We start from the raw sequence: 88,681 nt of genomic DNA on the forward strand, positions 1-88,681 counted from the left end.
GCGCCATTGGCCTGGAAGACGCCGTTCGTCGTGCATCGGAAGAGCAGTTCGACCCCGACGGCGGAATTAGCGCGGTTGAATCGCTGGCCGGAAACGAAATAGCGCAATACATTGCAAACCTGAACGCCGGCGTTGAGCAGTACAGCCCCAGCCGGCGCCTTTTCATGACGCAACAAAGCCTGGAACCCCTGCTGCGCGAACACGCCCAAGAGCTTGGCGCCCAACTCAGCTATAGCACCGAGCTTGTGAACTTCTCGCAAGACGATGAAGGGATCACTGCAACCGTACGCGACCTGCAGTCAGGGAAAGCAGACACCATTCGCGCAAAATATATGATTGCCGCCGATGGAAACCGTAGTCCGATTCGCAATAAGCTGGGTATTGAAATGGTCGGGCACGGCGAGCTCTCTCACAGCGTCACAATTTATTTCAAGGCCGATTGCGCCCGTTGGCTGGAAGGCCGCAATCTGGGGGTCATCTACGTCAAAAATGACAAACTGCGTGGGTTCTTTCGCATGGTGCGTAGTGGCGAAGCCGGCTTTTTGGTGGTGAATACAGTGGGCGACGTTAACCGGCCTCAGGCTCACAACATTGCCGACGCGATCACCCCTGAGCTGGCCGAAGAACTGGTGCGCGAGGGCATCGGCGACGCCAATGTGAAAATTGTCATCGAAGATATTGCGCGTTGGCGCGCCGTTGCCGACGTCGCCGCCACATTTTCAAACCGGCGCGTATTTCTTGCCGGTGATGCGGCCCATACCATGCCACCTACAGGGGGGTTCGGCGGCAACACCGGCGTGCAAGACATGCACAACCTGTGCTGGAAACTGGCACTGGTGTTGAAGGGTGTCGCCGCGCCTGCACTCCTCGACACCTACGACGCGGAACGCCGCCCGGTGGCGGCCTTAACCGTGGAACAAGCCTACACCCGTTATGTGCTCAGGATCCACCCTGAACGCGACCGTGCAGGCATGCAACCGTTTGTTGACGACCTCAACATGGAAATCGGTTATTTGTACCGGTCCTCGGCAATAGCGCCGATTAGGAACGACCATGCCCTTGTTTATGAGGACCCGCGCACTGCAGCAGGCAGGCCGGGAAGCCGAGCCCCCCATCTCTTGCTCGAGCAGAACGGCAACACGGTTTCGGTACTTGACCTGGCATCAAAGCATCATGTCCTGCTGGTTGGCCCCGACGGCGCCAACTGGGCCAATGCAACACGACACGCCGCAAGTGCCATGCATATTCCCCTCGACACACACATCCTGAACCCGCAAAGCGTATCCCCTGAAACGATCGAACAGTTTACGCATCGGTACCAAGTATCCCAAAGCGGAGCCGTCCTGATCCGACCCGACGGGTTTATTGCGTGGAAGGCAACATCGAATCAAAACGCGCAAGAGGATTTCATGAAAGATGTGTTGATCTGCGTCATGGGGAAAGGTTGATTCAGGGTTCAGATTCCGCGCAACATAGCCTAAACTGAGCATAAATTTCCCACACCCCCCGTTTACAAAAAACGATGCCTGAAATTTATGCTGAATTCGCCCTCATACTGATTATTGCCGCGATTGCCGGCGCCCTTGGGCTTAAGCTTAAGCAACCGTTAATCATCACGTACATTGTTGTCGGTATTCTTGTAGGGCCTGCGGCATTCGGCTTTGTTTCCGCGCACTCCCAAATTGAACTGCTGGCCCAAATTGGTATTACGGTACTGCTTTTTCTGGTCGGCTTGAAGCTCGATTTGAAGCAAGTCCGGCAACTTGGGCCGGTTGCTTTGGCAACCGGTCTGGGCCAATTGACTTTCACCATTATCATTGGCTTCGCACTGATCCTGCTACTGGGTAAGCCTGCCGTAGAAGCCCTTTACGTGGCGGTCGCTCTAACCTTCTCCAGCACGATTATTATCATCAAGCTTCTTTCAGACAAGCGTGAACTTGACTCACTGCACGGCCGTATCGCCGTGGGCTTCCTTATTGTTCAAGACCTTGCCGTTGTGATTGCCATGATGGTCATGAGTGCGCTTGGCATGGAACACAACACCACCAGTGACGCAATGCTGGTGGGCTTGTTGATGTTGAAAATACTCACAGCAGCGGTCTGCATGTATGCACTCATAAAATGGGTACTGCCACAAGTCATCGGCGCCATGGCGCGTTCGCAAGAACTTTTACTTGTTTTTGCCATGGCACTGGGCACTGGCCTGGCCGCTGTGGGTGAATGGGCGGGCTTTAGCAAAGAGGCTGGGGCGTTCCTGGCCGGATTTGCACTGGCATCCTCGGGCTATCGCGACGCTATTAACGCCCGGCTTTCAGGTATTAAAGACTTTCTGCTGCTATTCTTTTTTATTCACCTTGGGTCGCAGCTGGACTTCACAATTTTAGGCGACGAACTGTTTTCGTCGGCCATTTTGTCTGCCTTCGTTCTAATCGGCAACCCTCTTATTGTGCTGGCGATCATGGGCTACATGGGTTATCGAAAACGTACCGGCTTCATGGCCGGCTTAACCGTTGCCCAAATCAGCGAGTTCTCTATTATTTTTATCGCCATGGGAATTTCCATGGGCCATGTGGGTCAAAGCGCGCTCGGGCTCACCACCTTGGTTGGCCTGATTACGATTGCTTTATCGACCTACATGATTCTGTATTCCCAGAAACTTTACAGCGTACTCTCCCCTTTACTTTCACCGTTCGAGCGCCACAACCCATATCGTGAACTGGCGGTGGAGCAAGACAGCGACAACGAAATACGGCCCGACGTTATTGTGTTCGGCCTGGGTCGATACGGCACGCGTTTGGCGCATGGCTTAAAACATGCCGGCCTGAAAGTCGTAGGTGTCGATTTCGACCCGCAAACTGCACAAGCAAACCGGCGCCACGGCATTCCCGTGCACTACGGCGACGGGGCCGACGAAGAGTTTATTGAAACACTGCCCTTGCATCCTGAAACCTGGGTCATCAGCACTTTGCCGGACCTGGAAGCAAACATGAATCTGCTACGCATTTTGCGCAAGCATTACCCCCAGGAGCAAGTTGCAATTGTGGCCCGCGACGAGCACTATCGTCATTTGCTAGAACAGCTCGGCGCGACCAAAGTATTCTTCCCCATTAACGATGCGGTTGATTACACCATTGAATCCATGACCCAACTCATTCATGCAAAGGCTTGTGCCCCGCAAACTCAATGAATTTTATCGAACCGCGCACATTAGCCTTCATCATCAGCGTGCTCACGGCACTGAGCGCACTCATCCTTCTGGCAATGCGCCAAAGCTTTTCCGCAACCGTTCGGGGTGTCAACAGTTGGACAATCGGTATCTGGATATTCCTGATTTGTAGCTTGCTCTTCAATTTCCGAGGACAACTGCATCCGTTGCTCAGTGTTGTGCTGGCCAACCTGCTTTTAATCATCAGCCTGCTGCTCATGATAAGCGGATTACTGCATTATCACGGCCGTCGGCTAAGACACCATGGACTCATCGGCATCGCCACAGTCGCCTTTACCGCCGTTATAGTCTGGTTCACACTCGTTCAGCCCAATTTTCAATTTCGCCTTGTTTTTGTTGCCGGCATCCTGGCGTTCATTTTGGCCGGACTCGGCTACCTGGCCTTGCACGGCCGTCCCGTTACAACAGGTCGTTTTGTAACGGGTGCGGCATTTCTGTTGGGCGCCGTCACGTGCTTTTTGCGTGCCCTGAGTGTGACTTTAAATTTTGATCGACCCAATACCTTTTTTGATTTAAGCAGCCTTCAGGTGCTCTACCTGGGCGCCTTCAGCGTGACATTTTTTATCGGCACACTGGGGTTCATTCTGATGATTAACGAACGCCTCAGAGAAATACTGCAATACAACGCAGAGCACGATGAATTGTCGGCAGCCCTGACACGACGCGCCTTCTTCGAAAAAACTAAAGCAGAACTATCAAACAGCCGAAAATCCGGAAAACCAGTGTCCGTCCTCATTCTGGATCTTGATAACTTCAAACAAATCAATGACGCTTACGGCCACCATTTCGGCGATCAAGTCATTGTGGATTTTTGCGATACGGTACGCTCTGTGTTGCGCCCTAACGATGTATTAGGGCGATACGGCGGCGAAGAATTTGTCGTTTTGTTGCCCGAAACCGATAGCCTGCTTATTCGCGCCGACAAAGCGCTGTACCGTGCAAAAGGCCAAGGCCGTGACCGCATTGAAGTGGCGCAAAGCAACTGAACGTGATTAATTCTCTGTCATCAACAAGGTTTTGTTATGCCCTTTAAGAACGCACGCAGTCATTCATCAACTAAAGAAAGCACCGACCATTCATTTGCGCTGAAAATCGCAATTGCACTTTTCGTCGGTGTATTTGGCCAGGCTGCTTTCGCAACACCTGCCGGGGCACCGCAACCCGCTCTGCGAGTTACCGAAATTTCACAAACAACCCACCCATTCGAAACCTTATATTGTGCCCGTCAACCAGCGCAATACCGGTTTCTGGGCGACGCCCTTGAGTTAGTCGTAAACAATGAAAGCCGCATTTTGATGCCCGCCATGGCGGCGTCGGGCGCCCGTTATGTTGCCCCGGGCGACCCTACAACAGAGTTCTGGGGCAAAGGTGCATTGGCCAACGTTACCTGGTCAGACCAAGCACTCCCTGTTTGCGCTCCGGCCGGCACCCTTATTCCGCCCTATAAAGCCTCTGGAAACGAGCCATTCTGGAGCCTGGCCTTTGATGGCTGGGACGCCACCCTGACACAACCCGGCAAAGCGCCGCTTACGCAAAACGCCCAAATCAGCGACACCCGAACAAAGGGCCAAACCCTTGTAGCGGGCAGTGGCGCCAATATGCTAAAGCTAACGGTGGAAGAAGCTTTATGCGTTGACACGATGAGCGGCATGTCCTACCCGCAACACGCCGAACTGCAATACCAATCAAACACATGGCAAGGTTGTGGCGGTGATCCGAACCGATTACTTCAAGGGGTAACCTGGCGGGTTGCGCAGTTAAACGGCCACGAAATAAACGCGCAGACAAGGCCGGAAATCCATTTCATGCCCAATAACCGCATAGCCGGCAGCACCGGGTGCAACCGCTTCTTCGGCGAGTACGCACTCACCGGCGAAGGCATGCAAATAAAAGGCCTGGGCAGCACGCGCATGGCATGCAGCGAAAAGCTGATGACTCAGGAACACACCTTTCTTGGGCAGCTGAAAGACGTAAACGGGATATCTTTCGATACCGTCGATACCTTGATATTGAATACGCCCGAAGGTGAAATTCGGGCGACAGCGAATTAATTCAAGGATTGACGTTTATAACGACGGCAAAAATGGTCGGGGCGAGAGGATTCGAACCTCCGACTCCTGCGTCCCGAACGCAGTACTCTACCAGGCTGAGCTACGCCCCGACAAAAGAAAATCGCGCCCGTTCAGCGGTCGCGATCAACAGCAAACGAGCAGAATTTTAGCAAAGATTCCTGCGCCGCAGAAGCAGGAAACAAACCAAGCTGCTCACGCGCCAGCTCGGCTTCTTCCACGGCCGTTTCACGTGTGTACTGCAAGGCATCGGTTTCCTGAATAGCATGCGCCACGGCCGTGAAATCGCCGTCGCCGGTGCGAATGGCTTCCTGAATAAACGCCCGCTGCTGCGCCGACCCCACCTCCATGGCACGAATCAAGGGCAACGTGGGCTTGCCTTCACGTAAATCGTCGCCCACATTTTTACCCAATGCGGCGGCGTCACCTTCGTAATCAAGCGCATCGTCAATTAACTGGAAGGCCGTGCCGATATGCCTGCCATAAGCCGCCGCAGCCGCTTCCTGTTCGGGTGAGGCATGCGCCACAATGGCACCCACCTGTGCTGCGGCTTCAAACAACTTCGCTGTTTTATAACGCACCACCTGCAAGTAACGCTCGAGCGACACGTCGGGGTCATGCACATTCAACAACTGCAGCACTTCGCCCTCGGCAATAATGGTGGTGGCTTTGGAAAAAACCTGCATCACCCGCATGGAGTCGGCCTCCACCATCATTTCAAAAGAGCGCGAATACAGGTAATCACCCACCAGTACGCTGGCCGCATTACCGAATACCGCATTGGCGGTGCTACGGCCGCGCCGCAAGTCGGATTCGTCGACAACATCGTCGTGCAGCAAAGTGGATGTATGAATGAACTCAACCACAGCAGCCAGCAAATGATGCATGGCCCCTTCGTATCCCAGCGCCCGCGCCACCATCAGGAGCATGGCCGGCCGCATACGCTTGCCGCCGGCCTGAATAATGTAATCACCAACGGTACGAATCAGTACGACATCGGAGTTCAGGCGTTCCCGAATAACCGCATCGACGGCTTTCATGTCTTCGTTAATGGGGCTGAGCAACTCGGAGATATTCAAGGCAAACTCAAAATATTTGGATAAAACGGCGGAAAAGCCAAGTCCCTGATTATACGGTGTCATGCGACCCGTTCGCATGACAGGTCCAAAATTGGCGATAATGGGGGTTTGTCGAGATACTGATCAAGAAGCACACTATGCCGGAAAACACTGCAAACAATGTCGACCTGGCTTCGCTCATGCAGCGGGCCAACCGTGTTCTTGCGCAACTGGAGGCCTGGCTGCCACCGGCGCCCCCCGAGGTCGATTGGTCGGCCCATGCCTATCGCTGGCGCAAACGCGGCAGCCGCGGCTGGCTTGATGCCGTGCATAATATCTCGAAAATAAAAACCAACGATCTCCAGCATATTGAGCGTCAGAAAGGCGTTATCGACCGCAACACCCGCTTCTTTTTAGCCGGTAAACCCGCGAACAATGTGCTCATGACCGGCGCACGAGGCACTGGAAAAAGCTCTTTGGTCAAAGCCATGCTTGCCCTTTATGCCGACCAGGGACTCAGACTTATTGAGGTCGATAAATCCGACCTGTCCGACCTGAGCGACATTGTGGAACAGGTTCGTAAACGTCCGGAAAAATTCATAATTTTCTGCGACGATCTTTCTTTTGAAGAGGGCGAAGCCGGCTACAAGGCGCTGAAATCGGTGCTTGATGGCTCAATTAACGATTCAGGCGACAACGTTTTAATTTACGCCACCTCAAACCGGCGCCACCTGATGCCTGAATACATGAGCGAAAACCTGGAAGCCAAGCACCAGCCGGATGGGGAAATTCATCCCGGCGAAACCGTTGAAGAGAAAATTTCCTTATCTGAGCGCTTCGGTATCTGGCTGTCGTTTTATCCATTCAAGCAAGATGATTACCTGGACATCGTGCATCATTGGTTGCACGAGCTCGGCTGCCCGGCGTCCGACATCGAGGCATGCCGCCTGGAGGCCCTGCAGTGGGCACTGGAAAGGGGGTCGCGCTCGGGCCGTGTGGCCCATCAATTCGCCAAAGATTGGGCAGCCCGTCATGTCTAAACCTTTTATTGATGTCGCCGCCGGCCTGATTTTGAAACCCGATGGCGCCTTATTGCTGGGCCAACGGCCCGCCGACAAACCGTGGCCGGGCTGGTGGGAACTCCCGGGCGGGAAAATCGAGGCCGGGGAAACCGTTCTGCAGGCCCTGGCGCGAGAGTTAAAGGAAGAACTGGACATTGAAGTAACCCACGCAACACCGTGGGTGACGTATGTCCATGAGTACCCAAAAAACATCGTGCGCCTGGCGTTTTGCAAGGTAACCGGTTGGAATGGAAACCCTACCGGCCTGGAAGGGCAAAACCTGGCCTGGGTCGATCCGCAGGCACCCATAGCGGTTGGGCCGTTATTGCCGGCCACCGAACCCCCACTGCGTTGGCTGAAACTGCCTTCCCAGTACCTCGTCACAAGCATTCAACATCCTGAAAACCTTGAGCCTTATTTGGCAAAACTCAAAAAAGCTATTAATCGCGGCGTCCGCCTGGTTCAGTTTCGTGAACCCGAATGGGCGGCATCCGGGCACGCCGGCTCCCTGCATCAGGCTTTTGAGCACGTCCTGGCTGTTTGCCGGGCAACAGGGGCACAATGCTTGTTAAACAGTGTTCACCCTCAGGCATGGTGGGCACAAGCCGACGGTGTTCATCTTCGGGCGCAAGACATGCTAAGTTTCAAACGGGATGTATTTCCCGAACAATATTTATGCGGAGTTTCCGTTCATAATCAGGCCGAACTGGAACAGGCAAAGCAGCTTGATGCCGACTTTGTTGTCTTGGGCCATGTATGCCCCACTCCCTCTCACCCCCTGGAAAGCGCCATGGGCTGGGCAGAATTTGCGGAACTGGCCGGCCAAGCTGGGCGCCCGGTTTTTGCCATTGGCGGGCAGTCTGCCCAAACCATGGCAATAGCGCAAGAACACGGAGCGCATGGCATTGCCGCTATTCGCGGACTTCTGCCGGAATAGGCTGTTGCCATCCTCCACCCAGCGCGGCAATCAACTGCACCGCAGCAATAAGACGGTCTGCGCTTAAAGATAATGAAGCGCGCTCAGCCGCCAGGGCGGTCGTTTCAACCTGCACGACACTCAGGTAATCAATCAGGCCTGCGTCGTACTGGTTCAGCGTTAAGCGCAATGACGCTCTTGCCGCATCCAGCGCCCGCTGCTGGCTCTGCTGTTCGCGCGCCAAACTATTCAGATCAACCAGATAGTCCTCAACTTCCCGTAATGCAGTCAACACCGTCTGCCTGTACACAGCAACCAGGGCCTCGTAACCCGCACGCGCTTGTTCTATTCGGGCTTCGCGCGCTCCGCCATCAAAAATTGTCATCGCCAACGCAGGGCCGAGCGACCAGAAACTAAAAGGCGCACTCAACCACTGCGCCCATTGGCCCGCTCTATAACCACCCTCGGCCGTTAAGGTTAAGTTGGGGAACCAGGCCGACTGCGCCACGCCAATCTGCGCATTGGCCGCAGCCACTTGCCGCTCAGCCGACGCAATATCAGGTCGACGCTGCAAGAGCTCGGACGGCAAGCCCGCAGGAATGCTCGGAACGGCAACCGATACCGGCTCGGACGGCAACGAAAATTGTGAAGGTGGCTTGCCAAGTAAAACCGCCATTGCATTTTCCAGCTGCGCCCGCTGACGCCGCAGGGCTTGTTGCTGGGTTAATGCGTTATTCAATTGCACACGCGCCGATTCAACATCAAGTTGGGCTGCGACCCCAGCATTCAGCCGGTTCTCGGTTGTTTGCAGGGAACGACGATAAGCCTCAACCGTTTGCTCGTATAACCGCAACTCGGCATCGAACGAACGTAAACGGAAATAGGTTTGGGCCAAAGTGGACTGCACGCTTAACCGGGTACCCGCCAACTCTGCCTCACTGGCCTGCAATTGCGCAGACTCCGCCTCCACCGTACGTCGAATGCGCCCCCATAAGTCCGGCTCCCAACTTACCGTACCCGCCACACGATACTGTTGCGACACCCCCTCCGCACCGGAACCCGATCGGGTAAAGCCTGCATTGGCATTCACCGAAGGAAAAAACTGGGCTTCACTTTCACGCAATAAGGCCTGCGCTTGTCGATACTGCGCTTCGAACTGGGCAATCGTTTGATTATTGACCAGTACCTCATCCATCAACCCGTTCAGTACGGGGTCATCGAAAAGCGTCCACCAATCGGCGCGGAGCGCCGCAGCATTGGGCTGTGCGCGCACCCAACCTTGCTGATTTTCATACTGTTGACCCAGTTCAATGCCGGGTTCCGTGTAATCAGGGCCTACGGTGCATCCCGCCATTGTCAGCGACAATAAGGTCGCCAAAAACCATTTAACTCTTTCCATCGTTATTCCTGTATTGCAGGTGCATGCTTGGCCTGTCTTGCCCTGAACCAAAGCCGTAATCGATCCAGATACAAATAAACCACCGGTGTCGTATAAAGCGTTAAAACCTGGCTCAACACAAGACCGCCGACAATGGTAATACCCAGTGGTTGGCGCAGCTCCACGCCGGCCCCGGTGGCCAAAACCAGCGGCAAAGCGCCGAAAATAGCAGACAAGGTGGTCATCATAATGGGGCGAAAACGGATCAGGCATGCTTCATAAATGGCTTGTCGCGGCGTCAGTCCACGCTGACGTTCTGCATGTAAAGCAAAGTCCACCATCATGATGGCGTTCTTTTTCACGATACCAATCAATAAAAACACACCGATCAGCGCAATCAACGAAAACTCATAGTCCAGCAACATCAGTGCCAGCAAGGCCCCTATGCCCGCAGACGGCAGCGTCGACAAAATCGTCAGCGGATGAATATAGCTTTCGTAAAGCATGCCCAGCACTATGTACATGGTCAGTAGCGCCGCCAAAATAAGCCACGGTTGCTGATCCAATGATTCCTGCAACGCTTGCGCCGAACCTTGAAACACGCCCTGAAGTTCATTGGTGGGAAGCCCCGTCCGGGCCAACGCCTCTTCAATGGCCTGCGTCGCCTCGCCCAGCGACACCCCCGGCGCCAAGCTGAACGAAACCGACTCTTCGGCCAACAAACCCTGGTGGCGCACGCGTAACGGCGCGGTGCCGACCTCGAACCGCGTAAACGACGCCAGCGGCACGCGATTGCCGTCTTGCGTGACGACCTGAACCAGCTTTAATGATTCCGCATCCTGGGCATACTCGGGCAACACCGACATCACCACCCGATACTGGTTCAAAGGGCCATAAATAACGGATACCTGTCGCTGGCTAAACGAATTGTTTAAGGTCGAAGCAATCAGCGCCATATCCACCCCCAGCCTTGTAGCAACTTCGCGGTCAATAATCAATTCAACGCGCCGACCTTTGTCTTCAATGTCACTTTCGACATCAACCAACTCAGGTAAACCCGCCATGGCCTGCTGCACGCGTGGCAACCATGTTTTCAAAAGATCCAGGTCAGAGGCCAATAAAGAGTACTCAAATGACGCCAGCCCCTGACGCCCTCCGACATGAACGTCTTGTTGCGGCACCAGAAAAAGGCGGGCGCCTGGTTCGTTGTTGAATCTGCTACGCAAACGGTTGACTACGTCTGTGGCACTCACATCACGCTCATCAAATGGCTTTAGCTGTATCAACAAAAAACTAGAGTGGCTGCCCCCTCGTCCACCCGCAAAGCCAGTCACTGTGTCTACGGCCGGATCTTTTAACAACGCATTCCGGAATTTCTCGAGCTTGGGCAACATGGCCTGAAACGACGTACCCTGATCGACGCGGAAGAACCCCAACAACTGCCCGGTATCTTGCTGAGGGAAAAAACCTTTCGGCACGACCGAATACAAATAGACATTCAATCCTATTGTGCCCAACAGAATCAACAACGTGATCCGGCTATGGACCAAAGCCCAGTCGAGCGAACGTTGATAACCGCGCAAACACCAACGACCAACCGACAACAGGGCACGCTCCGCCCATGACTCACGCCGCCGTGCGCTGCGTTCACTTGCATGCGTCCTGTCTTGCGCACGCAGCCAGCGCGCACACATCATGGGCGTCAGAATCAATGACAAAACCAGGGAAACGAGAATGGCGGCGGAAAGCGTCAGCGCGAACTCGCGAAACAACCGACCCGGAATCCCTCCCATTAACAAAATTGGAATAAATACCGCCACCAACGACACACTCATGGCAACCACGGTAAACCCCACTTCACGCACACCACGAACGGCGGCGCGCACCGGGTTATAGCCTTTTTCGATATAGCGCATGATGTTTTCAAGCACCACGATGGCATCGTCAACCACAAAGCCGGCAGCCACGATCATGGCCATCAACGACATGGTATTCAACGTAAACCCCATCCACAACATCAGGCTAAACGTAGTGATAAGCGAGGCGGGTACAACAATACTGGGGATCACCGCCGCCCGTACCTGACGCAAGAATACGAGTACCACCAGCACCACTAAAACGACTGCAACAAACAACGTGAATTGCGCTTCGGCAAGAGACTCACGAATACTGGGCGTTCGATCAACCGCAACCGACAAATTCACCTGTGCCGGAACAAGACTTTGAAACGCAGGCATCTGGGCATGAATGGCGTCAACGGTTTCAATAATGTTGGCGGCGGGTTGGCGACGAATCACCAGCAACACGGCCTGCCGATCATTAAAAAAACCGGTATTGAATGCATCTTCAACGCCATCCTCTACCTTGGCCACGTCGTCTAACCGAATCGGCGCACCATCGCGCCAGGCCACAATAAGCGGCCGGTATTGTTCGGCGCGGGTCATCTGGCTGCCGGAATTGATTTGCCAATGGTACTGATGATTCTCAATCACCCCCACAGGCCCCAAGGTGTTGGCCTGACTCAGCGCCTGGCGAACCTCGTCCAGCGCCACCCCGGCTGCAACCAGTGCCTGCGGATTCAAACTCACCCGCACAGCCGGCAGCGCGCTGCCACCCACACTTACCTCGCCCACACCTGACACCTGCGCCAACTTCTGCGCAAGCACGGTCGACGCCAGATCATACAGTTCTCCCTGGGTGACGGTATCAGACGTCAACGCCAGCACCATAATGGGCGAAGAAGCCGGGTTCACTTTGTTATAGGTTGGGTTATCGCGCAAGCTTGACGGCAAAGAACCACGAGCTGCATTAATCGCCGCCTGAACATCGCGCGCCGCGCTGTTAATGTCACGGTTCAGGTCGAACACCAAAGAGATGCGGGTCGACCCTTCAGAGCTGCTTGAACTCATTTCCGTGACCCCGGCAATGGAGCCAAGCGACTGCTCGAGCGGCATCGCCACGCTCGAGGCCATCGTTTCCGGGCTGGCGCCGGCCATATTGGCTGTCACCGTAATCATGGGGAAGTCGACCTGCGGCAGCGGCGCAACCGGTAACATGCGCGCCGCCAGCAAACCGGCCAGCACCATCGCCAGGCACAACAAAGTGGTGGCTACCGGACGCATGACAAACACGGTCAGCCAGCGCACTATGTCACCTCTGCCGAGAAGGCGCGACGCCGGCGCGCAAAGCGATCAAACATCAGATAAATAACCGGCGTTGTATAGAGCGTAAGCACCTGACTGCACAACAGGCCACCCACCATGGCCAGGCCCAGAGGCTGGCGCAACTCCGAACCCGCCCCGGTTGCCAACATCAACGGTACTGCTGCAAACAAGGCAGCCAATGTCGTCATAAGAATCGGGCGAAAACGGAGCAGCGCCGCCTCGTGAATCGCCGCTTGCGGCGCCAGGCCGCGTGTGCGTTCAGCTTCAAGGGCAAAGTCGATCATCATGATGGCATTTTTCTTGACGATCCCAATCAACAAAATAATGCCGATGACCCCAATCATGTCCAGGTCGCGCCCCGTAAGCAACAAGGCCGCCAACGCCCCGACCGTTGCCGAGGGTAAGGTAGACAGGATTGTGACCGGGTGAATGAAGCTTTCATACAGGATACCCAGCACAATGTACATCACCATTACCGCCGCCAGCATCAACCATAAGGTACTGCTTAACGATGCTTCAAACGCCCTGGCCGCGCCCTGAAAACGCGTTTCAACCGACGCCGGCATGCTCAGCGTTTGCTGTGCTTGTTCAATTGCCGACACCGCATCTGAAAGTGCAACATCTTCGGGCAAATTAAATGAAACGGTGACCGATGGAAATTGATCCTGACGTCCAATCGACAACAACGTATTCGACGGTTCAACACTCACCACGCTGGTAAGCGGCGTCGTACCGCCCGACTCAGTAGACACATGAATGCGCCCCAAATCCGACGGCGTCGAACGGTATTCCGGTGCCACTTCCAGCACCACGCGATACTGAGCCGATTGTGTGAAAATAGTGGATATCTGCCGTTGCCCGAACGCATCGTACAAAGCTTCGTCAATATCGGCCACGCTGACGCCCAAGCGAGCGGCTGCGTCCCTGTCGATCAGTAAACGCGTTTCCAGGCCGTCTAATTGCAAATCGTCGGTCACCTCGGCCAACTCAGGCAAACGCTGCAATTTCTCAACCAGGCGTGGTACCCATTCGCGCAATGTTTCCATGTCCGGGTCGGAAATCGTCATTTGGTATTGCGTTCGACTCACCCGGTCATCAATCGTTAAATCCTGTACCGGTTGCATGAAGACCTCAAGCCCCGACAAACCTTTCAGGTCTTCCTGCAAACGCTGAATCACTTCCTGGGCGTTCGCACTGCGCTGCGCCAGCGGCGTCAAAGCGATCTGCATGCGCCCGGTATTCAGTGTTGTGTTTGTGCCGTCTATGCCGGTAAAGGATGTGACGGCTGCCACGTCCGGATCACGCACAATGCGCGCCGCAGCCTGTTCCTGCAAACGGGAAATGGCCGAAAACGAAGCAGTTTGTGGGCCCTGCGTAACTGCCTGGATCAGGCCGGTGTCCTGTTGCGGGAAAAACCCTTTGGGCACCCACCAATACAACAATGCAGTCAGGGCCAATGTTCCCAAAGCCACCAGCAGTGTGAGCCGCTGCCGCTGCAATACCCACTGCAGGCTGCGATCATAGGCCTGAATAAGACGTTCGGTATGGTGACCCAACCATTGCTGAAAGCGGCTCATGCGCTCTTCAGGCTCACGCCGCAAAAACTGCGCACACATCATTGGCGTTAAGGTCAGCGAAATAAGCAGCGATAGAAAAATCGCTACCGCAAGCGTCAGAGCGAATTCGCTAAACAGGCGGCCGATCACATCGCTCATAAACAACAGGGGTATCAACACTGCAATTAACGAGAGCGTTAGTGAAATAAGCGTAAAACCGATTTGTTGCGCGCCTTTCAAGGCGGCATGCAAGGGTGAGTGCCCCTGCTCTAAATGGCGCGCAATATTCTCAATCATGACAATGGCGTCATCAACCACAAACCCGGTTGCAATCGTGAGCGCCATCAACGTGAGATTGTTCACGCTAAAACCCAGTAAATACATGGCGGCAAACGTCCCCACCAGTGATAACGGTACAACAACGCTGGGAATCAGCGTGGCCGTCCAGGTACGCAAAAACACAAATGTCACCAGAATAACCAGGGTGACCGCCATGACCATCTCTATTTGAACGTGTCGGACTGATTCACGAATCGTCTGGGTACGGTCACTGGCAACCGCCATATCCACGCCGACAGGCAAAGCCTCGCGCAATGAAGGAAGCAATTCCTTAACACGATCAACGACCTGGATCACGTTAGCGCCGGGTTGTCGCTGAATGTTCAACAAAATAGCGGGTGTCGTTCCGAACCAGGCCGATTGCCTCACATTCTCGGCTCCTTCACGAATCTGAGCCACATCCCCCAAGCGTAATGCACCATCATTCTCGTAAGCCAGAATAAGTGACTCGTAATCCTGCACCGAGCGCAGTTGATCGTTTGCGTTAATCGTGGTGGATCGCTCGGGACCGTCGAGATTGCCTTTGGGCTGGTTGACGTTCGCCGATAGAATCGCGCTGCGTACCGATGAAAGCGTCAAGTCATGCGCAGCCAAGGCTTGCGGGTTGGCCTGAACCCTTACTGCAGGGCGCTGTCCCCCGGCAATGCTGACCAGGCCCACGCCCGATATCTGCGACAATTTCTGCGCAACACGCAAATCGATTAAGTCACGCACTTCATACAGCGGCAAAGTTGGTGACGTAATGGCCAGGCTAATCACCGCGGTATCTGCTGGATTCACTTTGTTGTAAACAGGCGAAGACGGCAAATCGTTCGGCAGCAGATTCGAAGCGGCATTAATCGCCGCCTGTACTTCCTGCTCGGCGACATCGAGCGGGACATCAAGGCCAAACTGCAAGGTAATTTGAGACTGCCCACCGGAGCTGGTGGACGACATCTGCGTCAACCCCGACATTTGTCCCAACTGACGCTCCAGCGGCGATGTCACCAGCGCCACCATGACATCGGGACTGGCGCCGGGGTACTGCGTGGAAACCTGAATTGTCGGGTAATCCACTTCCGGCAAAGCGGAAACAGGCAACATCCGATACGCCAGAACGCCGGCGATCAACAAGGCCAGCATCGCCAGCGTTGTGGCCACCGGGCGCAAAATGAACTGCCGGGATAAGTTCACTTTGGCCCCTTATTCCTCAACAACTTCCACCTTGGCACCATCGCGCAAGCGGTCCACGCCTTCCGTTACAACCACCTGTCCACGCTGCAACCCTTCCAGGACCGTGACGTCGCGCTCTTGCACCGCGCCCGTGACGATCGGCTGCACTTTAACCGTGTTGTCTTCCAGCACCCGATAAACAAAAGAACCTATAGACCCTTGCTGTACCGCCCTTGCGGGAATAACCAAGGCATTTTCCAGCGTGTTCACCACGAGTCTGACGTTCACAAATTGATTAGGAAAAAGCGCCTCATCTTCATTGGGAAATTGCGCTTTCATCCGCACAGTACCCGTTGCCACGTCAATTTGATTATCGATGGAAACGAGCACCCCGCGTGCCAGTTCGCGCGTGTTGGTGCTGTCGTACAAAATAACGGTAAGCGTATTACCGTCCCTTAGCTGCGCACGCACTTCGGGCAACTGCGCTTGCGGCAATGAAAACAATACTGAAATCGGTTGGGTTTGGGTAATGACGACCAAGCCCTCTGTATCACCGGCACCGATTAAATTGCCTGGATCCACCTTACGCAGGCCCACGCGGCCGCTAATCGGTGCCTTGATCTGAGCGAACTCCAATTGGAGTCGCGCGTTATCCACCTCGGCCTGATCGCTCACCAGCGCACCCTGATACTGCTGCACCAGTGCGCGCTGCGTATCAAGCTGTTGTCGTGCAAGCGAGTTTTGTTTGAAAAGTTGCTCGTACCGACGCAAATCACGCTGGGCATTCTCCAACAATGCCTGGTTCTGCGCCTGTTGGCCTAATGCCTGGTCAAGCGCGACCTGGTAAGGACGCGGGTCAATACGTGCCAGCATATCGCCGGCCTGCACTTTCTGTCCTTCGGCGAAAAGCACGGCCTCAAGTTCACCCTCCACCCGGCTGGTGACGGTAACCGTGTTCAGGGCTGTTACCGTTCCAACCGCCGGCAACACCACCTGTACCGACGATTCTGTTGCCGTGGCCGTTCTCACCGGCACCGCCATATCCATCATGCCACGCATGCCGGGTAACCCCGACTGATTTTCCGTATCCGACCGATTCAAATAAAAATACATACCGGCCGCCAAGGCCAGTAACACAATCAGCCAGATCCACCCACGTCGCCGGGATACGCGCGCCTTTTCAGACTGCGACATTTGTTCTCCCTGTTAACAAATATGAGCGTTATTCTCGCTTATATTAGGAAGCAAGGCGAAACGAAACCTGCATTCTGAAATTGAACGCAACAATTATTGCCAGTAAATTAGAAATTGCAGCGCGAAAGGCGAAAGGAGATGTCGCGGGTGACCGACAAAGGCTTAAGCTCGTTGTCTTGCATGGAAAAGCGAACCCAAATGACATATTTATTAGCGCTCATTTCGGGAAACACACCCAAAGCCGGATCGACCCACACACGCAAAAGCTGGAAGGTTTTACCGGTAAGCATTTCCTGATAGGCGCCCTGTGTTGCTTCCAGCTCAATTGGGTCACCCGATTCGCGCAGCAACCTTAGAATGAGCGACAACCCGTTATAAAGCGGCAGGAAGGGCTCAATCCATTGTTGAAGATCCTTCATACGCACTTCCATGGGCTTGATTTGCCATGCGTAATAAGAGGGAATGTCGGCGGGTGACGATCCGCCTGGAACACTAAGACGACCCCGCAGACTGGCCAGCCATTCGTTATCACGCAGCACTTGCCCCACACGACCCTGCGCCGCCAGATCGGAAGCCGTTTTTTCCAGATCGGCCACCATTTTGTCGAGGGTCGTTTCATCGACCCCCGGATGACGCCGCAGTGCGGTTAATGACGCGCGCTGTCGTTCCAGGTCTTGCAAAACCGAGCCCCGTAAATCGGTACGATCACAAATTTCTAGCAGGTCGAAAAGGGTCGCAACCGCGATCTGGTGGTGATAAACCTCTTCTTCTTCTGCAAAAAAGAACAGGCGCCCGAATAGGTGCTCGACCCGGAGCAATGTTCGAACCCGTTCATTACATGGATACTCGTAAAGAATCACGCGACCAGTTACCTATATCTGTTTCGTAATAAGCAGAACCTGTTTACCAATGCAGGATGTTATACCAGTGAACACCAGTATTCGTGCAATTCGCGTGCACGCGAGCGCAGTTGGCCTGGTGTGGTTGCGCCGTCGTTCAGAACAACGTCGTTTGCCTGTGCCAATCGTGCATCGCGTGTCGCTTGTGCTGACATGATACGCTTAATGGCGTCGATCGTCAGCCCACTGCGTGCCTGCACGCGTTTAATTTGCGTTTCGGGATCGCAATCAACGACACACACCCGGTCTACCTTTTTGAGCCAGCGACCCGTTTCCACCAACAATGGCACAACCAGCACAAGATAGCACCCCCGGGCCTGACGCGCCTGCTGTTCTGTAACTTCTGCTATCAAGGGGTGAACAATCGCTTCAAGCGCGCGCCGGCTTTCCGGATCACCAAACACCCGCTCACGCATCGCGGCGCGGTCCATTGCCCCGTCGGCCGCAACCACTTGCTCACCAAATGTGTCTTGAATTGCCGGCATGGCCAAACCACCCGGTTGCGTGAGCTGATGCGCAATGACGTCAGTGTCGATGACACTGGCGCCCCATTCCTGAAAAAGGTCGGCGACCCGGGTTTTCCCAGAGCCAATGCCGCCTGTTAATCCGATTTTCAACATAGTCCCTGCTTATTGGTTGCCTAAGACCGTATTTTATCCAGCTTAAAACTCCTCGGGCCTAAGAAACAAGAAGGGCCGACGCGCCCGACAACACCAAGTAGGGACCAAAAGGCAGTGTTTGCGCTAATACTGAGCCGGCATCAACGCGATCAGTGCGCTGTCCGAATCGCAAGAAATGACGAACAAAAACAACCATTAACCCCAAAAAACACGCCCACAGCAGCACCAGAGGCAAAAGCCCATACCCCAGCCAGGCCCCAAGAGCGGCGGTCAATTTGAAGTCACCGTGTCCCATGCCTTCCCTGCCCCTTATACAAAGAAACACCCATGAAAGCAGCCACAAAAATCCATAACCCGCCATGGCACCGCCTACAGACTGGTGCAACGACACAGGCAAAATACCCGACCACGACAAACCCAAGCCCAGCCAAAGCAACGGCAAGGTCAGCAAATCCGGCAATAAACCGGTATGGGCGTCGATCATGGCCAGCATAACAAGCACACCTAACGCACCTAAAAGAGAAATGGCATAAACCGATACACCGTAGCGCGCGCCCACCCAGGCACCCAAAACACCGCCCAGCCCCGAAGCACCTGCCAAGCGTCGCAGGCTTCCCACCCCTGATCGTGTCGCCCCCGCTGTCAACATGCAAATATTTCTGACGCCGTTTGCGGCCAGCAGGCTACACACGCCTACGACTATCGCGCCCGTCGTGGCCAAGACAACGATCGCACCGAGATGCGTTTGCCATGCCGGAAACGGCCACTCAAACAACTCAACCCAGTGACGCAACGAAACAGAGTTGCGTAGAATAAGCGCTATATTCAATTCTTGATGGAAAGCCATTATGCGAGCCCCTATTAATTTTCTAAGCGCAGTTGCCCGGCCCAGCTTTCACCCTGCAACCGTGGCGGCCATCAGCCTCATTACGCTGGCCGGATGCGCGCAGCAGCAACAACCGGGTTACTACGAACCCGCCAAAGAGTCCACGCTGTCGGATGCGCGGTCTCAAGCTCAGGGGCGCCAGGACACTCGTGCACCGTCGCAGTTACAGCTGGGTTTCGGCAAAGACCAAACCGAACAACCGCCGGCGGAAACCCAAGATCAAGAAGCAACAGAATCGGGATCGGCCGACCAAACAAATGTCATCCGCCCCTTACGTGAACCTAAAACCTTTCTGGGCACTTTGCCATGCAACATGACCCTGCAGTCGTGCTCAGCCAGCCGTTTCACACTTACACTGGCGCCATCGGGCGAGTGGCGGGCCCGAGCCCAGCCTTTAGACGGCGCGGCAACCAACCAGCCGTTTTTGGAACAAGGTTGCTGGAAAGTGATCGGCACCGAACCCTGGCGCATTCGTTTGCAAACCCGTGACGACACGACACTGAGCGCCCTCACCTTTGAACACAACAATCTATTGCGCTTGAACAGCATGAACAATGTGGAAGCCGCGTTGCCATTCCATTTAACACGCCAGGCCGACATTGACGGCATAAATGAACTTAAAGATCAGCCGGCAATGAACTGCCGTCCTTGAACCATTTATAGGGAAAGCCGTTGGATATAACGGCATCGTATGCGCACCGGTGACTCGCACTGCATTGTGCTTTGTTGCACTCCCGCATACCCGACGGCCCTACGGCACCCTGTGTATCGCCGGCTTTACAAAACCGATATACGGGCCAACGCCCTTGGTAGTCGCTAATACCCAGACTTCGAAGCCACAGCCGGGTTAACTGAACAGCATTGCGCACATCGGTTTTATCGAAAATCCGGGCCCGGTGTGCCTCGACAGTGCGCTGAGACAACGCCATTTCCAGCGCGATGTATTTATTCGACATTCCCTCGACGATACCAAGCATGACCTCGCGTTCCCGGGGTGAAAGAATGCAGAACGGCTTAACTTCGAATTGAGTCTGGTCCATTTTGTCTCCAACGGTTATTTTCTGGAAACAATTTTGACACGAAAGAAACAATTCGTAACCTAACAGAACTGTCAGGATATTTAAGCCCGCTCAACTTCCAGGTTGTCGATCAGTCGCGTACTGCCCAGCTTTGCGGCGGCCAGCGCCACCAGCGGGACCCCTTCTTTCATCTCTTCGGGGCTAGGCGGCAACAAATCGCGCTGACGGCGTACCGTGAAGTAATCCACCTGCCAGCCTCGTTTTTTCAAATCATCGATCGCCGCCTGCTCTAAAGCGACACAATCAGACGCACCCGCCAGAACGTCCTGACGCAACTGCTGCAATAAAGCATATAAACGCGGCGCCTCTGCCCGTTCTTCAGGAGACAAATACCGGTTGCGTGACGACAGGGCCAGCCCGTCGGCGTCGCGAACCGTTTCATGCGCAATAATTTTTACCGGTAACTGAAACTGCCGGCACATATTCCGCACCACCATTAACTGTTGGTAATCTTTCTTGCCGAAAACGGCAACACGCGGCTGTACACAGGAAAACAGTTTAAGTACCACTGTACTGACGCCCATGAAAAAACCGGGCCTGAACTCCCCTTCCAGAATCCCGCCAAGATCCGGCGGCGGCAAAATTTGATAACTTTGCGGCTCGGGATACATTTCGCTTTCATTCGGCGCAAACAACACATAAACATCGCGCTCGCGTTCGAGCTTTTCAATGTCGTCCTGCAACGTACGCGGGTAACTGTCGAAGTCTTCATTCGGGCCGAACTGCAGACGATTCACAAAAATACTGGCTACGACCGGATCACCATGCTGACGCGCCATTCGCATAAGAGACAAATGCCCCTCGTGCAAATTCCCCATGGTGGGAACAAAAGAAGCGCGAAGCTGGCCGCGCATTTGATCACGCAAAGCCTCAATAGTGTGAACGACTTTCAAAAAAATCTCCGTAGATAACAATCCGGAAAATGGCCGCAGGACGGCTTAACCTTAATTTGCGGCTTGCGTTGTGTAGGTGAGCCGCACGTATATGGGCGCATAAGGCGCGGCCTGGGTTACCTCCAGCAAAGACTCGCGCGCCAATTCGAGCATCGCCAGAAAATGCACCACAATCACCGGCACAGTATGCCCTTGGTCGACTGATTCACTGAAAAGCTCGGTAAACTCCATGAATCTCACATCGGCCAAGCGGCGCAAAATACGTGTCATATGCTCACGCACCGACAACTGTTCACGCGTAATTTTGTGATGCGCATTCAGTTTTGCCCGACGCATTATATCGGCCCATGCCTGCCGCAAGTCATCTGCGCTGACGTCGGGCAACATTCTCTCAACGCGAATATCCATCAACGCGTGCGCGCGCTGAAAATCGCGCCCCAATTGCGGTAATTCATTCAATTTTTGAGCCGCCAGCTTCATGCGCTCGTACTCGAGTAGCCGACGCACCAATTCGGCCCGGGGGTCATCCGGCTCCTCTCCTGTGTCTGTTTTCTTAACCGGTAAAAGCATGCGCGACTTAATCTCGATAAGTAACGCAGCCATTAACAGATACTCCCCCGCCAGCTCAAGGTTGTGCTCACGTATTTGATCAACATACGACAAATACTGGCGCGTGACTTCCGCCATGGGAATGTCCAGAACGTTGAAATTCTGTTTGCGGATTAAATACAAGAGCAAATCGAGCGGCCCCTCGAAGGTTTCCAGAAAAACCTCAAGTGCATCAGGCGGGATATAAAGATCTTGCGGCAAGGCGAACAAAGGTTCACCATACAATCGCGCAAAAGCGACCGAATCGACGACATTGGGCGTACTATCGATAGCCGGATCGACCAAAGCCCCGATATCGGGTGGTTGAGCCCGGTTAGGCATTCGAATTACTTGGTTTGATAAACATAAGGCGCTTGAGGTACTTTGGCCGCGCGATAATTTTCCAGCAACTCGGAATCAAGTTGCCGTTCCCACAAGCGAGCCCGCCCCTCACGCTGGCGTTGCTCGGTGTCAGGGTGCTCGCGCTTATATTCTTTCAAAAACTGCGTAATTTCCGACTCGTAATTCTTGGCCATAATCTCAATTCAATAAAATAGGTTTGCCAACGCATTGGCTCGCATCATATTCCAGTTTACTTCAGCCGCAAAAAGTTAGAATCCGTTATGTCCGAAACGCCATCATCACCCTCCTCAGAAGAGGCCGGCCGGGAACGGAAAGCAGTGCGCATGATCCCCTTTATTGTGGGTTGTGCACTTTTCATGCAAATGCTGGATGCCACGGTCGTGGCCACGGCCATTCCAGCCATGGCGGCCTCTTTGGGCACAACAGCGGTACAAATGAATATATCCATTACCAGCTACTTGCTGGCACTGGCCGTGTTCGTGCCCATCAGCGGTTGGGCCGCCGAACGTTTCGGCGCACGCCGTCTATTCATTACAGCAATTGCGCTTTTTTCACTCAGCTCTATTGCATGCGCGGTTTCCCAAAACCTTATACAACTTGTATTAGCACGTATCGCGCAAGGCGCTGCCGGTGCCATGATGGTTCCCGTCGGGCGCATTATTATGCTGCGTAAAACGCCCAAAGAAGACTTGCTCAAAGCCATGGCCTTTCTGGCCATGCCTGCATTGCTAGGCCCGATTTTAGGGCCGCCGGTTGGGGGGTTTCTGGTGACGTACGCTTCTTGGCACTGGATCTTTCTTATTAACGTGCCGGTCGGTGTATTGGGGATTTATCTCGTCATGCGATTTATCCGGGAGGAACTGCCCACAACGTCACCGCGCATGGATTGGCCTGGGTTCATTTTAAGCGCGGTCTGTCTTGCCGCGCTGGTTTCGGGGTTCGAAGCCATTGGCCACCAAGGCATTTCCACAACTCAAGTCTTGCTATTGCTGGCAACGGGCCTGATCTGCGGCGTACTGTACATACATCATGCGCGTCGTTGCGATCAGCCCATTCTGGATCTGAGCCTGTTACGCATCCCTTCGTTTGCCGTTTCAATTCTGGGCGGGAACCTATGTCGCTTTATGGTTGGCTCCATGCCGTTCCTTCTGGCCATTCTGCTGCAGGTTACATTCAATTTTTCTGCGTTTCTGGCCGGCCTGATCACGTTTACCGGCGCGGCAGGTGCGTTGATTATGAAAGTTGTCGCCACCCGAATTATTGAACGCTTCGGCTATAAAACAGTCCTCACGTGGAATGCGTTGATATCGGGGTTGTTCGTTGTATTGTGCGCGTTATTCCAAAACAGTACCCCGTTATGGGTCATGGTCGCCATTCTGGCAACCGGCGGTATTTTCCGGTCGCTGCAATTCACTGCAGTCAATACCTTAACCTATGCCGAGCTCAATTCGAACCAAATGAGCAAAGCCAGCACCCTCGCGGCAATGGCCCAGCAGTTGGGCATCAGTTTGGGAGTGGGCTGCGCCGCGCTGGTACTTAACTTAAGCATGAGTTGGCGCGAAGCAACCTCACTCGAACGTGTGGATGTCATGTGGGGCTTCATTGTCATTGGCCTGATTACTGCAACGTCTTTTTTCTCTTTCCGGCGCCTGCCGGCAAATGCCACGGCAGCTTTGGAAAATAAAACACGACGTCGGCAAGCCTGATCTAAAGCGACCATCCATGCACGCGCCTTAACCCTTTAATCGGCCTCATCCAGCAACATCACCAGCTTGCAATCGGGCCTTATCGCCAAATGAAATGTCATCTGACGATACGATACCCGGCCTTTGTCCGGGTGAATAAACGCACGACTTCCGCCTTCACGTTCCACCACCGTCTGGCGCGTCCACCAATGCGCAAATACAGGGCTGGTTTCCAGCAATGAGTCGATCAGAGCACTCACTTCCGGCTCTTCTGCAAACGATGCCGTCTCCGCCCGGAATTCAGCCACAACACGCTGCGCGCGCGCCTCCCAATCCTCAACCAGGGCTCTGGCCGCCTCGTCCTGAAACATAAAACGCAACAGATTGGGCTGGGAGTCGCGATCGGGCCAGCCCGAAAAAAGCTCCAGCATAAGACTATTGCGGCACAGAACATTCCAGCTACGATCAAGAATATAGGCCGGCACGGTTATGCTATCCACGCATAACTGCAAGCCTTCCGGCAATTGCTCCAGCGTCTCACGCCCATGCTCGGGATCGGTAGCCTCGGCCAATTCAAACAAATAGTGTCGTTCTGCACGACTCATTTGCAAGACGCCGGCCAGCCGCGACCAAACCGCCGCAGACACAGAGACATCACGCCCTTGCTCGATCCAGGTGTACCAGGTCACGCTAATGCCGGCCAATTGGGCCACTTCCTCGCGGCGCAAGCCGGGAGTTCGGCGTCTGGCGCCCGCCGGCAAACCAGCGGCCTGCGGCGACACACGCGCACGCACACTACGCAAAAACTCTCCCAGTGCGCGACGGCGTGCCGAATCGGAACCTGGGCCTATCATGACAGCGCTTAAGTGGTTGCCACGCTGGGTTTAAAACCCAGCACACTGGCCAAAGTACGCCGCACGTCATCTTCATTCCGACCGCTGCGCTGTACATAATCGTTGAACTGGTCTTCGCCGATATTACCCACGTTAAAATATTGCGACTGCGGATGGCTTAAGTAAAAGCCCGACACACTGGAAGCCGGATACATCGCAAAACTATCCGTCAGTTCCATGCCAATACTCTGCGCTTGCAAAACCTGGAACATATCCCGCTTTACAACGTGCTCAGGGCAGGCCGGGTAACCAGGCGCCGGCCGAATACCCTGATACTTCTCGGCAATCAGCGATGGGTTGTCAAGCGCTTCATCGGGCACATAGCCCCACAAATCGGTACGCACCCGTGCATGCAGGCATTCAGCAAAACCTTCGGCGAAACGATCGGCCAGGGCTTTGAGCATAATGACTGAATAATCGTCGTTATCGTTCTGGAACATCTGCTCATACTTTTCAATGCCCAAGCCACCGGTAACTGCAAATAAACCAATATAGTCTTTCACACCAGATGATTTGGGCGCAATGTAATCGGCCAGACATTTATTATCGACGCCTTCCCGCTTTACCCCCTGCTGACGCAGGTTTCGCCAAGTGAACAGTACCTTGGAACGCGTGTCATCGGTATAGACCTCAATATCTTCGCCGTGTACCGTGTTGGCCGGGTAAAAAGCCACGACCCCATTGGCCGTGAGCCAGCGGCCGTCGATAATCTTTCGCAACATGGCCTGCCCCTCGTCCAAGAGCTTACGCGCCTGCTCACCAACGATTTTGTCATCCAGAATGGCGGGGTATTGCCCGAACAGGCTCCAGGTCTGAAAGAACGGCGTCCAGTCGATATAGCGCGCAATTTCCGCAAGATCATAATGTTTGAACTCACGGCGACCAATGAACTTGGGTTTGGGCGGCGTATACGTAGACCAGTCGATGTCCGGCCGATTGTTGCGCGCTTCCTTTAACGAAACCAGCGGCGTTTCCTTGCGCTTGGCATGGCGTTCCCGAACCTGCTCGTACTCTTTGGCCAAAGCATCAAGATAGGCTTGCGACTGATCGGACACCAGTTGTGTAGCGACACCCACGGAACGGCTGGCATCGGGCACGTAAATTACCGGGCCTTCATAGTTTGGCGCAATTTTCACGGCGGTATGCACGCGGCTGGTGGTGGCGCCCCCTACCAGCAAGGGTGTTTTACGCTCTTTAAAATAAGGGTCACGCTGCATTTCCGAAGCCACATACGCCATTTCCTCCAGGCTGGGCGTAATTAAGCCCGATAGCCCGACAATGTCGGCGTTCTCTTCCTTGGCTTTGGCCAGAATTTCGGCGCAGGGAACCATCACCCCCATGTTCACCACTTCAAAGTTATTACATTGAAGTACGACGGTCACGATGTTCTTGCCGATGTCGTGAACATCACCCTTTACGGTCGCAATCACAATTTTGCCTTTGGCACGGACATCGCCGCCGGCAGCTTGAATCTGACGTTTTTCCTCTTCAATAAAGGGAATCAAGTGCGCAACGGCCTGTTTCATAACGCGCGCCGACTTGACCACCTGGGGCAAGAACATTTTGCCGGAACCGAACAGGTCGCCCACGACATTCATGCCATCCATCAGCGGCCCTTCAATAACCTGAATCGGGCGTCCACCCTGATCGGCAATTTTCTGACGAACCTCTTCCGTATCCTCGACAATAAACGTGGTAATGCCATGGACCAAAGCGTGAATCAGGCGCTCCTCAACCGATTGATCGCGCCAGGCCAGATCCTCTTCTCGTTTCGTACCAGAGCCCTTGACCGTTTCGGCAAACACCACCAAACGTTCCGTGGGCGTCAGTTCATCCGCTTCGTCGGAGCGCGCTACGGGAGGGTTGCGGTCCAGCACCACGTCTTCAATCAGGTCGAGCAATTTCTTATCGATATCCTGATATACGCCCAACTGACCGGCATTCACAATACCCATGGTCAAGCCTTCCTGAATGGCGTAGTACAGGAACACCGTATGAATCGCTTCGCGCACGGGCTCGTTCCCACGGAACGAAAAACTCACGTTCGAGATACCCCCCGATACACGCGCATGGGGTAAATTCTGGGTAATCCAGCGCGTACCTTCGATAAAGTCGACCGCATAATGATTGTGTTCATCAATGCCGGTGGCAATCGCAAATACGTTTGGATCAAAAATAATGTCTTCCGGTGGGAAGCCTACTTCTTCAACCAGCAACTTATAAGCTTTGCCACAAATATCAATACGGCGCTGCAGTGTATCGGCCTGACCTTTTTCATCGAAAGCCATCACCACCACGGCCGCACCGTACTTGCGGCACAAACGCGCCTGCTCAAGAAACGGCTCAACCCCTTCCTTCATGGAGATGGAGTTCACCACCGCCTTGCCCTGCACACATTGCAAGCCCGCTTCGATCACGCTCCATTTGGAGCTGTCGATCATAATAGGCACGCGGGAAATATCCGGCTCCGACGCCACCATATTCAGGAATCGGCGCATGCAGGCAGCCGAATCCAGCATGGCTTCGTCCATATTAATGTCGATAATCTGGGCGCCGCTTTCCACCTGCTGACGCGCTACCGACAAGGCTTCCTCGTAGTTCTCTTCGCGAATCAGGCGCAAAAACTTTTTGCTGCCCGTTACGTTGGTGCGCTCGCCTACATTGATGAACAACGAGTCGCCATCGAAGTTCAACGGTTCCAGACCCGACAGGCGCGTTTTAACGGGAATTTCCGGAACCTGCCGAACCGGCAGACTGGCTACTTTTTCCACAATGGCCTGAATATGCTCGGGCGTAGTGCCGCAACATCCGCCCACCATGTTCACCAAACCGGCAGTCGCAAACTCCTGCAGCAGCGAAGAAGTGTCTTCCGGGGTCTCGTCAAAGCCCGTTTCCGCCATCGGGTTCGGTAAGCCGGCGTTGGGGTAAACACACACATAGGTGTCGCAAATTTTAGCCAGCTCGGCCACATAGGGGCGCATTAACGCCGCACCCAGGGCACAGTTCAAACCAATGGTTACGGGGCGCGCATGGCGTACCGAGTTCCAGAATGCCTCGACGGTTTGCCCGGAAAGAATTCGCCCAGAAGCGTCGGTAACAGTACCGGAGATCATGACGGGCAGGCGCACGCCACGTGCTTCAAACACCGACTCCACGGCAAAAATAGCCGCCTTGGCGTTCAACGTATCGAAGATGGTCTCTATAAGTACGATGTCGATGCCGCCATCCAGCAACCCGTTCAACTGCTCGGTGTATGTCTCGCGCAACTCTTCGAATGTCACATTACGTGCTGCAGGGTCGTTGACATCGGGCGAAATGGAGGCGGTTTTAGGCTGTGGCCCCAAAGCACCCGCAACGAAACGGGGGTGCTCGGGCGTGCTGAACTCATCGCATGCCTTGCGTGCCAGCTTGGCCGCCGCCACGTTCATCTCATAAGCCAGCTCGGGTAAACCGTAATCACCCTGCGCTACCGATGTTGCACCGAATGTATTGGTTTCGATGACATCGGCACCGGCTGCCAGATACTGACAATGAATTTCCGACACCAAATCGGGGCGAACCAAACACAAAAGCTCGTTATTTCCCTTCAGGTCTTTCCCATGCGCCACAAAACGCTCGCCCCGGAAATCCGCCTCCGATAACTTATAGCGCTGAATCATGGTGCCCACGGCGCCGTCAAGCACCAGAATGCGATCAGCCAGCGATTCAACGAACCGACGACCATGGGTGTATGTATTCAAGGGATAGGGCAAATTGGGATATGACACGCGAACAGGCCTGAAACAATAAGAACTTAGGGGATAAACCCTTTATTGTAGCCCGTATATATCTTTTACCCTTTGGCTGTGCTAAAGTTTTGGCCCTGTCAGAGGTGCTTTCGGTTATCGGCAAAAAACAGTGTTATCAACATTGTCGCCATTTCTGCGAAAGTTAAACGGGAAACAGAAACACGCATGCCACACAGGGATATATCAATTCATCCCTGTGTGGCACGGCATAAACTGTGCTGCCCCCGCAACGGTACTCATGCAACGCATGCCAGCCCGACACCGGCCCCTGTCGAACCGGCGCACGCCTTTTGGCGTGTTTTATTGTTAATAACGTGCGGGGACGCGCGTTATCTCGCAGGTCTTATCATGAATACCACCCGTTTGCAGCGCCGCCTTTTGGCTCCGGCGCTTTTCATTCCTTTTACCGCCCTCGCGCAAACTCCCTCCTCGCTTGATCCTATTGTTGTCACCGCCAGTCGTGTTGCGCAACTTGAGTCGGAAACATTGGGCGACGTTTCTGTCGTACCGAATGAAAAACTTCGTGAAGCCGGACAACAGAGCCTGGCGGAAATCCTCGCGCAGGAGCCCGGCATTGCGTTCTATAACAGTGGCGGGCCCCAAAACACCACCGGCTTGTTCCTAAGAGGCAACGACGCGAGCCATACGCTGGTTTTAATCGACGGCGTACGCATTAACAGTTCGAATTACGGTGGCGTTAACTGGAATGCTATCGACCCCGCAACGATTGAGCGCGTTGAAATTCTACGCGGCGCGGCAAGTAGCTTGTACGGCTCGGATGCCATCGGTGGCGTGGTTAACATCATTACCCGAAAGCCGGCTGAAGACGAACCACTTAAGGCCTACGCCAACGCGGGTTACGGCAGCCACAATACATTTAAGTCGGGCGCGGGGTTCTCCGGCGCAGCAGACGGCTGGAACTACAACCTGTCTGCCGCGGTCGCGCGCAGTTCCGGGTTCGATGCAACCCAAGAATATGCCTCCGACGCCTACCCGGACAAAGACGGCTACCGGCAGCATAGCGTGGCGGGGGCGCTGGGGTACAGATGGCGGCAAGGTCAGCGTGTCGATTTCTCGTTGTACAACGGTTACATAAACGGTGACTTCGATGCCGGCCAATCACACCCGGCCATTAGCCAGACACGGCAGCAGGCATACACCCTTTCAAGCACGAACCAACTAACGGATTTCTGGGAAAGTGTGCTGCGCTTCGGTTACGCCAAGGAGGACGGCATCAGCTACAGCGGTAACTTCGCGCCCTACGAGTTCGGTTCTCTAACACGCACCTACACCTGGCAGAACAACCTGGCCCTGGATCCTGATCAAAGTATCAGTGTGTTGCTCGAACGCATCGAGGAACGACCATCGGGCAGCATGACTTTTCTTTCAAACCGTCGCAACACACAGGCAACCGGCCTGGTGTATCGGGGCCGGTTCGGAAAGCATCGTATTCAGGCAAGCGTGCGCAATGACCACATTAGCGATTACGGCAGCCACGCCACCGGCGGGCTGGCATACGAACTTGCCCTTACCAAGGCGTGGCAAGTGGGTCTGGCTGCCAACACCGGTTTTCAGGCACCCAGTTTCAACGACCTTTACGCCCCCGGCTGGGGCGGCTTCCCGCCGCAATCCAATCCGAACCTGAAACCGGAAAAATCACGCAACATTGAAGCGCACATTCAATATCGACAAAATGGCATCGAACTTGGCCTGGTTGCCTACCAGAACAAAGTAGACAACCTCATTGTGTCAACGCCGCGCCGGCTCGAGAATGTCGATTCCGCCACCTTGCGCGGCATGACCGCAACCGCAGCATACCAATGGGATCACACCCGGATGAGTGCGGCCGCCGACTTTCTAAACCCCTACGATGACAGCACCGGGGAACGCCTCATCCGGCGTGCACGCCACACCTACCGACTAAACGCGGAACACCGTATCGAGCAATGGACGCTTGGCGCCGAATTTCTTTACGTTGGGCAACGCTATGATGAAACCTTTTCCCAGGGCCGTGTTCACTTGGGCGGGTACAGCTTATGGAATCTGACCGCGAACGCAACGCTCACCAAAAACTTGTCGCTACAGGTGCGCTGGAACAACATTACCAATAAGGACTATACCGATGTGTATGGCTACGCGAATCCGGGCTCGACTGTATTCGTTAATTTGGCCTGGAGAATGTAAACCGCGCGGCGCTCACCGGCGCCTGCTGTTACTCACTCTGGGGCTACTGCCTGTCTGGGCCTGGGCGCAAGCCTCGGCCCCAGAATCGGCGCAGCGTATCGTTAGCCTGGCGCCCCATATCACCGAACTCGTGTTTGCAGCGGGCGCCGGGAATCGTTTGATAGGAACCGTTCAAAGTAGCGACTTCCCTAAGGACGTTGAAGCCTTGCCCAGCGTCGGCGACGGCTTGCATATCGACCCGGAGACGCTGATTTCCCTGCAACCCGACCTGGTTTTGGGTTGGCAGGCCGGCGCAACACAAGGCGTCGCGCCAATCCTGAAAACACTGGGCATCCCCCTTGTTCATATCAACCCAAAATCAGTTCAAGATATCCCCGACGCCATCGAAGAAATCGGCCGGCTAACGGACAACAACGTTTCCGCCCAGGCTGCGGCCGAATCTATCAGAGAGCGGCTGACACACCTCAAGCAACACGCGCCGACGCAATCCGTATCTATTGTGCTGGAAATCAACCCGGCCCCACTTTACGTCGTTGGAAACGACCCTCTGCTGAACAACGCATTGCAATATTGCAATGCAACCAATCAGTTCGCCGATGTTCCGCAGGCAGCGCCGCTGATTGGGCTGGAAAACCTGCTGGCCAATCAGCCCGACTTCATCGTGATTCGGAGCGAATCAAACCGACTAATGAAGGAACGCACTGAGTTTCTGGCCGCTAAGGGCGTACAGGCGGCGCGGCAGGGAAAAGTAATCGGAATCGACCCCGACCTGCTATTCCGGCCGGGCCCCCGCCTGGTCGATGCACTTGAACAACTCTGCACCCAACTGCAAGATCAACGATAAAAAGCGTTGAGCCTATACAATAAGCAGTATTCCTCATTGGTATTTCAAGAAGCTTTTATTCATGACAGCAAAAGACGCATTCTCGCTTGCCGGTAAAACCTACGCTTCACGTTTACTCGTGGGTACCGGAAAATACAAAGATTTTCAGGAAACTCAACAAGCCATTGAAGCCAGTGGCGCGGAAATTGTTACGGTAGCGATTCGCCGCACCAATATCGGCCAAAATGCAAACGAACCCAATTTGCTTGATTTTCTTCCGCCTTCGCAATACACCATTTTGCCCAATACGGCGGGTTGCTTTACCGCCGACGACGCCGTACGCACATTACGGCTGGCCCGTGAACTCCTTGACGGCCACAAACTCGTGAAACTCGAGGTACTGGGCAGTGCCGACAATCTGTTTCCCAATATGCCCGAAACACTGAAAGCGGCCAAGACACTGGTCGACGACGGATTCGACGTGATGGTGTATTGCACCGACGACCCAATTCAGTGTCGCATGCTCGAAGACATGGGCTGCATCGCGGTCATGCCGCTGGCCTCGCTCATTGGGTCGGGCATGGGCATTCTGAACCCATGGAATCTGCGCCTGATTATCGATCAGGCCCAAGTGCCCGTTCTGGTCGATGCCGGTGTCGGCACCGCTTCCGACGCAGCAGTGGCAATGGAGCTGGGATGCGATGCCGTACTGATGAACACCGCCATTGCGGGCTCGCGAAACCCAGTACTCATGGCCGGCGCCATGAAAAAAGCCGTACAGGCCGGCCGCGAAGCGTTCCTGGCCGGGCGCATGCCGCGCAAGCTATACAGCGCCGACCCCAGTTCACCCACCGAAGGCCTGATTCAGTCCCGGAAACCAAAATCATGATCCCCAATGCCTTATCCATTGCCGGTGTCGACCCATCCGGAGGCGCCGGCATTCTGGCCGACATTAAAGCCATGAGCGCACTGGGCGCATACGGCACTGCTGTGGTTGCCGCACTGACGGCGCAAAATACGCGTGGCGTAACCGGCATTGCGCCCGTGCCTCCTGAGTTCGTAGCGCAACAAATCGACACGCTGTTTACCGACGTGCGTATCGATGCGGTGAAAATAGGCATGCTGGGTCAACAGGCCGTTACGCGTGTAGTTGCCGAACGTTTAATGCACTGGCGCCCCGCCCACATTGTGCTAGACCCGGTCATGATTGCCAAAAGCGGAGATCAGCTCCTTGAAAAAGCGGCCATCAATGAGTTGCGTGAAAGTCTGATGCCCGTGGCAACGGTCATCACGCCCAACCTGCCGGAGGCAGGTGTCCTTCTGGAGATGTCCCCCGTTGATAACCTGAAAGAAATGCGCCGGGTCGCGGAAAAACTACGCCGTCTGTTAAATGATAATGGCGAGCGCTGGGTTTTCCTGAAAGGGGGGCACCTGCCGGGCAATGATCCGACTGATATCCTGCACAACGGCGACCAGCTTTTCGAACTGCCGGGCGAGCGCATTCATACCCGCAATACCCACGGCACAGGATGCACGCTTTCCGCCGCCCTCGCCGCCTTGTTGCCACAATCGGCCAATTTGCCCGAAGCCGCGCGTAAAGCGAAAGCGTATTTGCAAGAGGCCATTCGCCACGCCGACGAATTACAGGTTGGCGAAGGTCATGGCCCCGTACACCACTTCCATGCCTGGTGGCAAGGCGATCGCCGGCCTGAATGAGTACAATATATTCAACTTCAAACTCGTTACTAACGTTATGAACGCTACCGGACTTTCCGACACCGAACGTGCCCGCTTCAACATGGTGGAGCAGCAAATCCGACCATGGAACGTATTCGACCCACGCCTTTTGCAAGCATTGTTCGACGTTCGAAGAGAGCGTTATGTCCCGGCAGGCATGCAGGCATTGGCCTTCTCCGATGTCGAACTCCCCCTTATCATCAATGCCATTAACTCGCATGAAACCATGCTTACGCCCAAAGTTGAGGCGCGCTTAACCCAGGAGCTACTCCTTGAGCCGGGTGACTGTGTGTTGGAGATTGGCACAGGATCCGGCTATCAGGCAGCGCTATTGGGTCAATTGTCCCAGCAGGTAACCAGTGTGGAAATCGATAGCCGCATCGCCGGTTTTGCCGTTGAAAACCTGCAACGCGAGCAGGTCGGCAATGTAAATGTGGAAGTCGGCGACGCGCACAGCGGCTGGGGAACGGCGGAATATGATGCCATTCTGCTTACCGGTTCGGTGCCTGTGGTTCCTGACGCCCTTAAATACCAACTCTGTATCGGGGGCCGCATGGTCGTGGTCGTAGGCACAACACCCATCATGACGGTATACCGTATCACCCGCACCAGCGCCGCAAGCTTCGACACGGAAGCTCTTTTCGACACCGTCATCAAGCCATTAAAGGGTACATCGGTGTCCCAGTTCAAGTTCTGACACTCATGGCAACGGGTCGGCTACGGTCTTTCGGGCTTTTTTTTGTACTGAACGCCCTGCTATTACCGTTTGCCGGCGCCCAAACTCAAGACCTGTTGCAGGTATGGACAAAAGCCCTTGAGCGCGACCCAATTCTTGCGGCAGCCGAAGCCAACCGGGCCGCGCAATCGGAAAAAACACCCCAGGCCCGTGCCCTACTTCTGCCTTATATTACGGCCAGTACGGGCGTTGAGACAGACGATATCCGCTCCACCTCGCTAGACCAGAGCAGCACCGACAATCGAGCCGTTTGGGCGCTAACGCTTACGCAACCTATTATCGACGTGGGTTTATGGGACACCTACCGCGCTACGGAATACATCGCGCAATCAGCCACATTGGCTGTACAGCAAGCATGGCAAGACCTTACATTACGCGTTACCCAAGCCTACTTTAATGTACTGGCGGCGCAAGACACGCTGAAAAGCCTGGATGCGCAAAAGCAAGCCATTATGAATCAACTGGATGCCGCCAAACGCGGGTTCGAGTTGGGCAGCGCCACCATCGCCGATACCTATGAAGCCCAGGCCCGGCTAGACCTCATCAACGCCGGCGAAATTCAAGCTTTTAACGCGCTGCAACTGGCGCAAGATGCCCTTGCAGGCATTATTAGCGAACGCCCCGCAGAGCTGGCCCGCCTTCAAAGCACAGTATCACTTCCCCCTCCCCAACCTGCCCGCCTGGACGACTGGACGACCCAGGCAGCCCAGGCAAGCCTCGAGGTAGCACAGGCTGAATTAAGTACGCGTCTGGCGGCAAAGCAGATTCATATTGCCCAGAGTGAACACTATCCCACTGTCGATTTCTACGCTCAGTCGGGCAGCAGCAGCGACAGAGGCACATTCGGCCCGCGAGCCGGTCCACGTTCAGTGGAAACGACGGTCGGCGTACAGCTTTCAATTCCGCTGTTTGCCGGGGGCGGGATCTCATCGAGAGTGCGTGAACAAACCTCTCTACTACAAAAAGCGCGCTACGAGCTGGAGTCAACGCGTCGCCAGGCCGTACAGGCAACCCAGGCTTTCTTTTCGGGTGTGGTATCGGGTCTTGCCCGTGTGTCTGCTCTGCAGGCAGCTGAGGCTTCCAGCCGGGCCTCTCTTGAGGCCAACCAAACGGGCTACGAAGTGGGGGTCCGCGTGAATATTGACGTTTTGAATGCGCAACAGCAATTGTATGAAACGCAACGCGCCCTGGCCGACGCCCGTTATGCCACATTGCTGAATGGCCTGCGCCTGAAAGCGGCCGGCGGCATTCTAACCGCCGACGACATTATTGCGATCAATAATCTGCTGGCACCGTAAACTGTATAAAAAGGTTATTGGCCCGAAGCGGCGCGTATTTTTTTAACCAGCTTTGTGGTTGAGCGCTGAAACTCGAACGGAATGGCAACCGCCTTGCCACCCCAGCTTTCAACTAATTCCGTTTCCGGCAAGGTTGCCATGTTGTAGTCACCGCCTTTCACAATAACGTCGGGCCTCAACGCCTGAATCAATTGATATGGCGTGTCTTCATCAAAATACGTTACGTAAGACACCGACTCCAGCGCCGCCAAAACAGCAGCACGGTCTTCCTGTGCATTCAACGGGCGGTCATCCCCTTTTCCCAAGCGCCTTACCGACTCATCCGTGTTCACCGCGACGATCAGCGTTTTGCCCAAAGCAGCGGCAGCGTCGAGATAAGTGACGTGGCCGCGATGCAAAATATCGAATACGCCGTTAGTAAACACCAGCGGTCGCGTGAAGCGGCCGCTTGAGGCTGCTGCCTCGCAAGCGTCACGAGACAAAACTTTCTTTTCAAAGCCCGCGCACATGGGCTTAAGCCACCACTGCAGTGCCGCGAATGAGCTCTTTGCGATAACGATTGAGGTCTTGAACCGTTTTGAAAGATGAGTTCATTAATAAAGACAAGTTATGCAAAATGCGGGCGCTTACCTTGCCTTCCCAGTCTTTGTCGAACCGGATCTGGTTATCGAGCCATTGCTCCAGCCAACCGGGAGAAGGAAGTTTCGACTGCACCGTGTCTTCAGGATAAAGCGCTTTGTTAACGTGTAAATTGGTAGGATGCAAAGCTTGCGGAGTGCGGTGGGCAGAAGCCATCAGCACGCCGATTTTTGAAAACGCCATGCGCGCCTGGTCGCCCAACTCTTGCCCCTTCTGATTCAACGCCCTTTTCATATAGCGCAAATAGGCACCGGCATGGCGAGCTTCGTCGTGAGCGATGGTCTGATAAATGGCCTTGATAACCGGTTCGGTATGCCAATCTGAAGCGCACCGATACCAATGATTCAGGCGAATTTCGCCGCAAAAATGCAACATAAGCGTTTCCATTGCCGGCGCAGGGTCAAACTCGAAGCGCACCTTGTGCAGCTCTTCTTCGGTGGGCATGAGGTCGGGACGGAACCGACGCAAATACTCGATCAGAACAAGCGAATGCTTTTGCTCTTCAAAAAACCAGATCGACATAAACGCCGAGAAATCGCTGTCGTCACGGTTGTCGCGCAAAAACATTTCCGTAGCGGGCAGTGCCGCCCACTCTGTAATGGCGTTCATCTTGATTGTGTACGCCTGCTCGTCGGAGAGTTTGCTTCCGTCAAAATCATCCCACGGAATATCGGTGGCCATATTCCAGCGTACCGCCTCCATTGATTTGAATAGTTCAGGGTAAAGCATAGACATCTCACTTAAGATAACAACACACAACGACAAAAGCCAATTATTTAATGATACAGCCTTGATATATCAGCAATATTTCAACATTCGCCGAACTAGATAGAGTACACAGAAATACTACTTTCCCGCAATGGCCCAAATGGCCACCCCAATGGCCACCGCCAATACCGCAACAAGGGCGGAAACCAACCGGTTATTCTGCTCTTGCGCTTTCCTGAGGCGCTGAATCTCTACCTGCAGGCCCGGCAGAGAGTCCGGCCGCGACAAGTTGCTATAGACCAGGCGAGGGATTTGCGGCAACATTTGCGACCATTGCCCGGCCTCCTGATCAAGACGCTGCTTAAAACCCTTATAGCCTACACGTTCGCGCATCCAGTTTTCCAGGTACGGCTTGGCGGTTTTCCACAGGTCCAGATCGGGGTCGAGTTCCCGGCCCATGCCCTCAACATTCAACAAGGTTTTCTGCAATAAAACCAACTGAGGCTGAATCTCAACGTTGAAGCGGCGTGACGTTTGAAATAAACGAAGCAACACCTGCCCCAGGGAGATTTGCGATAAAGGACGGTCGAAATAGGGCTCACACACAGCTCTAACGGCACCTTCCAGCTCCTCTTCGCGCGTGTTTGACGGCACCCACCCAGACTCAATATGCAACTGGGCAACGCGGCGGTAATCGCGATGGAAGAAAGCCAGAAAATTTTGCGCCAGATAGTTTTTATCATGCTCCGACAACGAACCCACGATGCCGAAGTCGAGTGCAATATAACGCCCCAGCGTTTCCGGCGCATCAGAGACATAAATATTTCCCGGATGCATATCGGCATGAAAAAAACCATCGGAAAATACCTGGGTGAAAAATATTTCCACTCCCGTACGGGCCAAATCCTTGATATCGACACCAGCTTCGCGCAACCGCCCAATCTGGCTAACCGGAATGCCGCGCATTCGCTCCATCGTGAAGACGGTGGTTGTGGTGTACTCCCAGATCACTTCGGGAACAGTCAGCAAATTCTGCCGACCTGTTTCCGGGCCAAAATTACGACGCAACTGGCTGCAATTCGACGCTTCACGCACCAAATCCAACTCATCATGCAAATATTTGTCGAACTCAGCCACCACTTCACGAGGTTTCAGGCGACGACTATCCGGCGCCATCTTCTGCACCAGGCCTGCCAATACCCGCATTAACGTTAAATCTTTTTCAATGATACGCAACATGCCCGGCCGCAAGACCTTCACCGCGACTTCTCGGCCGTCGTGCAACACTGCAAAATGCACCTGGGCAATGGATGCCGACGCCACCGGATCTTTATCGAACTGCCGGAACAATTCATTGGGCGACTGTCCCAGCGCCACGCGAACACATTCAGCGGCCTGGTCGGACGGAAATGGCGGGACACGATCTTGCAGCTTGGCTAATTCCTCGGCGATATCCAGCGGAATTAAATCGCGCCGGGTAGACAGAACCTGCCCGAACTTAACAAAAATCGGACCCAACGACTCAAGCGCCAGGCGCAAACGCACGCCTCGATCGGTTCGGGGGGGGCGCCCAAAGCGGACAATGCGAAGCATAAAAACCGCAACGGGATGCTTGATGCTGGATAAAACCAATTCATCAAGCCTGAATCGCAGGGATATTAAAATAATACGGACAAGACGGAAAAACGTCATCACCTTCCGCCCCCATTTCGGTTGGAATGCACATGCGTTTCGAGTGCACCTACTTTTTCGTCCAAACGATCAAGTCGGACCTGCAAATCGCTTAACTGCACCGACCACGCTTCATGTGTATGCCGTCCGAGCAGAACCTGACGCTCCTCAATAAGGTATTCAGCCATATTTCCGGCAAAACGCCCACTGGATCGCTGCACACCCGCCAGAATAGAACGGAAGCCGGCGCTTACACGTACCGCCGCAGCATCACCCACAAAACGCGCAAGATCTTCTTCAGGATCCCAACGCAGAGTGCGCGCCAGCTCGGCCACAATCGTCGCCAGGCCGGCATCCCCTTCCACATGCAAAAAATGAGCGACCTCGTCGGTGTTGCCCTGCCGCACGGCCTGCAAAACCTGGCCCAATTGGTGAGGGGTGAGCGTTAAAGTAACTTGCGGTTGGGCCTCGCGCGAGGCAACCTCAACCAAACCACCCGCAACCACCGTTAAGCATACCGACTGCGCGCCAAGATAAAAACGAATCGTTTTCCCTTCATGCCGGGCCAAACGATCGGCAGCCCATTGCTCACGCCCCAACAAGCCATTGAGTACTTTGGCGAAAACCCTGGCCGGCGCCAGAAAATCAGGAATAGGCAGCATGATGGATATGCGCAGCACCTACGCATAGAAAAATATCTTGGAACAGCCGTAAGTGTACCGGTTTTAGGGACAACGCGACGCCGCCAACAAAAAGCCGGGCACGGTTGTTAAACAACCGCCGCCCGGCCGGAAGACGACATGCAACAAACTTGCTGTTAACCGTTATTCGAAGACAGTTGCTGAAGCCCCGCCAGCAACCAGCCCGAGCCGTCTGCTTTGTACAGGTTCCATACCTCCTCAATGCGAACCGCTTCCGCACCGGGTTCTTCACGCAACATGCCCGAATACCGTACGCTGGCCAAGTGTCCATCGGAAATAGCTTCAATACCCAGCAACTCCGCATTCAGCAGCAGAACTTCGGTATGTTGTGACAGACCTTCACGCGCTTGCATCTGGGGACGGAATTCCGCGACCATGTCGTCGGTAAGATATTCAGACAACCCATCAATGTTACCTTCATCCCACAGGCGCTGGACCTCCAGGAACTGTTTCTTGGCATTTGCCAGAAAAGCGCCCGTATCAAAATCATCAGGAATGAACCAGCTGTCTTGATCGGCGGTTGACAACGTTCCCGGCACATCGGTTGCTGCAACAGGCGTCATAGAGGGCGCCTCTGGTTGCGCCGATGGCGTGCGCCAAACCTCGTGAGCCCCTTGCTGGTTGTTGCGCTGCATACCCGCACTTTGCGTCGCGGGTCCGGAAGCGGCGCCACGCAAACGGCGCACAATAAACATAATTGCAAAAGCCAGCAAACCAATGAGAATCAGGCTGGACATGAACTCAAGAAATGCGCCCGACAAACCCATTTGCGAAAGCAGTGCCGCGATACCCAAGCCCGCCGCAATGCCCGCTATCGGCCCCAAGAAACGTGACATACCTGAACGCGCGGCAGCCCCACCCGCAGCGGCCGTAGACGCAGACGCGGTATTTTGCGAGGTGCTGCGCTGTGTTGTAGTGGACGGAGTAGCCGCCTGACGTTGCTGCGTAACATTGGTGGACTGACGGCCAAAACTTGCGCCACCACCAAATCGACGAGCTTCCGCATCGAACGAAATAGACACCATGGCAAAGGTGCTGAAAGCCAGGAGCACACCCGCAAAGTAGCGAGACAAGCGACTAGACATATTTGTAAAGCTCCAGTGAACGATCGATTGATCGATGGTTGTAAGACAACAACCTTAATCTTACTAGAACCTGAACGTAAGCTCAACACAAATACATCGGCTATCCAAAAACCAGTGCCGCGTCAGCCCAGATTCACGCCTTCGTGCAGGGCAACCAAGCCGGCGGTTAAGTTGAAATAGCGCACGCGATCGAACCCGACATCGCGCATCATTTGCGCCAGGGTTTCCTGATCGGGATGCATGCGAATGGACTCGGCCAGATATCGATAGCTTTCTTCGTCTTTGGCTACATTTTTGCCGAGCCAGGGAAGGATATTAAATGAATACCAATCGTACGCCGGTGCCAAAGGCTTGGCGACACGCGAAAACTCAAGCACCAATAACTTACCGCCGGGCTTCAGCACGCGGCGCATTTCCGACAACGCAATTTCTTTGTGTGTCATGTTGCGCAAACCAAATGCTACCGTGATGCGATCAAAATAAGCGTCGGGAAACGGCAGCTTTTCAGCGTCGCACACGGTAACCGGTGTAATCAGGCCTTTATCGACCAAACGATCACGACCCACGCGCAGCATGGAATCATTGATATCGGTTAACCAAACCTCGCCCGAGGCTCCCACCTTGCGTGCTAAGGCTTTGGCCAAATCCCCCGTTCCCCCTGCGATATCAAGCACTTTCATGCCGGGGCGGACATTGGCCCGGGCGATGGTGAAAGCTTTCCAGGCCCGATGCAAACCCGCTGACATAAGATCATTCATGACGTCGTAACGCTGCGCGACGGAATGAAAAACCTGAGCGACTTTGGCGGCTTTTTCAGCCTCATCGACTGTTTTATAGCCAAAGTGGGTTTGACGCCCTGAGGGAGGAGAAGAAGGAGTACGATTCATAGCGCGTATCGTACTCCAACTCACGATGTCCCGCCAGCCAACGCACCGGTTTCAGCGGCTTACCACGAATTTGGACAACCGTCACGAATTTTTCACAAACCTGTAACAATCAAGCCATAATATGGCAGGGTCCTTACCCTTAACCCAAAAACGCCATGAACACCACTATTCTCGTCGTTGAAGATGAACCCGCGATTCAGGAACTGATCGCTGTGAACCTGTCATTTGCCGGACACAAGGTACTGCGCGCATTCGATGCGGAACAAGCACAAACGCTCATCCGTGCCGAACTACCGGACTTGATCTTGCTCGACTGGATGCTGCCTGGCGCCTCAGGTATCACTCTGGCAAAACAGCTGAGATCCGACGAAAGAACGCGTCACGTTCCCGTTATTATGCTCACTGCAAAAGGGGCGGAGAACGACAAAATAGAAGGCCTGGAGGCCGGCGCAGACGACTACATCACCAAGCCCTTCTCACCTAAAGAGCTCATGGCTCGCATCAAAGCCGTGTTGCGTCGCCGCGCGCCCCAGCTCACCGATGACATTATCCAAATCGGCACATTGGTTCTCGACCCCACCACCCACCGGGTCAGCGGAAACGGTACCGCTCTATCGATTGGCCCTACTGAGTTTCGCTTGCTACACTTTTTCATGACGCACACGGAACGCGTTTTTTCCCGTTCACAATTGCTCGATCAGGTATGGGGTGATCATGTCTTTGTCGAAGAGCGCACCGTCGACGTTCATATTCGCCGGCTACGTAAAGCGCTCGAGCCCAGCGGACACGAAAACCATATTGAAACCGTACGCGGTGCGGGCTATCGATTTGCCGCCCGCTTACCCAGTGCAACGCCTTAACCGTACCTAATTGAACAACCTAAGCAGCATCAAGGCCTCTTATCATGCAGAAAACCCTGATCTCACTTGGCGCCTGGATACTGCTTGGCTGGGCGGTGGGTGAGTGGATTAATCCAACAACAGGGTGGTTCGTCTTAACCGCAGGTCTGCTCGGCATGATTCTGGTGAGCGGGACGCAACTTTCTCAAATTCGCAAATGGGTTCGTCATATTCATACACCCCCACCCCCGTCGGTCGGCCCGTGGGACGAAATTCTGGCGCCCATCTACCGGCAACTGCGTAAAGACCGTCTGGAAATCGAAGAACTAAACCGACACGTTGCGGGCATTATGCTTGCCGCCGAGGCGTTACCCGATGGCGCCATTACGTTAAACGAAGAGATGCTGGTAACGTGGTGCAATAAAACCGCTACCGAACACACCGGGCTGAACCTTGAAACCGACCGCGGCTTCAGTATTTTCAATATTTTGCGCGCGCCCGAGTTTCATGAGTACGCCCAGCAATCGAAGTGGCCTGAACCCCTGTTGCTTCACCTGGTTCGCAACGACCAAAATCGCGCCATATTAGTTCAGCTCACGCCCTACGGTATTGGCCAGTATCTGATCGTGACGCGTGATGTCACCCAATTGGAAAAGCTCGAAACCACCCGCAAAGACTTTGTAGCAAATGTTTCACACGAACTGCGCACCCCCCTAACGGTTTTGGTCGGTTTTCTGGAAACGCTGCAATCCATTCCCGCTGAACACATTGAACCGGAACAGCGCGAACACTACCTGAATTTAATGATTGACCAGGCCCAGCGCATGCAAGCCATTGTGGCCGACTTGCTCACGCTGTCGACGTTGGAATCATCGCCTTCCGTGTCGGGAGAGCCCGTGAATATGGCCGAAATCATTCACACGGCTTTGAATCAGGCGCGAATCTTATCGAAAGACCAGCACGTATTTGTAGAGAACATCGCCGATGATTTATACATACAAGGCAATGCATCGGAGCTTGCCTCGGCGGTAAGCAACTTGCTCACCAATGCAGTTCGCTATACCCCTAAAGACGGCACCATTACGGTAAGTTGGTATTTAACTGAAAGCGGACGTGCACATTATTCGGTACAAGACACGGGCATTGGCGTGGCCGCGCAAGATATTCCGCGGTTAACCGAAAGATTTTATCGTGTCGACCGCGGCCGCTCACGCGCCACCGGCGGCACCGGCCTTGGCCTGGCTATTACAAAGCATGTCGCGATGCGTCATAACGCAGAGTTAACGATTAACAGCCGCCTGGGCGCAGGCAGCCTGTTCACATTGGCGTTTCCACCTTCCCGGCTTGTCGTGCCCAGTAGCCAATAACACGACAACCGATAACACGAAACGGCTTATACCAGCACGCGCTCAATGCCGCCGGCATTCGCGGCCTTCACATAGTCTTCAAGCCAGGATTGGCCCAACACGTGGCGTGCCATCTCGACCACGATGTAATCGGCTTCCATACCGGTGTCACCTTCATAGCGCGACAGCCCCTGCAGGCACGAAGGACAGGAAGTCAGCATTTTCACATTGCCATCGTAACCATCGGAACGAATCTGGCCTGTGTTTTTCAATAGCTCTTCCTGTTTGCGGAAACGCACTTGGGTTGATACGTCGGGCCGCGATACCGCCAACGTGCCCGACTCACCACAACAACGATCGGTTTTGATTGTGTCAGTCCCCACAAGCGACTTCACCGTCTTCATAGGGTCTTGCAGCTTCATGGGCGAGTGACAGGGATCGTGATACATATAACGCATACCCGTCACGCCTTCGAGTTTGATATCTTTTTCAAGCAAATACTCGTGAATATCAATTAAACGGCACCCAGGAAAAATCTTTTCAAATTCGTAGCCGGCCAGTTGGTCGTAACAAGTACCGCAACTGACAACGACCGTTTTAATGTCGAGGTAGTTCAATGTGTTGGCCATACGGTGGAACAACACACGGTTGTCGGTGATGATTTTATCGGCCTTGTCGTACATGCCATTGCCGCGCTGCGGATAACCGCAACACAAATAACCCGGCGGCAAAACGGTTTGTACACCGGCATGCCACAACATGGCCTGGGTAGCCAGGCCAACCTGAGAAAACAGGCGCTCGGACCCGCAGCCCGGGAAATAAAACACCGCCTCCGAATCAACATGCGTTGAGCTGGGGTTGCGAATAATGGGCACGTAGTTGGCGTCTTCAATATCGAGCAGCTTGCGTGCGGTTTGCTTGGGCAGCCCACCCGGCATTTTCTTGTTCACGAAATGCACAACCTGCTCTTTAATGGGGGCTTTACCAATAGTGGCGGGCGGTTGTTGCGTTTGGCGGCGCGCCGGCACGCTGAACAGATCGGCGGCAAAACGCTGCGCCTTGTAACCGATATCGACCATGGCCGTACGCGTTGCCTTGATCACGCGCGGGTCTTTTGCATTCAGGAAGAACATGGCCGCCGTGGTACCCGGATTGAACGACTTCTTGCCCATGCGACGCAACAAAGCGCGCATATCCATGGACACATTGCCGAAATCAATATCGACCGGGCACGGGTTATAGCACTTGTGACATACCGTGCAATGGTCACCCACATCTTCAAACTCAGACCAATGCTTCAGGCTAATACCCCGACGCGTTTGCTCTTCATAAAGGAAGGCCTCGATAAGCAACGAGGTGGCCAGAATTTTGTTACGCGGCGAATACAACAGGTTGGCGCGCGGTACGTGCGTTGCACAAACCGGCTTGCACTTACCGCAACGCAAACAGTCTTTAATAGCGGACGAAATGGCGCCAATTTCACTTTGCTGCATAATCAGCGACTCGTGACCCAGCAGGTTGAAACTGGGTGTCCAGGCATGGCGCAAATCGGCGCCCGGCATGAGCTTGCCGGCATTAAACCGCCCCTGCGGGTCAATTTGCCGCTTGTAGTCCTGGAACGGCTGTAGCTCTTCAGGCGTAAGAAACTCGTATTTGGTCAGGCCAATGCCGTGCTCACCGGAAATAACGCCATCCAGGTCGCGGGCAATTTTCATAATGCGCGCCACCGTTTCATTAGCCTCGCGCATCATTTCGTAGTTGTCGGAGTTCACCGGGATATTGGTATGCACATTGCCGTCACCCGCGTGCATATGCAAAGCAACGAACACACGGCCTTTCAATACCTCATCGTGAATCGACTGAATTTTGGCCAACACCGCCGCACAAGCCGAACCTGCGAAGATGCGCTCCATATGGCTGCGCACTTCGGCTTTCCAGGAAACACGAATGGTGCGATCTTGCATCACGTCGAACACACGCGCCTCGGGCTGCGTATCCAGGCGTTCTCGAAGCGCGGGCACCAAACTTTCCAAACCCAATGCCGGAATTTGCGACAACGCTTGCGACAAAGGCATGTCGAGGTTTTCAAGCAACCATACCCAACGCCGACGGGTTTCGGTTAACACTTCCAGTGCGGCTTCGGTTCGCTCGCGCAACACCCCGGCGCGCATCATTTCAGCCTCTTCTGCATCCTCGGTTTTACCCACCGGCAGGGCTTCGCTACCAAAAAACTGTTCAAGCTGGTCGAGCAAACGCAACTTGTTGCGCGTGGAAAGCTCGATATTGATTCGCTCAATGGCATCGGTGTACTCACCCATGCGGTTCAATGGGATCACGACATCTTCGTTGATCTTGAATGCATTTGTGTGGCGCGCAATGGCCGCGGTACGGGCACGATCGAGCCAGAACTTCTTGCGTGCTTCCGCGCTAACCGCAACAAACCCTTCCCCATGGCGCGAATTGGCCAGCCGCACAACCTCACTGGCAGCAGCTGCGACGGCGTTGGGGTCATCACCCACAATATCGCCGATAAGTACCATTTTCGGGAAGCCGCCGCGCTTGCTTTTGGTGGCATAACCCACTGCACGCAAATAACGTTCATCCAGATGCTCTAACCCGGCCAGCAACGCACCTTGCTGCTTGCCTTCACCATCCAGGTATTGCTTGATTTCCACAATTGACGGAATAGCATCACGCGCCTGGCCGAAAAACTCCATGCACACTGTGCGCGTTTCACCTGGCATACGGTGCAACACCCAGCGGGCCGACGTAATAAGGCCATCGCAACCTTCTTTTTGCACCCCCGGCAAACCGGCCAGGAATTTGTCGGTGACGTCTTTACCCAGGCCTTCCTTGCGAAACTTGCGCCCTTCTATGCGCAACGTTTCCGACTTCAACAAACGCTCGCCCGGCGCACGGCTGCCGTCGAACCATTTGATGTCGAACTGAACCTCTTCGACATCGTGAATCTTGCCCATATTGTGGTTTACACGTGTGACTTCAAGCCAATTCCCTTGCGGGTCGACCATGCGCCACCATGCCAGGTTATCAAGTGCCGTACCCCAAAGCACGGCCTTTTTCCCGCCGGCATTCATGGCCACATTACCGCCAACACACGAGGCGTCGGCCGACGTGGGGTCAACAGCAAACACAAGCCCGGCCTCATCAGCGGCATCGGCTACCCGGCGGGTTACAACGCCGGCCCCGGCCAGCACGGTGGCAACAGGCTGCTCAAGACCCGGCAGTGTAATGTGCTCAACCGCTTCCAGCTTGTCGAGTTTTTCGGTATTAATAACCACCGAGCGCCAGGTGAGCGGAATGGCGCCGCCCGTATAACCCGTGCCACCCCCACGCGGAATAATGGTGAGCTCCAGCTCGATACAGGCGCGCACCAACGGCGCCATCTCGGCCTCGGTATCGGGCGTTAAAACCACAAACGGGTACTCAACACGCCAGTCGGTCGCGTCGGTAACATGCGAAACGCGCGACAGCCCGTCGAACTTGATGTTGTCGCGCGCGGTTACTTTGGCCAGGCGCTTCATGACCTTTTTGCGCAATGCCCGTGTTTGCTCGAACTCAAGCTGAAAAGCGCTCACGGCGCCACGAGCCGCCTGCAGCAATAACACGACTTTGTTGTCGCGTTCGGGGTCACCCGCATCGCGACGCTTGTCAATTTCACCCAGCCGGTGCGTCATGGCTTCTACCAGCATCGCAAGGCGTTTGGGGTTATCGAGCAAGTCGTCCTGCAAATACGGGTTGCGCTTCACTACCCAGATGTCACCCAGCACTTCAAACAGCATTCTGGCCGAACGACCGGTTTTACGCTCTCCGCGCAGATCGGTTAACCAAGACCAGGCCTCTTCACCCAATAACCGAGAAACAATCTCGCGATCGGAAAAAGAGGTGTAGTTGTATGGAATTTCACGCAGACGCGGTGCGTCGTTTGACGGCAAATTCGCAAGCAATTGGCTGGCAATAGGGGCGTTCATGGAGTCGCTGTCAAAAAAAAGATTCGGGTAATCTCCCAGTTTACTTCATCGGTCAAGCGCGCACGGCGGTTAAACCCCTGACGAAACCCATAAAAACGCCCAGGCCACCAACAAATACCGCAGAAACTTCCCTAACGCGATGAAAAACAAGCACGGCCAGAAAGGTAAACGCATCCCGCCGGCCACGGCACAAAGTGGGTCGCCTATTACCGGCAACCAGGAAAAAAGCAACGCCAGCGGGCCAAAACGTCGAACATAGCCCTGCGCAACGCCACGCCAACGGCCGGTGCTTTCACCGAAGTAACGTACGGCCCAGACTACCCCCATACCCATGGCGTAACTCACCACCCCACCTAAAGTATTACCCAGCGTTGCCAACGCCAGCGCCGGCCAGACGTTGCCAGGCTGGAGCTGCAAATAGGCCATCAAAACAGGCTCAGAACCCAGCGGCAGCAGGGTTGACGCCAAAAAACTTATAACGAACACCGCGCTTAAACCAACTTCGGGCATGGCCAGAAAAGCCAGCAGATCAGAAACCATCGCGCCCCATTGCCCTTGCATATTTCCTGTCCTTTGTCTGTGTAAGAAGCATGCGCTGTGGTAACCTAAATCCCTTTATCAAGCCCCTTTTCTAGCGCTCAATCGCATCATGTCAACCGACTATCTCAAACGCATTCTCACATCCAAAGTCTACGATGTCGCCATTGAATCACCCCTGGAATATGCGCCCCAGATTTCCGCGCGCACCCAGAACAATTTCTTTCTAAAGCGCGAAGATGCACAAGAAGTTTTCAGCTTCAAGCTAAGGGGTGCTTATAACAAAATGGCGCACCTTAGCAAAGCCGAATTAAAGCGAGGCGTCATTGCCGCCTCGGCGGGCAACCATGCGCAAGGGGTGGCGCTGTCTGCACGAAAGCTGGGGTGCCGCGCGGTTATCGTCATGCCCACCACCACCCCTCAGGTGAAAGTCCGGGCGGTCGAGGCATTCGGCGGCGAAACGGTGTTGATTGGCAACAGTTATTCCGATGCTTTCCTCCACGCCAAAGAGCTCGAGAAGAAAGAACGTCTTACATTTGTGCACCCGTTCGACGACCCCGACGTCATTGCCGGCCAAGGCACTGTAGGCATGGAAATTCTGCGTCAACACCCCGGCCGTATCGATGCCATTTTCTGCGCCATTGGCGGAGGTGGGCTTGTATCTGGGGTTGCGGCTTACGTAAAACAACTGCGCCCGGATATTAAAGTAATTGGTGTCCAAACCGAAGACTCCAACGCCATGATTCGCAGCGTTAAAGCGGGTAGACGCATTGAATTGAACGACGTGGGCCTTTTTTCCGACGGCACGGCAGTCAAGAAAGTCGGTGCAGAAACCTTTCGCTTGACGCGCGAGTGGGTCGACGACTTCGTGACGGTTGATACCGATGCCATCTGCGCTGCCATTAAAGACGTTTTCCAGGACACGCGCAGTGTGCTCGAACCATCGGGCGCTTTGGCCATTGCCGGCGCCAAGCGCTACGCGTCTTTAAACAAGTGGAAAAATAAAACGCTGGTTGCCGTCGCCAGCGGCGCCAACATGAACTTCGATCGCCTGCGTTTTGTGGCCGATCGGGCCGACGTTGGCGAGGCACGCGAAGCACTTCTGGCACTCACCATTCCCGAACAACGCGGCAGTTTCCTGAAGCTTTGCGAAGCGATCGGCGCGCGTAGCGTTACCGAATTCAATTACCGTATTTCCGACGCCAAAAACGCCCATGTTTTTGTCGGCCTCCAAATCAGCTCACCCTCGGAAGGTGAAAAACTGGCCAACATGTTCAGTCGCAAAGGTTTTGAAGCCCTTGACCTGACCCACAACGAAATGGCCAAAACCCATTTGCGTTTTATGGTGGGGGGGCGCTCCGACCTGGCGGAACACGAGCTCCTTTACCGCTTCGAGTTTCCGGAACGACCAGGCGCCTTGATGCGATTTTTAAGCTCAATGAGCCCCGATTGGAACATCAGCCTGTTTCATTATCGAAACCAAGGCGATGACTACGGCCGTATTCTGGTAGGGCTGCAGGTTCCCCCAGCCGACAAAAAAGCGTTCAAAGCGTTTCTTGAAACCCTGGGTTACCCATATTGGAACGAAACCGACAACCCCGCCTACCAATTATTCCTGTAAAGCGGCGCCGGTTTAAAACGTACACACAGTGTAGAGCGGCAAGCCGGTGTCTTTCAGGTTTTTCGACCCGCCAAGATCGGGGAGATCGATAATGGCGGCGGCTTCAACCACATTGGCGCCCAAACGTTGCAATAACTTGGCGGCGGCCACCATAGTGCCGCCTGTTGCAATCAGGTCGTCGATCAGCAACACGCGTTGCCCGGGCTTCACCGCATCAGTATGCATTTCAACGGTTGCATTGCCATACTCCAGGGTGTATTCCTCGGCCAGGGTTTGAAAAGGCAACTTGCCTTTTTTCCGCACCGGAACAAACCCCAGGTTCAATTCATATGCCAGCACCGCGCCCAGAATGAACCCCCTGGCATCGACACCCGCCACCAGATCGAGTCGTTGGCGCATATAACGATAAACAAACAGGTCGACTAAAACCCGAAATGAGCGTGGGTCTTGTAATATAGGGGTAATGTCGCGAAATGTAACACCCGGGCTGGGCCAATCGGGCACGCTGCGGATGGCATTGCGGATGTACTCGGCAGGATCGGTATGCATTAAGGTCGCCACAACAAAATTGAACCAGGCACTAACTATAACCTTAATATTGCCTGAACTGTGCAGCCCACCCATTGAAACAAAAACAATTCGCAACGTTTAAAATCGAATAATGACGCTTTCAGATTCCCTTTCCGCCACCAACGCACTGGCCTCCGCCCGCCGGACGCTCAGCACCGAAATCGCTGCGCTCGAAAGCCTCAGCAACCGCCTTGACAGCACTTTCCATCAAGCGGTCAAACTGGTTTTGGCATGCAGTGGCCGAGTGGTGGTGACCGGCATCGGAAAGTCCGGCCACATCGGCAGAAAAATGGCGGCAACGCTTGCTTCCACGGGTTCGCCTGCTTTTTTCATGCACGGCGTAGAAGCCATCCATGGTGATCTGGGCATGCTCACCCCCCAAGACGTCGTCATTGCCATTTCTTATTCGGGCACTGCCGAGGAACTGATTACCGTCCTGTCGGTCTGTAAGCGCATGGGCATTCCTATCATCGCCATCACAGGCAACCCCCAATCTGAACTGGCCGGTAGTGCGCAAGTGCATTTGAACGTTCACGTTGAACAAGAGGCCTGCCCGCTTAATCTGGCGCCCACAGCCAGCACCACCGCCACCATGGCACTGGGTGATGCGCTGGCGGTTGCCTGCCTCGAGGCGCGCGGTTTCGGCGCCGAGGATTTTGCCCGATCACATCCGGGCGGCGCCCTGGGGCGTCGCTTGCTAACTCACGTGCGCGATATCATGCGGCACGGTCAGGCTCTGCCCATTGTTCAGGGCACAACCCCCATCCCGGAAGCGCTCGAGGAAATGTCGCGCAAAGGCATGGGTATGACCATTGTTGTGAACAACAAGGAAGAACCCATTGGGATCTTCACCGACGGCGATTTGCGTCGTCTCATTTCAAAAGTAGGCGATATCCGTCACCTGAGCGTCTCCGACGGCATGTCACTCGGCCCACGCAGCGTGAGCGCCGATGCGCTCGCCGTCGAAGCGGCTTCGATAATGGAGTCCAACAAACTATCGCAAGTCGTTGTCGTTAACAAACAAGGCAAACTCATTGGCGCCCTGCATATGCACGACCTCATGGCTGCCAAGGTAATCTGAACATGAAAACACCTGCTATTCCACACCCCGCAGAAGCGCTCATCCTGGCTCGCGTCCCTGAGCACGTGGTCAACCGCGCTCGCGAAATCAAGCTCATGGCCTTCGATGTCGACGGCATCCTGACCGATGGTGCACTTTGGTACGGCGAAAACGGTGAAGTTGCCAAACGCTTCCATGCGCTCGACGGTTATGGGCTGCGCATGCTTAGGGAAAGCGGCATTGTGGTGGCTTTCATCACGGGCCGAAAAGGCCCTATTGTCGCCCGGCGAGGCGCCGAGCTTGGTATTGAAATTGTCTTGCAAGGGGTGCGCGACAAGCTTCAATCCCTTACCCAAATCGCTCAGGAGCATGGCCTGTCCTTCGACCAAATAGGTTTTATGGGTGACGACATCATGGACTTGGCCGCGTTGCAACGTGTCGGGCTGGCCGCCACAGTGCCCGGCGCCCCCGCCTATATTGAACAAGCCGTACATTGGGTGTCAGGCAAGCCGGGCGGGGAAGGCGCCGCCAGAGAGTGTTGCGACCTGATTCTGGCCGCACAGAAACGCCTGGGCCCGTTCCTGTCGCAAAATAGTGTCGTACTGGGCGACGTCACGCAATAACATATTATGAAAGAACGGCTACCTGGATTCATCGCGATATTACTGCTCTGCTCTCTGGTTGTTTTAAGCTGGTGGGCGGCGGAATACACGCAGCGCGCGGTACAGTTGGAGCCACCCCGGCGCATTACCCATGAGCCTGACGCCTGGTCCGAGAATTTCGTCATGGTAAGAACCAACCCCCAGGGGGAGGCCATTAACCGGCTGGAGGGCGACTACCTGCAGCATTACCCCGACGACGATTCCTATGAGGTCGACAACGCACGTGCCGTTGGCCAACGCGCAGGGTCACCCATTACGGTGGGTACCGGGAACAAAGCCGTAATGGATCAGGACGGCAGCCGCATCACTCTCACGGGCGACGCCCACCTGCATCGGGTTCCCTACGACGACCGGCCAGCGCTCGACGTGACCAGCGAAAAACTGATTCTGCTGCCCGACGAAGATGTCGCCTACACCGACCTGCCGGCGCTGGTACAAAACGGGAAGTCGCGGATTAACGGAAAAGGCATGCGCTACGACAACGAGTCTCGTACACTTGAGGTTTTCTCGGCCAGCGACGTAAAAATATCGGGCGAAGAATCACGCTCGCAACGCACTGAAAACGCCACATCGAACGACTAGAAAAAATATTATGAACCGCTTATCTATTCAACACCTTTGCCGCTGGGTATGTATTAGCGCACTGATGGCCTTATCGTCGTTGGCAAGCGCTCAGCCGACAAACGATAATCCTGCTGAAGAGCCCGACACGCTTATCTTGTCCGATACGCTAAATTACGACGACATCAAGCAAGAAAGCACTTTTACCGGTAACGTGGTCATGACGCGCGGCCAGATGACGCTGAACTCCGACACGCTCATCATGCGCGAAGACGAAGAAGGCTTTCAATACGGTACGGCAACCGCCAACGACGGGAAACTCGTTTTCATCCGCCAGGAAAACCCCGAAAAATTCGAAGTTATTGAAGCGCGCGGCCTACGGGCGGAATACAACGGCAAAACCGAGGAAATTGAAATGATCGGTCAAGCCATCGTCACCAAGTACGTATGTGGAAAACGCCTCGACAACATCCGCGGTGAACGGGTTATTTACAATCAGGCAACCAGTATTTACAAGGCATTTGGCGGGCCAAACTCATCTGCCGCAGGTGGGCGGGTCCGTTCAGTTGCCACGCCGGGTGCAAAGGCCGAAGCTGCAGCAGCGGAATGCCAGCAGAACCAGAATCGCTAAGCGAAGAGGCAAGTATGGCAGTCACGTCTACATCCCGCGCACCTGTTCGCGCCGCCAGCGACTCCAAAGGCAGTCTGATCGCCACCGGTTTGCGTAAAACCTACGGGAAGCGCACCGTTGTGCACGATGTTTCAATGTCGGTCGACAGTGGCGAAGTTGTGGGCCTGCTGGGCCCTAACGGGGCGGGCAAAACAACCAGCTTCTACATGATTGTCGGCATTGTCCCAACCGATGCCGGGCGCATCGAGATCGACGGCGTTCCCATTACGGCCATGCCCATGCACAAACGCGCCCGCATTGGGCTGTCGTATCTACCCCAAGACGCCTCGGTATTTCGTCGCCTCACAGTGGAGCAAAACATCCAGGCCGTGTTGGAGCTGCAAATCGATGAACGCGGCACACCTCTTACCAGCAATCAAATAAAGCAGCGTCTAGAAGAACTGCTCGACGAACTGCAAATTCAGCACATACGTGGCAATACTGCCATTTCCCTGTCGGGTGGCGAGCGCCGCCGCGTAGAAATTGCACGCGCATTGGCAACCAACCCACGATTCATCCTGCTGGATGAGCCGTTCGCGGGGGTCGACCCGATTGCGGTCATTGAAATTCAGCGTATTGTCCACTTCCTGAAAAGCCGGAATATCGGCGTATTGATTACCGACCACAACGTTCGGGAAACACTGGGCATTTGCGACCGTGCCTACATTATCAGTGAAGGTAAAGTGCTGACCAATGGCCATCCAGACGAAATCATCGACAACGAGGCAGTACGCCAGGTATATCTTGGCAAAAACTTCCGCATGTGATTTTCACCCATACTTTGACTTCGAACAAACCCTGTACTTGTGCTACTTGATTTACCCGCCACAAACGATACACTGAACACGTGACAACAAAAAAAGGAGGGGTAGTCGTTCTTTCATTCAGGCGCACCAAGCGCAATGTTGTTTTTTATAGGAGCACAACATGAACCTGAGTATCACCGGTCGTCACCTTGAAGTCACTCCCGCTATCAACGAATACGTTAAAACGAAAATGGCTCGGGTTGCCCGGCATTTCGACAACGTTATCGACACCCAGGTCATGCTCTCGGTAGAGCGTCTCAAGCACACAGCTGAAGTCACCATGCGTTTGCCTGGCAAAGACCTTCACTGCGAAGCTTCCGACGAAAACCTATACGCTGCCATCGATTTGCTGGCAGACAAAATAGACCGGCAAGTGATCAAGTACAAAGACAAAGTACAAAATCATGCTCACGAGCCGCTCAAACGGCAGGAAATTGCCGTCGATCAATAGCGTTTTCGCGTCATTCAAGCCAAATTGGTCACAATGCGAGCACTTCCGTGCTGAATAACGTCAAATGTGCTCTAATTGGCTTCATGAGTCAGCCCCAATCCCGCTACCGATTGGGGCTTTCGCATTTGTAATTTCCTTCTGAATTTTCATTTCCGCTCATATAATGGTCGTCATGAACTTAATGTCGCGTATCCTGCCATTGCAGAATGTGGTGCTCGATGTCGAAGCAACCAGTAAAAAACGGGCCTTCGAACAGGCGGCGCTGCTATTCGAGAACCATCACGGCGTCGCCCGAACGGCGGTGTTTCAAAGTCTTATCGGGCGGGAGCGCCTCGGTTCAACCGCGCTGGGACACAACATGGCCGTTCCGCACGGGCGTATCAAAGGCCTGAAAGAACCTATCGCCGCCTTTTACCGGCTCGCCGAACCCGTACGCTTTGATCCGGCCGACGGGCGCCAGGCCGGTTTACTGTTTTTCCTGCTGGTTCCCGAAGCGGCAACACAAATGCACCTCGATTTGCTGGCGGAAATTGCACGCATGGCGTCCAACACAGAGCTGCGCGAGGCATTGTCAACGGAAACCGACCCGGAACGGGTTCACGAGTTGCTTACAACAGTTGAACATACCTAACCCGTCAAACGGCCCATTATCATGCTCACTGTTCAAGAACTGGTCAGCGACAACACCGACAAAATCGCTTTTAATTGGATTGCAGGCCTGGGCGCGGCACATCGCGTTATTCCCGATGTCGGTATGGCGGGTGCCGACCTGGTCGGTCACCTGAACCTGATTCACCCGTCGCGTATACAAGTCTTCGGCAAAGAAGAACTGCTGTACTACACGCGTTTTGAACCCAAACGTCGTATTCACCACCTGGAAGACCTTGTCGCAGGCGGTGTTCCGGCTATTCTAATGGCCGATAGTCTCGACGCCCCGGATGATCTGCGCGACTTTTGTAATGTCCAGCAAATCCCGCTCCTCTCGACGTCCGTCGAAGCGGCAAAACTTATCGACCTTCTGCGCATCTACCTTGGCAAACGGCTGGCTCCACGCACCACCGTCCATGGGGTGTTCCTCGACGTTCTGGGGCTGGGTGTTTTAATTATGGGCGATTCGGGCCTGGGCAAAAGCGAGTTGGCGCTGGAGCTGATTTCCCGCGGCCATGGGCTGGTTGCCGACGACGCCGTCGAGCTTTCGCGTACCGCCCCGGGAATCATAGAAGGCCATTGCCCGGCACTGTTACAAAACCTGCTTGAAGTGCGCGGTCTCGGCCTCCTGGACATCCGCACCATATTTGGTGAAACCTCAGTTCGACGCAAAATGCGCCTGAAACTGATTGTCCAGCTCGTCCGGGCGAATGCTGAGAACTTTGAACGTCTTCCGGTTCAAGACTTGACCCAGGATATTCTCGACACCCCCATTCGCCGGGTCATGCTTCAAGTGGCCGCCGGACGCAACCTGGCTGTCCTGGTGGAAGCAGCGGTCCGCAACACCATCCTGTCATTACGAGGTATCGACACCATGGGCGAGTTTATTGAGCGCCAGGCTTTGGCAATTATGGAAAACAGTCGTCCCGACTAAACCGCCATGAAAATTGTTCTTATCACAGGCATATCGGGTTCAGGCAAATCAGTTGCTTTACGCCTACTCGAGGATTCCGGCTACACCTGCGTCGATAACCTGCCCGTCAAGTTTCTCAACGAATTCATTAATACCGTTCGCGAAGAACAATTAAAACAAATTGCAGTTGCCATCGATGTCCGATCTCCCGGCGATTTGGCTACCCTGCCCCACGTCCTGACCGGGCTCAGGTCTCAAGGTGTTGAGTTCAAAGCCATTTTCCTCGATGCCAGTGACCACGCACTGATGCAACGTTATTCCGAGTCGCGCCGCCGGCATCCGCTTACTGATCGCTTGCGCAAAGAAGGCAAATCGGCTTCCTTGCTTGAATGCATTCACGCCGAGCGCGAGCTGCTTGCACCGATGCGCGATCAGGAACACGTTATCGACACCTCCGAGCTTACGCCGGGCCAATTGCGCGCCTGGATGCGAGACCTGATTCAGGCAGGCAGAGCCGACGTCGTGCTGACCTTCCAATCGTTTGCATACAAACGCGGCGTGCCGGCCGACTCCGATCTCGTTTTTGACGTTCGCTGTTTACCAAACCCGCATTACGACCCCGAACTCAAGCCTCTTACAGGGCGAGACCAAGCCGTAGCCCAGTGGTTGATGCAATTCAACAACGTTAACCAGATGCTGGACGACATTACCGGTTTCATCCGCCGCTGGTTACCTTTATATTTGCAAGATACGCGCAATTATCTAACCGTGGCAATTGGATGCACCGGGGGGCAACACCGCTCGGTGTATGTTGTTGAAAAATTAGCCGAACGGTTTGCAGATCACTCACCTTTACTGATCAGGCATCGAAACCTTCCGGCCATTGAACAGCCATGAATGACAAGCAACGCCCTGGGTATCTACTGCTCGCTTTTCTGCTCTGCCTGATTATTGCAGGGTGTTCTTCATCGGGCAGTAAACGCGGGGGCTACTACAAAGACGACGGCCCAGGCAGCGATCCCCCCGCCAATATCCAGGCTATACCCGATGCCGCCCCGCGTATTGAACCCCATCACCGGGCCACCAAACGCCCCTATGTGGTTTTCGGTAAACGCTATATCCCCATGTCAAGCGACCAACCATTCCGGCAGGAAGGCATTGCTTCATGGTACGGGCGCAAATTTCACGGCAATAAAACCGCTAATGGCGAAACGTACGACATGTACGCCATGACAGCCGCACACCCCACACTCCCTATACCCAGTTATGCCCGCGTGACACGCGTGGCAAACGGCCGCTCGGTCATTGTGCGAATTAACGATCGCGGCCCCTTCCACAGCGGCAGAATTATTGATCTTTCTTACGTAGCGGCGTCCAAGCTCGGGCTGATCGGGCCGGGGAGCGGCCGGGTGATTGTCGAGGCGATTACGCATGACGATATCCGAGCGGGACGTTTCGGCGGCCCCACTACATATGCCCAGGCGCAGAACAGCGCCGGCTCCATGCCATCGGAACCCTCAACGCACTCTATTTCCTCGGCTGCAACACCGCAGCCGGTGATTCCCGCTGAACCGATCAGCGAACGCATCGTGCCGGACGCGCTGATTGCCATGCAACTGCAGGCGGAAATGGCTGACTCAAACGAAATCCAGCCGGATACGGAAGCCGACAGCGTTGATCCAGATCCAAGTAAGGTTCCACCCGTTACACCATCCGGGTTCTACCTTCAGTTCGGTGCTTTCAGCAACGCTGAAAATGCACAAGCCCTGGCCGAAAAGATCAATGCCGAACTTGCTTCCATCGACTATAAAAATGCCCAGGTGAGCCCTGGGAATACACTGTATCGGGTTCAGCTCGGGCCATACTCAAACCGCACGGAAGCGGTGAATGCCGCTTTACGTTTTGAGGAAATTTTAGGGGCACAACCCACAATTGCCCTGCGGTAGTGTCGCCTTACAACTCATTCTTCCCGCGCTCCAAGGCCATGCGGTATAAATCCGCTTTGGGCAAATTCGTTGCCCGTGCCGCAATCCGCGCGGCATCTTTCACGCTTAGATCCTCCAACAGTGCATCCAGCAATATCGACACATAAGCCGGCGGCGCTTCATCAGCCGCATCCGGCGATGGATGCAAAACCAATACAAACTCGCCCTGACTATGATGTGGGTCCTGCTGCAGCCATGCCTGCACTTCATTAAGTGGCAACGTGACAACCTGTTCAAAACGTTTGGTAAGCTCGCGTGCAATCGTTACTAGGCGATCACCGGGCAGCACATCGGCCAAATCGCCCATCGACGCGGCAAGACGATGGGGTGATTCAAAAAATACCACCGGCATATTGATTGCTGACCAGCGTCGAAACCACTTTTGACGCGCCGTTGTTTTGTGCGGCGTGAAACCGGCAAACGTATAAGCCGGGTTTTCATCTGTTGTAGCCCCGCTCACCATCAGTGCCGCCATCACTGCACTGGCACCCGGAACGGGAATCGCGCGATAACCTTCGGCAACAATCGTTCGCACCACCCGCGCCCCCGGGTCACTCACGGCAGGCGTACCGGCATCGGAAATCAGAGCAACCCGCTCTCCTTTCTGCAGACGCCCAATAATGACCTGGGCAGCACTTGCCTCATTGTGCCGATGGGCGGCCATCATTGGCGTGCTCACCCCCCAGGCATCCAGTAGTTGGCGGCTGGAACGGGTATCTTCAGCTGCGATCACGTCGCATCGCCGCAACGCCTCTACAGCCCGCAGGCTCAAGTCGGCCAAGTTGCCAATAGGCGTCGCAATGACATACAACGCACCGGCAGGCCAATCCTGCTGGTCCACCCGTTCAGTGAGACGTTTCCACGACATTGGGGGTTCATCAAACCCATTCTCTTCACGCATACTAGGCAGCCTTAGTTACAGTTATTCAATTTCATGAGCGACGCTTCTTTGCCAAATCCACTAAGCCCGGAGCAGGTAATCCGATCAGCACAGGAAAGGGCGATTCGTCGTCGCAGAAAAAATACGACGCCTAAAACTGCCATGCCCCTGCCCTTCACCCCCGTATCCGCAAGCCAGCAATTGGGGCACGCAGCCGAAAGCCAGGCTTGTTATTATGTGACACAACACGGCTTATGCGTACTCGCACGCAACCTTAAGTGCCGTGCGGGGGAAATCGATATCGTTGCGCGCGACCAGAATATACTTGTATTTATCGAAGTACGCTGTCGACGCAATGCCAATTACGGCTCGGCGGCCGAAACAGTTGGGCGGCATAAACAAAAACGCGTTATTCGAGCAGCCCAATTCTGGCTGCCCCACCTTGTTCGCCGCCACTTCAAACAAACCCCGCCGTGCCGTTTCGATATCATTACATTCAATGGCAGCCGGCTTTGCTGGCTTCAGGATGCCTTTCGAACTGTATAACTTTCGCGAAAAAACGTTACATCCGGCTTTTTCGACCATGAGATAATAGCGTTTATGGATATGACCTCCCGAATGTCGTCGCATTTCGACGACGCTATCGACACCTTCAAGGCGAGCTCCCAGGCGCTTGCGGAACCCCTTGCCACAGCGGTCGACATGGCGTTCGCCGCTTTGGTGAACAATAACAAAATACTGGCATGCGGTAACGGTGGCTCCGCCGCCGACGCACAGCACTTTGTTGCCGAGTTGGTAGGCCGTTTTGAACGAGATCGCCTTCCTCTGGCCGGCATAGCCCTGAATACCGACTCATCCATCATGACTGCAGTCGGTAACGACTACGGCTTCGATCACATTTTTGAACGCCAGGTCATGGCGCTTGGCCAACCGGGCGACATTCTCGTTGCCATTTCCACCAGTGGGAACTCACCCAACGTTTTGCGGTCCATTGAAGCAGCACACGACCGCGACATGGCCGTTATCGCCCTAACTGGAAAAGGGGGCGGAAAAATCGGTGAACAGCTTTACGAAACCGATATCCATTTATGCGTACCTCACGACCGCACGATGCGAATTCAGGAAGTACATATCATCCTGCTGCATGCCCTATGTGACGGAATCGACGCCCTCTTACTCGGAGACTCGCTCTAATGACTGCAACATTTACCTCCTCTCGCGCGCTCTTACTGGCATTTTTACTGGGCGTAGCCACACTGATGTCGGCATGCGCACCACTGGTTGTGGGCGGAGCCGCCGCAACCACTGCTCTTTTGGCAACTGATCGCCGCACCGCCGGCGAACAGGTCGAAGACCAAGCCATTGAAATGAAGTTTTCAATCGAGGTCGGTCGGGCCTTCAACGACCGGTCCGATGTCCGCCTGACCAGCGTGTCGTATGCAGGCAAGGTTCTCATATACGGCGATGTACCCAACGAGGCCGATAAAGCCCGCGCCGAAACCATTGCCCGAGGTATCGAAAACGTCAAGGAAGTGATCAATCGCGTTCGCATCGGCAGCGTTACCCCGTTAAGTGTTCGAACCAACGACACGTGGATTACCACCAAGGTAAAAGCAAGCCTTATCGAAGCCAAAGAAGTACCGGCCGCCACCATTGTCGTGACAACTGAACGCGGTGTGGTCTATCTCATGGGTAAAGTCACTGACACGGAAGGACGTATGGCGGCAAAAGTGGCAGCCAACGTGCAAGGCGTCAATGAAGTCGTCAAACTGTTTACCATCGTGTCACGTGAAAGTCTGGTCCAGCAGCAAGGCAGTCAGGCGGCACCGTCCGGTGGGCAGACAACCTCCTCCCAGCCTGCCGCGTCGAGCCCATCCAGCAACCCTGAAGTTCAAACGATGCCCGTCCAATGAAAGCACTGAAAATTGGTATTGTTGTCGCGATTGCCCTGGTAGGGCTGCTTGCATGGCAACTGTCGTCCCCCTCCCGCAGCGCGCCGCAAGTGGGCTTTACCTCGTTGCAAAACGAGCAGTTCAGCACCGAAGATTTGCGCGGTAAAGTCGTATTGGTCAAATTCTGGGCTACAAGTTGCGTTACCTGCATTCAGCAAATGCCCGACACGATCGAAACGTATCAGCAATACGCCCCAAAAGGGTACGAGGTCGTTGCCGTCGCAATGGATTATGACCCGCTCGACTACGTCCGCACCTATGCCCAAACGCGCAATCTTCCCTTCAAGGTCGTTCACGATGCAAGTGGCGACATTGCGCGTGCGTTCGGCAATGTTCAGCTCACGCCTACCGCGTTCCTGATCGACAAACAGGGCAATATCGTCAAGCGCTATCTGGGCAATTACAATAAGGCCGAATTCATCAATACCGTCGAGCAAGCTCTGGCGGGCTAACAAATCACTTTTCGCCTTCATGAACATGTCTTCCTCCGACAACGCATCTCATTCCGCCACGGTAAAAGCAGCGGTACTTTCTGAAGCCTTACCCTACATCCGCCGATTTCATGGCAAAACCGTGGTCATTAAATATGGCGGCAACGCCATGACGGAAGATGAGTTGCAACGCAGCTTCGCCCACGATGTCGTTTTGCTCAAACTGGTCGGCTTGAACCCGGTTGTGGTTCATGGGGGCGGCCCGCAAATTAATGAAGCCCTCAAACGTGTTGGCAAAGAAGGCGCATTTGTTCAGGGTATGCGGGTCACCGACGCGGAAACGATGGAAGTCGTGGAGTGGGTGCTTGGCGGCCAGGTGCAACAAGACATCGTCATGATGATCAACGAAGCCGGCGGCAAGGCTGTAGGCCTTACTGGAAAAGATGGTTGCCTGATTCAAGCGCATAAAAAACTCATTGCAGACAAAGAAAAGCCGGGCGAGTGGCTGGATATCGGCTACGTAGGGGATATCAGCCGCATCGAACCTGCAGTGGTCAAGGCCCTGCAAGACGATCAGTTCATCCCCGTCATCTCGTCGATCGGCTATGGGGAAGACGGCCGGGCCTATAACATCAACGCCGACTTGGTCGCCGGTAAAATGGCCGAAGTGCTGGGTGCCGAAAAACTGGTCATGCTGACCAACACACCCGGCGTGCTCGACAAGCAAGGAGAGCTACTGCGCACCTTGTCGGCCCAGACCATCGATGAACTATTTGAAGACGGCACCATTTCCGGCGGCATGCTGCCGAAAATTTCGTCCGCTCTGAATGCGGCACGCAATGGTGTAAATTCAGTTCACGTTATCGATGGGCGTGTTCCTCACTGCCTGTTACTTGAAATACTTACCGACCGCGGCGTCGGAACCATGATCAGCGCTTTCTAATAATGAAATCGCAGGGCTTGCGCATTCCACGGCATCGGCCCCGGCGTGCCTACGCACATAACGCGCCGGTATGGTTGTTCGATCTCGACAACACACTGCACGACAGCTCGAAATCCATCTTTAAGGTGATCGACGGCAAGATGACTGAAGCGGTCGCGAAAAGTCTAAGCGTTAACGACGCTGAAGCGAACCGTTTGCGCGCCCTGTATTGGAAACGTTACGGCGCAACTGTTATCGGCCTGGTACGACACCATGGCATTCACGCCAAAACGTTCCTCGACTTAAGCCACGATTTCGACCCACGCCCACTGGTTCACTCAGAAACCGGTTTAATACGCAAATTCCAGCGTTTGCCCGGCACGAAAATATTGCTCACCAACGCGCCCGAAACCTACGCTCGAACCGTGCTCCACACATTAGGGATTCTGCCCTTCTTCGATATGATCTGGTCTATCGACCACATGCACCTTCAGGGGAAAATCCGCCCCAAGCCTTCGCATGCGCTCATGCAACAAATACGGGCTCGTTTAGGCACCACGCCCTCAAAGGTTATTTTGGTTGAAGACACCTTGAAGAACCTGAAGGCGGCACGGAAAACCGGCATGCGTACCGTGCATGTGTATCATCCGTCGACACCCTTTTCCGCATCGCACCGGGGCCGCAACCAATACGTGAACTTACGTGTTAACAGCCTGGGGCAATTATTAACCGGTAGACGACCGTTACGGGTTTAACACCACGAACGCTTGTTAGTGACCCGCGCCGCACACCAAACAAGCGGGGTCTTTACGAAACCGAATTTCGTTCCACTGCATCCGTAACGCATCCAGACACAAAAGACGCCCCACCAGCGGTTCCCCCATTTGCGCGATAACCTTGATGGCTTCAGCCGCCTGCATACTACCGATAATCCCGACCAACGGCCCCAGCACGCCGGTTGTAGCGCAACTGATCTCCTCTGCCTCATCGGCCTGTGGAAATAAACACTGATAGCAAGGGGCATCATGATGTCGCATGTCAAATACGCTAACCTGCCCTGAAAAACGAATTGCAGCACCCGAAACCAAAGGACGATGATGCAAAACACAGCTACGGTTAACATCGTGCCGCGTATCAAAATTGTCACAGCAATCAAGCACAATATCGGCTTGCGCAACAGCTTCGTCAAGCAAATGTCCGCTTAAGCGCCCTACATAAGCCTCAACTTCAACCTCGGGATTCAAACGCCCCAACGCCTTTAAACCTGACTCGGCCTTAGGTTGCCCCACTGACGTTGTAGCGTGCAGAATCTGACGTTGTAGATTACTGATCTCAACGTTGTCGTCATCGGCAAGCGTAATATGGCCCACCCCTGCCGCAGCCAGGTACAGCGCAGCCGGCGAGCCCAGCCCACCGGCACCCACAATTAAAACACGCGATTGAAGCAACCTTTCCTGCCCTTCGATACCCAGCTCATCAAGAAGAATATGACGCGCATATCGCAGGAGTTGCGCATCATCCATTATTCCACCTTGATCATGCCGTCGGGCGTAACGCGATAGCGCTCCACCGCCCCGGAAGGGGTGTCACTCAAGCGGTCAGGGGTGCTTTGTTCAGGCTCCGCCCGGCTTACATCATTTTTTTTTTCCGCATCCTTGGCGGGTTTAGCCTCTATCTCATTCTGACTTACTTTCCTGCCCTGAAGGAAATTAACGGCCTGCTTAAGCTGGAAATCGTCATCGCCGCCGATTTCAAACATTTTGATATCCGGATTGATCTCTTCCTCGTCATCGGTGGGCGTGACGACTTCCGGTGCCGATGACCCATTGGACAAATGATGTTCCAAATCGGCCTCGCGAGGAATACGGAACAGATTGCCCTGGGCTGTGTCATCGATAGTAATGTCCGGCTCTACCCCGGTTGCTTGAATAGACCGGCCATTGGGCGTGTAATACAGCGCTGTGGTTAGCTTGATGCCGGAGTCCTCCGACAGCGGCAACACGCTTTGAACGGAACCTTTCCCGAATGAACGGTTACCCAGCACTTTGGCCCGGTCATGATCCTGCAAAGCCCCCGCAACAATTTCAGACGCTGAAGCCGAGCCGACATTGATCAATACCACCAGAGGCACCGTTCTGGCCCACTCAGGAAACGCGTAGTCGTTGTTGATACCGCCGCCGAAACTACGCACATAATCAACCGGTTTGGCGAAATACTCGCGGTTGGCTGAAGGAATACGGCCTTTGGTGGACACAACAAGGACGTCGGGCGGCAAAAAGGCCGACGACACACCAATTGCTGCATCAAGCAGGCCACCTGGGTCGTTGCGCAAATCGAGCACCATGCCTTTCGGCGCACCGCTTTCGCCCAACTCCCTTAACTGTTTGGCCAGATCGGAAACCGTGCGTTCCTGGAACTGACTAATTCTGACGTAGGCGATGTCGTCGGGCAACATTTTGCTGCGCACACTGCGCACCTTGATCATATCGCGCACAATTTTCACGATAAGCGGCTTGTCCTGGCCCGCACGACGAATGGTTAAAACAATGGACGTTTGTGGTTCGCCCCGCATTAGTTTGACCGCTTCGCTTAGGGTTAGACCCTTGGTGGGCTTGCCATCGATATGCGTGATAATGTCGCCGGACATAATGCCGGCACGGGCAGCGGGCGTGTCCTCGATAGGTGCAATCACTTTGGGCATACCGTCTTCACTGCCAATTTCAATGCCCAAGCCACCAAAACCGCCTTGGGTGATGGCCTCCATTTCCTTGAAGGCTTCCGGGTCCAGGTAAGCGGAATGCGGGTCAAGATCGCTGAACATGCCGCGAATTGCATCGTCCATCAGGTCTTTATCACCCAACGGCTCGACGTAACTGGATTTAATCGCGGAAAAAACGTTGGCAAACTGCTGTAGCTCTTTTAGCGGCAACGGTTCACCGCGTTGCGCCACGGCGGAAATACCCAGGCTGAGCAAGACCCCACCCACGATGCCTGACATAACCAACCCAAACCGACCTATTTTGCGAGTGCCCATGCACATTCCCGTATTAAAAACATCAATATAACTGCCTGCTGCGCCTATAGTACCTTAACGCGCCAACCAAATCAGCGGGTTAACCGGCGTACCACCATGCCGAATTTCAAAATAAAGGCCCGGTTCAACCTGCCCACCGGTTGCACCCACCCTGGCAATCGTATCCTGTGGCCCCACACGCTCCCCCACTCTCTTGAGCAGACTTTGGTTATAGGCATAAACCGTTAAATAACCCTCACCGTGGTCCACAATAAGCAAGTTGCCAAAGCCGTTCAGCCAATTGGCGTAAACCACACGTCCAGAGGCAACCGGGCGGACCGCCGTTCCTTCAGGTGCGCGCAAAACCACACCCCGCCAAATGCCGCCGTCCGGACGTTCGGCGCCGAAACGTCCGAGCACCTGACCCTGAACCGGCGCGGGAAGCCCTTTTCTCAGACCCGACAACGGCGCAATTGGTTCCTGGGTAACAGCGGTTTCCTCAGAAGCGGTATCGGGCTCGGTATCCGACTGAGCTGATTCGCCCTCGGGCATTGCGGGTTCTTCTGTTTCCGTTTCAGTCGCTTCAACGGTAGTTACGGGCTCGGAAGGCGTAACTCGAACCACCTCGGTGTCGCGCTCCCTTGCCTCGCGCTCCCTTGCCTCACGCTCGATGCGCTCACGTTCAGCGCGTTCCGCAGCCTCCTGCTCACGCTTTCTACGCTCGGCTGCCAATCGCTCCCGTTCGCGACGCTCTACCGCCTCTTGCTCTTTAATCGCGCTTTGCAAACCCTCTACCAGCCCCTCCAACCGCTGCGCATCCTGCTCAAGTGTCTCAGCCTCGGTTCGACGCTGCTTCAACGCCGTTTCAGCGCGAGCCAGCACCTGCGCCCGTTCAGCTTTTTGTTCTTCGAGTACTGCTTTCTTCTGACTGGTTTGTTCCCGCAAGGCAACAAGTTCAGCCTCACGTTGTTCCAGTTGCTGCGTAAGCACCTCCAACTGCCCCAGGGTTTCCTGCAAATTGCGCACAGCCTGTGCCTGTGAGCGAGAGACATAACCCAAATAGGCTAGCTCACGGCCGATGCGATGCGGATCTTCGCCGGAAAGCAATGCAGTCCAGGGAGACAAGCCACCAGCATACTGCGCCCTTAACTGATCAGCCAAAGAGTCACGCTGAACTTGGATCCGCTCACGGGTTTGCCCAATATTTTGCGCCAACTGCTCCTGCTCTTGAATGACGCGTTTTTCTTCATCAGCCAGTTCTGCAAGCTCGCGCACCACCACTGAAATGGCCGTTTCGGAAGCCTTCAACTGATCAAGTGCATCCTCGCGCGAACGTGCCTGACGCTCAATGGTTTTCTGGAGCGTGTTAATACGGGCTTGCAATTCGGCCTGCTGTTGTTGCATTTGCGCCTGGCGTGCCTTTAGCTGCGCGGAAGTTTGATCCGCCGCCGCGACCGTCGACCATAAGGCCAACACTGCCAAGCCAAGCGCATACCGCATAAATACTAGCCCTTTTTCGCTTTGCCCTGGGCAGCAACTGCCGCCATCGCTGCTTCGATTTCAGCTGCATCGCCCAAATAATAGTTACGGATCGGACGAAGCTCGTCGTCGAGCTCGTAAACCAGCGGCTGACCGGTGGGAATATTCACCCCAACAATTTCATCGTCGGAAATACCATCAAGATGTTTGATCAGGGCGCGCAGACTGTTTCCATGTGCGGCCACCAGCACCTTACGACCTGCCTTAAGCGCGGGGGCAATCGACTCATTCCAAAAAGGAACCACGCGATCAACCGTATCTTTAAGACACTCCGTCGCCGGCAACTGATCGGCTGGGATCTTGGCATAGCGTTTATCGAAACGGGGATGGCGTGGATCGTCGAGCTCAAGTGGATTTGGCGCGATTGCATACGCACGACGCCACACCAATACTTGCTCGTCGCCATATTTGGCCGCTGTTTCCGATTTATTCAAACCCTGCAATGCGCCATAATGGCGCTCATTCAAACGCCAGCTTAGCCCCACCGGGGTATACATGGCGTCCATGGCATCCAGCGCGATCCATAAAGTCCGAATGGCGCGCTTGAGCACCGATGAAAACGCCAGATCGAACTCAAAACCTTCCGCTTTCAGCAGTTCACCCGCTTTCTGCGCCTGCATTCGACCCGTTTCAGTCAGATCGACATCCGTCCATCCGGTGAATCGATTTTCAAGATTCCACTGGCTTTCCCCGTGGCGCATGAGTACTAATTTATGCATGAGACAAATTACCTAAAAATTGAATAAGCGCGTCCATTTTATAATCCCGTATTATCGAAGTTTTTTTGACGAATCAAACTGGACCGTATCGTGGACTTTCTTCTTAGCGACAGCAACCTTTATATTGTAATAATAGCCCTTGTATCCGGGGCCATGCTTTTGTGGCCTACGATTATGAAAGGCGCACGTGCGAGCGCAGTCGGCGTGTCGCAAGCCGTTCAACTGGCAAACCAAAGCAACGGTGTGTTCATCGACGTACGCAGCCACGAAAAATTCAAAGGGGGCAGCATCCCCCAAGCGAAAAACATTCCGGTTGCCGACATCGACGCCAAAATGAGCACACTGCCCAAAGACAAACCTATTATCGTCGTTTGCGAACATGGGCGTGAATCGGCTACGGTAGCCGGTAAACTGCGCAAAAATGGTTTTAAAGAAGCCGTTACCCTTGAAGGAGGGTTGCGCAAGTGGATAGACGCCGGCATGCCGGTAAGCGGTAAGCATTAACTCTTACCTTTTCCACAAGATCTGTTTCACACTTTACCGAGGTTTACATGGCAACAGTCACAATGTATTGCACCGCCGTTTGTCCTTTTTGCGTGCGTGCCGAGATGCTGCTGAAAAAACGTGGCGTATCCGAAATTACAAAAATCCGCATCGACACCGACCAGGAGCAACGTGCGCTCATGATGGAGCGAACCGGGCGTCGCACCGTACCCCAAATTTATATCAACGACACCCACGTCGGTGGTTACGACGAATTGGCCGCACTTGATCGCGCCGACAAGCTCGTTCCCATGCTAAGCAACTAACACCATTTCAAAATCCCCCCAATAAACGGGTAATTAACCTATCAGGAACACAATATGGCCGAACAAGATCAGGCAGGCGCCAACAGTCAGGCAAAAGACCCCAGCTTCAACCTGCAACGCACTTACGTTAAAGACCTGTCTTTGGAAATGCCCAATGCGCCCCAGATTTTCCTGGAGCAGGAAGCGCCCAATGTCGAAGTCAGTATCAATGTAGGTGGCCGGCAATTGGCGGATACCATTTACGAATCAACCGTCCAGGTTACGGTCACAACCCGCATCAACGATAAAACCCTTTATTTGGTCGAGGCGACACAGGCTGGTATCTTCGAGGCAGCCAACATCCCTGCCGACCAGCTTGACCCATTATTGGGAATTGTTTGCCCAACCATGCTTTACCCCTACTTGCGGGCCACCATTGCCGATGCAATCACTCGCACCACTATGCCTGCGCTGCACTTGGCTGAAGTCAACTTCCAGTCGCTCTACGAGCAGCGTTTGGCACAAGCCGCCGAAGAGAACAAGCAGCAAAGCGTCGGTATTGAAATCCCACCTGGTGCAACAAAGCAGTAACCCGCAAAGCAATGAATACAACTACGGTAACCCCACCCAACCCGCTACGCGTTAGCGTACTGGGTGCGGGAAGCTGGGGCACGGCGCTTGCCGCTATCGCCAGCCGACAAAGCGATACCCTTCTCTGGGCCCGAGACGCCGCAACCGCCCAAGCCATTAGCCAACAAAGGCAGAACACGCGCTACCTGCCCAACATTGCTTTGCCTTCCGCGCTCAAAGCCACCAGTCACCTCGATGACGCGTTACATCATGTTTGCGCCGTCAACCCGCAGGTTAGCCATCACCTCATTATTCTGGGTGTGCCGGTTGCGGGCCTTGAAGAGGTCTGCACAAAAATTGCACCCTATTTAAGGCAATGCAGCGCGTTCGTCAGTGTCGTCTGGACATGCAAAGGTTTCGACCCCGAAAACGGGCGGCTTCCGCACGAGATTGCACAAGCCTCACTGGGCGACGTCAGTAACGTTGGGCTCGGTGTGCTCTCGGGGCCCTCGTTTGCCAAAGAAGTGGCGCAAGGCCTCCCCGTGGCGCTTACGATCGCCAGCGACTCAAAAAACGTTATCGACGATACAACCGAGGCGTTGCACGGCGGCCCGGTTCGGATCTACTCAAGTCGGGACATCGTTGGGGTTGAAGTAGGCGGCGCCATGAAAAACGTCATGGCTATTGCGTGCGGCATCGCCGACGGGCTCGAATTGGGCACCAACGCCCGTGCAGCCATCATTACGCGCGGCCTGGCGGAAATGCAACGGCTTGGAAAGGCAATGGGGGGCCAAGCCGATACTTTTTCCGGCCTAACCGGGCTGGGCGACCTGGTACTCACGGCAACCGGGCCTTTATCGCGGAACCGACAAGTAGGCCTGGCGCTCGGCCACGGGCAACCGTTGGCCGACATTCTTGCAACGGGTATTACAGCGGAAGGCGTTCGCTGCGCAAGAGCCGCCCTGCAATTAGGTAAACACTATAACGTTGAGCTTCCGATTACCGAAGCCGTGTGTCATGTTTTATTTGAGGGGGTATCCCCTCAACAAGCGGTTTCCGACCTTCTGGCCCGTGAGGCCAAGGCTGAAAACATGCGAACTTAAATGCCGCCCAAGTAGCCTGTCTGTCGCCACGCCTCGTAAACCGTCACCGCCACCGCGTTGGATAAATTCAAACTGCGTTGCCCCTGACGCATGGGTAAACGGAACCACTGCTCTTGCGCAAACAACGCCAGTTGATCTGCCGACAAACCCGCCGTTTCACAGCCAAATACGAATACGTCTCCCTCGTGAAACTCGAAGCGCCCCATTAATGCGCGGCCTTTTGTTGTCATGGCAAAACAGCGGGCCTGACTCACCCCTATGGTAGCTAACGCTTCAGGCAAAGAGTCGTGCACTTGTACATTTGCCCACTCATGATAGTCGAGTCCGGCCCGTTTCAAACGCTTATCATCGAGTTCAAAACCAAGCGGCCGAACCAAATGCAAATGCGCACCTGTATTGGCGGCCAGACGAATGACATTCCCTGTGTTAGGCGGAATTTCCGGAGAGACAAGCACAATATGAAACATAAAAGTTCTTCACAACGACAAAGGCGTGCGAGCCAGCACAACACCATGCACCGACGCAGCACCCGCCTGCATTAATAAATGGGAGACGGCGTTCAACGTGCTTCCCGTGGTTAAAACATCATCAACAACCCAAACGTGACAGCCTGACAACGAGGCCGAATTTCTTAAACCATACAAACTCTGAACCCGTTCATAACGCTGCCGGCGACCCAGTAGTTTCTGCGGGCCGGCCTCTTTAGAGCGGAACAAAACATTCCTGTAAGGCAAACTCAGCCGACGCGAAAGATGACGGGCAATCTCGCCTGCGGGGTTAAACCCACGCTGTCGCAATGCCGGCAGGCTGGCAGGCACGGGCACCAGGATTGTAGCGCCTGAAGTGGCCGCCTGAAGCCGCTGCAATCGGGGAATGAGCAATTCCGCCAAAGTCGCGGCCAAAAGATAACGTCGGCCCTGTTTGAACTGACGAATCAGAACACTTCCGGGAAAGTGATAATCGAACGCGGCCACAACCGAATGAAACTCCGGCGCTTTGTGTCGGCAATCAGAACACCCTCCAAAGCGATCCAGCAACAAAGCACAAACCTGACAGCGTGGCCCGCCAAACAACATCGAACCGCACACCGCCTGACTGCAACCCTCACACAACCAAGCCGCCGGCGTCCGGGCCAGACACAAGGGACAATTCCCGGGTACACACATCATCAGCTCATGCCACAAGTCGCGCCAAGGCAAACAATGCGCCATAATGAAACCTGTAAAATGTATCAACATCGCATCAGAACACGCTTGATGCCCCATGCAAAGCGCCGAGTACGCAAATATGTCATCACCGCCGTCACTGCCGCTCAACCCTCTGCACGTTGCACAACAATTTGCCCGTCGCGCCCCGCTTGATGAAGCGCAATTTTTATACGGGGAAATAGCACAACGCATGCTGCAGCGGCTTAGCTATATCCGCAGCAACCCATCCGTTATTCTCGATGCAGGATGTGGCGCCGGGCACGCTGTCGAGCCTTTACGTGCGCGCTATCCAGCAGCGCAATATACCGGTCTCGATATATCCCGGCCTTTGCTAAATACCGCCATTGCACGCCATGCGGGCAAAAGAGGGCTCTGGAACCGCCTGCGTAATAAGCCGGCCGCCGAAACGCACTTCGTGCGGGCCGATATGGCAAAAACCGGCCTGCCGCCAGAGTCCATCGGGTTGATTTGGTCGAATATGGCTTTGCATTGGCATCCCGCCCCCCATCTTGTATTTGCAGAATGGCGCCGAATTCTAAAGTCGAATGGCCTGGCCATGTTTTCCTGCCTCGGCCCCGCCTCATTGAAAGAATTGCGCGAAGCCCTGATCGACGCCGATATTCAAACGGCCACGCCAAGCTTTGTCGACATGCACGACTTCGGCGACTTACTCGTCGAAAACGGGTTTACCGACCCGGTCATGGATCAGGAAACCATCACGCTTACCTTCAAAACAGCAGAAAAATTATTATCAGATCTATGGACCTTGGGCGGCAACCCCAGCATTGGCCGACGACCGGGGATGCCAGGGCGCAAATGGCGTGAAAAGTTAATCGATGCGCTGGAAAAACAACGCCAGATGGACGGGACCATTCACCTTACACTGGAAGTTGCCTACGGCCACGCGTGGCGCGCGCAATCGTTTAAAAGCGCCCCCGACGAAACGCGAATTTCAGTCGACGCCATTACCAGGCGCCGGCCAAAATCATAAGCCACTAGAACCGCCAGGCCAGTCTTGCCTGCAAGCCGTGATCCTGACTACCACCGCCAAACTGACCCGCATAACCCAGGCTCACCGTACTGTTCTCGGAAGCCGCAACCTCGACCCCTAATTCGGCAACCAGCGCGTCGCGCGACAGCGCCGCACCCGAGACGGTATAACCTGGGCCGGTGGCGAAACGCAACCGTGCTTCGGGCGTTAAGTCGCCCCACGCGCGTCGCCATCCGATATTTGCCGTTAACAGTGTCGATGAAGCAGCATCGTCCGATAAGGCCATACGCGCACGCAAGCCCAAACGGGAAAAGGTAACGGCTTGACGACTCTGATCGCCCGAAAGTGCAACCGCACTACCGGACTCGTCGAACGCATCACGCGATAGCCAGACACGCTGAACGCCCCAGTACGGCTCCACGACTACATTGCCTTGTGATAGCGCATAAGCCAGCTCGGCAAACAACTGGGTAGAGGTTGCATTGGCTTTCGACTGCGCCTGCCCCAGGCCGTTATAAGCAATATTGCGCTTTGTATCGATCCGGTACCATGATTGCCCGATGCCGCCCCGAACGCTGAAACGATTGGCCGACCAGCCCAAGTAAGACATTAAATGATAACCATCGGTGTCGGCAGTGCTATTCCCGGCAGCGTTATAAGAAGATGTTGTCAGCCCCATCGATAACCCGGCATAGCCGCTCTGCCCGACCGGTGTATCGCCACCAAACAAAAGTCCGCCAAGCGAACGGGTCATACGTTGGGCATCCGCCGTGGCACCCAGACTGCCCCAGCTTCCCAATGCCTGCATCCACAGCTGATGCCGCTTTCCCGGTACGCTACGACTGACCTGCCCCAACGGCCCGCCGTAAGACGCTCCCATTTCGCGACTGAACAGTCGGTTGGTCGACGCCCGATACGGTGCGCCACTGGTTTCAAGCAAAGCACTTTGCGCTGACGCATAAATTTCGCCCGAAAACTGATCAAGCACATCCGGGCCTTGACCTGCATTCGGTAAAAGCACAAACTCATCGTAGGCGGCGCCGCCCAGGCCTTGCGCCGAAATAGCGGCGGCAGTCGCACGTTGGTTCCCCGTCTCTGCAACACTGGTGAACGCCGCATTATTGCGTCTAACCTGTAAATTGAACGATGTACCGGACATCACCGAGCTCATATCGATAAACGCCCGGTTCAGGGCAGAGGTGTCGAAAAAACTACCCGCAGCCAGAGAGCCGGCAGAGAAGAACGAAAAGTCTTGGCCCAGTGCCCCGGCGCGCAACCCCAACACCTCGAGCTTGGCACCCTGGATATCGGCCGCGCCGGTTACGTTGACACGATCAGACTGGCCTGTTTCATTGATCTCGATTTCGAGAACCGAGCCCGCCAACTGCTGATAGTTGCCGTCAACAGTTAACGTGCCAATCGAGTTACCCGGCGCTACACGGCCTGCAACAAGCGTGTCACCCACAACACCGCTCCCACCCAACGTGGCCTCCCCGCCAACGGTTAACTGCGCAGATGAAGCAATTGAACCGTTCACCACGAGCTTCCCACCCAGAATCTGAGTCGCCCCCGTATAGGTATTTTGCCCCGACATAACAAGCGTACCGGCACCGCGCTTTATCAAGCCACCACTGCCCCGGATGTCGTTACTCCAGAGTGAGTTATATCCACGGGTATTAACATCGAACACGCTGCCAAAACCCCACGCGCCGAACTCTATGGGCCCTTGAATCGCCGTTTTCAAATCGAGAAACCCGCGCCCATAAATACTCTGGTCAGCGTAAATCCCGGTGCTATTGGCGGTTGTCAAAACAACTTCGATAATCTGCTCCGCCGTCATGTAAGGAAACGCTTCCCGAAGGACCGCAACGGAGCCTGCCACGACCGGTGAAGCCATCGAAGTGCCGGCCATGTCTTTATATGTGCTGTACGGATAAGTTGACCACAATTGGCTTTCATCGCTGGAATAGTTCACCGTATCCAGGAAATCTCCGCCGGGGGCGGTAATACACCACGCAGCAGCAGCCCCGCACCGGTTACTGTAGCTGGCTATCTCGCCTTCACGGTCGGCCGAGACAACGACAATAAGCTTACCCCTAAGATCGGAAAAGTCCAGATTCGCAACACGCGCATCAGAAGCCGAAATGTATGTCCAGGTTGATGGGTCCTGTACGTTGAAATCCAGACTATCATCAACAAACCTATACAAACCAGAAGCCGTATTGGCGGGTGTGATAAGCGGCAACAAACCTGCGCCTGAGGGTAAGGCTGCGGCATTCGGCTGATCCTGATACTCATTACCCGCCGCATAAACCAAAACGACATCGGCTTCAGCGGCCTCCATCAATACTTCATGCGTCGCCTCGGAATTAAACAATGCCGGTGTTGAAGTGGGTAATAATTGCCAAGTAGGGTTGGGCACCCAACGGCCACCGTCGTCCTGTATGAATTTTTCGGCCGTAACGGGGCCGTAACTCCCATTCAATACCTGGGCGCCGTTTTCAGCAGCGTACAAAACGGCGTTGAAAGGGGCGTTTGCGGTGTAGCCATCGATCGCCCGTAGCGGCAACAAAGTGGCGTTATAGGCAACACCCTGCATGCCGAAGCCATTGCGCCCCGCCCCGGCCAACCCGGTGACATGCGTTCCATGGCCGGCGATTTCGCCATCAGGCTCAAGGTCACTGACATCGTATGGGCCGGCCAAATCGGAAAAATTACGTAATTTCGCTGAAATACGACCTGCAAATTCGGGATGATCAACATCCAGGCCACTATCAACAATGGCAATCAGCACCCCTTTCCCCGTGTATCCCTTTGCGTAAGCATATTGGGCATTAATGGGCAACAGTGCGCGACTAGCCAGAAACTCCGGCGTAATAAAAGATGAAGGCGAACCGGTGATGCCGGTTTGCGCCGCAATGGGTGCTGCGGCACCCATACTTGCCAGCGCCAAAACAATAGCCGCCCCAGCTTGTCTCCACGGGAAATTTTTTTTCATTATGGTCAAAAACTCAAAAACAGTTCGAAAAAAAGCCTCCCTTGCCGGGAGGCGTAAAATCTGGAATAAAACTAACGTGACTCAGACTGACGCCGCCGCGACGCGTCGATACCCAATTGCTTCAACTTGCGATACAAATGAGTACGTTCCAGGCCGGTGCGCTCGGAAACGCGAGTCATGCTGTGATTTTCGCGGCCCAGATGGTACTCAAAATAAATTCGTTCGAATTCGTCGCGTGCCTCACGCAAAGGCTGATCCAGCGGAATGCTGCTAAGCTGAAGCTGATGCGGGTCAAGCTCTAAAGCGGGCGCCGCATTTGTGACCAAATCAGAGACGTCGGCTTGCCCCCCTCCGCCTGCCGGCATCGGCGCAGAAGCGGTCGTGGCTGCAGGCACCGATGCCGCTTTTGCCACAACAGGCCTTGCCAATGCGGCAGAAATCGTTTTCAGCAATTTCTGCAACGTGATGGGCTTTTCCAGAAAATCAACTGCGCCGATTCGCGTCGCCTCAACCGCGGTATCGACCGTGGCATGACCACTCATCATAATCACCGGCATATCCAGCAAGCCTTGCGACCCCCATTCACGCAGCAAACTGACGCCATCCGTGTCTGGCATCCAGATATCCAGCAGGACCAGGTCGGGACGCTTACGCGCACGAGCGGCACGCGCCTCTGCCGCGTTCTCTGCCAACTCAACCGTATGCCCTTCATCGTAGAGAATCTCGGACAACAGTTCGCGAATACCTACCTCGTCATCAACCACCAGTATTCTGGCCATAAAACTTCACCTATATTTTTTCGGCATTATCGTACCCTTGCGCCGCTTCGTCCAGCGCAGCAGGCGTATCCGCCAATCGTGCAAACAAAATCGATACCCGCGCCCCGCCTTCTCGACGATTGGAGACATCAATGCGACCGCCATGTTCCTCGATGATTTTCTTGACAATCGCCAACCCCAAACCCGTACCCGATGATTTGGTGGTGACGTACGGCTCAAAAACCCGATTCAAAACCTGTTGCTCGAAGCCTGGCCCTGAGTCGGACACCGTAAGGCGCACTGCTTTGGACCCTGTCCCTGTTTCATCCGTTCGTGAATACGTTAATTTGGTTTGAACACGAATTTTAGCCTCAGGATCATCAACCAGGGCAATGGCATCGCGCGCATTGGCCAACAGATTATGAATCACCTGACGCAATTGCGTTGGATCACCCTCAATACCCGGCAACCCCAACTCCAGCTCCGCTTCAATTCTGACATGTCGCGGATCATCACGCAAAGCGCCGACGCTCGGATCCCAACCATAAAGCGTTAACACTTCAGACACCAGCGCATTGAGGTCAAGCATTTGCATCTGAGCCGGTGGTGTTCGCGCGTACTCCCGAAAATCGTCAACCATTTTCTTGAGCGAAGCAACCTGATTAACAATTGTATTGGTCGAACGCTCCAGCATGGCCGCATCCGTTTCACCAAGACGCGGTGCCAGCTTCATGGCTAAACGTTCAGCCGACAACTGAATAGGCGTCAGCGGATTCTTGATTTCATGCGCCAGACGTCGTGCAACCTCGCCCCAGGCAACCGTGCGATTGGCGGATATCACCTCGGTAATGTCATCGAACACAACCAGATACCCGTTTCCACGCCCATCAATCGACAAATGCGTCCCTCGCGCAAGCAGGGTGACCACATCATGACGTGATTCGTGGTTGGAAGCCCCCTCGATTTCAAGCTCGAACTGTTGCTGCCAATATGGCTTTTCGGACTCAACCGCTGCGTGAGCAGCAAACGCATCACGAATCAACTGCGACAATTTAAAAGCCCCGTCCACGGTTTCCAAAGGACGCCCTTTCACCGAGCGCAAATCGACACGCAAAATAGACTGCGCACCCTGATTGAACAAGGTCACCCGGAACCCTTCATCGAATACCAATACGCCCGACGACAAATGACTCAGAATGGACTCAAGGTAGACATTTGAACGCTCGAGCTGATGGCGGTTTCTTTCCACCATTTGACGCGCCTCATCCAACTGCCGCGTCATGGCGTTGAAAGAGCGCGTTAATTGTCCTACTTCGTCGCGCTCAGGCGGCTCGGGCAGTGGACGGTAATCCCCCACACCCACAGCCTGGGTTCCCGCCGCCAGGCGCAGCAATGGCCGCACCAAACGACGCGAAACGCCCAGCGCAACAACAATGGCGGCGAATACCGCCAACACCAGCGCCAGCGTAAGCGTAATGCCATATAACTTACGCAAACCCAAGCGCGATAAGGCGAGCTCCTGATAATCACGAAAACCTTGCTGGACCTGGTCGGCATTACGCGCAATCTGCTCCGGCACCGGCTGAACAAACTGCAACCATCGCACATCAGGCGCGACACCCAACGCTGCGGAACCGCGATCGATACGCGTAATGGGTACCACCACCCGCAAAAACAACCCCGTATGCCGGTCATTACCCAGTACAGAGGCATCGTTCATATCTTCAGACTCGGCGGCTGCGTAAGATCGGGCAACGCGCAACTGACTTAACACGTGAGGTGAAGGCCCGTCGGGAATCAACTTGCCGTAATCGGATGTTGAAAAGGCGACCAATCGACCACTGCCGGAAAAGATCATCGCCTCGGCCACACCAGCTTCCTCACGCAAGCGCGACACTAACAAAGTCATGTCGGCGTCGTTTAGGTCGTGCAACTGACGGGCGACCCCCTGGGCCTTTGTTTCAAGCTCTTGCAACTGCTGGTCCAACACAACCCGCGCCAGACTCAAGCCCGACTCCAGCGCACTATCGACCCGTACGTTGAACCACGATTCGATTGAGCGCGACATGAACTGCACAGACAAAACATAAATCAGTGCCCCCGGCAGGACACCAATTAACGCGAATGACAAGGCAAAACGCGCCGTTAAACGGGCGCCAAACTGTCGACGTCGAATTTGCCGTATTAATCTGACAGCCAACACTAGAACCCAAAACACCAGGCTCAGAGCGAATATGCCATTAAGCGCCAGCAATAGGTCGTAATATTGTGCATAACGGGTTGCGTTACCCGTTGACCACGCCAAGAGACCGAGCAACGCCAACGCGCTGATCACAGCGACAACCAGCGCTACACGCGCGACCCATCTCACGGCTTTTGAACCGGCGGGGAGATTGAGAAACGAAAGTCTTTCCATGGTGTCATGACTGACCAGGCACTGCTGTTAAATGCGTCCACGCGCACAGGTCGGGGCAATCGGGAGGTATCCAGACGCAAACGAATCCGCCCTTCATACTCTTCATCGGGATCAAACAAATCGGTGCTGCCAACGGCCCAGCCCCTAATATGTTTTACAAACGACAAGGCATCATCAAACGTATCTTCAGGCAAAGTTAAATCACCTACGCTAACCCGCCACTGCTGGGTTAACACGTTATACGACAATCTCCAGGAGCGTTGCTCGTCGACTAACACTTTGTCGAACCACCACCAGCGACTCGAGACGATTTCAAGATCGGCGGTGAAATAAAGCGGCACCCCTTTTTCAGCCGCATTGCGCAACTCACCAGTTACCTCAATGTCTGCATTTGCATCAATGTAAAGCCGGCCATCGCGCACGATGGGTTCAACACTGACAAATTGCGTTGACTGAGCAAATACAGCCCCAACCGACACCATGAAGGCGACGATGATAAAAAGCAGGGGCCGATGAAATAGTGCGATCATAAAAGCAGTATTGTTGACGACTCACACGCGCTTGGCAAACAGGGCGAAGAAAAAACCATCGTATAACCCTTTGAGACCGTCGTACGGCTCGGGAAGCAACTGCCCCGGCGATGGCAGCAATTGGGCGTCTGAATGGGTACCCTGAAAGTGGTCGGCCTGCAATACACCCTCTTCGGGAAATACTGAACACGTTACGTAAAGCATCCGCCCCCCGGGTTTAACGGTTGTCCATAATGCGTCAAGTATGCTTGCTTGTAAAGACACTGTCCGGGCAATGTCGGCTTCTCGACGCAACCAGCGAATGTCAGGATGACGCCGCACAACGCCGGATGCAGTGCAGGGAACGTCGGCCAAGACCCGGTCAAAATGGCGGCCATCCCACCAAGCATCTAAATTTGCGGCATCGGCACGCTGCAGAGTAACCTGCTCAGACATGAGCGACAAACGATCCAGATTTGCGCCGACTCGGGCCAGACGATTTTCATCAACATCAAGCGCGCATAAATTCACATCAGCCAACTCCAGAATATGTGCTGTTTTCCCGCCCGGGGCGGCACAGGCATCCAACACCCGCATGCCGTGTTGGGCGCCTAACAAAACGGCCGCCCGCTGAGCAGCGGCATCCTGAACCGAAAAAAGCCCACTGCTGAAACCGGGCACTTGCTCAACCGGCCTGGGCGTTTCCAACAACACCGCCGCGCCTTCGATAACGCGCGCACTCAAACCGGCTTGCTCCAGTTTTCCTACAAATGCATCCGGTGCAATCTTGCGTGCGTTCACTCTTAACATCATGGGGGCCGGAACATTCGCCGCCTCGAGAACCGATTGCCACGCTTCGGGGTAGGCTTTACGCAACCGCCTGATCCACCAATTAGGATAATTCCAGCGCGCCTGAGGGTCATTCGACACCGCATTTCGAACCACGTCCCGCTCGCGGCCGTAACGCCGCAAAACACCATTGAGCAATGCTTTAAACGGTTGTAAACGACGCTGCGACGACACCGCATTCACAGCTTGATTGACAACAGTATGTGGGTCATACACCGGCCAGTGATCAGGAATCGCTTGCCCTTTTTTACGTGCGTCCTGCGCCGCCATCGACGTTTCAAGCAGGCCAATTGAAACCAATAACAAAGCGTGGAACAAGGCGTCTGGAGGCGTTCGGTTAACCATATGCCCACCAACTGCCTGCGCCAACCCCAACTGACGCATACTGTGATAAGCCAGTGCCTGCGCGGCCGCACGCCGGTCTCCCGACGTTTGTGCCAGACTTTCAGTTAACGACTGACCCGCCATAACCGCTTGCACATTTCGGGCGGCAGCCATAATTAAATCGGACAAGGGAAGTGAAGATGAGTCGGACACGCGAAGCAAACCTGGTTTAGTTATGTGTTAAGCAATTTAGCCTCTATTATCACCGCCATTCGCAGTTCCCGCGCCGTCGCAGTAAAATCTCTTTTTTTGTCAAAGCCTTAACAGGCTTCAAGAGGTTTTTATGAATTCCCCCAAAGTCGGGTTCGTCAGCCTGGGGTGCCCCAAGGCGCTGGTCGACTCCGAACGCATTCTTACTCAATTGCGCACCGAAGGCTACGCAATCACGCCCGATTACGACAACGCCGATGTCGTGGTGGTGAACACCTGCGGATTTATCGATAGCGCCAAAGCAGAGTCTCTCGACGCCATCGGTGAGGCAATCGCAGAGAATGGAAAGGTCATTGTGACAGGCTGCATGGGCGTTGAAGAGTCCGTTATTCGGCAAGTACACCCGGCCGTTCTGGCGGTCACCGGCCCCCAGCAATACGAGCAAGTGGTACAGGCTGTCCATGAAGCCGCACCGCCGAATATCGAGCACGACCCTTATCTCGACCTTGTGCCTCCTCAAGGCATCAAATTAACGCCGCGTCACTACGCTTACCTGAAAATTTCAGAAGGCTGCAACCACCGCTGCAGCTTCTGTATTATCCCCTCGTTGCGCGGGGACTTGGTCAGCCGCCCTATTGGCGACGTACTCAGCGAAGCCAAGCGCCTGGCCGATGCCGGCGTTAAAGAGCTCCTGGTTATTTCGCAAGACACCAGTGCCTACGGCGCCGACATGAAGTTTCGTACCGGTTTCTGGGACGGGCGCCCCATAAAAACCCACATGACCCAGCTTTGCGAGGCACTGGCGGAATTCGGCATCTGGGTGCGTCTGCATTATGTTTACCCCTATCCGCACGTGAATGAAATCATCCCACTCATGGCGCAGGGAAAAATTCTGCCTTACCTGGACATCCCATTCCAACACGCCAGCCCACGCGTTCTTAAATTAATGAAACGCCCCGCTTTCGACGACAAGACACTGGCTCGGATTCGTGAGTGGCGTCAAATATGCCCGGAACTCACAATACGCTCAACTTTTATCGTCGGGTTCCCCGGCGAAACGGAAGAGGATTTCGAGTATTTACTTAATTGGATGACCGAGGCCCAACTGGATCGCGTGGGCTGTTTCCAATACTCACCGGTAGAGGGTGCGAAAGCCAACGAACTGCCCGACCTGGTTCCAGACGAAATCAAGCAAGACCGTTGGGAACGCTTTATGGCTCACCAACAGGCTATTTCCACGGAACGCCTGAAACAAAAAGTCGGCAAGGAAATTGATGTGCTGATCGACGAGATGGAAGAGGAAGGCGCCATTGGAAGGTCGAGCGCCGATGCCCCGGAAATCGACGGGAATGTGTATGTCACCACCGATCGCACCTTAAAGGCCGGTGAAATTGTCAGAGTACGCATAACCGACTCCGACGAGTACGACCTATACGCCGAAACGCTGTAACAAAGCCCGTTGGGTTAAGGCCGCCAGCCCTGAATAAAGTGGCCGGCGGCCTGACGCTTGCCACCCGGCTTTTGAAGCTCCAGCAAGCGCAAAACACCGTCTGCGGTGGCTAAATCGATACCCTGCTCTGTTGCCGCAACAAGCGCTCCGGGCTTGCCGGGTGTATCCGATACAGGCAACGCCTGCGCGGACCACACTTTCACCACATCAGCCAAGCCCGGCAAGCGTACCGTTGCACCTGGAAACGGGTTAAACGCACGTACACGACGCGCGAGCTGCGAGGCGGGTAATGACAGGTCAAGCACCGCTTCTGCTTTGGAAAGTTTCGCCGCATACGTCACCCCCTCGTCGGGTTGGGGCGTAGCCTGCAGGCTTCCATCTTGTAAATCGTTCAGCGCCGCCACAATAGCCTTGCCTCCCAACACGGCAAGATCATCGTGCAGGCCGGCAGCGGTGTGGTCATTACGAATGGGAATAGGCCAAACAGACAACATATCGCCGGTATCCAGACCTTCATCCATCTGCATAATGGTAATGCCGGTTTGCGCGTCACCGGCTTCGATAGCGCGTTGAATCGGCGCGGCACCTCGCCAACGCGGCAACAAACTGGCATGAATATTCAAACAACCGAATGGCGGTAAACCAAGCACCCATTTGGGCAGGATAAGACCGTAGGCGGCCACTACGATGACATCGGAATTGGCGGCCTGTAAAGCCGCCTGCGCTTGCGCAGCCTGGTCGCCATACTTGCCGTCAAGCCGAAGACTGTGCGGCTGCAAAACCGGAATACCGGCCTCGAGTGCGCACTGCTTCACAGGACTCGGCGTTAATTTCATTCCCCGGCCCGAGGGGCGGTCGGGCTGCGTGAGCACAAGCGGCACTGAATGGCCTGCCTGCAAGATAGCCTGCAGGGCGGAACGGGCAAATTCCGGCGTACCGGCGAACACCACTCGCATAACGGTCAGGCCTTCAACGCTTCACGTTCTTGCTTGCGTAGTTTTGTCTTGATTCTATTCAGCTTCAACGACGAAAGATACTCAACAAAGACCTTGCCCTGCAAATGATCGAGTTCGTGTTGAACACAAACCGCCAGCAAACCGTCGGCGTCGAACTCATACACCTCACCTTTTTCATTCAACGCTTTGACATGAATGCGCTCGGCACGCTCGACTTTGTCGTAAATTCCGGGCACCGACAGGCAACCCTCTTCATAAACCTGAATTTCCTCGCTTTTCCAGGTAATTTCCGGGTTGATCAATACCTTAAGATCATTGCCTTCCTCGGACACGTCGATTACCACGACACGCTCATGGACGTCGACCTGAGTGGCGGCCAGCCCTACCCCCGGCGCGTCGTACATCGTTTCCGCCATGTCTGTCACCAGTCGGCGAATGCGGTCGTCGACTTTTTCCACCGGCTTGGCAACCTTGTGCAAGCGCGGATCGGGATAATGAAGTATGGGTAATAATGCCATGGTTAAAACCTTTTCTTTACAGATTTTCATTATATCAACGAGCGCTCATGCCAACATGGATGATTGCAGCACGCCCGCCTGCACACCGCTTGCGCGATATGGCACACTTGCGCCATGCCGATGAATCTCTCTTCCGACGAAACCGCCGCCTGGGTTCGACTTACCCTTGAGCCCGACCTGGGCCCGGCGCAAGCACGCCTATTGCTCTCAGTTTATGGGCTGCCGCAAGATATTTTCTCGCAATCAACCATGCAACTCATGAAGCATCTGGACACCAAATTGGCCAGCCGGCTTGCTCAAGAGCCGGATGCAATGTTGCAAAGCCGCATAGACGCCACTGTGCACTGGCTGTCCGCCGACAACCACCATCTGCTCACTCTGGCCGACCCAACGTACCCACCTCAATTATTGGAAATGCATGACCCACCTTTGGTGCTGTACGTTAACGGGCGCCCCGAATTACTTAGCCAACCTTCATTGGCCATTGTGGGCGCCCGCAGCGCAACACCGGCAGGTGAAACCAACGCACATGACTTCGCCCAATTTCTGGCCGAACACGGCTGGTGCATCGCCAGCGGCCTTGCGTCGGGCATTGACGCCGCCGCGCATCAAGGCGCACTGAAGGCAGGGCCCCAAGGCGCCGGCACCATTGCCGTACTTGCCACTGGAATCGACCTCGTTTACCCGGCACGCAACCGGAATTTGGCCCACTCTATTGCAGAACACGGCGCCCTGGTCTCCGAATTTCCACTCGGCCAAAAAGCCATGCCCTACCATTTTCCAAAACGCAACCGCATTGTTGCGGGCTTATCACACGGGGTGGTTGTCGTCGAAGCTGCGCTACAAAGCGGCTCGCTCATCACAGCCAGGCTCGCTTCCGAACTGGGGCGCGAAGTCTTTGCCATCCCCGGCTCTATTCACTCGCCGCTGTCAAAAGGCTGTCATGCCCTGATCCGCCAAGGCGCAAAGCTGGTGGAATCGGGCGAACATATCCTTGAAGAGTTAAAACCCTCGGCCCACAACGGATCCACCACGACTCAAACACGCACAAAAACCAAAGCGCAACACCGGGGTAATAGGAAGAAAGCGCCGAACAATCAGACGCCGAAGGAACAGGGAAGTCTGATCGCGCCCTTGTTCGAAACAGCCACCCATCAGAAAGATATTGATGCGGTGCTGGAAGCCATGGGTTACGACCCGATTTCGTTCGACTTATTGCAACAACGTTGTCGAATCGCCGTTTCACTCCTTAGTCAAACCCTTTCCGTACTGGAGCTACAGGGGCACGTTGCACGCCTGCCCAGCGGGCAATATCAACGGCAACCGGCCTGACTGCGTTTCTTCGACGCGCTATGATTAGGTTTTAACATTCATTCAGAACAAACCATGCTGCCTCGTAATCGCCCAACCGCTGAAGAGCACGCGGCACTGATCCAGGAACTTCAACCCTTGCCAATCGAAGGCACCTCGTGGCCAGGCTGGATCAAAATTGCATCCTGGCTTATGTTGATTGTGATTGGTATCCAGTTTATTAGTACGGCCAAAAGCCCTGCCGGCCAGAACGTTAATCCTTATATCGCAGCCAGCGTTACGCTGTGTTATGCGGCACTTATTGTCATGGCGCGCTACATGACCACTTCACGTACCCGTATTACTGAAGAGGGTATCGAACAAAGCTGGATTACGCGCCGCGTCGTGAAATGGGAAGAAATTCAATTCGCAAAATTCATTCCCCTTATTTCATCCAAAAAGCTCATGTGCTTCACCGGACGTGGCCGCCCGTTTATCTTTCAGGGTGGCACCAAGGAATTACAGATCGCGTTCGCTCGAATCGCCCTGGTGTACAAGCGACAATAATTTTCGCAATCGCGTACAACCGGCCCAAAGCGATTACCGAATTGGCAACGGATACATTAACCCGCCATCAGTCCATAACGCATTCAAGCCGCGTGGAATCTTCAATGGACTATCCATGCCTACATTACGGGCATAGCTTTGTCCATAATTACCCACCTGGCGGATAATGTTATAGGCCCACTTTTCATCAAGCCCAAGGTTTGCACCGGCACCAGGCGTTACACCCAGCAGACGCTGTATACGCGGATTTGTGCTGCTTAAATGCGCCTCTACGTTGTCTGAAGTTACGCCTAATTCTTCAGCATTCAGCATCGCCATAAGCGACCATTTCACAACGTTCAACCACGTGTCATCACCCTGACGCACAAAAGGCCCCAATGGTTCTTTTGAAATTTGCTCGGGTAATACTTGGTAATCGTCCGGATTCTTAAGGCGGGAAACCCGAATGGATGCTAACCCTGCGGCATCAGTGGAAAACACATCGCAGCGGCCGGCGGCAAACGCATTCACCACCTCATTGAATTGTTCAATAACGACCGGTTTGTACGTAATGTTATTGGCCCGTGCCCAATCGGCCAACGTGTTTTCATTCGACGTGCCCGTTTGCAGGCAAATAGATGCGCCGTCCAGCGCTTTGGCGCTATTCACGCCAAAAGCTTTGGGAATCAAGAAACCCTGACCGTCGTAGAAACTGATGCCCGCGTGGATCGCACCCAAGGCAGTATCACGCTGTTGCGTAACCGAAGTATTACGCACCAAAACATCAATCTCGCCCGACTGTAAAGCCGTGAAGCGTTGTTGAGAATTAAGCGGAACAGCCTTGAATTTACTTGCATCGCCCAGCACAGCTGCTGCAATCGCCCGACACAAATCAATATCCAGACCTGCCCACTCGCCCTTGTCATTCGGCGCCGAAAAGCCGGCAAAGCCGGTGGTAACACCACAGTGCACGACATCGCGTTTCTTAACGACTTCAAGCGTGTCGGCCGAAGCCGTATTTACCAACAGAAACAGCAGCCCAATCAACGCGCTGCGGATGATGCATGGCAGCTTACCCAAAAAACCGTTCATTTTCTAACCCCGCTCACCAAACAATAAAGAACCAATCCGCACTTCAGTTGATCCTTCCTCAATCGCCCACTCGAAATCACCACTCATCCCCATCGACAGCCTTTGCACGGTATGGTGCCCTGCCTGAACAGCCTGATCGCGAAGCTCACGCAAAGTGCGAAAACACGACCGCACCGCAGCTTCATCGTCGGAATGAATGGCCAAGGTCATCAAACCTGCAGGTCGTAATGTTGGATAGTCCTTTAACTGTTCCAGAAAGCGCAATAATTCAGTTGGCTCCAGCCCGAACTTACTGGGCTCAGGCGACGTCTTGACCTGAATCAGAACACTTAAGGTTTTACCTAACTTAGTCAATCGTTTATCCAGCGCTTCTGCCAACGACAAACGATCAAGAGACTGCACCTCGCCCACGAGTTGCGCGGCATCTTTTGCTTTATTGGTTTGCAGATGCCCAATCAGAACCCATTCAATAGACAGATCTTCGAGCAACGGCGCTTTATCGCGAACCTCCTGTACACGATTCTCACCAAATCGATGCAGCCCCGCTGCGACGGCTTCGCGAACGATAGGGGCATCAAAAGTTTTACTCACCGGCAATAAAACGATTTCAGAAGGATTCCGCCCGCAACGTTGGCAAGCAGCGTTAATACGAGCCTGAATGCTGGAAAGACGTTCCTGAAAGGAGAAAGGCATAAATCAACTTACGATTGATACAGACCTTACGATTGTAGTGCATGCCGGTTGAGCACCGTTAAACGCTGGCCGTATCAAATCGGCTGGTCCATTCCAACTGCAATTGACTTTCGAACGCACGCGTTTCGCCGGTGAAAGGATCCTGAAACTGAATACGTCGCGCCAACAATTGCAAAGGCTTGCTGTAATCATGGTATGCGGGCTGTGGGGCCAGCGCAGGATAAAAAAGGTCGTTCACTATAGGAATACCCAAACCGGCCATATGCACACGCAGTTGATGTTTTCTGCCTGTGTGAGGCAAGAGACGATACCAACCTAGTGTGCCTTTCCTCTCAATTAACTCTACGCGGGTCTCACTGTTGGGCTCCCCCTCAACCTCATCCATCGTAAAGTGCCAGCTCCTTGTTTCCAGCCGACTACGCCGGATTAAAGGGAAAGAGAGCTGATCGCTGTAGCCCGCAACGGCTTCATATACTTTGCTGACCTCACGATTCTGAAAAAGCTGCTGGTAGGCGCCACGGCACGCCGGATCAATGCACAACATCATCACGCCGGCGGTTTCCCGATCGAGGCGATGCAAAGGACTTAAATCGGGCAAGGCCAACTCATGCCGTAAACGCGTGAGCGCCGTTTCCCGTAAGTAGCGACCGCCCGGAATACTGGCCAGAAAATGCGGCTTATCTATAACCAGCAATTTTTCATCACGGTGCAAAACCTGTAACTGAAAAGGAACAGGGGTTTCCGGAGGAACATCACGGTAATACCAAAGCCAGCGACGGGGTTGATAAGGCGCATCAGCCGTTTGTCGCTTCCCCTGCTCATCGACAATCTCACCCCGAATCAAGCGCTCATAGATAACTTTTGGATCGGTGTACTGAAACCGCTGCACCAAAAAATCGTACAAGGTGGGCCAAGGCCCCGGTTGCAGATACACCCTGCTGGGCGCCACGCCGTTTTTCACGGGCAAAGGCGCCGAAGCCATCAATTTCGCGCTTTTAGAACTCATAATCTGGTTATGTATCGTACTGTTGCAAGGGCACAACCTATATCCGGCCCTAACCCTTTTAATACAGAAAAATGACGAAAAACAATTTAAAAACCTTTTAACGGATGATAACGTGAACCAACGTCAGGAGCCTGCGCTCGTGCGTCCCCATTCATACACACCGTATCCACCAGGAGCATCCCGACATGAAAAACCTGCTACGCATAACAGCATTGCTCGGTATCTTTGTCTCGCCCGCGGTATTTGCACAGGCTCAGAATTTTGAAGGGTTCAATGCACAAATATCAACAGGCTACCAACACAACAGCATTGATCTATCCGGCGTAATAGAGCCAGGTTTTGCCGCACAAAACCTTTCCGACGGCAAAATGCCTTTGAACTTCGGCGTGGGCTACACACACGCCATGAACGAACGCTTTACGCTTGGCGCAATGCTCGAATACAACCCCTTGAAAATGGACACAGGCAGCGGCAACATCACGTTTAATGGAACGGCTCTCCCAGGCGCTGGATATAACGGCACACTTAAAAACCAGGTGTCTATTTCAATTATCCCCGGCTACGCCTTCAATGACACCACAATGGGTTATCTTAAGCTGGGCTGGATCCAGGCCAAAGCCACCATCCACCCAGAAGGCGATCCTTCAATCAGCGAAACGGCCAATGGCGTGTTGCTCGGTATCGGGGGCCGCCACTTATTCAACAAAAATGTATATGGGTTCGCAGAGGCCACTTACGCCTCATACGGAAGTGTGACAGCAGGCGCCAACGACTCCACCGACCCCGACGACACCTTCAAAATGAAGCCAAGTTCATATAGTTTTCTGGTCGGTGTGGGCGCAAGATTCTAACTTCAAATAGCCTTTATAGGTCCTCGCTAGAGGACTCTGGGCACAGCGTGCCGTTTTCGTTCTTCCAAAGTAAAACGCCCCAACATGTTTTGATGTTGGGGCGTTTTGGTATAAGAGCCTGACGATGACCTACTTTCACAGATGTACATCCACTATCATCGGCGC

At 54.5% G+C, this 88,681-nt stretch carries 82 protein-coding genes and 1 tRNA gene (1 of these 83 cut by a window edge); 42 read left to right on the top strand and 41 right to left on the bottom strand.

Annotation, left to right across the window (positions count from 1 at the left end):
• From CJO09_RS04585 to CJO09_RS04600, 4 genes are all read left to right on the top strand, one after another.
• On the top strand, window positions 1-1,448 hold the 3' portion of the coding sequence (locus CJO09_RS04585) for an FAD-dependent monooxygenase (RefSeq protein ID WP_119441250.1). 166 nt of this gene lie to the left of the window's left edge; 1,448 of the gene's 1,614 nt are visible here — the last part of the coding sequence; the start codon falls outside the window, past its left edge; its stop codon occupies window positions 1,446-1,448.
• Window positions 1,449-1,522: 74 nt separating this feature from the next.
• Window positions 1,523-3,187, top strand: a complete 1,665-nt coding sequence (locus CJO09_RS04590) for a cation:proton antiporter (protein WP_119441251.1) — start codon at window positions 1,523-1,525, stop codon at window positions 3,185-3,187.
• Window positions 3,184-4,212, top strand: a complete 1,029-nt coding sequence (locus CJO09_RS04595; protein ID WP_119441252.1) for a GGDEF domain-containing protein — start codon at window positions 3,184-3,186, stop codon at window positions 4,210-4,212. The genes CJO09_RS04590 and CJO09_RS04595 overlap by 4 nt, the downstream gene beginning before the upstream one ends.
• A gap of 36 nt (window positions 4,213-4,248) precedes the next feature.
• The gene (locus CJO09_RS04600) at window positions 4,249-5,277 is read left to right on the top strand and encodes an META domain-containing protein (RefSeq protein ID WP_119441253.1); all 1,029 of its coding nucleotides are present in this window, start codon (window positions 4,249-4,251) and stop codon (window positions 5,275-5,277) included.
• Window positions 5,278-5,310: 33 nt separating this feature from the next.
• On the opposite strand, the gene CJO09_RS04605 is transcribed toward CJO09_RS04600, so the two are convergent.
• Window positions 5,311-5,387 (bottom strand) — tRNA-Pro (locus CJO09_RS04605).
• 21 nt (window positions 5,388-5,408) lie between these two features.
• Window positions 5,409-6,374 (bottom strand): polyprenyl synthetase family protein, encoded by a 966-nt coding sequence (locus CJO09_RS04610; protein ID WP_119441383.1) that lies wholly within the window; start codon window positions 6,372-6,374, stop codon window positions 5,409-5,411.
• A 137-nt stretch (window positions 6,375-6,511) separates the two neighbouring features.
• Between CJO09_RS04610 and CJO09_RS04615 the strand changes: the two genes are divergently transcribed.
• Together CJO09_RS04615 and CJO09_RS04620 are read left to right on the top strand one after the other, a co-directional pair.
• Window positions 6,512-7,393: an ATP-binding protein gene (locus tag CJO09_RS04615; protein WP_119441254.1), complete on the top strand. Its 882-nt coding sequence runs from the start codon at window positions 6,512-6,514 to the stop codon at window positions 7,391-7,393.
• Window positions 7,386-8,351, top strand: coding sequence for a Nudix family hydrolase (locus tag CJO09_RS04620; protein WP_119441255.1), 966 nt, complete (start codon window positions 7,386-7,388; stop codon window positions 8,349-8,351). The genes CJO09_RS04615 and CJO09_RS04620 overlap by 8 nt, the downstream gene beginning before the upstream one ends.
• Here the strand turns inward: CJO09_RS04620 and CJO09_RS04625 are convergent.
• The 7 genes from CJO09_RS04625 to CJO09_RS04655 form a co-directional block, all read right to left on the bottom strand.
• Complete coding sequence (locus CJO09_RS04625) at window positions 8,326-9,729, bottom strand: efflux transporter outer membrane subunit (RefSeq protein ID WP_119441256.1); 1,404 nt, start codon at window positions 9,727-9,729, stop codon at window positions 8,326-8,328. The two genes, CJO09_RS04620 and CJO09_RS04625, sit on opposite strands and share 26 nt — an antisense overlap.
• Window positions 9,730-9,731: 2 nt before the next feature.
• Window positions 9,732-12,830 carry an efflux RND transporter permease subunit gene (locus tag CJO09_RS04630; RefSeq protein WP_281270740.1) on the bottom strand — a complete coding sequence of 1,033 codons (3,099 nt, stop codon included), beginning with the start codon at window positions 12,828-12,830 and terminating at the stop codon, window positions 9,732-9,734.
• A gap of 23 nt (window positions 12,831-12,853) precedes the next feature.
• Complete coding sequence (locus CJO09_RS04635; protein WP_119441258.1) at window positions 12,854-15,940, bottom strand: multidrug efflux RND transporter permease subunit; 3,087 nt, start codon at window positions 15,938-15,940, stop codon at window positions 12,854-12,856.
• Between the two features lie 9 nt (window positions 15,941-15,949).
• Complete coding sequence (locus tag CJO09_RS04640; protein WP_119441259.1) at window positions 15,950-17,113, bottom strand: MdtA/MuxA family multidrug efflux RND transporter periplasmic adaptor subunit; 1,164 nt, start codon at window positions 17,111-17,113, stop codon at window positions 15,950-15,952.
• A gap of 107 nt (window positions 17,114-17,220) precedes the next feature.
• Window positions 17,221-17,973, bottom strand: a complete 753-nt coding sequence (gene zapD, locus CJO09_RS04645) for a cell division protein ZapD (protein WP_119441260.1) — start codon at window positions 17,971-17,973, stop codon at window positions 17,221-17,223.
• Window positions 17,974-18,032: 59 nt separating this feature from the next.
• On the bottom strand, window positions 18,033-18,632 hold the full coding sequence (gene coaE, locus CJO09_RS04650) for a dephospho-CoA kinase (RefSeq protein ID WP_119441261.1): 600 nt from the start codon (window positions 18,630-18,632) through the stop codon (window positions 18,033-18,035).
• A gap of 58 nt (window positions 18,633-18,690) precedes the next feature.
• On the bottom strand, window positions 18,691-19,479 hold the full coding sequence (locus CJO09_RS04655) for a prepilin peptidase (protein ID WP_119441262.1): 789 nt from the start codon (window positions 19,477-19,479) through the stop codon (window positions 18,691-18,693).
• A 1-nt stretch (window position 19,480) separates the two neighbouring features.
• Between CJO09_RS04655 and CJO09_RS04660 the strand changes: the two genes are divergently transcribed.
• Window positions 19,481-20,170: a copper resistance protein NlpE N-terminal domain-containing protein gene (locus CJO09_RS04660; RefSeq protein ID WP_119441263.1), complete on the top strand. Its 690-nt coding sequence runs from the start codon at window positions 19,481-19,483 to the stop codon at window positions 20,168-20,170.
• Here CJO09_RS04660 and CJO09_RS04665 read toward each other — a convergent pair.
• The 4 genes from CJO09_RS04665 to CJO09_RS04680 all read right to left on the bottom strand — a co-directional run bounded on the left by CJO09_RS04665 (window position 20,136) and on the right by CJO09_RS04680 (window position 22,614).
• On the bottom strand, window positions 20,136-20,558 hold the full coding sequence (locus CJO09_RS04665) for a response regulator transcription factor (RefSeq protein ID WP_119441264.1): 423 nt from the start codon (window positions 20,556-20,558) through the stop codon (window positions 20,136-20,138). The genes CJO09_RS04660 and CJO09_RS04665 overlap by 35 nt on opposite strands.
• A gap of 80 nt (window positions 20,559-20,638) precedes the next feature.
• Window positions 20,639-21,490: a pantoate--beta-alanine ligase gene (gene panC / locus CJO09_RS04670; RefSeq protein ID WP_119441265.1), complete on the bottom strand. Its 852-nt coding sequence runs from the start codon at window positions 21,488-21,490 to the stop codon at window positions 20,639-20,641.
• 51 nt (window positions 21,491-21,541) lie between these two features.
• On the bottom strand, window positions 21,542-22,420 hold the full coding sequence (locus CJO09_RS04675; protein ID WP_119441266.1) for a segregation and condensation protein A: 879 nt from the start codon (window positions 22,418-22,420) through the stop codon (window positions 21,542-21,544).
• Between the two features lie 5 nt (window positions 22,421-22,425).
• Complete coding sequence (locus CJO09_RS04680) at window positions 22,426-22,614, bottom strand: DUF3460 family protein (RefSeq protein WP_119441267.1); 189 nt, start codon at window positions 22,612-22,614, stop codon at window positions 22,426-22,428.
• Between the two features lie 150 nt (window positions 22,615-22,764).
• Here CJO09_RS04680 and CJO09_RS04685 point away from each other — a divergent pair, with 150 nt between their 5' ends.
• Window positions 22,765-24,147, top strand: a complete 1,383-nt coding sequence (locus CJO09_RS04685) for a DHA2 family efflux MFS transporter permease subunit (protein ID WP_119441268.1) — start codon at window positions 22,765-22,767, stop codon at window positions 24,145-24,147.
• Between the two features lie 35 nt (window positions 24,148-24,182).
• Here the strand turns inward: CJO09_RS04685 and CJO09_RS04690 are convergent, their stop codons facing one another.
• Complete coding sequence (locus CJO09_RS04690; protein ID WP_119441269.1) at window positions 24,183-24,980, bottom strand: helix-turn-helix transcriptional regulator; 798 nt, start codon at window positions 24,978-24,980, stop codon at window positions 24,183-24,185.
• Window positions 24,981-24,988: 8 nt separating this feature from the next.
• Window positions 24,989-28,786: a methionine synthase gene (gene metH / locus CJO09_RS04695; protein ID WP_119441270.1), complete on the bottom strand. Its 3,798-nt coding sequence runs from the start codon at window positions 28,784-28,786 to the stop codon at window positions 24,989-24,991.
• A 369-nt stretch (window positions 28,787-29,155) separates the two neighbouring features.
• Between metH and CJO09_RS04700 the strand changes: the two genes are divergently transcribed.
• The 6 genes from CJO09_RS04700 to CJO09_RS04725 all read left to right on the top strand — a co-directional run bounded on the left by CJO09_RS04700 (window position 29,156) and on the right by CJO09_RS04725 (window position 35,585).
• Complete coding sequence (locus CJO09_RS04700) at window positions 29,156-30,991, top strand: TonB-dependent receptor plug domain-containing protein (RefSeq protein ID WP_119441384.1); 1,836 nt, start codon at window positions 29,156-29,158, stop codon at window positions 30,989-30,991.
• On the top strand, window positions 30,936-31,835 hold the full coding sequence (locus tag CJO09_RS04705; protein WP_158582710.1) for a helical backbone metal receptor: 900 nt from the start codon (window positions 30,936-30,938) through the stop codon (window positions 31,833-31,835). Before CJO09_RS04700 ends, CJO09_RS04705 begins: the two co-directional genes overlap by 56 nt.
• Window positions 31,836-31,896: 61 nt before the next feature.
• Complete coding sequence (locus tag CJO09_RS04710) at window positions 31,897-32,703, top strand: thiazole synthase (protein ID WP_119441272.1); 807 nt, start codon at window positions 31,897-31,899, stop codon at window positions 32,701-32,703.
• Complete coding sequence (gene thiD, locus CJO09_RS04715; protein WP_119441273.1) at window positions 32,700-33,530, top strand: bifunctional hydroxymethylpyrimidine kinase/phosphomethylpyrimidine kinase; 831 nt, start codon at window positions 32,700-32,702, stop codon at window positions 33,528-33,530. Before CJO09_RS04710 ends, thiD begins: the two co-directional genes overlap by 4 nt.
• A gap of 37 nt (window positions 33,531-33,567) precedes the next feature.
• Entirely contained in the window at window positions 33,568-34,248 is a 681-nt protein-coding gene (locus CJO09_RS04720; protein WP_119441385.1) for a protein-L-isoaspartate O-methyltransferase family protein, read from the top strand.
• Window positions 34,249-34,253: 5 nt separating this feature from the next.
• On the top strand, window positions 34,254-35,585 hold the full coding sequence (locus tag CJO09_RS04725; RefSeq protein WP_119441274.1) for a TolC family outer membrane protein: 1,332 nt from the start codon (window positions 34,254-34,256) through the stop codon (window positions 35,583-35,585).
• A gap of 14 nt (window positions 35,586-35,599) precedes the next feature.
• Here CJO09_RS04725 and rfaE2 read toward each other — a convergent pair whose 3' ends face one another.
• From rfaE2 to ubiE, 6 genes are all read right to left on the bottom strand, one after another.
• Window positions 35,600-36,094, bottom strand: coding sequence for a D-glycero-beta-D-manno-heptose 1-phosphate adenylyltransferase (rfaE2, locus tag CJO09_RS04730; RefSeq protein ID WP_119441275.1), 495 nt, complete (start codon window positions 36,092-36,094; stop codon window positions 35,600-35,602).
• A gap of 4 nt (window positions 36,095-36,098) precedes the next feature.
• Window positions 36,099-36,953, bottom strand: coding sequence for a ferritin family protein (locus tag CJO09_RS04735; RefSeq protein WP_119441276.1), 855 nt, complete (start codon window positions 36,951-36,953; stop codon window positions 36,099-36,101).
• Window positions 36,954-37,070: 117 nt separating this feature from the next.
• Window positions 37,071-38,624, bottom strand: coding sequence for a ubiquinone biosynthesis regulatory protein kinase UbiB (gene ubiB, locus CJO09_RS04740; protein ID WP_119441277.1), 1,554 nt, complete (start codon window positions 38,622-38,624; stop codon window positions 37,071-37,073).
• Window positions 38,624-39,265, bottom strand: a complete 642-nt coding sequence (locus CJO09_RS04745) for a ubiquinone biosynthesis accessory factor UbiJ (protein WP_119441278.1) — start codon at window positions 39,263-39,265, stop codon at window positions 38,624-38,626. The genes ubiB and CJO09_RS04745 overlap by 1 nt, the downstream gene beginning before the upstream one ends.
• Before the next feature lie 155 nt (window positions 39,266-39,420).
• Window positions 39,421-40,389: a Tim44 domain-containing protein gene (locus CJO09_RS04750; RefSeq protein WP_119441279.1), complete on the bottom strand. Its 969-nt coding sequence runs from the start codon at window positions 40,387-40,389 to the stop codon at window positions 39,421-39,423.
• Between the two features lie 122 nt (window positions 40,390-40,511).
• A complete protein-coding gene (gene ubiE, locus CJO09_RS04755) occupies window positions 40,512-41,276 on the bottom strand; it encodes a bifunctional demethylmenaquinone methyltransferase/2-methoxy-6-polyprenyl-1,4-benzoquinol methylase UbiE (protein WP_119441280.1) in 765 nt (254 codons plus the stop codon).
• A 155-nt stretch (window positions 41,277-41,431) separates the two neighbouring features.
• Between ubiE and phoB the strand changes: the two genes are divergently transcribed.
• Window positions 41,432-42,136 carry a phosphate regulon transcriptional regulator PhoB gene (gene phoB / locus CJO09_RS04760; RefSeq protein WP_119441281.1) on the top strand — a complete coding sequence of 235 codons (705 nt, stop codon included), beginning with the start codon at window positions 41,432-41,434 and terminating at the stop codon, window positions 42,134-42,136.
• A gap of 44 nt (window positions 42,137-42,180) precedes the next feature.
• Window positions 42,181-43,482 carry a phosphate regulon sensor histidine kinase PhoR gene (phoR, locus tag CJO09_RS04765; protein ID WP_119441282.1) on the top strand — a complete coding sequence of 434 codons (1,302 nt, stop codon included), beginning with the start codon at window positions 42,181-42,183 and terminating at the stop codon, window positions 43,480-43,482.
• A gap of 26 nt (window positions 43,483-43,508) precedes the next feature.
• On the opposite strand, the gene CJO09_RS04770 is transcribed toward phoR, so the two are convergent.
• The gene (locus CJO09_RS04770) at window positions 43,509-47,450 is read right to left on the bottom strand and encodes a DUF3683 domain-containing protein (RefSeq protein WP_119441283.1); all 3,942 of its coding nucleotides are present in this window, start codon (window positions 47,448-47,450) and stop codon (window positions 43,509-43,511) included.
• A gap of 69 nt (window positions 47,451-47,519) precedes the next feature.
• Window positions 47,520-48,011, bottom strand: coding sequence for a YqaA family protein (locus CJO09_RS04775; protein WP_119441284.1), 492 nt, complete (start codon window positions 48,009-48,011; stop codon window positions 47,520-47,522).
• 88 nt (window positions 48,012-48,099) lie between these two features.
• On the opposite strand from CJO09_RS04775, the gene ilvA reads away from it, so the two are divergent.
• Window positions 48,100-49,608 carry a threonine ammonia-lyase, biosynthetic gene (gene ilvA / locus CJO09_RS04780; RefSeq protein ID WP_119441285.1) on the top strand — a complete coding sequence of 503 codons (1,509 nt, stop codon included), beginning with the start codon at window positions 48,100-48,102 and terminating at the stop codon, window positions 49,606-49,608.
• A 12-nt stretch (window positions 49,609-49,620) separates the two neighbouring features.
• On the opposite strand, the gene CJO09_RS04785 is transcribed toward ilvA, so the two are convergent.
• Window positions 49,621-50,157 (bottom strand): adenine phosphoribosyltransferase, encoded by a 537-nt coding sequence (locus tag CJO09_RS04785; protein ID WP_114421379.1) that lies wholly within the window; start codon window positions 50,155-50,157, stop codon window positions 49,621-49,623.
• 112 nt (window positions 50,158-50,269) lie between these two features.
• Here CJO09_RS04785 and CJO09_RS04790 point away from each other — a divergent pair, with 112 nt between their 5' ends.
• The 10 genes from CJO09_RS04790 to CJO09_RS04835 all read left to right on the top strand — a co-directional run bounded on the left by CJO09_RS04790 (window position 50,270) and on the right by CJO09_RS04835 (window position 57,895).
• The gene (locus CJO09_RS04790) at window positions 50,270-51,259 is read left to right on the top strand and encodes a KpsF/GutQ family sugar-phosphate isomerase (protein WP_119441286.1); all 990 of its coding nucleotides are present in this window, start codon (window positions 50,270-50,272) and stop codon (window positions 51,257-51,259) included.
• Window positions 51,260-51,261: 2 nt separating this feature from the next.
• Entirely contained in the window at window positions 51,262-51,861 is a 600-nt protein-coding gene (locus CJO09_RS04795; RefSeq protein WP_114421327.1) for a KdsC family phosphatase, read from the top strand.
• A 6-nt stretch (window positions 51,862-51,867) separates the two neighbouring features.
• Window positions 51,868-52,482, top strand: a complete 615-nt coding sequence (gene lptC, locus CJO09_RS04800; protein ID WP_114421328.1) for an LPS export ABC transporter periplasmic protein LptC — start codon at window positions 51,868-51,870, stop codon at window positions 52,480-52,482.
• 10 nt (window positions 52,483-52,492) lie between these two features.
• Entirely contained in the window at window positions 52,493-53,092 is a 600-nt protein-coding gene (lptA, locus tag CJO09_RS04805) for a lipopolysaccharide transport periplasmic protein LptA (protein WP_119441287.1), read from the top strand.
• Window positions 53,093-53,106: 14 nt separating this feature from the next.
• Window positions 53,107-53,898 carry an LPS export ABC transporter ATP-binding protein gene (gene lptB / locus CJO09_RS04810; RefSeq protein WP_114421380.1) on the top strand — a complete coding sequence of 264 codons (792 nt, stop codon included), beginning with the start codon at window positions 53,107-53,109 and terminating at the stop codon, window positions 53,896-53,898.
• Between the two features lie 160 nt (window positions 53,899-54,058).
• Window positions 54,059-54,388: a ribosome hibernation-promoting factor, HPF/YfiA family gene (gene hpf, locus CJO09_RS04815; protein WP_114421330.1), complete on the top strand. Its 330-nt coding sequence runs from the start codon at window positions 54,059-54,061 to the stop codon at window positions 54,386-54,388.
• A gap of 172 nt (window positions 54,389-54,560) precedes the next feature.
• Window positions 54,561-55,019, top strand: coding sequence for a PTS sugar transporter subunit IIA (locus CJO09_RS04820; RefSeq protein WP_179950511.1), 459 nt, complete (start codon window positions 54,561-54,563; stop codon window positions 55,017-55,019).
• A gap of 21 nt (window positions 55,020-55,040) precedes the next feature.
• A complete protein-coding gene (hprK, locus tag CJO09_RS04825; protein WP_119441289.1) occupies window positions 55,041-55,970 on the top strand; it encodes an HPr(Ser) kinase/phosphatase in 930 nt (309 codons plus the stop codon).
• Window positions 55,971-55,976: 6 nt separating this feature from the next.
• Window positions 55,977-56,846: an RNase adapter RapZ gene (gene rapZ / locus CJO09_RS04830; protein ID WP_114421333.1), complete on the top strand. Its 870-nt coding sequence runs from the start codon at window positions 55,977-55,979 to the stop codon at window positions 56,844-56,846.
• On the top strand, window positions 56,843-57,895 hold the full coding sequence (locus CJO09_RS04835) for a septal ring lytic transglycosylase RlpA family protein (protein ID WP_119441290.1): 1,053 nt from the start codon (window positions 56,843-56,845) through the stop codon (window positions 57,893-57,895). The genes rapZ and CJO09_RS04835 overlap by 4 nt, the downstream gene beginning before the upstream one ends.
• A gap of 7 nt (window positions 57,896-57,902) precedes the next feature.
• Here the strand turns inward: CJO09_RS04835 and rsmI are convergent, their stop codons facing one another.
• Window positions 57,903-58,835, bottom strand: coding sequence for a 16S rRNA (cytidine(1402)-2'-O)-methyltransferase (gene rsmI / locus CJO09_RS04840; protein ID WP_119441291.1), 933 nt, complete (start codon window positions 58,833-58,835; stop codon window positions 57,903-57,905).
• 141 nt (window positions 58,836-58,976) lie between these two features.
• Here rsmI and CJO09_RS15925 point away from each other — a divergent pair, with 141 nt between their 5' ends.
• The 6 genes from CJO09_RS15925 to CJO09_RS04870 are packed head-to-tail and all read left to right on the top strand — an operon-like array spanning window position 58,977 to window position 62,874.
• Window positions 58,977-59,360, top strand: coding sequence for a YraN family protein (locus CJO09_RS15925; RefSeq protein WP_425454087.1), 384 nt, complete (start codon window positions 58,977-58,979; stop codon window positions 59,358-59,360).
• Between the two features lie 54 nt (window positions 59,361-59,414).
• Window positions 59,415-60,008 (top strand): phosphoheptose isomerase, encoded by a 594-nt coding sequence (locus CJO09_RS04850; protein WP_166128624.1) that lies wholly within the window; start codon window positions 59,415-59,417, stop codon window positions 60,006-60,008.
• Window positions 60,008-60,727 carry a BON domain-containing protein gene (locus CJO09_RS04855; protein WP_119441294.1) on the top strand — a complete coding sequence of 240 codons (720 nt, stop codon included), beginning with the start codon at window positions 60,008-60,010 and terminating at the stop codon, window positions 60,725-60,727. Before CJO09_RS04850 ends, CJO09_RS04855 begins: the two co-directional genes overlap by 1 nt.
• Window positions 60,724-61,218, top strand: coding sequence for a TlpA disulfide reductase family protein (locus CJO09_RS04860; protein WP_114421339.1), 495 nt, complete (start codon window positions 60,724-60,726; stop codon window positions 61,216-61,218). The genes CJO09_RS04855 and CJO09_RS04860 overlap by 4 nt, the downstream gene beginning before the upstream one ends.
• 25 nt (window positions 61,219-61,243) lie before the next feature.
• On the top strand, window positions 61,244-62,140 hold the full coding sequence (gene argB / locus CJO09_RS04865) for an acetylglutamate kinase (protein ID WP_119441386.1): 897 nt from the start codon (window positions 61,244-61,246) through the stop codon (window positions 62,138-62,140).
• 2 nt (window positions 62,141-62,142) lie between these two features.
• The gene (locus CJO09_RS04870; protein ID WP_119441295.1) at window positions 62,143-62,874 is read left to right on the top strand and encodes a pyrimidine 5'-nucleotidase; all 732 of its coding nucleotides are present in this window, start codon (window positions 62,143-62,145) and stop codon (window positions 62,872-62,874) included.
• Window positions 62,875-62,889: 15 nt separating this feature from the next.
• On the opposite strand, the gene CJO09_RS04875 is transcribed toward CJO09_RS04870, so the two are convergent.
• The 4 genes from CJO09_RS04875 to gpmA are packed head-to-tail and all read right to left on the bottom strand — an operon-like array spanning window position 62,890 to window position 67,390.
• Entirely contained in the window at window positions 62,890-63,642 is a 753-nt protein-coding gene (locus tag CJO09_RS04875; RefSeq protein WP_119441296.1) for a HesA/MoeB/ThiF family protein, read from the bottom strand.
• Window positions 63,642-65,153, bottom strand: coding sequence for a S41 family peptidase (locus CJO09_RS04880; protein WP_119441297.1), 1,512 nt, complete (start codon window positions 65,151-65,153; stop codon window positions 63,642-63,644). The genes CJO09_RS04875 and CJO09_RS04880 overlap by 1 nt, the downstream gene beginning before the upstream one ends.
• Before the next feature lie 54 nt (window positions 65,154-65,207).
• Window positions 65,208-66,632 (bottom strand): murein hydrolase activator EnvC family protein, encoded by a 1,425-nt coding sequence (locus tag CJO09_RS04885; protein ID WP_119441298.1) that lies wholly within the window; start codon window positions 66,630-66,632, stop codon window positions 65,208-65,210.
• A gap of 5 nt (window positions 66,633-66,637) precedes the next feature.
• Window positions 66,638-67,390, bottom strand: coding sequence for a 2,3-diphosphoglycerate-dependent phosphoglycerate mutase (gene gpmA / locus CJO09_RS04890; protein ID WP_119441299.1), 753 nt, complete (start codon window positions 67,388-67,390; stop codon window positions 66,638-66,640).
• Between the two features lie 174 nt (window positions 67,391-67,564).
• Here gpmA and CJO09_RS04895 point away from each other — a divergent pair, with 174 nt between their 5' ends.
• The 4 genes from CJO09_RS04895 to CJO09_RS04910 are packed head-to-tail and all read left to right on the top strand — an operon-like array spanning window position 67,565 to window position 69,851.
• A complete protein-coding gene (locus tag CJO09_RS04895) occupies window positions 67,565-67,894 on the top strand; it encodes a rhodanese-like domain-containing protein (protein ID WP_245961218.1) in 330 nt (109 codons plus the stop codon).
• 47 nt (window positions 67,895-67,941) lie between these two features.
• Window positions 67,942-68,199: a glutaredoxin 3 gene (gene grxC / locus CJO09_RS04900; RefSeq protein WP_119441300.1), complete on the top strand. Its 258-nt coding sequence runs from the start codon at window positions 67,942-67,944 to the stop codon at window positions 68,197-68,199.
• Between the two features lie 54 nt (window positions 68,200-68,253).
• On the top strand, window positions 68,254-68,769 hold the full coding sequence (secB, locus tag CJO09_RS04905) for a protein-export chaperone SecB (protein ID WP_119441301.1): 516 nt from the start codon (window positions 68,254-68,256) through the stop codon (window positions 68,767-68,769).
• A gap of 11 nt (window positions 68,770-68,780) precedes the next feature.
• Window positions 68,781-69,851 carry an NAD(P)H-dependent glycerol-3-phosphate dehydrogenase gene (locus CJO09_RS04910; protein WP_119441302.1) on the top strand — a complete coding sequence of 357 codons (1,071 nt, stop codon included), beginning with the start codon at window positions 68,781-68,783 and terminating at the stop codon, window positions 69,849-69,851.
• On the opposite strand, the gene CJO09_RS04915 is transcribed toward CJO09_RS04910, so the two are convergent.
• Both CJO09_RS04915 and CJO09_RS04920 read right to left on the bottom strand, forming a co-directional pair.
• A complete protein-coding gene (locus CJO09_RS04915) occupies window positions 69,848-70,318 on the bottom strand; it encodes a tRNA (cytidine(34)-2'-O)-methyltransferase (RefSeq protein ID WP_119441303.1) in 471 nt (156 codons plus the stop codon). The genes CJO09_RS04910 and CJO09_RS04915 overlap by 4 nt on opposite strands.
• Before the next feature lie 9 nt (window positions 70,319-70,327).
• A complete protein-coding gene (locus CJO09_RS04920; protein ID WP_158582711.1) occupies window positions 70,328-71,062 on the bottom strand; it encodes a ComF family protein in 735 nt (244 codons plus the stop codon).
• Between the two features lie 76 nt (window positions 71,063-71,138).
• On the opposite strand from CJO09_RS04920, the gene CJO09_RS04925 reads away from it, so the two are divergent.
• Window positions 71,139-72,050, top strand: coding sequence for a methyltransferase domain-containing protein (locus tag CJO09_RS04925; RefSeq protein ID WP_119441388.1), 912 nt, complete (start codon window positions 71,139-71,141; stop codon window positions 72,048-72,050).
• 4 nt (window positions 72,051-72,054) lie between these two features.
• On the opposite strand, the gene CJO09_RS15685 is transcribed toward CJO09_RS04925, so the two are convergent.
• From CJO09_RS15685 to rsmB, 5 genes are all read right to left on the bottom strand, one after another.
• The gene (locus CJO09_RS15685) at window positions 72,055-75,048 is read right to left on the bottom strand and encodes an autotransporter domain-containing protein (RefSeq protein WP_218961023.1); all 2,994 of its coding nucleotides are present in this window, start codon (window positions 75,046-75,048) and stop codon (window positions 72,055-72,057) included.
• 71 nt (window positions 75,049-75,119) lie between these two features.
• Window positions 75,120-75,827: a response regulator gene (locus CJO09_RS04935; protein WP_119441304.1), complete on the bottom strand. Its 708-nt coding sequence runs from the start codon at window positions 75,825-75,827 to the stop codon at window positions 75,120-75,122.
• A gap of 10 nt (window positions 75,828-75,837) precedes the next feature.
• A complete protein-coding gene (locus tag CJO09_RS04940) occupies window positions 75,838-78,222 on the bottom strand; it encodes a sensor histidine kinase (RefSeq protein WP_391523620.1) in 2,385 nt (794 codons plus the stop codon).
• Entirely contained in the window at window positions 78,174-78,752 is a 579-nt protein-coding gene (locus CJO09_RS04945; protein WP_119441306.1) for a DUF4390 domain-containing protein, read from the bottom strand. Before CJO09_RS04945 ends, CJO09_RS04940 begins: the two co-directional genes overlap by 49 nt.
• Before the next feature lie 21 nt (window positions 78,753-78,773).
• Window positions 78,774-80,078 carry a 16S rRNA (cytosine(967)-C(5))-methyltransferase RsmB gene (rsmB, locus tag CJO09_RS04950; RefSeq protein WP_119441390.1) on the bottom strand — a complete coding sequence of 435 codons (1,305 nt, stop codon included), beginning with the start codon at window positions 80,076-80,078 and terminating at the stop codon, window positions 78,774-78,776.
• Window positions 80,079-80,247: 169 nt separating this feature from the next.
• Here rsmB and rimO point away from each other — a divergent pair, with 169 nt between their 5' ends.
• Complete coding sequence (gene rimO, locus CJO09_RS04955) at window positions 80,248-81,564, top strand: 30S ribosomal protein S12 methylthiotransferase RimO (protein WP_119441307.1); 1,317 nt, start codon at window positions 80,248-80,250, stop codon at window positions 81,562-81,564.
• Between the two features lie 14 nt (window positions 81,565-81,578).
• Here the strand turns inward: rimO and fmt are convergent, their stop codons facing one another.
• Together fmt and def are read right to left on the bottom strand one after the other, a co-directional pair.
• Window positions 81,579-82,520 (bottom strand): methionyl-tRNA formyltransferase, encoded by a 942-nt coding sequence (gene fmt / locus CJO09_RS04960; RefSeq protein ID WP_119441308.1) that lies wholly within the window; start codon window positions 82,518-82,520, stop codon window positions 81,579-81,581.
• A gap of 5 nt (window positions 82,521-82,525) precedes the next feature.
• A complete protein-coding gene (gene def / locus CJO09_RS04965) occupies window positions 82,526-83,038 on the bottom strand; it encodes a peptide deformylase (RefSeq protein ID WP_119441391.1) in 513 nt (170 codons plus the stop codon).
• Window positions 83,039-83,152: 114 nt separating this feature from the next.
• On the opposite strand from def, the gene dprA reads away from it, so the two are divergent.
• Both dprA and CJO09_RS04975 read left to right on the top strand, forming a co-directional pair.
• Entirely contained in the window at window positions 83,153-84,370 is a 1,218-nt protein-coding gene (dprA, locus tag CJO09_RS04970) for a DNA-processing protein DprA (RefSeq protein ID WP_119441309.1), read from the top strand.
• A 54-nt stretch (window positions 84,371-84,424) separates the two neighbouring features.
• On the top strand, window positions 84,425-84,895 hold the full coding sequence (locus CJO09_RS04975) for a hypothetical protein (protein WP_119441310.1): 471 nt from the start codon (window positions 84,425-84,427) through the stop codon (window positions 84,893-84,895).
• Between the two features lie 33 nt (window positions 84,896-84,928).
• Here CJO09_RS04975 and CJO09_RS04980 read toward each other — a convergent pair whose 3' ends face one another.
• Genes CJO09_RS04980 through CJO09_RS04990 form a run of 3 tightly spaced genes read right to left on the bottom strand, consistent with a single transcriptional unit; the run spans window position 84,929 to window position 87,665 of the window.
• On the bottom strand, window positions 84,929-85,966 hold the full coding sequence (locus tag CJO09_RS04980) for an amino acid ABC transporter substrate-binding protein (RefSeq protein ID WP_119441311.1): 1,038 nt from the start codon (window positions 85,964-85,966) through the stop codon (window positions 84,929-84,931).
• Window positions 85,967-85,969: 3 nt separating this feature from the next.
• The gene (locus CJO09_RS04985) at window positions 85,970-86,659 is read right to left on the bottom strand and encodes a YggS family pyridoxal phosphate-dependent enzyme (RefSeq protein ID WP_119441312.1); all 690 of its coding nucleotides are present in this window, start codon (window positions 86,657-86,659) and stop codon (window positions 85,970-85,972) included.
• Window positions 86,660-86,717: 58 nt separating this feature from the next.
• Window positions 86,718-87,665: a pseudouridine synthase gene (locus tag CJO09_RS04990; protein WP_245961219.1), complete on the bottom strand. Its 948-nt coding sequence runs from the start codon at window positions 87,663-87,665 to the stop codon at window positions 86,718-86,720.
• A 185-nt stretch (window positions 87,666-87,850) separates the two neighbouring features.
• Here CJO09_RS04990 and CJO09_RS04995 point away from each other — a divergent pair, with 185 nt between their 5' ends.
• Entirely contained in the window at window positions 87,851-88,516 is a 666-nt protein-coding gene (locus CJO09_RS04995; protein WP_119441314.1) for an outer membrane protein, read from the top strand.
• Window positions 88,517-88,681: the final 165 nt, after the last annotated feature.

The organism is Neopusillimonas maritima (assembly GCF_003576595.1).
Taxonomy (GTDB): Bacteria; Pseudomonadota; Gammaproteobacteria; order Burkholderiales; family Burkholderiaceae_B; genus Neopusillimonas; species Neopusillimonas maritima.

What these genes read in the sequence shown, in the direction of transcription:
- CJO09_RS04790 (WP_119441286.1), top strand. Translation starts at nt 50,270, where the DNA reads ATGACGCTTTCAGATTCCCTTTCCGCCACCAACGCACTGGCCTCCGCC.
- CJO09_RS04820 (WP_179950511.1), top strand. Translation starts at nt 54,561, where the DNA reads ATGAACTTAATGTCGCGTATCCTGCCATTGCAGAATGTGGTGCTCGAT.
- CJO09_RS04885 (WP_119441298.1), bottom strand. Translation starts at nt 66,632, where the DNA reads ATGCGGTATGCGCTTGGCTTGGCAGTGTTGGCCTTATGGTCGACGGTC.
- CJO09_RS04685 (WP_119441268.1), top strand. Translation starts at nt 22,765, where the DNA reads ATGATCCCCTTTATTGTGGGTTGTGCACTTTTCATGCAAATGCTGGAT.
- CJO09_RS04590 (WP_119441251.1), top strand. Translation starts at nt 1,523, where the DNA reads ATGCCTGAAATTTATGCTGAATTCGCCCTCATACTGATTATTGCCGCG.
- CJO09_RS04975 (WP_119441310.1), top strand. Translation starts at nt 84,425, where the DNA reads ATGCTGCCTCGTAATCGCCCAACCGCTGAAGAGCACGCGGCACTGATC.
- CJO09_RS04735 (WP_119441276.1), bottom strand. Translation starts at nt 36,953, where the DNA reads ATGCTTTACCCTGAACTATTCAAATCAATGGAGGCGGTACGCTGGAAT.
- ilvA (WP_119441285.1), top strand. Translation starts at nt 48,100, where the DNA reads ATGTCAACCGACTATCTCAAACGCATTCTCACATCCAAAGTCTACGAT.
- hpf (WP_114421330.1), top strand. Translation starts at nt 54,059, where the DNA reads ATGAACCTGAGTATCACCGGTCGTCACCTTGAAGTCACTCCCGCTATC.
- CJO09_RS04990 (WP_245961219.1), bottom strand. Translation starts at nt 87,665, where the DNA reads ATGAGTTCTAAAAGCGCGAAATTGATGGCTTCGGCGCCTTTGCCCGTG.
- argB (WP_119441386.1), top strand. Translation starts at nt 61,244, where the DNA reads ATGTCTTCCTCCGACAACGCATCTCATTCCGCCACGGTAAAAGCAGCG.
- CJO09_RS04875 (WP_119441296.1), bottom strand. Translation starts at nt 63,642, where the DNA reads ATGGATGATGCGCAACTCCTGCGATATGCGCGTCATATTCTTCTTGAT.
- CJO09_RS04940 (WP_391523620.1), bottom strand. Translation starts at nt 78,222, where the DNA reads ATGGAAAGACTTTCGTTTCTCAATCTCCCCGCCGGTTCAAAAGCCGTG.
- CJO09_RS04630 (WP_281270740.1), bottom strand. Translation starts at nt 12,830, where the DNA reads ATGCGTCCGGTAGCCACCACTTTGTTGTGCCTGGCGATGGTGCTGGCC.
- CJO09_RS04945 (WP_119441306.1), bottom strand. Translation starts at nt 78,752, where the DNA reads ATGATCGCACTATTTCATCGGCCCCTGCTTTTTATCATCGTCGCCTTC.
- CJO09_RS04700 (WP_119441384.1), top strand. Translation starts at nt 29,156, where the DNA reads ATGAATACCACCCGTTTGCAGCGCCGCCTTTTGGCTCCGGCGCTTTTC.
- CJO09_RS04855 (WP_119441294.1), top strand. Translation starts at nt 60,008, where the DNA reads ATGACTGCAACATTTACCTCCTCTCGCGCGCTCTTACTGGCATTTTTA.
- CJO09_RS04640 (WP_119441259.1), bottom strand. Translation starts at nt 17,113, where the DNA reads ATGTCGCAGTCTGAAAAGGCGCGCGTATCCCGGCGACGTGGGTGGATC.
- rimO (WP_119441307.1), top strand. Translation starts at nt 80,248, where the DNA reads ATGAATTCCCCCAAAGTCGGGTTCGTCAGCCTGGGGTGCCCCAAGGCG.
- CJO09_RS04980 (WP_119441311.1), bottom strand. Translation starts at nt 85,966, where the DNA reads ATGAACGGTTTTTTGGGTAAGCTGCCATGCATCATCCGCAGCGCGTTG.
- phoB (WP_119441281.1), top strand. Translation starts at nt 41,432, where the DNA reads ATGAACACCACTATTCTCGTCGTTGAAGATGAACCCGCGATTCAGGAA.
- CJO09_RS04725 (WP_119441274.1), top strand. Translation starts at nt 34,254, where the DNA reads ATGGCAACGGGTCGGCTACGGTCTTTCGGGCTTTTTTTTGTACTGAAC.
- CJO09_RS04995 (WP_119441314.1), top strand. Translation starts at nt 87,851, where the DNA reads ATGAAAAACCTGCTACGCATAACAGCATTGCTCGGTATCTTTGTCTCG.
- gpmA (WP_119441299.1), bottom strand. Translation starts at nt 67,390, where the DNA reads ATGCATAAATTAGTACTCATGCGCCACGGGGAAAGCCAGTGGAATCTT.
- CJO09_RS04785 (WP_114421379.1), bottom strand. Translation starts at nt 50,157, where the DNA reads ATGCATACCGATCCTGCCGAGTACATCCGCAATGCCATCCGCAGCGTG.
- hprK (WP_119441289.1), top strand. Translation starts at nt 55,041, where the DNA reads ATGCTCACTGTTCAAGAACTGGTCAGCGACAACACCGACAAAATCGCT.
- thiD (WP_119441273.1), top strand. Translation starts at nt 32,700, where the DNA reads ATGATCCCCAATGCCTTATCCATTGCCGGTGTCGACCCATCCGGAGGC.
- secB (WP_119441301.1), top strand. Translation starts at nt 68,254, where the DNA reads ATGGCCGAACAAGATCAGGCAGGCGCCAACAGTCAGGCAAAAGACCCC.
- def (WP_119441391.1), bottom strand. Translation starts at nt 83,038, where the DNA reads ATGGCATTATTACCCATACTTCATTATCCCGATCCGCGCTTGCACAAG.
- CJO09_RS04620 (WP_119441255.1), top strand. Translation starts at nt 7,386, where the DNA reads ATGTCTAAACCTTTTATTGATGTCGCCGCCGGCCTGATTTTGAAACCC.
- CJO09_RS04615 (WP_119441254.1), top strand. Translation starts at nt 6,512, where the DNA reads ATGCCGGAAAACACTGCAAACAATGTCGACCTGGCTTCGCTCATGCAG.
- CJO09_RS04880 (WP_119441297.1), bottom strand. Translation starts at nt 65,153, where the DNA reads ATGGGCACTCGCAAAATAGGTCGGTTTGGGTTGGTTATGTCAGGCATC.
- CJO09_RS04795 (WP_114421327.1), top strand. Translation starts at nt 51,262, where the DNA reads ATGAAAACACCTGCTATTCCACACCCCGCAGAAGCGCTCATCCTGGCT.
- grxC (WP_119441300.1), top strand. Translation starts at nt 67,942, where the DNA reads ATGGCAACAGTCACAATGTATTGCACCGCCGTTTGTCCTTTTTGCGTG.
- CJO09_RS15925 (WP_425454087.1), top strand. Translation starts at nt 58,977, where the DNA reads ATGCCCCTGCCCTTCACCCCCGTATCCGCAAGCCAGCAATTGGGGCAC.
- CJO09_RS04665 (WP_119441264.1), bottom strand. Translation starts at nt 20,558, where the DNA reads ATGGACCAGACTCAATTCGAAGTTAAGCCGTTCTGCATTCTTTCACCC.
- CJO09_RS04675 (WP_119441266.1), bottom strand. Translation starts at nt 22,420, where the DNA reads ATGCCTAACCGGGCTCAACCACCCGATATCGGGGCTTTGGTCGATCCG.
- CJO09_RS04910 (WP_119441302.1), top strand. Translation starts at nt 68,781, where the DNA reads ATGAATACAACTACGGTAACCCCACCCAACCCGCTACGCGTTAGCGTA.
- CJO09_RS04655 (WP_119441262.1), bottom strand. Translation starts at nt 19,479, where the DNA reads ATGGCTTTCCATCAAGAATTGAATATAGCGCTTATTCTACGCAACTCT.
- CJO09_RS04860 (WP_114421339.1), top strand. Translation starts at nt 60,724, where the DNA reads ATGAAAGCACTGAAAATTGGTATTGTTGTCGCGATTGCCCTGGTAGGG.
- CJO09_RS04600 (WP_119441253.1), top strand. Translation starts at nt 4,249, where the DNA reads ATGCCCTTTAAGAACGCACGCAGTCATTCATCAACTAAAGAAAGCACC.
- lptB (WP_114421380.1), top strand. Translation starts at nt 53,107, where the DNA reads ATGGCAGTCACGTCTACATCCCGCGCACCTGTTCGCGCCGCCAGCGAC.
- CJO09_RS04895 (WP_245961218.1), top strand. Translation starts at nt 67,565, where the DNA reads ATGAAAGGCGCACGTGCGAGCGCAGTCGGCGTGTCGCAAGCCGTTCAA.
- CJO09_RS04720 (WP_119441385.1), top strand. Translation starts at nt 33,568, where the DNA reads ATGAACGCTACCGGACTTTCCGACACCGAACGTGCCCGCTTCAACATG.
- CJO09_RS04705 (WP_158582710.1), top strand. Translation starts at nt 30,936, where the DNA reads ATGGCTACGCGAATCCGGGCTCGACTGTATTCGTTAATTTGGCCTGGA.
- CJO09_RS04925 (WP_119441388.1), top strand. Translation starts at nt 71,139, where the DNA reads ATGTCATCACCGCCGTCACTGCCGCTCAACCCTCTGCACGTTGCACAA.
- rsmB (WP_119441390.1), bottom strand. Translation starts at nt 80,078, where the DNA reads ATGGCTGCCGCCCGAAATGTGCAAGCGGTTATGGCGGGTCAGTCGTTA.
- rsmI (WP_119441291.1), bottom strand. Translation starts at nt 58,835, where the DNA reads ATGCGTGAAGAGAATGGGTTTGATGAACCCCCAATGTCGTGGAAACGT.
- CJO09_RS04935 (WP_119441304.1), bottom strand. Translation starts at nt 75,827, where the DNA reads ATGGCCAGAATACTGGTGGTTGATGACGAGGTAGGTATTCGCGAACTG.
- fmt (WP_119441308.1), bottom strand. Translation starts at nt 82,520, where the DNA reads ATGCGAGTGGTGTTCGCCGGTACGCCGGAATTTGCCCGTTCCGCCCTG.
- dprA (WP_119441309.1), top strand. Translation starts at nt 83,153, where the DNA reads ATGCCGATGAATCTCTCTTCCGACGAAACCGCCGCCTGGGTTCGACTT.
- CJO09_RS04750 (WP_119441279.1), bottom strand. Translation starts at nt 40,389, where the DNA reads ATGTCTAGTCGCTTGTCTCGCTACTTTGCGGGTGTGCTCCTGGCTTTC.
- CJO09_RS04870 (WP_119441295.1), top strand. Translation starts at nt 62,143, where the DNA reads ATGAAATCGCAGGGCTTGCGCATTCCACGGCATCGGCCCCGGCGTGCC.
- CJO09_RS04660 (WP_119441263.1), top strand. Translation starts at nt 19,481, where the DNA reads ATGCGAGCCCCTATTAATTTTCTAAGCGCAGTTGCCCGGCCCAGCTTT.
- rfaE2 (WP_119441275.1), bottom strand. Translation starts at nt 36,094, where the DNA reads ATGTGCGCGGGCTTTGAAAAGAAAGTTTTGTCTCGTGACGCTTGCGAG.
- CJO09_RS04680 (WP_119441267.1), bottom strand. Translation starts at nt 22,614, where the DNA reads ATGGCCAAGAATTACGAGTCGGAAATTACGCAGTTTTTGAAAGAATAT.
- coaE (WP_119441261.1), bottom strand. Translation starts at nt 18,632, where the DNA reads ATGTTGAAAATCGGATTAACAGGCGGCATTGGCTCTGGGAAAACCCGG.
- CJO09_RS04710 (WP_119441272.1), top strand. Translation starts at nt 31,897, where the DNA reads ATGACAGCAAAAGACGCATTCTCGCTTGCCGGTAAAACCTACGCTTCA.
- lptC (WP_114421328.1), top strand. Translation starts at nt 51,868, where the DNA reads ATGAAAGAACGGCTACCTGGATTCATCGCGATATTACTGCTCTGCTCT.
- CJO09_RS15685 (WP_218961023.1), bottom strand. Translation starts at nt 75,048, where the DNA reads ATGAAAAAAAATTTCCCGTGGAGACAAGCTGGGGCGGCTATTGTTTTG.
- CJO09_RS04775 (WP_119441284.1), bottom strand. Translation starts at nt 48,011, where the DNA reads ATGCAAGGGCAATGGGGCGCGATGGTTTCTGATCTGCTGGCTTTTCTG.
- ubiB (WP_119441277.1), bottom strand. Translation starts at nt 38,624, where the DNA reads ATGACGTTTTTCCGTCTTGTCCGTATTATTTTAATATCCCTGCGATTC.
- rapZ (WP_114421333.1), top strand. Translation starts at nt 55,977, where the DNA reads ATGAAAATTGTTCTTATCACAGGCATATCGGGTTCAGGCAAATCAGTT.
- phoR (WP_119441282.1), top strand. Translation starts at nt 42,181, where the DNA reads ATGCAGAAAACCCTGATCTCACTTGGCGCCTGGATACTGCTTGGCTGG.
- ubiE (WP_119441280.1), bottom strand. Translation starts at nt 41,276, where the DNA reads ATGAATCGTACTCCTTCTTCTCCTCCCTCAGGGCGTCAAACCCACTTT.
- CJO09_RS04920 (WP_158582711.1), bottom strand. Translation starts at nt 71,062, where the DNA reads ATGGCGCATTGTTTGCCTTGGCGCGACTTGTGGCATGAGCTGATGATG.
- CJO09_RS04745 (WP_119441278.1), bottom strand. Translation starts at nt 39,265, where the DNA reads ATGCTGCCTATTCCTGATTTTCTGGCGCCGGCCAGGGTTTTCGCCAAA.
- CJO09_RS04770 (WP_119441283.1), bottom strand. Translation starts at nt 47,450, where the DNA reads ATGAACGCCCCTATTGCCAGCCAATTGCTTGCGAATTTGCCGTCAAAC.
- CJO09_RS04915 (WP_119441303.1), bottom strand. Translation starts at nt 70,318, where the DNA reads ATGTTTCATATTGTGCTTGTCTCTCCGGAAATTCCGCCTAACACAGGG.
- CJO09_RS04595 (WP_119441252.1), top strand. Translation starts at nt 3,184, where the DNA reads ATGAATTTTATCGAACCGCGCACATTAGCCTTCATCATCAGCGTGCTC.
- lptA (WP_119441287.1), top strand. Translation starts at nt 52,493, where the DNA reads ATGAACCGCTTATCTATTCAACACCTTTGCCGCTGGGTATGTATTAGC.
- CJO09_RS04690 (WP_119441269.1), bottom strand. Translation starts at nt 24,980, where the DNA reads ATGATAGGCCCAGGTTCCGATTCGGCACGCCGTCGCGCACTGGGAGAG.
- CJO09_RS04850 (WP_166128624.1), top strand. Translation starts at nt 59,415, where the DNA reads ATGGATATGACCTCCCGAATGTCGTCGCATTTCGACGACGCTATCGAC.
- CJO09_RS04835 (WP_119441290.1), top strand. Translation starts at nt 56,843, where the DNA reads ATGAATGACAAGCAACGCCCTGGGTATCTACTGCTCGCTTTTCTGCTC.
- CJO09_RS04985 (WP_119441312.1), bottom strand. Translation starts at nt 86,659, where the DNA reads ATGCCTTTCTCCTTTCAGGAACGTCTTTCCAGCATTCAGGCTCGTATT.
- CJO09_RS04625 (WP_119441256.1), bottom strand. Translation starts at nt 9,729, where the DNA reads ATGGAAAGAGTTAAATGGTTTTTGGCGACCTTATTGTCGCTGACAATG.